88 protein-coding genes, 3 pseudogenes and 1 riboswitch are annotated in these 115,343 nt (G+C 55.3%); of the genes and pseudogenes, 46 read left to right on the top strand and 45 right to left on the bottom strand.

Features of this window, described 5'->3' with window-relative positions:
* Positions 1 to 597: 597 nt before the first annotated feature.
* Positions 598 to 1,650 carry an AraC family transcriptional regulator gene (locus Q5Y71_RS02505; RefSeq protein WP_306039792.1) on the top strand — a complete coding sequence of 351 codons (1,053 nt, stop codon included), beginning with the start codon at positions 598 to 600 and terminating at the stop codon, positions 1,648 to 1,650.
* Between the two features lie 61 nt (positions 1,651 to 1,711).
* On the opposite strand, the gene cobO is transcribed toward Q5Y71_RS02505, so the two are convergent.
* The 6 genes from cobO to radA all read right to left on the bottom strand — a co-directional run bounded on the left by cobO (position 1,712) and on the right by radA (position 8,896).
* Complete coding sequence (gene cobO / locus Q5Y71_RS02500; RefSeq protein ID WP_301416581.1) at positions 1,712 to 2,335, bottom strand: cob(I)yrinic acid a,c-diamide adenosyltransferase; 624 nt, start codon at positions 2,333 to 2,335, stop codon at positions 1,712 to 1,714.
* Between the two features lie 173 nt (positions 2,336 to 2,508).
* Positions 2,509 to 4,323 carry a TonB-dependent receptor gene (locus tag Q5Y71_RS02495; RefSeq protein ID WP_306039790.1) on the bottom strand — a complete coding sequence of 605 codons (1,815 nt, stop codon included), beginning with the start codon at positions 4,321 to 4,323 and terminating at the stop codon, positions 2,509 to 2,511.
* A 125-nt stretch (positions 4,324 to 4,448) separates the two neighbouring features.
* A riboswitch (cobalamin riboswitch) is annotated at positions 4,449 to 4,621 on the bottom strand.
* A gap of 237 nt (positions 4,622 to 4,858) precedes the next feature.
* Positions 4,859 to 5,662, bottom strand: coding sequence for an ABC transporter ATP-binding protein (locus Q5Y71_RS02490; protein ID WP_306039788.1), 804 nt, complete (start codon positions 5,660 to 5,662; stop codon positions 4,859 to 4,861).
* Positions 5,653 to 6,648 carry an iron ABC transporter permease gene (locus Q5Y71_RS02485; RefSeq protein ID WP_306039786.1) on the bottom strand — a complete coding sequence of 332 codons (996 nt, stop codon included), beginning with the start codon at positions 6,646 to 6,648 and terminating at the stop codon, positions 5,653 to 5,655. The genes Q5Y71_RS02490 and Q5Y71_RS02485 overlap by 10 nt, the downstream gene beginning before the upstream one ends.
* Positions 6,632 to 7,489: an ABC transporter substrate-binding protein gene (locus Q5Y71_RS02480; protein ID WP_306039784.1), complete on the bottom strand. Its 858-nt coding sequence runs from the start codon at positions 7,487 to 7,489 to the stop codon at positions 6,632 to 6,634. The genes Q5Y71_RS02485 and Q5Y71_RS02480 overlap by 17 nt, the downstream gene beginning before the upstream one ends.
* Before the next feature lie 12 nt (positions 7,490 to 7,501).
* Positions 7,502 to 8,896, bottom strand: coding sequence for a DNA repair protein RadA (gene radA / locus Q5Y71_RS02475; RefSeq protein WP_306039782.1), 1,395 nt, complete (start codon positions 8,894 to 8,896; stop codon positions 7,502 to 7,504).
* 254 nt (positions 8,897 to 9,150) lie between these two features.
* On the opposite strand from radA, the gene Q5Y71_RS02470 reads away from it, so the two are divergent.
* From Q5Y71_RS02470 to Q5Y71_RS02450, 6 genes are all read left to right on the top strand, one after another.
* Positions 9,151 to 9,594 (top strand): pseudoazurin, encoded by a 444-nt coding sequence (locus tag Q5Y71_RS02470; protein ID WP_306039780.1) that lies wholly within the window; start codon positions 9,151 to 9,153, stop codon positions 9,592 to 9,594.
* 13 nt (positions 9,595 to 9,607) lie between these two features.
* On the top strand, positions 9,608 to 10,405 hold the full coding sequence (locus Q5Y71_RS02465; protein WP_306039778.1) for an MBL fold metallo-hydrolase: 798 nt from the start codon (positions 9,608 to 9,610) through the stop codon (positions 10,403 to 10,405).
* A 903-nt stretch (positions 10,406 to 11,308) separates the two neighbouring features.
* The gene (locus Q5Y71_RS02460; protein ID WP_306039776.1) at positions 11,309 to 11,689 is read left to right on the top strand and encodes an STAS/SEC14 domain-containing protein; all 381 of its coding nucleotides are present in this window, start codon (positions 11,309 to 11,311) and stop codon (positions 11,687 to 11,689) included.
* A gap of 262 nt (positions 11,690 to 11,951) precedes the next feature.
* A complete protein-coding gene (locus Q5Y71_RS17485; protein ID WP_371876984.1) occupies positions 11,952 to 12,068 on the top strand; it encodes a ClbS/DfsB family four-helix bundle protein in 117 nt (38 codons plus the stop codon).
* Between the two features lie 280 nt (positions 12,069 to 12,348).
* Positions 12,349 to 12,681 (top strand): hypothetical protein, encoded by a 333-nt coding sequence (locus tag Q5Y71_RS02455; protein WP_301416563.1) that lies wholly within the window; start codon positions 12,349 to 12,351, stop codon positions 12,679 to 12,681.
* Between the two features lie 356 nt (positions 12,682 to 13,037).
* Positions 13,038 to 13,553 carry a hypothetical protein gene (locus Q5Y71_RS02450; RefSeq protein WP_306039773.1) on the top strand — a complete coding sequence of 172 codons (516 nt, stop codon included), beginning with the start codon at positions 13,038 to 13,040 and terminating at the stop codon, positions 13,551 to 13,553.
* A gap of 125 nt (positions 13,554 to 13,678) precedes the next feature.
* On the opposite strand, the gene Q5Y71_RS02445 is transcribed toward Q5Y71_RS02450, so the two are convergent.
* The gene (locus Q5Y71_RS02445) at positions 13,679 to 14,050 is read right to left on the bottom strand and encodes a cupredoxin domain-containing protein (RefSeq protein WP_306039771.1); all 372 of its coding nucleotides are present in this window, start codon (positions 14,048 to 14,050) and stop codon (positions 13,679 to 13,681) included.
* Positions 14,050 to 16,293, bottom strand: a complete 2,244-nt coding sequence (locus Q5Y71_RS02440) for a heavy metal translocating P-type ATPase (protein ID WP_306039769.1) — start codon at positions 16,291 to 16,293, stop codon at positions 14,050 to 14,052. Before Q5Y71_RS02440 ends, Q5Y71_RS02445 begins: the two co-directional genes overlap by 1 nt.
* Before the next feature lie 197 nt (positions 16,294 to 16,490).
* Between Q5Y71_RS02440 and Q5Y71_RS02435 the strand changes: the two genes are divergently transcribed.
* Positions 16,491 to 17,864, top strand: coding sequence for a DnaT-like ssDNA-binding domain-containing protein (locus Q5Y71_RS02435; RefSeq protein ID WP_306039767.1), 1,374 nt, complete (start codon positions 16,491 to 16,493; stop codon positions 17,862 to 17,864).
* Positions 17,776 to 18,441, top strand: a complete 666-nt coding sequence (locus tag Q5Y71_RS02430; RefSeq protein WP_306039765.1) for a replication protein P — start codon at positions 17,776 to 17,778, stop codon at positions 18,439 to 18,441. The genes Q5Y71_RS02435 and Q5Y71_RS02430 overlap by 89 nt, the downstream gene beginning before the upstream one ends.
* Before the next feature lie 182 nt (positions 18,442 to 18,623).
* On the opposite strand, the gene Q5Y71_RS02425 is transcribed toward Q5Y71_RS02430, so the two are convergent.
* Both Q5Y71_RS02425 and Q5Y71_RS02420 read right to left on the bottom strand, forming a co-directional pair.
* Complete coding sequence (locus Q5Y71_RS02425; protein WP_306039763.1) at positions 18,624 to 20,564, bottom strand: phytase; 1,941 nt, start codon at positions 20,562 to 20,564, stop codon at positions 18,624 to 18,626.
* Between the two features lie 175 nt (positions 20,565 to 20,739).
* Positions 20,740 to 23,355 carry a TonB-dependent receptor gene (locus Q5Y71_RS02420; RefSeq protein WP_306039761.1) on the bottom strand — a complete coding sequence of 872 codons (2,616 nt, stop codon included), beginning with the start codon at positions 23,353 to 23,355 and terminating at the stop codon, positions 20,740 to 20,742.
* A gap of 268 nt (positions 23,356 to 23,623) precedes the next feature.
* On the opposite strand from Q5Y71_RS02420, the gene Q5Y71_RS02415 reads away from it, so the two are divergent.
* Positions 23,624 to 25,561, top strand: a complete 1,938-nt coding sequence (locus tag Q5Y71_RS02415; RefSeq protein WP_306039759.1) for a PhoX family phosphatase — start codon at positions 23,624 to 23,626, stop codon at positions 25,559 to 25,561.
* A gap of 297 nt (positions 25,562 to 25,858) precedes the next feature.
* On the opposite strand, the gene Q5Y71_RS02410 is transcribed toward Q5Y71_RS02415, so the two are convergent.
* Positions 25,859 to 26,467: a MarC family protein gene (locus tag Q5Y71_RS02410; protein WP_306039757.1), complete on the bottom strand. Its 609-nt coding sequence runs from the start codon at positions 26,465 to 26,467 to the stop codon at positions 25,859 to 25,861.
* 187 nt (positions 26,468 to 26,654) lie between these two features.
* On the opposite strand from Q5Y71_RS02410, the gene aceK reads away from it, so the two are divergent.
* Together aceK and Q5Y71_RS02400 are read left to right on the top strand one after the other, a co-directional pair.
* Positions 26,655 to 28,409, top strand: a complete 1,755-nt coding sequence (gene aceK / locus Q5Y71_RS02405) for a bifunctional isocitrate dehydrogenase kinase/phosphatase (protein WP_306039755.1) — start codon at positions 26,655 to 26,657, stop codon at positions 28,407 to 28,409.
* Positions 28,410 to 28,465: 56 nt separating this feature from the next.
* Positions 28,466 to 28,966 (top strand): hypothetical protein, encoded by a 501-nt coding sequence (locus tag Q5Y71_RS02400; RefSeq protein ID WP_301416549.1) that lies wholly within the window; start codon positions 28,466 to 28,468, stop codon positions 28,964 to 28,966.
* A 5-nt stretch (positions 28,967 to 28,971) separates the two neighbouring features.
* On the opposite strand, the gene ppk1 is transcribed toward Q5Y71_RS02400, so the two are convergent.
* Positions 28,972 to 31,020, bottom strand: coding sequence for a polyphosphate kinase 1 (gene ppk1, locus Q5Y71_RS02395; RefSeq protein ID WP_306039753.1), 2,049 nt, complete (start codon positions 31,018 to 31,020; stop codon positions 28,972 to 28,974).
* 203 nt (positions 31,021 to 31,223) lie between these two features.
* Between ppk1 and Q5Y71_RS02390 the strand changes: the two genes are divergently transcribed.
* From Q5Y71_RS02390 to Q5Y71_RS02380, 3 genes are all read left to right on the top strand, one after another.
* A complete protein-coding gene (locus Q5Y71_RS02390) occupies positions 31,224 to 32,702 on the top strand; it encodes a Ppx/GppA phosphatase family protein (protein WP_306039752.1) in 1,479 nt (492 codons plus the stop codon).
* Positions 32,703 to 32,777: 75 nt separating this feature from the next.
* A complete protein-coding gene (locus Q5Y71_RS02385; protein ID WP_306039750.1) occupies positions 32,778 to 34,244 on the top strand; it encodes a YdiU family protein in 1,467 nt (488 codons plus the stop codon).
* Positions 34,245 to 34,389: 145 nt separating this feature from the next.
* Complete coding sequence (locus tag Q5Y71_RS02380; protein ID WP_306039748.1) at positions 34,390 to 34,809, top strand: DUF2147 domain-containing protein; 420 nt, start codon at positions 34,390 to 34,392, stop codon at positions 34,807 to 34,809.
* A gap of 74 nt (positions 34,810 to 34,883) precedes the next feature.
* Here the strand turns inward: Q5Y71_RS02380 and Q5Y71_RS02375 are convergent, their stop codons facing one another.
* The 4 genes and pseudogenes from Q5Y71_RS02375 to Q5Y71_RS02360 all read right to left on the bottom strand — a co-directional run bounded on the left by Q5Y71_RS02375 (position 34,884) and on the right by Q5Y71_RS02360 (position 39,527).
* Positions 34,884 to 35,957, bottom strand: a complete 1,074-nt coding sequence (locus tag Q5Y71_RS02375; RefSeq protein ID WP_306039746.1) for an HlyD family secretion protein — start codon at positions 35,955 to 35,957, stop codon at positions 34,884 to 34,886.
* Between the two features lie 18 nt (positions 35,958 to 35,975).
* Positions 35,976 to 36,182: a hypothetical protein gene (locus tag Q5Y71_RS02370; RefSeq protein WP_306039744.1), complete on the bottom strand. Its 207-nt coding sequence runs from the start codon at positions 36,180 to 36,182 to the stop codon at positions 35,976 to 35,978.
* A gap of 153 nt (positions 36,183 to 36,335) precedes the next feature.
* On the bottom strand, positions 36,336 to 38,585 hold the full coding sequence (gene parC / locus Q5Y71_RS02365; RefSeq protein WP_306039743.1) for a DNA topoisomerase IV subunit A: 2,250 nt from the start codon (positions 38,583 to 38,585) through the stop codon (positions 36,336 to 36,338).
* 142 nt (positions 38,586 to 38,727) lie between these two features.
* Positions 38,728 to 39,527 (bottom strand): annotated as a pseudogene (locus tag Q5Y71_RS02360) (arylamine N-acetyltransferase).
* Between the two features lie 339 nt (positions 39,528 to 39,866).
* On the opposite strand from Q5Y71_RS02360, the gene Q5Y71_RS02355 reads away from it, so the two are divergent.
* Both Q5Y71_RS02355 and Q5Y71_RS02350 read left to right on the top strand, forming a co-directional pair.
* Positions 39,867 to 40,142, top strand: a complete 276-nt coding sequence (locus Q5Y71_RS02355; RefSeq protein ID WP_306039742.1) for a hypothetical protein — start codon at positions 39,867 to 39,869, stop codon at positions 40,140 to 40,142.
* Positions 40,142 to 40,684, top strand: a complete 543-nt coding sequence (locus Q5Y71_RS02350) for a hypothetical protein (protein WP_306039740.1) — start codon at positions 40,142 to 40,144, stop codon at positions 40,682 to 40,684. Before Q5Y71_RS02355 ends, Q5Y71_RS02350 begins: the two co-directional genes overlap by 1 nt.
* 373 nt (positions 40,685 to 41,057) lie before the next feature.
* Here the strand turns inward: Q5Y71_RS02350 and Q5Y71_RS02345 are convergent, their stop codons facing one another.
* The 6 genes and pseudogenes from Q5Y71_RS02345 to Q5Y71_RS02325 all read right to left on the bottom strand — a co-directional run bounded on the left by Q5Y71_RS02345 (position 41,058) and on the right by Q5Y71_RS02325 (position 54,182).
* On the bottom strand, positions 41,058 to 41,315 hold the full coding sequence (locus Q5Y71_RS02345; RefSeq protein ID WP_306039739.1) for a hypothetical protein: 258 nt from the start codon (positions 41,313 to 41,315) through the stop codon (positions 41,058 to 41,060).
* A 917-nt stretch (positions 41,316 to 42,232) separates the two neighbouring features.
* On the bottom strand, positions 42,233 to 42,787 hold the full coding sequence (locus Q5Y71_RS02340; protein ID WP_306039738.1) for a hypothetical protein: 555 nt from the start codon (positions 42,785 to 42,787) through the stop codon (positions 42,233 to 42,235).
* Positions 42,788 to 42,796: 9 nt separating this feature from the next.
* Entirely contained in the window at positions 42,797 to 47,788 is a 4,992-nt protein-coding gene (locus Q5Y71_RS02335; RefSeq protein ID WP_306039737.1) for a toxin TcdB middle/N-terminal domain-containing protein, read from the bottom strand.
* Positions 47,789 to 48,124: 336 nt separating this feature from the next.
* A pseudogene (locus Q5Y71_RS17480) lies at positions 48,125 to 48,724 on the bottom strand (SpvB/TcaC N-terminal domain-containing protein); the annotation flags it as partial.
* A gap of 252 nt (positions 48,725 to 48,976) precedes the next feature.
* On the bottom strand, positions 48,977 to 52,939 hold the full coding sequence (locus Q5Y71_RS02330; protein ID WP_306039735.1) for a fibronectin type III domain-containing protein: 3,963 nt from the start codon (positions 52,937 to 52,939) through the stop codon (positions 48,977 to 48,979).
* 292 nt (positions 52,940 to 53,231) lie between these two features.
* Positions 53,232 to 54,182 carry an IS5 family transposase gene (locus Q5Y71_RS02325; RefSeq protein WP_371876981.1) on the bottom strand — a complete coding sequence of 317 codons (951 nt, stop codon included), beginning with the start codon at positions 54,180 to 54,182 and terminating at the stop codon, positions 53,232 to 53,234.
* Between the two features lie 1,105 nt (positions 54,183 to 55,287).
* Between Q5Y71_RS02325 and Q5Y71_RS02320 the strand changes: the two genes are divergently transcribed.
* Entirely contained in the window at positions 55,288 to 55,908 is a 621-nt protein-coding gene (locus Q5Y71_RS02320; protein ID WP_306039734.1) for an ATP-binding cassette domain-containing protein, read from the top strand.
* Positions 55,905 to 56,711, top strand: coding sequence for an iron export ABC transporter permease subunit FetB (gene fetB / locus Q5Y71_RS02315; RefSeq protein WP_306039732.1), 807 nt, complete (start codon positions 55,905 to 55,907; stop codon positions 56,709 to 56,711). Before Q5Y71_RS02320 ends, fetB begins: the two co-directional genes overlap by 4 nt.
* Positions 56,712 to 56,859: 148 nt before the next feature.
* Here fetB and Q5Y71_RS02310 read toward each other — a convergent pair whose 3' ends face one another.
* Together Q5Y71_RS02310 and Q5Y71_RS02305 are read right to left on the bottom strand one after the other, a co-directional pair.
* Entirely contained in the window at positions 56,860 to 57,165 is a 306-nt protein-coding gene (locus Q5Y71_RS02310; protein WP_306039730.1) for a hypothetical protein, read from the bottom strand.
* A 284-nt stretch (positions 57,166 to 57,449) separates the two neighbouring features.
* Positions 57,450 to 62,636: a DUF748 domain-containing protein gene (locus Q5Y71_RS02305; protein WP_306039728.1), complete on the bottom strand. Its 5,187-nt coding sequence runs from the start codon at positions 62,634 to 62,636 to the stop codon at positions 57,450 to 57,452.
* Between the two features lie 259 nt (positions 62,637 to 62,895).
* Between Q5Y71_RS02305 and selD the strand changes: the two genes are divergently transcribed.
* The 3 genes from selD (at position 62,896) to cobB (ending at position 67,436) form a co-directional block, all read left to right on the top strand.
* Entirely contained in the window at positions 62,896 to 65,181 is a 2,286-nt protein-coding gene (selD, locus tag Q5Y71_RS02300; RefSeq protein ID WP_306039727.1) for a selenide, water dikinase SelD, read from the top strand.
* Between the two features lie 134 nt (positions 65,182 to 65,315).
* Positions 65,316 to 66,623 (top strand): NAD(P)/FAD-dependent oxidoreductase, encoded by a 1,308-nt coding sequence (locus Q5Y71_RS02295; RefSeq protein WP_306039726.1) that lies wholly within the window; start codon positions 65,316 to 65,318, stop codon positions 66,621 to 66,623.
* A gap of 108 nt (positions 66,624 to 66,731) precedes the next feature.
* A complete protein-coding gene (gene cobB, locus Q5Y71_RS02290) occupies positions 66,732 to 67,436 on the top strand; it encodes a Sir2 family NAD+-dependent deacetylase (RefSeq protein WP_306039724.1) in 705 nt (234 codons plus the stop codon).
* Between the two features lie 381 nt (positions 67,437 to 67,817).
* On the opposite strand, the gene Q5Y71_RS02285 is transcribed toward cobB, so the two are convergent.
* A complete protein-coding gene (locus tag Q5Y71_RS02285; protein ID WP_306039723.1) occupies positions 67,818 to 68,294 on the bottom strand; it encodes a hypothetical protein in 477 nt (158 codons plus the stop codon).
* Positions 68,295 to 68,543: 249 nt separating this feature from the next.
* Positions 68,544 to 68,720 carry a hypothetical protein gene (locus Q5Y71_RS02280; RefSeq protein WP_306039721.1) on the bottom strand — a complete coding sequence of 59 codons (177 nt, stop codon included), beginning with the start codon at positions 68,718 to 68,720 and terminating at the stop codon, positions 68,544 to 68,546.
* Positions 68,721 to 68,919: 199 nt separating this feature from the next.
* On the opposite strand from Q5Y71_RS02280, the gene Q5Y71_RS02275 reads away from it, so the two are divergent.
* On the top strand, positions 68,920 to 69,366 hold the full coding sequence (locus Q5Y71_RS02275) for a CBS domain-containing protein (protein ID WP_306039720.1): 447 nt from the start codon (positions 68,920 to 68,922) through the stop codon (positions 69,364 to 69,366).
* A 44-nt stretch (positions 69,367 to 69,410) separates the two neighbouring features.
* On the opposite strand, the gene Q5Y71_RS02270 is transcribed toward Q5Y71_RS02275, so the two are convergent.
* Complete coding sequence (locus Q5Y71_RS02270; RefSeq protein WP_306039718.1) at positions 69,411 to 71,264, bottom strand: SLC13 family permease; 1,854 nt, start codon at positions 71,262 to 71,264, stop codon at positions 69,411 to 69,413.
* Positions 71,265 to 71,666: 402 nt separating this feature from the next.
* Between Q5Y71_RS02270 and mnmH the strand changes: the two genes are divergently transcribed.
* Positions 71,667 to 72,764 (top strand): tRNA 2-selenouridine(34) synthase MnmH, encoded by a 1,098-nt coding sequence (gene mnmH / locus Q5Y71_RS02265; protein WP_306039716.1) that lies wholly within the window; start codon positions 71,667 to 71,669, stop codon positions 72,762 to 72,764.
* 64 nt (positions 72,765 to 72,828) lie between these two features.
* Here the strand turns inward: mnmH and Q5Y71_RS02260 are convergent, their stop codons facing one another.
* From Q5Y71_RS02260 to Q5Y71_RS02225, 8 genes are all read right to left on the bottom strand, one after another.
* Positions 72,829 to 73,758: an SDR family oxidoreductase gene (locus Q5Y71_RS02260; RefSeq protein ID WP_306039714.1), complete on the bottom strand. Its 930-nt coding sequence runs from the start codon at positions 73,756 to 73,758 to the stop codon at positions 72,829 to 72,831.
* Between the two features lie 13 nt (positions 73,759 to 73,771).
* The gene (locus Q5Y71_RS02255; protein WP_306039712.1) at positions 73,772 to 74,155 is read right to left on the bottom strand and encodes a VOC family protein; all 384 of its coding nucleotides are present in this window, start codon (positions 74,153 to 74,155) and stop codon (positions 73,772 to 73,774) included.
* Between the two features lie 57 nt (positions 74,156 to 74,212).
* Positions 74,213 to 74,578, bottom strand: coding sequence for a DUF2750 domain-containing protein (locus Q5Y71_RS02250; protein ID WP_306039711.1), 366 nt, complete (start codon positions 74,576 to 74,578; stop codon positions 74,213 to 74,215).
* A 146-nt stretch (positions 74,579 to 74,724) separates the two neighbouring features.
* Complete coding sequence (locus Q5Y71_RS02245) at positions 74,725 to 75,432, bottom strand: M48 family metallopeptidase (protein ID WP_306039709.1); 708 nt, start codon at positions 75,430 to 75,432, stop codon at positions 74,725 to 74,727.
* A 30-nt stretch (positions 75,433 to 75,462) separates the two neighbouring features.
* The gene (locus Q5Y71_RS02240) at positions 75,463 to 75,894 is read right to left on the bottom strand and encodes a hotdog fold thioesterase (RefSeq protein ID WP_306039708.1); all 432 of its coding nucleotides are present in this window, start codon (positions 75,892 to 75,894) and stop codon (positions 75,463 to 75,465) included.
* A 70-nt stretch (positions 75,895 to 75,964) separates the two neighbouring features.
* Complete coding sequence (locus tag Q5Y71_RS02235) at positions 75,965 to 76,576, bottom strand: DUF2799 domain-containing protein (protein WP_306039707.1); 612 nt, start codon at positions 76,574 to 76,576, stop codon at positions 75,965 to 75,967.
* Positions 76,577 to 76,619: 43 nt separating this feature from the next.
* Complete coding sequence (locus tag Q5Y71_RS02230) at positions 76,620 to 77,270, bottom strand: MBL fold metallo-hydrolase (protein WP_306039706.1); 651 nt, start codon at positions 77,268 to 77,270, stop codon at positions 76,620 to 76,622.
* 44 nt (positions 77,271 to 77,314) lie between these two features.
* Entirely contained in the window at positions 77,315 to 78,208 is an 894-nt protein-coding gene (locus tag Q5Y71_RS02225; protein WP_306039705.1) for a hypothetical protein, read from the bottom strand.
* A 304-nt stretch (positions 78,209 to 78,512) separates the two neighbouring features.
* Here Q5Y71_RS02225 and Q5Y71_RS02220 point away from each other — a divergent pair, with 304 nt between their 5' ends.
* The 3 genes from Q5Y71_RS02220 (at position 78,513) to Q5Y71_RS02210 (ending at position 83,982) form a co-directional block, all read left to right on the top strand.
* A complete protein-coding gene (locus tag Q5Y71_RS02220) occupies positions 78,513 to 80,168 on the top strand; it encodes an alpha-amylase family glycosyl hydrolase (protein ID WP_306039703.1) in 1,656 nt (551 codons plus the stop codon).
* Positions 80,169 to 80,523: 355 nt separating this feature from the next.
* On the top strand, positions 80,524 to 83,061 hold the full coding sequence (locus Q5Y71_RS02215) for a plasma-membrane proton-efflux P-type ATPase (RefSeq protein ID WP_306039700.1): 2,538 nt from the start codon (positions 80,524 to 80,526) through the stop codon (positions 83,059 to 83,061).
* A 48-nt stretch (positions 83,062 to 83,109) separates the two neighbouring features.
* Positions 83,110 to 83,982 carry a polyphosphate kinase 2 family protein gene (locus tag Q5Y71_RS02210; protein WP_306039698.1) on the top strand — a complete coding sequence of 291 codons (873 nt, stop codon included), beginning with the start codon at positions 83,110 to 83,112 and terminating at the stop codon, positions 83,980 to 83,982.
* A 79-nt stretch (positions 83,983 to 84,061) separates the two neighbouring features.
* Here the strand turns inward: Q5Y71_RS02210 and Q5Y71_RS02205 are convergent, their stop codons facing one another.
* The 3 genes from Q5Y71_RS02205 to Q5Y71_RS02195 all read right to left on the bottom strand — a co-directional run bounded on the left by Q5Y71_RS02205 (position 84,062) and on the right by Q5Y71_RS02195 (position 87,270).
* Positions 84,062 to 84,883, bottom strand: a complete 822-nt coding sequence (locus Q5Y71_RS02205; protein WP_306039696.1) for an alpha/beta hydrolase — start codon at positions 84,881 to 84,883, stop codon at positions 84,062 to 84,064.
* A 107-nt stretch (positions 84,884 to 84,990) separates the two neighbouring features.
* Complete coding sequence (locus Q5Y71_RS02200) at positions 84,991 to 85,521, bottom strand: hypothetical protein (RefSeq protein ID WP_306039694.1); 531 nt, start codon at positions 85,519 to 85,521, stop codon at positions 84,991 to 84,993.
* 294 nt (positions 85,522 to 85,815) lie between these two features.
* A complete protein-coding gene (locus Q5Y71_RS02195) occupies positions 85,816 to 87,270 on the bottom strand; it encodes an MFS transporter (RefSeq protein ID WP_306039692.1) in 1,455 nt (484 codons plus the stop codon).
* 76 nt (positions 87,271 to 87,346) lie between these two features.
* Between Q5Y71_RS02195 and Q5Y71_RS02190 the strand changes: the two genes are divergently transcribed.
* Together Q5Y71_RS02190 and Q5Y71_RS02185 are read left to right on the top strand one after the other, a co-directional pair.
* Entirely contained in the window at positions 87,347 to 87,799 is a 453-nt protein-coding gene (locus Q5Y71_RS02190; RefSeq protein WP_371876980.1) for a helix-turn-helix domain-containing protein, read from the top strand.
* Positions 87,800 to 88,604: 805 nt separating this feature from the next.
* A complete protein-coding gene (locus Q5Y71_RS02185) occupies positions 88,605 to 89,273 on the top strand; it encodes a L,D-transpeptidase family protein (RefSeq protein WP_306039690.1) in 669 nt (222 codons plus the stop codon).
* An 88-nt stretch (positions 89,274 to 89,361) separates the two neighbouring features.
* Here the strand turns inward: Q5Y71_RS02185 and Q5Y71_RS02180 are convergent, their stop codons facing one another.
* Positions 89,362 to 90,774: a sodium:alanine symporter family protein gene (locus Q5Y71_RS02180; protein ID WP_306039689.1), complete on the bottom strand. Its 1,413-nt coding sequence runs from the start codon at positions 90,772 to 90,774 to the stop codon at positions 89,362 to 89,364.
* 467 nt (positions 90,775 to 91,241) lie between these two features.
* Here Q5Y71_RS02180 and Q5Y71_RS02175 point away from each other — a divergent pair, with 467 nt between their 5' ends.
* The gene (locus Q5Y71_RS02175; RefSeq protein WP_306039687.1) at positions 91,242 to 92,093 is read left to right on the top strand and encodes a universal stress protein; all 852 of its coding nucleotides are present in this window, start codon (positions 91,242 to 91,244) and stop codon (positions 92,091 to 92,093) included.
* Between the two features lie 149 nt (positions 92,094 to 92,242).
* On the opposite strand, the gene Q5Y71_RS17475 is transcribed toward Q5Y71_RS02175, so the two are convergent.
* Positions 92,243 to 92,371: a hypothetical protein gene (locus Q5Y71_RS17475; RefSeq protein WP_371876979.1), complete on the bottom strand. Its 129-nt coding sequence runs from the start codon at positions 92,369 to 92,371 to the stop codon at positions 92,243 to 92,245.
* A gap of 130 nt (positions 92,372 to 92,501) precedes the next feature.
* Entirely contained in the window at positions 92,502 to 93,056 is a 555-nt protein-coding gene (locus Q5Y71_RS02165) for a DUF3500 domain-containing protein (RefSeq protein ID WP_306039840.1), read from the bottom strand.
* 251 nt (positions 93,057 to 93,307) lie between these two features.
* Between Q5Y71_RS02165 and Q5Y71_RS02160 the strand changes: the two genes are divergently transcribed.
* The 14 genes and pseudogenes from Q5Y71_RS02160 (at position 93,308) to Q5Y71_RS02095 (ending at position 109,537) form a co-directional block, all read left to right on the top strand.
* Positions 93,308 to 93,646, top strand: a complete 339-nt coding sequence (locus Q5Y71_RS02160) for a hypothetical protein (protein WP_306039683.1) — start codon at positions 93,308 to 93,310, stop codon at positions 93,644 to 93,646.
* A gap of 208 nt (positions 93,647 to 93,854) precedes the next feature.
* Entirely contained in the window at positions 93,855 to 94,244 is a 390-nt protein-coding gene (locus Q5Y71_RS02155) for a type II toxin-antitoxin system YafO family toxin (RefSeq protein ID WP_306039682.1), read from the top strand.
* 920 nt (positions 94,245 to 95,164) lie between these two features.
* The gene (locus Q5Y71_RS02150) at positions 95,165 to 96,019 is read left to right on the top strand and encodes a DUF3014 domain-containing protein (RefSeq protein ID WP_306039680.1); all 855 of its coding nucleotides are present in this window, start codon (positions 95,165 to 95,167) and stop codon (positions 96,017 to 96,019) included.
* Between the two features lie 386 nt (positions 96,020 to 96,405).
* Entirely contained in the window at positions 96,406 to 96,561 is a 156-nt protein-coding gene (locus Q5Y71_RS02145) for a hypothetical protein (protein ID WP_306039678.1), read from the top strand.
* A gap of 8 nt (positions 96,562 to 96,569) precedes the next feature.
* Positions 96,570 to 98,567 carry a DUF3857 domain-containing transglutaminase family protein gene (locus tag Q5Y71_RS02140; protein WP_306039676.1) on the top strand — a complete coding sequence of 666 codons (1,998 nt, stop codon included), beginning with the start codon at positions 96,570 to 96,572 and terminating at the stop codon, positions 98,565 to 98,567.
* 541 nt (positions 98,568 to 99,108) lie between these two features.
* A pseudogene (locus Q5Y71_RS02135) lies at positions 99,109 to 99,244 on the top strand (transposase); the annotation flags it as partial.
* Positions 99,245 to 99,989: 745 nt separating this feature from the next.
* Entirely contained in the window at positions 99,990 to 101,570 is a 1,581-nt protein-coding gene (locus tag Q5Y71_RS02130) for a peptide chain release factor 3 (protein ID WP_306039674.1), read from the top strand.
* A gap of 66 nt (positions 101,571 to 101,636) precedes the next feature.
* Positions 101,637 to 102,269 carry a 1-acyl-sn-glycerol-3-phosphate acyltransferase gene (locus tag Q5Y71_RS02125; RefSeq protein ID WP_306039672.1) on the top strand — a complete coding sequence of 211 codons (633 nt, stop codon included), beginning with the start codon at positions 101,637 to 101,639 and terminating at the stop codon, positions 102,267 to 102,269.
* A complete protein-coding gene (locus Q5Y71_RS02120) occupies positions 102,253 to 103,020 on the top strand; it encodes a TSUP family transporter (RefSeq protein ID WP_301416425.1) in 768 nt (255 codons plus the stop codon). Before Q5Y71_RS02125 ends, Q5Y71_RS02120 begins: the two co-directional genes overlap by 17 nt.
* Before the next feature lie 3 nt (positions 103,021 to 103,023).
* Positions 103,024 to 103,374: a hypothetical protein gene (locus Q5Y71_RS02115; RefSeq protein WP_306039670.1), complete on the top strand. Its 351-nt coding sequence runs from the start codon at positions 103,024 to 103,026 to the stop codon at positions 103,372 to 103,374.
* Positions 103,375 to 103,404: 30 nt separating this feature from the next.
* Positions 103,405 to 104,814 carry a M20/M25/M40 family metallo-hydrolase gene (locus Q5Y71_RS02110; protein ID WP_306039668.1) on the top strand — a complete coding sequence of 470 codons (1,410 nt, stop codon included), beginning with the start codon at positions 103,405 to 103,407 and terminating at the stop codon, positions 104,812 to 104,814.
* Between the two features lie 725 nt (positions 104,815 to 105,539).
* Positions 105,540 to 107,483 carry a DUF885 family protein gene (locus Q5Y71_RS02105; protein WP_306039666.1) on the top strand — a complete coding sequence of 648 codons (1,944 nt, stop codon included), beginning with the start codon at positions 105,540 to 105,542 and terminating at the stop codon, positions 107,481 to 107,483.
* 162 nt (positions 107,484 to 107,645) lie between these two features.
* Positions 107,646 to 108,413, top strand: coding sequence for a hypothetical protein (locus tag Q5Y71_RS02100; RefSeq protein ID WP_306039664.1), 768 nt, complete (start codon positions 107,646 to 107,648; stop codon positions 108,411 to 108,413).
* A 353-nt stretch (positions 108,414 to 108,766) separates the two neighbouring features.
* Positions 108,767 to 109,537: a VIT1/CCC1 transporter family protein gene (locus Q5Y71_RS02095; protein ID WP_306039662.1), complete on the top strand. Its 771-nt coding sequence runs from the start codon at positions 108,767 to 108,769 to the stop codon at positions 109,535 to 109,537.
* Between the two features lie 12 nt (positions 109,538 to 109,549).
* Here Q5Y71_RS02095 and Q5Y71_RS02090 read toward each other — a convergent pair whose 3' ends face one another.
* Positions 109,550 to 110,578: a diguanylate cyclase gene (locus Q5Y71_RS02090; protein ID WP_306039661.1), complete on the bottom strand. Its 1,029-nt coding sequence runs from the start codon at positions 110,576 to 110,578 to the stop codon at positions 109,550 to 109,552.
* Positions 110,579 to 110,814: 236 nt separating this feature from the next.
* Between Q5Y71_RS02090 and Q5Y71_RS02085 the strand changes: the two genes are divergently transcribed.
* Together Q5Y71_RS02085 and Q5Y71_RS02080 are read left to right on the top strand one after the other, a co-directional pair.
* A complete protein-coding gene (locus Q5Y71_RS02085) occupies positions 110,815 to 111,333 on the top strand; it encodes a macro domain-containing protein (RefSeq protein WP_306039659.1) in 519 nt (172 codons plus the stop codon).
* A gap of 29 nt (positions 111,334 to 111,362) precedes the next feature.
* A complete protein-coding gene (locus Q5Y71_RS02080; protein WP_306039658.1) occupies positions 111,363 to 111,575 on the top strand; it encodes a hypothetical protein in 213 nt (70 codons plus the stop codon).
* A gap of 153 nt (positions 111,576 to 111,728) precedes the next feature.
* Here the strand turns inward: Q5Y71_RS02080 and Q5Y71_RS02075 are convergent, their stop codons facing one another.
* The 3 genes from Q5Y71_RS02075 to Q5Y71_RS02065 form a co-directional block, all read right to left on the bottom strand.
* Entirely contained in the window at positions 111,729 to 112,709 is a 981-nt protein-coding gene (locus tag Q5Y71_RS02075; RefSeq protein ID WP_306039656.1) for an alpha/beta hydrolase, read from the bottom strand.
* Positions 112,710 to 112,828: 119 nt separating this feature from the next.
* Entirely contained in the window at positions 112,829 to 113,893 is a 1,065-nt protein-coding gene (gene fba, locus Q5Y71_RS02070) for a class II fructose-bisphosphate aldolase (RefSeq protein WP_306039654.1), read from the bottom strand.
* 62 nt (positions 113,894 to 113,955) lie between these two features.
* A complete protein-coding gene (locus tag Q5Y71_RS02065; RefSeq protein ID WP_306039838.1) occupies positions 113,956 to 115,149 on the bottom strand; it encodes a phosphoglycerate kinase in 1,194 nt (397 codons plus the stop codon).
* Positions 115,150 to 115,343 lie beyond the last annotated feature (194 nt).

The raw sequence follows: 115,343 nt of genomic DNA, 5'->3' as shown, positions 1-115,343 counted from the left end.
CAGGAAGACAAAAACGGTAAAAAACTTATATTCCTAAATACACAGACGCCTTAAAACAAAAAAAAAATAACAATGAAATGTAGAAATAATATTCCTTAGAGAATGTTTATAGAGGTATTTTTTTTCATTAGGCGACACTCGTATATTCCCGATGAGATTTATAGCCTTCAAAAACGTGGAATAAAACAAGTAATATAGTTTCCTGTAAAAAACGTTTAGCGGAGATGGATACGCGGATTATCGCCACTGGCAAAATCTGCCCTTACCTAGCGATCATTATTTTCCGCTCAGGACGAGCACCTTGGTTGCACCCTGACTTGCCCTCATCTCGATGAGAAAAAGAAAGATAGCTCTTGCACTCCTTCGCCGGCATAGCGGGGTATCAAAACAGCGCGGGCCTTTGACGGCGAGACTGTCCCAAAACCAGTCACGGTATTGCCAATAGCGACAATTGTTGAATACAACACCGCAATACTTTGGTTGTCTATAGTCGCTGGGCACCGCAAAAACCTGATCGATTCCGCCTGAACACATTCTTCTCATCAGAAAGAATCGGCGACTTTGGTTTTGCGGATGACACACAGGACTCACAGGAAATTGACTCAACAAATAAGAACGACGCTGCTGACAGGCTTCTGCGATCTGGTCAACCGGCTGCACCACAACCCGGAGACACTGTTGACCAGTTCCGGCATCAATCCGCACCAGGTCTCCCGCCAGGCAGGGTACCTCCCCCTGAGTTCAGTCACCACACTACTGCAGAAGACGGCACAACAATTGGATTGTGCTGACTTTGGCCTGCGCCTGGCACACAGCCAGGGAGTGGCCGCACTGTCCTTCCTGAGTCCAGCAGTATTGCAGTCTTTGACTTTGGCGGAATTCCTGAAAGTCACTGTAGATCTGTTGGGCAAGCCACCCCACAGCCTGCGCCTGGCCCTACAGAACAAAGACGACAGGGCCTGTTTCAGCTTTCTCTGCCTGGAGGACCTGCAAGGGTTGACACAGGTGGGAACGCCGTCAGCTCCCGAGCAGTGCCGGGAATTTCTGATGGGCGTTTGCCTGGTTGCCATGCAAACCTTGTGTGGTGATCACTTTCACCTGGAAGCCGTGCATTTGAAAACTCGGCAGCCTCTGCACGGGCGGTACAAAGACTATTTCAAGGCGCCGGTGCATTTTGGCAGTGACAGCGACCGATTCGTACTCAACAGTAACACGCTGCTATTGCCGATAGAGAAATGCAGTACGGACCTGCGCGCACTGTTCAAAGCCCATATCGATGACTTGCTCCAGCAGGGTGAGACAGATCTGCTGGGTCAGGTTGAGCAATTGATTGACTACCTGATGCCACTGAAACGCTGCAGACTGCAGGAAGTGGCCAACCAGCTGGGTTTGCACAAGCGCACACTGCAGCGCAGGCTGCGCAATCGTGGGCTGGTATTTGAGGATGTATTGGATCGCATACGCCGGGAGCGTGCGCAATATTATTTAAGTGGCAAACAGCCACCCATGTCGCAAATATCCAATATGTTAGGTTACCGCGAGCAGAGCTCTTTCAACCGTGCCTGCGCCCGTTGGTTCAAGACAACGCCAATGCGGGTAAGGCGCAGGTTGCTCGCTGATGCAGCAGCCAGGGCTGTGGAGACCGAATAAGAAGACCACCTGCCACCAGGTGGGCAATCAGGCCAGGCATGTGCAGCGCATCCCGGCTCACTCACCATTCAATACCCTTGCGAGCGGCGAGCCCACTGTCAAATGCATGCTTGTCTGCACGCATCTCGCTGACAGTATCGGCAATCTCCCTGAGGTATTGTTTGGCGCCCCGTCCGGTGATGATCACTGTTTGCTCCCTGGGGCGCTGGGTAATGGCCTGCAGTACCTCCCCCCTGTCCAGCCAGTGATAATTCAGGGCGTAAGTCAATTCATCCAGCACCACCAAATAGACATGCTTGTCGCGCAGTGCCACCAGCGCTTTTTCCCAAAGTGCCTGCGCAGCGGTTTTATCTGCCTCGAAATCCTGGGTTTCCCAAGTGAAATCTGTGCCCATCTGGTACCACTGCAAGGGGCAGAGGTCCTCAGGCAAACGCTGCAGTAAGTTCTTTTCCCCGCACTCCCAGGCTCCCTTGATAAACTGCGCCACCACGGTAGGGTAGCCATAACCCAGCGCACGGGTGACCGTACCCATCGCCGCCGTGGTTTTCCCTTTGCCGTCACCGGTATAGAGAATGACGATACCCCGCGTTTCCAGTGCTTGGGAAACCGCTGCATCGACAATTTTTTTGCGACTCTGCATTCGTTGCCTGTAACGCTCGCGGTTACTGTTTGATTCGGCACACATTGGGAAATCCGCTCGCTATTTACTGGAAAGTGGACTCTGCATCTCAACAGCCACGCAGACTAGGGCATCGGTCACAGGGGAAAAATCCAACTGAGCCCGATAAGGTGCCGGCACGCCTGGTGCTTGGCAATGGCGCCTTATCGGTTATTTTGAAACAGCTGGTGCAGAACCCGTTACAGACTGATCTGCACACCCGCATAGACAGCCGCACCGGTAGTATAGTAACCGGCGACCTCGCGATAGCGGCGGTCCAGCAAGTTTTCCCCGCGCAGGCTGATACGCAGATTGGGAGATAGGCGATACACCGCATTCAGGTCCAGCTTGCTGTAGTCTTCCAGGCCCTTTTGGGTGAAACCATCGATGCGGCCCTCCACCCGCTGCCAGTTGCCGTTCAGGGTCAGCTTGTCACTGAACCACTGCTGGCTGAAGCCAACATTGTAGACGCGCCGGGGAACACCGCCCCGCTGGGCATCAGTGGTATCCTCTGTATCCAACCAGGTACCAGTGAGATACCATGCGAGCTTGTTGTTCAGGTCACCGCCAAGAGACAACTCCAGCCCCTCGGATTTACTCTCGCCATCATCCTGGTCATAACGCCAGAAAACAGAGTCATAGAAAATTGCATCGGTGATTTCCTGCTCGAAATAGGTCATCTCCACCTGCAGTAATTGTGCCCAGCGGTATTCCAGCCCCAATTCATAGCCCTGGCTGGTTTCAGGACCCAGGGCCTCATTGGTACTGAACTCATACGGGCTGGGCGCGCGATAGCCGGTGCCAAAGCTCGCGCGGTATTTGAGCTGCTGTGTATCGCCGAGGGAAACTGGCAGAGCGGCGGTTACACGCCAGCTGTTGTGATCCTCTGTCTCCAGGCTGTCCCGGCGATACCCCAGTGTGTAGAATACCGTTTCAGCGAAATCACTGTGCCACTCGGTAAACCAACCAGTGCTTTCCAGCACTTCATCCCCGTAAGTGACCCCGACGGACCCGGTAAAATAATTCAGCTGCTCGTATTCTCCGCCCCATAGCAGTTTTCCGCCGGCAAGACGGTTACTGCCGACGTAATTTACCTCGCGAATTTCGCCATTTGTAAAAAAAGGCAGTGCCTCTGGACTGATGCCCTCTTTGCGGTCGATCTCCTGTTGCGACAGGGTGAGCTTATGGTTCCAGGAGGCCGCCTGGTACTGGCCGCTCACGCCGACGATTTCCTGGTCAAACTGGCTCAGACAGTCGTTAGAGGGAGGGAATCCGCAATTATCATATTCCGTTTCCGCATCGGTCCTGCGGTACTGCCCTTCCAGAGAAAGACGCTCACTGAATTGATAGCCGAGACGCACCCGGGTGGTGAGAGTATCGTAACCATCCTCCTCACCGGAGAAATCCGATTCGCGCGCATTGAAGCCACCGGTGGAAAAATCCAGCACATCCAGATCGAAGGACCAGGCATCATGACTGCCACCCAAGCTGACGCCGGTATTGCGTGTGCCGTAGCGCCCGGCTTCTATCGATGCCGTCGCACTCAGCGGTGCAGCGGCCTTCTTGCTGATAATATTGATCACACCACCTGCGCCGGCGCCGTAAAGCATGCCCTGGGGACCGCGCAATACTTCGATCCGGTCTATATCGCTGGCCTGCAGGTGTTGCAGCTGGGCACTCACTTGCACACCGGTAGGATCGGCAATATTCACCCCATCGAGCAGTACCAGGGTGCGGAAACTGCTCTCACCGCGCAGAAACAGCGAGCTGACCTTGCCGGCGCCACCACTATTGGTGGCGGCTACGCCCGGCAAAGTGCGAAGAACATCCATCAGGCTGGAATAGCCGAGCCGTTCGATATCCGCCGCATCCAGGACCGACACGGAAGCGCCCAGCTGGCTTTTGGGCACATCCAGGCGGCTGGCGGTCACATGGATCTCTTCCAGGCCTTTGGCAACAGACATTAGCGGTTGAGCCGCAGCAAACACTGCAGCAGCCATCAAGGTTTTTTTCATTGTGGTTCCCCAATCTCGAAAAGAAAGACGGATTGAGGGAGGGTGCGTGTAATCGGTGTGCAACCCGGGCGGGCACACTGACCAGACAAAGCCCTCCGCTTTATCCTCAAGACCGGATGCACAACATCCGGGCGCTCGCAGAGGGCCGGTATCGGGCTTGTCGGCTTTTCCTGAAGAACGCACCGACTGACCGTTGCGGGGGCAGCGCCGGACTCTGTAACAGTGCACATCACCGGACTTCCCGTTTAACCCAGCCAAGTGCGATTCACTGCTGGGCACCCAAAGCGGCGGCAAGTATAGCAGTGCGCTGTGCACATACCGAGCGGCAAATACGCAAAGCAACAGATTGGTTCAGTATGACACTGCCGCTTTGCACGAGTGGCCCTGTATCGGATGAGAAATGAGTGTCAACATTGAGGTTGGTAGGTTGGTTTTCCCGCCAGAACTGAGGTAGAGAAAAGCGCGCAGGAACAATGATCGGCTTTGCCTGGCTTCCTGTGTTTTTGGGGTTGGCATCCAGCGCTGCCGCGCCTACTTATTTTTCCAATAGATCCAGCGGCACAAAATCGGCAATGCCATCGCGCCAGCGAAACTCTGAACTGACCCCATAAGCATCGCCAATCTGTGCCGGGGTAAAAACTTCCCGCGGTGCGCCCTGTGCCAATAACCTGCCATCCTGCATCAATACAATACGGTCGCAAAAGCGCGCCGCCAGGCTGAGATCGTGCAGCGCCAGCACCAGCGTTTTACCACCATCTGCAAGGGCGCGGAAATGCTGCATCAGCTGCAACTGGTGGCGGATATCCAGTGCTGTCGTGGGCTCGTCAGCAATCAACAGGGGCGCCTGGCCCACCAACAGGCGGGCCAGCTGCACCCGGCGCAATTCCCCACCGGACAGCTGGGTCACCGGGCGCTCGGCAAAGTCCAGGGCATCCACAAGCAACAGCGCCTGCCGTACCCGCCATTCCCGATCCCGTGGGCGCCCCCAGGGCAACAGCCCCAGTGCCACCATATCCGCAGCACCCAGGCTCCAGGCGGGAGTTTCCGATTGCGGCAGGTAGGCGCCCAGGCGCGCCCGTTCAGTTGCAGAAAATCCTTTGGTAGAGCGCCCGTTCAACTCGATATGTCCGGCGCTGGGAGACAACACACCGGAGAGACACTGCAGCAGGCTGCTTTTACCAGCGCCATTGGGGCCTACCACCGCGGTCAGTTCACGGGGCCTAAACGCGCAGCTGATCTCCGTCAGAACCCGCTTGCGACCGCGCCTGAGCCCAAGCCCCCGACAGGTAATCTCGAGGGGTTCCCCCCGGTTTGAGGCGGCCCCGGTATTCACAGCCATTGCTCCCTGCGCGCACGGACAATCAGCCAGAAAAAGAAAGGCGCACCGATAAAGGCGGTGACTGCGCCAATTCTCAGTTCCTGTGCACCGACAAATTGGATCACCAGGATATCCGCCAGCAACAGCAGCAGCGCCCCGGCCAGTGCGCTGGCCCACAACAGCCGCGCGGGGTCCTGACGCACCAGCGGGCGCACCAGGTGCGGTACCACCAGACCGATAAACCCGATGGTGCCGGCCACTGCCACGGCGGCGCCCACCGCGCTGGCAATCCCAAATAAGATCAGCAGGGGGTAGGCGCGACTCTGAAAGCCCAGGGATGCGGCGCTGTCTTCACCCAGCGCCAGGGCGCGCAGGTAATTGCGCGCAAGGAACAGGCAGACAGCGCCCACCAGTAAAAACGGCAGTGCCAGCCGTAGCTGATCCCAGCCGCGGTTGGCCAGCGAGCCCATCAGCCAAAACACCACTTCCTGCATCGCGAACAAACTCGGTGCATAGTTCAGGGCCAGGGCGATCAGCGCAGATAAAAACGCATTGATCGCAACCCCCGCCAGTACCAGCCGCCCGGCGCTGGCGCCGTGCCCGGCCAGCAACCACACCGCGCCCACTGCGGTGAAAGCCCCAGCGATGGCCAAAGCCGGCAGTAACCAGCCGGATAGCGAGGCGACGCCGTAATAGAGCAGCAATACCGCCGCCAAGGCTGCGCCACTGGAAACACCGAGCAGGGCCGGTTCCGCCAGCGGGTTGCGCAGCATACCTTGCATTGCGGCGCCCCCCATACCGAGCGCCGCACCCACCAGTACCGCAAGCAGCGCCCGCGGCAGGCGCAGCTGCCACAAAATCACTGCGTCACTGCTCTCGTCTCGCCAGCCCAGGGCCGCCGCCTTGAACAGATCCACAGATACCGGGCCACTGGCCAAAGCTCCCAGCAATGCCAGGGGCAGCGCGGCAATTAATAGCGACATTGCAACTTTATGGTGCTTCAACAAGGCTTTTTCTCTTATTCATTAACTGCTGCAGCGTATCTACCACCGCCAGTACCGGGCACAGGCTCAACTGCGAAGGCAGAGTGTAGGTGCGGCCGCTGTCGATATAGCGCTGCAAAACCGGGTGGCGCGCTGCCAGGTAGGCCAGTGCGAAATCCTGTTCGCTACCGTAAAACACCAGCAGGTCCGGTTGCAGGGAGATCACTTCCTCCAGGCTGATACGGCCCAGCTGGTTGACCCCCTGCCTGGCGGCGAGATTGGCAAATCCCGCACGCTCCAACAGCTGGTGTTCCAGCATGCCGCTGCCATAGGTGATGTTGTTGGCGGAGAGAATCACGGCGCTGGCACGGCGCTTTGGCGCTGGCTGAGCCAGCAATGCCTGCAGTGCACGCTTCTCTTTTTGCAAAGGTACCAGCGGGCCCAGTATGTTTTCCAGTGCCTGCAGCTGTTGCTGCAACTGCTGCAGGCTGTAGGCATCGGGAATGGTGACCACATGCATGCCCAGATCTCGCAGCCGTCGCGCTGCGCGTTGGGCGCCATACTGCCCCACCAAGACCAGATCCGGCTGTAACGGCAGCAATTCCTCGGCGCGGGCGCGATTCAACTGTATGTGCTGCGGTATCGGCCGCGAGCGGTATTGCGCGGCGCCGGACAGCCAGGTGAGAGAAACGATATCCCCTGGCGCCACCCAGTTCAGCAGCACCTGGTCCAGACACAGGTTCAAGGAGGCGATGCGCTCGTAGGCTACCGTCTTGCCGCAAACCAGCATGGCGAGTAAGAACAGCATCGAACGGCGACAGAAAAAAAACTTTGCGGGAAAACGCAGCTCCCGTGCACAAAACATCGTCGTATCGCCTCAGCGCATATCGATGACCGCAAGTGCTTCTGCCAGGGTTTTCACCGGCTGCATCTCCAGGCCCTCGATATCATTTTTAAGACGGTTGGCAGCGGGCACAATGGCCTTGCGAAAACCGTGCTTGGCGGCCTCGCGCAAACGCTCCTGACCGGAGGGCACAGGGCGGATTTCTCCGGACAGGCCCACCTCACCGAACACCATCAGGTCCCTCGGCAGGGGATGGTTGCGAAAGCTGGAAACTACCGCCAGTAGCAGGGTCAGGTCGGCACTCGTTTCTACAACCTTGACGCCACCCACCACATTAATAAACACATCCTGGTCCCCCACTAGCACCCCGCCGTGGCGGTGCAGTACGGCCAGCAGCATATTCAGGCGATTCTGGTCCAACCCCACCGCCACCCGGCGCGGGTTGCCCAGGCTGCTGTCATCCACCAGCGCCTGCAATTCCACCAACAGGGGGCGGGTGCCCTCCCACACGGCGGTCACCACCGAACCGGCCGCCACCTCCTCGGCGCGCTGCAGGAAAATGGCAGAGGGATTGGAAACCTCTTTCAAGCCTTGTTCGGTCATGGCAAACACCCCGAGTTCATTCACTGCCCCAAAGCGGTTTTTATGGGCGCGCAGGGTGCGAAAGCGGGAATCGTGGCTGCCTTCAAGCAGGATGGAGCAGTCGATAATATGCTCCAGCACCTTGGGGCCCGCCAGGCTGCCATCTTTGGTGACATGGCCCACCAGAATCAACGCGGTACCGGTCTGTTTGGCAAAGCGGGTAAGGAAAGCTGCACTTTCGCGCACCTGGGCCACGGACCCCGGTGCCGATTGCACCTCACTCATGTGCATCACCTGGATCGAATCCACCACCATCACCCGTGGAATGACGGTCTTGGCAACATGGCAGATTCGCTCAACATCGGTCTCGCTGAGCACCTGCAGGGAATCCGTGGGCAGCCCCAGGCGATTGGCGCGCATCGCCACCTGCTGCAGGGATTCCTCACCGGTGATATACAGCGCGGGCATGGCCGCGGCCAGGTGACACAGGGTTTGCAGCAGCACCGTGGATTTACCCGCGCCCGGATGTCCGCCGATCAATACCACCGAGCCGGGCACCAGGCCGCCACCCAGCACCCGGTCCAGCTCCGACGCAGAGGTGGGGATACGCGGCAATTCACTCAGGTCGATTTCCGCGAGTTTCTGCACCTTACCGCTACCGGCAGCTCCGGCATAACCGCTCTGGGTATCGGTAAAATCGGCCGCCCGACTGTCTCGATAACCCGGCCCCGGGCGCACTTCTGACAGGCTGTTCCAGCTACCACAGCCACTGCACTGCCCTGTCCACTTGGTGTAATCGGCCCCACAGTCATTGCACACATAAGCAGTTTTGCGTTTTGTGGCCAAAGTGTTCTCCCGAAAAGTCGCCCATCAGTTATTTGGCGCACAGTTTACCTCGGACAGGGCAGGGCTTGCGCTCAGGAATACTGCGCTGCCAAACAATACTTCCAATGGCAGGTTTTCCCTTATTCCGGGGACTCCACAGGATTGATCCAGATCAATTCACCGTATTTTCAGCGAGATACTATCCGCCGCGGTTCGTAGCTGCGAGTGGGTGGGTACAAACAAAACACCCGCAAATTATCAAACAGGAAGTCAATATGTCGTCCATTTCTCTTCGCAGTGCGATATTGGCACTGACTTTTGTTTCAACCTCCGCCCTGGCTGCGAATCACCAGATCCAGATGCTGAATCAGAGCAAAGACGGCATGATGGCTTTTGAACCCGCTTTCTTGGCCGTTGCCCCAGGTGACACCATCACCTTCCTGCCCACCGATATGGCCCATAACACCCACTCGGTATTCTCACCGGAAAACGGGACCAGCTGGAATGGCAGCATGGGCGAGAAAGTGACAGTAACGCTCGATGAAGAGGGCATCTACCTGTACCAGTGTGACCCCCACCTGGCACTCGGAATGGTAGGTGTCATCCAGGTGGGCAATGCCGGCAACCTGGAGGGCGCCAAACAGCATGCTCAAGCCATGAGCGAACACATTGCCGTCAACAAAACGCGGCTGGAACAATACCTCGACCAGGTGAACTAAGCGGAGCCGCAGTGTGGATATTCTATTTGAACAGGGTAATCACCTGGTTGCGCGGTTCTGCGATCTCGTTAAAGCACAACATGGCAGCGATGGCATTCAGGCCAATCAATTCGTGATCCGTCGCGGCACCAAAGGCGCACTGATCGACCCCGGCGGCGATCTTACCTACACACACCTGACGATCGAACTCAGTCGTCATCTGAACCTGAGCGAACTGGAATATATCCTGGCCTCGCACCAGGACCCGGATATTATCGCCTCCCTGCCCCGCTGGATGCTCCACTCCCGCTGTAAAGTGGCCGTATCGAAACTGTGGTCGCGCTTCCTGCCGCACCTGGTTTCCAGTTTTGTGGCCTCCCGTGCCGGCAGCGAGAGATGGCACGACCGCATAGTGCCACTGGATGACCGGGGACAGGTACTGACCTTTGCCGGTAGTGAAATCTGGGCCCTGCCCGCCCACTTCCTACACTCCTGCGGCAACTTCAGCTTTTATGATCCGGTGAGCCAAATCCTTTTTTCCGGAGATATCGGCGCCTCACTGGGGGGAGAAGAGGGAGAGGTGACCGACTTTGACACCCAGGTACAGTCCATGGAGGGCTTCCATCGGCGTTATATGGGCGGCAATCGGGCCTGCCGCCTGTGGGTGCAGATGGTGCGCGAATTAAACCCCGCAATGATCGTCCCGCAACACGGTGGCTATTTCGTTTCAGAAGCGGTGAAGAAGCGCTTTCTGGACTGGTTTGAGCGGCTGGAGTGCGGGCCTGATCTGCTGCGCCACCAGGACTTTCAACTGCCAATGGCGAAGGCCTGATTGAGACAATCAACAGTGCACCCGCACGCTTATGGGATGCAAAGTCGCTGTTGTGTCGATCCATCCTGCCAGGCGCTCAACTGGCTCTTCCTTGGCCCGGGACAGCCTCTACTTCACAGCGATTTACTCAAACCGCTGAAAGGAAGTGGCTTTGGCCGGTTGGGTGGGCGGCCCCTTTTCTACCGGAATCACACGCTGATATGCACTGATTCCACCCACGCACTAAAGACCAAGCTGTGGCAGCAGCGCCCAAATCGGACATTGACGACCCCCCCCCGGCCAGGTTTACCCCCTTTGATCAGCAGATATTCACAACCCGGTGTTACCGCACTGATACCACATGAGCACAGTGCCGGTCGAGGGGTACCAGACGACCGGGGTTTTCTGCCTGTAGTGACTGATCCAAACAACCTCCTGATTGCAGAATTCATCACCTCGAAAAGTATGACTCCCATCATGTCTCGGGATGTGCCTGTTGGCTGAATAGCCGCACTGAATAGCTGCGAGGGCTCTCATCTACACTATGCAAGGACACCTAACGTACCCCAAGGGGCTTCAATGGCTGAACAAGCTACGGTGAGCGTGTTGCAATGTGCCTGTAAGCGACCATTACTATCATCATGTTTCCGGAAAATATTTCCGCGCGCTGAAATCTTGAAGGGGAAGGTAATCAGCTTCTGAGTGCGCAAGGTCGATCAAGCGCAAAAAATGCTGCAAGGTGACAGGGCTTTCCTTTGAAAGATCGAGCCTAGAAAACTGCAATTTATGATGACAGTTATTTTTAATAAAGCTAGCATGTGCGAATTACACACTCTCTTCACAGGCGTCCAAAGCTGTAAAGTGGCAGGAATAAACTGTTCCACCCGCACTGCAGACTTCACATTTAAACAAAAGGAGCTATCAATGGAATCCAGACGGCACGGGCTATCCATCGGCATTGAAAGAACGGGAGAGCTTTTTTTCCTGTCCTTAAAAGCTCAGGGAAAACTGACCCACCAGGATTATGAAACCATAACCCCAATGATTGATTCAGCCCTGAAAGAAGTTAAAGACCCCAAAGTCAAAGTCTTCCTTGATGGCACAGAGCTCGAGGGCTGGGAGCCAAGAGCGGCATGGGATGATTTCAAGCTGGGACTCAAACACGGCAATGAATTTCAAAAAATCGCCATTTATGGAAATAAAAAATGGCAGGAGGTCGCGGCGAAACTAAGCCACTGGTTTATCTCAGGTGAGGCGAAATATTTTGAGGATGAGAGCGAAGCCATGCGTTGGCTGAGCGAATAATATAGCCAAAGTATTGACGTCAAGCCCCGCTTGACGTCACCCTTTCTGCGCCCGATTGATACCCACCAGTCTCCCGATACCGGCCATATTCTCCATACCCGTAAATAAGCAGGCGTTACAGGATTCCACCCAACCTATCTATGACAAGCCAGGTGCTGAGCAAAAGCCATTTCCGATGACGACTCTCGCAAAATTGGTGTCGAGGGAAATGTAAAAAGCCCTGAAATCAGCGTGTGTGATACCCTTGACTCTCTCTTATTAACTGAGGAAACAGGTCTTAAATTGGCGCAAAAAAACTTCTACCGGCAAACCGGTTGCGCTGCCAGTGACGGGATACAAATGGAATCAACAGGAAAGCTCACTATCAGGGCTGTCTTAGCGGGTCCTCTCAATACAGTTCAAGTCACATCCCGAGAAATTTTAACCCCGGCTAGCTTATTGACTGACAAGAAGCTTTATAGTAATAATTGCTGTAGAAAGTTTACCTTTGGAAGGTTGATTCATCCAAAAACATTTCACCGATACGGAACCTACGCGCCAAAGATAGAACATTTAAAAAGAAAAACAAGTTCATGTAAAAACCCCTGAGCCAACACAGGCAAAATGCACCACTGTCTCTGGCATTACCCCATAGAAATAACACCATACTGGAATCCTTCATGAAAAAAGCCTGCCTGCTTGCTACATTTTATTTCTTGATATCCTGCGCCTCTACCGAGTTGATTTCCGGTGCCGAACAAGTGCGCTTTACCAAAAGCATACCCGATGCGGATGAATACGAATATATTACTGATGTGTCCTGCAGTTATACGGGGAGCTTCAGCTCAATTTTGGAGATTATTAAAAGCTGCCGCAACGATATGAAAAATCAGGCTGCCCAGCAATCCGGCACCCTGGTATTTATTGAAAATGAGCAAATGGGATCAGGGAGTTGCTTAAAATGCATCTACATGGTTGGATCAGCGTACAGGAAAAAGCAACCCGGTCTCTAGCGATAAAACTCGTCAAGGTGTTCTTTCGGCAGTCAAAAAAATCAACAGCATTCTGACATAATGCCTGCGGATATTCACCGAGCGAACCAGAGCCCAGGAGAAGATCAGTAAAAAACGACTCACCTGTGCAAGCCTGACAAGGTAAGTGGGCTTCTGAATGGTAACCGTTAAATCAAACAGTTATACTCAAAGCCGGCCAGGGACAGCTGAAAGCGGCGAGGATGGCCCAATTAAAAAACCCTCAATCCCTAAAGGCACTCCAGACGGCCTCTGACCGGACCCGCTCACTGCCAGGCGGCAGCGTGGTTTTGTTGTCGGAACACTGCCGTGTACTCTGAAAGCTTGGGAAAGAAGATATGCAATTGACTCAGCCGCGTTTCGCGCTGAAGCTCCTGCTGTCAGCTTTTTTTCTGACCCCCGACTCCGCGCTTACGAACACTGAAGAGGGGTATATTGCCGGTCATGGCGCCTTAGAGGTTTTTAATGCTCCGGGATTTATGCTGACCCCGACTTGGGTACAGGTCTGGGTGTGCTTTCTGGCAATCACATTTATTGTAGGATTCTACTACGTCAGGAAACATCCGCTGGCCAGGTGGACCTCGGGTGGCTTTATCCTGTCAACGGCAGGCGGGTCTATGTCTTTTGCGCTGTTGGGACTGCCTTTCCTGGGCGGCTCCATCGCAATAATGCATATTCTCTGCTGGTTGCCGGGGCTGGTGCTTCTACTCATACACCGGCCATTTCTGGATACCAAGGAACCGGCCGGATTCCGAATCTGGGCGGGCACAATCACCGGGGTCATCCTGTTTTCTTTTATCTTTGATATCAGGGATGCAGCGATTTATATCGGTCATCTCAATGGTACGGGTTGAAAAATCCACACTCGGGATTCTTTAAAGACACGGACAATATCGGCCCGCTCTATATCCTTTGCAAGCGTTAGTTAGGGTCACTTTAAACCGGGCAATAATTAAACCGCGACGGATTGCAAAGTGTATTAAGGCTCCACCACCAGTACCCCCCGGTACATTTGCATCTGGCAGGTAAAAGGATACTCACCCGGCGCACTCGCTGGAATTTCTACGATAGTCTCCTTGTTGAGAGCCAGTTCCGCGCTGATTTCCAGGTCCGGGAAAAGCACCCACTCTGAACAGGGGCTGGGATCTTTGCGATAAAAATGCAAGGTGGTGGGGCGGTCTGCGGGTATACGGATACGATCCGGTTCATAGACACCGTCTTTGACCAGAATACACAGTTTCCCACCCCCGGCGACCCCTTTGCCCGCTTTATACTTTGGGCCCAGCCAGAACCACCAGATAATCCAGGCAATCAGCAAAAGGCCCGTGGCATTTACCAATAATACTTCCATCAATGTGGCTCCGAGGGTTTGAACAGGCGCAATCGATTGGCGTTTGTGACCACCGTGAGGGACGACAATGCCATCGCGGCTCCGGCAACGATCGGGCTGAGAAGCATGCCGGTGAGCGGATAAATAATACCGGCGGCAACGGGAATGCCGAGGGTATTATAAATAAATGCCCCAAACAGGTTCTGCTTGATATTGCGCAGAGTTGCTCGCGAGAGTTCCACCGCATTGGCCACCCCGTGCAGGGAAGAGCGCATCAGGGTGACATCGGCACTTTCGATGGCCACGTCGGTGCCGGCACCAATTGCAAAACCCACATCGGCGCGGGCCAGGGCCGGGGCATCGTTAATGCCGTCTCCCACCATCCCCACGCGGTCGCCGCCCTGTTGCAGCTGCGCAACAATCCGCTCCTTGTCTTCAGGCAAAAGCTCCGCATGCACCTTGTTAATTTTCAGGCGCTTGGCGACAGCCTCGGCACTGGCCCGGTTGTCGCCGGTCAACATTTCGATACGCAGGCCCAGTCTGCGCAGGCGCCCGATGGCTGCCTCAGCATCGTCCCGGACGGGATCGGCAACGGCGACCACCCCCTTCAACTCACCGTCCACGGCCGCGTATATGATGCTACGTCCGCCCTCTGCCAACTGGTCGGCACGAGCCTGCCAGGTGCCCATGGGAATGTTTTCCCGCTGTATTAATTTGGTGTTGCCCAGCACTACACGCCTGCCCGCAACGGTGCCGCTGACCCCATGGGCAGTGATTGCTTCGAAATCACTCAGTGGTTGCAGATCCAGCTTTCTCTTGTGGGCTTCACTGACGATGGCTTCTGCCAGAGGATGCTCAGAGCCCTGTTCCAGGCTTGCGAGCCACTGCAACAGGGCATCGCTGTCACCATCCGTCTCGATATCGGTCAGGCGGGGCGATCCCTCGGTGAGGGTTCCGGTTTTATCCACAACTAGCACATCCAGATTGCAGGATTGCTGCAGCGCCTTGCCATTGCGGACCAGCACACCGTATTCGGCCCCCTTGCCCACCCCCACCATAACCGACATCGGTGTGGCCAGCCCGAGCGCGCAGGGGCAGGCGATGATGAGCACAGAGGTGAGCACCACCAGCATATGTGCGGCGCGGGGTTCGGGGCCCGCATTGAACCAGATCAGTGCCGCCAGCACGGCGATCACCATGACAACCGGTACAAAGATCGCAGAAATCTTATCCGCCAGACGTGCAATGGGGACCCGGGAACCCTGGGCATTTTTGACCATCTCAATAATCTGCGCGAGACGGGTCTCGTCGCCGACCTTATCCGCGCGAAACAGCAGGCTGCCGTTCTTGTTCAGGGTGCCCGCTACCAGGCTGTCGCCGGTGCTTTTCTTTTCCGGCACCGGTTCCCCGGTGAGCATGGACTCGTCCACCCGGCTGCTTCCCTCGATCACCTCACCATCCACCGGGATTTTTTCCCCGGGGCGCACACGCAACCGGTCCCCCACCTGTACCTGCTCAATAGGAATATCCACCTCTTTGCCGTCGCGCAATACCCGCGCCGAGGTGTCCTGCAGTTGCAGTAACTTTTCCACCGCCGCATTGGTGCGCCCGCGGGCCCGTACTTCCAGGGCCTGCCCAAGGCTGATCAGGCCGATAATCATGGCACTGGCTTCAAAGTACACGTGGCGCGCCGACTCCGGCAGTAACTGGGGCAACACGACCACCCCCATGGAAAACAGCCAGGCCACACCGGTACCGAGCGCCACCAGAGTGTCCATTGTGGCACTGTGGTGGCGCAGCGCCTTCCAGGCACCACTGAAAAAATGCCCGCCACAAAAGATCAGCACCGCCAGAGTGATCAGCCCTATTGCACCCCAGACAAGCTGATCTGTGAGGGTATTCACCGATACCTTGTCGGTAATCAAACCCCAGGCCATGAGTGGCACACCCACAAGCAGGGCAAAAGCTGAGCGCCACAAAAGCTGGTGGTAGTGGTGCATCTCATCCTTGTGCTGTTGTGCGCGCAGCTCACGCTCGTTCTGTTTTGCAACCCCGGCGTCATAACCCGCCGAACGCACCGCCTCTATGCAGGCCTGGGCCTCGGCTTCACCGCACACGGTCAGTGTCTTTCCAGCAAGGTTGACGCGGGCATCGCGCACTCCCTGCACCCGCTGCAGGGCAGTTTCAATTTTGTGCACACAGCCGGCACACGTGACGCCATACAGGCGGAAGACTCTTGGTGCTGGCTGTTGCTCTTTGGTCATATTGCACTCCCGCCTGATCGTTTCCTGCGACAACCCGGTATCCTCACCCTTTGCGCAAAGTAGCCCTCTGCACCAGGGTTTTAGGTGCGTCGCTTCAAGCGACTTGGTCAGGCCCCGGAAAGCCCACTGAATTGCCCGGTTAATGGTAACACTGTGACCTCGCCCATAGTCAGCTTAGTGACCGCAGCAACTCTTCCGTGCCAGAACTACAGACCCGCCGCAATCGCTGCGCAAGCCCATCGCCGGAGTGTTATTATCACGCCATGAGACACCCCCTGCTCCCGGAAAGACCCCTCTGTATCTCCCCCGCCCTGGCGGCTACTGTCGGCCTCGAGGAAGCGGTATTGCTCACTGCGCTCAGCGACCTGCTCCCCTTCCTGCCCCAACAGCCTCACGGGGGGCGGGACTGGTATACGGCAGAGGGAGAACAACTGTACCTGCTGGTCCCCTTCTGGCAGGCAGCGGATATCCAGCGGGTGGCCACCAGCCTGCGCAACCAGGGGGCCCTGCTACTGGGCGCGGCCCCCTTCGGCAGCAGCGAGATCCTCAAGTTTGCCCTGCCCACAGAACAGAACCGCCCCGCCCCGGCGCCACAGGTACCCGCCAACCGCAGTGCCAACACCATTGCGCCCAACTGGCAACCCGACGCAGAGACCCTGTTGCGCATCGGCCAGTTGGGGATTCCGGAGCATTTTGTGCGTGAGCAATTACCGGAATTCGTCACTTACTGGCGCGAACGGGGCGAGTCCCGGCACTCTTTCGGCGCCCTTTTCCTGCGCCAGGTCAAGGGGAAATGGGAGACCTTTCGCGCTACCGCCCAGCGCAAGCGGGCCCTGCCCGACAGCTGGCAGCCAAACAGCGACACCCTGCGCAAATTGGCCGATGAAGGTGTCCCCAGCACCTTTGTCAACCGCGCTCTGCAACGTTTTCTGGATTACCACCGCTCCAGCGGCAAGCAATCCATTTCCTGGGACCTGGAATTCAATGACTGGGTCATGGAAGACTGGGAGAAACAGGAAACACCATTTATCGAAAAGCGCAAACCCACCGCCATGTGCCGCGACTGGCAACCGAGCGAGCACACCTGGGAGCAACTGCAACGCCTGGCCATCAATCCGCGTTTCTGTGCAGAATTACTGCCGGAATTTATCTATCAGTGGTTGGAGCGCGGCGGACACAGCGCGCGCTGGGGCGAATTGTTTATTGAATACGCCCGCGAGGAATGGGCCTATTACTGCCAGGGTATCGATAAGAACCCCGTCGCCAAACCCATTGCGCGCAACTGGCAGCCAGGGGACGACTGTCTCAATCACCTGGTGAACCAGTGCGAGATAGAGCGCGACTTTGCCCTGTCCCTGGTTGCGGAATTTATTATTTACTGGCGCGGCCAGAACGCCGCGCGCAAGAGCTGGGACGCCGTCTTTGTGCGTCACGCACGCCACCAATGGGCGGAGCGCAACAAGTTGGCAATTGGAGACTCCTATGGCAAGCGGCAAGACCCCCACAACAGCGCAAACCAGCGCACCCGCGACCGCCCAATCGGCGACATCCTCACAGACACAAACTGGTGATACCGGGGACCAGCTACTGCTGAATGAAAAGAAGCGTGCGATCAACGAGGTTTTCGCACTGTTCAAGCTGAACTACCACAACCAGTTCAGCGCGGCGTTTCCCGATACCGAAACGCTGCACCACGCCAAGCGCCTGTGGCTGGAGGCGCTCGCCGCTTTTGCCCCGCAGAAGATTATGCAAGGCGCGAAACGCGCTATTCTTCACAGTGAGTACCTTCCCACAATACACAAAATGCTGCTGCTGTGTACCGCTGGAGAAAGCGGATTTCCGGACACCCGCGCCGCCTATCGCGAAGCCTGCAACGCACCCAGCCCGAAAACCAACCACACCTGGAGCCACCCGGCGGTGTATTATGCAGGGCGCGAGGCCAATTGGTTTTTCCTCGCCAACAATCCGGAGTCAGTGGCCTATCCGGTCTTTGCCGACCACTACCGCAAACTCTGTGCGCGGGTACTGGAAGGGGAAAAGCTCACCACCCCGGAGCCCCTGAAGCTGGAACAGAACCCCGGCAAGCCACTGTCGAAACGGGAGAATGCCCGCAAGCTGGCCGAGCTGCGCAGGGAACTCGGGCTTTAACCCCCTTGCTCCGCGCCATCGGTCAAGCTGCCGGCATGTACCTTTGCGGTACCCCGGGAACAGGCAAACGCGACGGTTCAAACAGTCCTGAAGACGCACTGGATTGATTCTCTCCAGCCCTTCCCCGCACTGGCATACACCGCACCCGGGCACTGCAGAGCAACACGGTAGGGTAACCAGCTTCAGTGTTCGGAATCTGGCAGCTCCAGCGCTTTACGAATATCCTGCCAGGATACCAGTTTGAAATTCTGAGCCGCATCGGGCATACGGTTACGGCCGTCCTGAACAACCAACAACCCCTGGGGATATTCGGCACCCAGATTGGCGCTGGTCACTGCCAGGCCATCGGTTTCCGAGCTGGCATCTACACCGGCATGGAGATTCAGGCCCAGGCGGAAATTGCCAATAAACGCACTGCCATCGCGACTGTACAGTGCATAGCTGTCATTGCCCTGGCTGGAAACAACCAGGTAGCCGCTATCGCCCGCCCGGTATAATCCCAGGCCCTCTACATCGGCAACCAGGTGTTCACCGTCCGCTTCCGCCACCAACTGCGGTGGCGCACCACCGGCATCAAAGGCGCCCAGGTCCAGCCGCCATACCCCGAGGTCCTCCTCGCCAAAAAACAACCGTGCGTTTTCGTCGTCCACCACGCAGCCTTCCACCTGGCTGCCTACCTCCAGTTGAGCAATCTCGTGCAGTTGCCAGTTTCGACCTGCATCGGGCACCTGGATCTTCATCTGGTGCAGGGCTCCCGCTTTATCGGAAACCCAGGCCAGGAGATCATTGCCATCCCGATAAAGACAGAGGCCATAGGGATCCTGCAGGGTGACTGTGCGCAGACCCAGGTGTTCCACCTGCCCGTCTCTGCCAATGGCGAACAGATCGACGCCCGGTGTTGAGCGGTTGGATGCCGCGGCGAGGGCACGATAGCGGGGGTGCCTGATAGGGCGTATATCCACGTTGTTCACGCGCCCTACGGCAAAGTGCTGAACAAGCCCGCCGGATAAATCGTAGACATTCAGGCCCCTTTTTTTATCGGTGCCAAAAATCAGGCTGTTTTCCGGCGCTTCGGGGTTGACCCAGATTGCCGGATCATCGGCGGCATCTCCGGCGGATACAACGGGCTGTGTCTGGGCCCGAGCGGGAATACGCGCAACGGCAGCACTGGTTTCCGAGGGCGCTTCCCGCAGCCCCGATAGCGGCGGCGATACATCAAAATACAACAGGGCATCCCGGTCGCTGTCCAGCGTCAGCAGTGATCCATCCAACAGCGCCGGAGAAATCGGGTTGTGTGGTTGCGCAATGCGGAGACGCCACTGGGGCCCGCCTTGCGCGGCCTGCAGAGCATAGCGCTGTAATTGATCCCCTGCAGCCAGCCACACATGGCTGCCGGCAGGCTCTACCCACAAGCCGCCAAACTCCTCGCCAAGCTGCGCCGCCGTGATCAAAAACTTGCGCTCCTCATCCTTTTCAGCATCGGCATTCAGGGTGATCACCCCAAGGGGAGGCTGGGATACCAGTAAGCGCTGGGTAACCATATCCACCGCGCAGGCATTGACCTGCTCACCGAAGTACAAAGGGCGCACCTCAATCAATTTCCACTCTCGAGCACCGGGCTTGATCAGGTACTCGTGCCCAAGACCGTCTTCTCCGATCGCGAACAGATGGGTGTGATTGTTCTGGCGGGAAAAACACAGAGCACCTTGCGGGGGCAGGTCAGAGCGGCCGCCGAGGTATTGGATCTCCGGGCCTTCGCCGGGGGAGGGCTGGCGTATCCTGTACAGCCTTATTTGTGCCTGCGCATCGCTGTAGGCAGCCACCAGTACACTGCCATCTGCTTGTTCCTGTGCGGCTAGTTGTTCCAGGCTACCCGCTTGTGCCGCCAGGGTATCGCCACGTCCATCCAACAGCAGCAGCCCACGGCGCTCACTGGCTAAGAGAAGGCGTTGCCGGCCGTCAAGCCGTACCGGCACCATCTGCTCCGCCTCAATCGCACCGAGCGCAATTTCCTGCCTCGGCAGCTTTTTCTCCCCCTGTAAAGGGGTTTCGGGTGTACCGTCACAACCGCTCAAAAGAGCGCTCAGCAGTATACCTGCAGTACAAAAACACGTTCTTTTCATATCAGACATCAGATCAATAAAAGCGAAACAATAAAATCCCAACTGGCTCCCCCCACCAACGCAAGGCTCTCCCAGCACAAGCCGGCTTCAATCCTTGGCGATCGCTGTGATCGCCAGTGAAAATGCACCGGGACCTAAAAGCGACTGGCAGGCAGAACCCAAATTCCCTGTTGGATCAATAAAAACCGCTATAGCTGAGACCCAGGGCGTAGGTGGGGCCGTACTCGTCATACTGCCCGTTGAAACCACCATTGTGCACATAGTAAGGTTCATCGGTGAGATTCACTCCAGTGAAGGTCAGCTGCAAGCCATTTTCGAAACGATAGCGGGCGGAGAAATCCAGCTGCAGGTGATCGTCCTCATAGCGATCACCGGCTGCATCTTCAAGATCCACTTCCAACAGGCGTTCTCCGCGGAAAGCGGCGGACAAACGCAGACTAAATGCATCGCGCTCGTAGCCCACAACAAAATTACCCACCACATCTGCCTGGGAGGGCAGGGAGATGCTGTCATTGCGCTGTCTGTCTGCCCCCAGGCCGAGGCGCGCTTGAGAATCCGTTAAGGTAGCGTTGGCCCGCAGCAAAAAGCCATTGTCAAAGCCCCTGGTCCAGGCTAGCTCAACGCCGCCGATGCGGGCACTGTCGCCATTGATGGGCTGCAGAACTTCCGCTTCCTCAACCGGCAGAGTCCCCACATACTGACTGAAATCCGCCGTGCTGGACACATCGGACAGGACAATAAAATGGTCTATATGCTTGTGAAACAGACCTACAGAAAACATGCCCAACCTATCGGCGTAGTACTCGGCGGAGAAATCCAGATTGCGGGATTGGTAAGGTTGCAGGCCGGGATTGCCCGCTTCCACCTTCAACTCACCCTCATCGTACTCGATTTTGGCTGGGGAGGGGTTCAGATAGCCAAACGAGGGCCGCGACAGCGACTCGCTATAAGCCGCGCGAAGGACGATATTGTCGTTGTAATCGAACCTGAAATTGACACTGGGGAAAAACAATCCGTAATCGCGCTGGTAATCGACCGCACTGGCATACACTCCTTCGGCAATAGGCTCGGCCTGGGGAATGGGCTCCTCCGACTCGACCACCCGCACACCTTCAGCAGTGAAGTCTGTATACTCATAACGCACTCCGAAAACCCATTGGGATCGCTGCAAATCCACCGTATTCATGACATAGAGCGCACTGATATCCTCCCGCATGGTGTAATCGCGCGCTGAAGACAATGCAGTTTCGGCTTCATCCAGCTCAAAGTCGGCGAGATTGTTGTTGATAAAACGATTGAGGCTGCCGGCATTGATACCCGGACCAAATGTATCCAGATGGTAATCAATGTTGTTGCGGGCAAAGTCAGCCAGGGTGTAATCGCCTGCGAAACCTTCGTAGACAGTTGCGTTCAAATCCCCTTGCTTTTTCCGCTGGCGTTCGTGCAGGCCAAATTGTATGGTGGACGGATTACCGGCCCATTCAAATTCGCGACTAAAATCCAGGCGCAGGCTCAGTTCTCCGTCCTCGGTGTCATTGTCCTCAATGACCAGCTCATCCAGTTGGTAGCTGGCCGGGTCCAACACTTTTTCCAGCCCTTCACTGCCCACGGCCATACGCGGGGTTTTACCGGCCTCCACGTACCCCAGACGCAAGGGTTCCAGAACGAAAGTGCTATCGCGGCGATGGGGTTCGGTTTCCTCTGCGTGAGAGTACCCCAGGGCATAGGAGAAATTCCAAAGATCAAAATAGTGCTCGCCACCAAAAACCACAGAGAGAATTTCCTGTTGTTCCCGACGATCCTTGAGGGATTTTTCTAGCGCTGCCTCTTCCCACTCTGCCGAATTATCCGAGATACTTTCCGGCACATCCCGTTCCGCATCCAGTTTCCAGGAATTGCGCTGGCGGATCTCTTCATCTGCAAAGTCTGAATAGAGGCTGTGCAAGTAGAGGCTGGCATCGTTGCCGAGATCCAAATCAAAATTGGCCGCAATGCCGGTACGTTCACGTGTGATGGTGTAATCGCGCTGTTCAATCTCTCTAGCGCCAATACCGGTGCTGCCGTCCACTGCGGTAAAATGCTCCCAGCGGCCATCGGTTTCGATATTCTCCGAACCGAAATGGCGTTCCTGATGACTGGCGGCCAAGGCCATACCCAATCTTCTGTCACCGGACAAAGCAAATACATGGGTCATGCTCGCGGCAAGCTTGGGACTGTTTTCTTCCTGAAGACTGCTGTAGCTGTTCTCTGCACTGAATTTGTATTGGTTGTCATCGTAATCCAGGGCATTGAGGCTCTTGATCTCGATGGCCCCTCCAATCGAATCGGCGCTCATATCCGGGGTCAGGGTCTTGAAGACTTCCAGGCTGGCGAGCAGATCCGAGGGGATAACATCCAGGGCCACCGCACGACTGTCCGTTTCCGGTGCCGGCAGGCTTATCCCATTGATCGTTGAGGCATTCAGGTTGGGGTCTATTCCGCGCACACCCACAAAGCGCCCTTCGCCCTGGTCGCGGGCAATAAACACACCGGGCATTCTCTGCAGTGCCTCGGTCACATTGGCATCCGGCAGTTCCCCGATCGCATCGGAGGTCTGTACCGCCACCACTTTGTTGGCGTTGCGCTGGCGCTCCAGATCACTGCGTGCATTGCTGGCCTGGGCGGTGACCACTACCGTCTCCATGGCCTGTGGCTCGTCTTGCTGCGCAACCGCACCTGTTGTATGCATGGCCACAGCGAGCGCCATCAAAGGCATATTCAGCCGCCGCAAACACTGGCTGTTATCTTTCATCACATCCCCACTCCCGTTTTGCCGGTGGCGTCTTTTAGCGCAGCGCAGACTAAGTGGTGACTATGACTGTTGCGTGACGTTTTTTTTAAAATGTCATTAATCTTTCAAAATTGACCGCTAATCTCCCTATGGAAACCTGAAGCCTTTGTGGATCAGCTCTGGCCATGGCACGGGCACAACCGCCCGGTGTCCGGCCTGGCAAACCGTACCGCAGAGATTCACCAAGGCGGTTGATCGCACCTATCAACGCCCTCTACCGGAGCAGAATGTGAGCTACCATCCCAAACATCCCCCGCGACGTACCCTGCTGAAAGCCCTGGGTACCACAGCAGCTGCCGGGGCCGCCGGCAAACTCATGCTGTTGCCCGGCTGCAGCAGCGAGGAGAAAAAAAACCACAGGGAGAACCTTTCTTTTACGGAAATTCCCCACGCCCTGGATTCGCAACATCACCTGCCAGAGGGGTACCGCGCCGACCTGCTACTGCGCTGGGGCGACCCCATCACCGAGACGGATGTCCCTTTTCACCCGGAAAAGCTGGACAGCAAAAGCCAGCAGCAGCGCTTTGGCTACAACAATGACTTTATCGCTTTTATGCCCCTGGCCCCGAATGCCCCCCCGAACCGGGGGGATATGCACGTCCAGAGCCGCAACAGCGCGCGCGGGCTGTTGTGTGTGAACCACGAATACACCCAACCCCACCTGATGTTTTCCGGCTACAATGATGCATTCAGTGCCACTCGCGGTGTCAGTGGCGCCCATGTAGCGGTAGAGCAAGCCGCCTGTGGTCACTCGGTTGTGGAAATCGAACGCGGCCCGGATGGCTGGCAGATACACTTAGACAGCCCCTACAACCGGCGGATTACCGCAGCCACAGCGATGGAGATCCGCGGCCCGGCTGCCGGAGACAGGCGACTGCGCACGGCAGAAGACCCCACAGGCAGACGGGTGCTGGGCACCATCGGCAACTGCGCGGGCGGCAAAACCCCCTGGGGGACAGTACTGATCGCGGAAGAGGGATTTGGCAGTGCCTTTCAAGGGGACCCCGAAAAAATAGAAGACCCCCGCGAGGCGCGCAATCATCACAACTTTGGTATCACCCCCTCGAACCGCAACTGGGGGAACTATGATCGCCGCTTCGATATCCAGGTGGAGCCCAACGAACCCAACCGCTTTGGCTGGATGGTGGAATACGACCCTTACAATCCAGCATCCAGGCCGCGCAAGCTCACGGCCCTGGGGCGTTTTGAGCACGAGGGATTTACCTTGGTGTGTAAGCCTGGCCAGGCGGTGGTGGCCTACGGTGGCGACGATGACGAACACCAGTTCGTGTACCGCTTTATCTCCCGGGGCATCTATCGGCCCGAGGACAATGCCGGCAACAGGGAGCTGCTGACCGAAGGCACACTCTATGCTGCAAGGTTTGCAGACAATGGCCAGGGGGAATGGCTGGCTTTGCGCTACGGACAGGGGCCGCTCACGGAAGAGCACGGATTTCGCAACCAGGCCGATGTTCTGATCGACGCGCGCCGCGCCGCTGCTCTACTGGGCGCCACCCCCATGGATCGCCCCGAGGACGTGGAGACCAACCCTCATAATGACTGCACCTACGTGATGCTGACCAAAAACAAACAGCGCCGCAAAAGCGATATCGATGCCGCCAACCCCCGTGCGCACAACACCCGCGGCCACGTCCTGGAAATTGCACCGCCGGGCACCAGCGGCAACCGCGACCACACCAGCGATCACTTCCGGTGGCAGCTCTTTCTGCTCGGGGGTGATCCCAATGCCGGGGACCCCGCCGAGCGGGGTGCCTATGGCCAGCAGTCCAGTGACAGTATCTCCCCCCACGGCTGGTTTGCCAATCCGGACAATGTCGCCTTCGACCCCCGCGGCAATATGTGGATAGCCACCGATGGTTGCGAACGCTTCGGTTTTCACGACGGTCTCTGGGCCATGGCCACCGAGGGTCCCCTGCGCGCCGCGCCAAAGCACTTTTTCGGATGCCCCCAAGGTGCCGAAGTCTGCGGTCCGGAATTTACACCCGATGGCAAAACCCTGTTTGTATCTGTACAACACCCCGCGCAAGGGCGCAGTTCCACCTATGACAACCCCCTGCACCGCTGGCCAGATAACGACCCGAAACTGCCGCCACGCCCATCGGTACTGGCCATCTACCGGGTCGATGACAAGACAGTGGGCAGCTAAGACCCTGCTAAGGGCTAAGGGCTAAGGGCTAAGGGCTAAGGGCTAAGGGCTAAGGGCTAAGGGCTAAGGGCTAAGGGCTAAGGGCTAAGGGCTAAGGGCTAAGGGCTAAGGCAGTGAGTGTATGCACACGGGCGAGAGAATAAACGCGTTCGCGCAGGGCGCTTTTCCCACAGGACCAATCCCCGTGTTTACTGCTGGCCAGTCCAGTTCGCGAGAATGGTTGTTTGAGTCGGCAATGTACGACAGGTCCCGGAACCCGATGCACCGGCGCGCAGCCAACCGGGACCGGCCTGCAGATCAGATTGAGAAGAACTGCTGGATCCCAAGCAGTACGTTCGTTGTTGCCACCGAGGCCAAAACAAGCCCCATGACCCGACTGACAATACTGGCACCGGCAGGCCCAATAAAGCGGTATATCCATTTGGCCATCAATATAAGCACCAGCACGATCAGCAATACCGCCAGCATTGCCGACGCGGCTTTCAATTGATGCATCACATTGAAGCGGTAATTATCTGTCAGCACGACGGCGGCGAGCATTGCCCCCGGTGAGGCAATCGAGGGCACTGCCAGAGGGAATATGGCCGTTTCATGACCCTCCCGCACAAATTCCACCTCCTGTTCAGGCTTGCTGTCACCAAAAATCATAGTGAGGGCAAACAGGAACAGCACTGTGCCACCGGCAACCTCAAAAGCGGACAGCGGCACTCCCATGGCCTCCAGCAGAAACTGACCCACAACCAAAAAGAACAGCAGGATAGCGGTGGCAATCAGCACTGCCAGGCAGGCGATCCTGCGCTTTTTCCACTCCGCGTGACCGGCGGTAACCGCAATAAAGACCGGCAGTGTACCCACAGGGTCGATCACTGCGAAGAAAATGACAAAACAGTTGATCCAATCGTTCAATAATCACCCCGGTCAGCCGTGCTACTATCCTTGCGCACTCCAGCGCAGATCGCAGGCCGGCATCAGATCCTGAAGCGCAGCAGCACGAAATTGCGCCAGTAGAACAGAGGCGGCCACCACACCAATCCGAGAAAACGGGTTTGACTGCCGAATGGAAACCCTGTGCCCCAGAATCAAAGTCTAGTGTATGACTAACCACTCCCCGACCGCCCGCCGCATCGCGAAAACCATCCTGAATGGCTTCGATGCGTATTTTGCAGATTTTCAGAACATCACTCTGGGCGCCAAGGCGCGCTTCGAGACCGCCGCCTGGCAGGCGGTGCGCCAGGTCAGCAAAGCGCGCATTGACCTGTATAAAACCAAGGTCAACCAGGTGTTGAGACTGGTGCATTCCGTCACCAGCAAGGATACCAGCCAACTGGCGCTGTGGCGGGACGCCCGCGCCACCTATGCCCAATTGATCGCCAGTCACAGCAATTACGAAATCGCCGAGACCTTCTTTAACTCGGTCTTTTGCAGCCAGTTCGATCACGCCCATATTCACGACAGCAATATCTTCGTGAAACCCTCGCGCACCCCCGACGACAAGCCCCTCAGGGATTACAGCATCTATATCAGTTACAGTGCCCGCAATGGCCTCGAAAAGATGGTGGAGGAGATCCTCGGGGACTTCGGTTTCTCTGTCCCATGGGAGAATCTGCCCCGCGATGTGGAGAATATCTGTGCCGCCCTGCGCGCAGTGCCGCTGGCCAGCCTGGGGAGCGGCAAACAACTGCGTGTGGACATGCTGGAGTCGGTGTTCTATCGCAATAAAGCCGCCTACCTGGTCGGGCGTATGATCTTTCACGGTGAAGTGATGCCGATGATTCTGCCCTGTCTGAACAATGGCCGCGGCGGCATCTTTGTCGACACCCTGCTGCACAGTAACGATTCCGCAAGTATCATCTTCAGCTTTACCCGCTCCTACTTTATGGTGGACGCGCCCATTCCCTCCCGTTTCGTGCGCTTTCTCTCCACGATTATGCCTTTGAAAGAAAGGTCCGAATTGTATAATTCGATCGGCTTCCACAAACACGGCAAGACGGAGTTCTACCGGCATATTCTCGCCCACATGAAGGTGAGCAACGATCAATTTGTGATTGCGCCGGGCATTAAGGGCATGGTGATGAGTGTGTTTACCCTGCCCTCCTACCCGGTGGTATTTAAAGTCATCAAGGACCACTTTGACCGGCCCAAAACTGTCACTGAACAAATTGTCCGCGAAAAGTACAAATTTGTATCCCGCTCCGACCGGGTCGGGCGTATGGCAGACACCCAGGAATACACCAACTTTATTTTCTACCGCAATCGCTTCAGTGAGGCGTTGCTACAGGAACTACGGGATCTTGTGCCCTCAAAACTGTTGATCACCGACAAGTGGGTCATTATCAGGCACCTCTATGTGGAGCGCCGCATGGAGCCGCTCAACCTGTATTTGCAAAACGCCAGCGAAGAGGAAACCCGCGAAGCCATGGAGGAATACGGCAACGCCATCAAGCAATTGGCCGCCGCCAATATCTTCCCCGGGGATATGCTCCTAAAAAACTTTGGGGTCACCCGACACGGTCGTGTGGTTTTTTACGATTACGACGAGCTGTGCCCTCTGACCGAGTGCCACTTTCGCAAAATTCCCGAGGCGCGCACCGCCGAGCAGGAACTGGCGGACAAACCCTGGTACACCGTGGACGAAGCGGATGTGTTCCCCGAGGAATTCCGCCTGTTTTTCTCCGGCAATCCCACCGCGCGCGCTGCCTTCGAGGAGCTTCACAGCGACCTGTACGACTACCGTTACTGGAGACGGCTCCAGGATCGCATACACGCCGGCCATGTGGAGAGCGCATTCCCCTACCGGCGCAAGTGGCGCTTTCGCCGCCGCTCCCTGGCATCTGCAGGCAGACGGTAGCTGGGTAATAAATGACTATATTGGTAGGAGGTCTCCGCTACTTGAACAGGTGATGTGTGCGTATTCGTGCATGGGGTGCAAACCTTGTGGCCCTGGCCCTGCTATCTGCCAGCGGCTGCGGTTACTTCCCCAGCGAAATGGCCATTGCGGGCAAGGAGAAAGCACCCCCACCCCATGCGCGTATCACCGGCAAACCCCAGGTTGTCAGCTGTACCACTCCCGCACGGGGGTTCCCCCCCATTGCCTTTGACGATCTCTACCTCTTTACCGATAACCCGCGCAGACCTTTCCGGGAAAACCCCGGCCTGCCTGTGCAGTATGATGTCAACGCCTATGTGTGGGGGGGGGAGCGCTGTGCCCCGCAGGCTTTTTGCAACAACGGGGATTACTACTGGCTGGTCGGCAGTGGGCCCGGCAACGACTTCCAGGCCTGGGCGAGTACGCCGCACTATCCGCGCATGACCATTCAATCTCCCTGCAGCGGACAACTGCAGGTGGGGCAGCGCTACCGCTTCTCTTTCAGCCGCGGACAACTGGTGGGCTTTAGCCGGGACTAAGAGGCTCAGGCGGTGCTGTGCTGTTTCAGATAGCGATAAATCGCATCCTGGGCGCGACATCCCCGGCCTGTGTTATTGGCCAGGCGCCGGTTGCTCTGCCGCGCATCCAGAACCCGCGCTTTCTGGTTGTCACTCCATTGCAGCTCGAGGATTTTGCGCACCAGGCTGCGATGCGCGCTCTGGGTAATGGGAAAGGTCACCTCGACCCGGTGATCCAGATTGCGCGTCATCAGGTCCGCCGATGACATCCATATTAACTCCTCTCCCCCGTTGTGGAAAATATACACCCGCGCGTGCTCCAGGAATTTGTCCACCAGGCTGATCACCTGGATATTCTCCGAGAGCCCCGGGGTCTCGCAGACCAGCGCGCACATGCTGCGCACAATAATGCGAACCTTGACCCCGGCGGCGCCGGCGCGGTAGAGGCGCTCGACCATCTGGCTATCCACCAGGTTGTTGCATTTGAAAAACAGTTCGGCGCGGCGCCCCTGAGCGGCCGCCTCTATCTCTCTGTCGATCGCCTGCATCAGGGCCGCGCGATTCGTGAGCGGGGAAACCGCAATATGCTGAAATACCGGCCGGCGCCGGGTGGAGCGGATCAACTCAAACACGTTGTGCACATCCCGCCCCAGTGCCTGGTTGCTGGTGAGCAGGCTGAAATCACAGTAGATGCGCGCGGTATTTTCGTTGAAATTGCCTGTGCCCAAATGGCTGTAGTATCGCGTTTTCCCCTCTTCCCGCCGAATAATGGAGATCAGCTTGCAGTGCACCTTTAAGCCCGGCACCCCGTAGATCACTTCGACGCCGGCGTCGCGCAACTCCTCTGACCAGTGGATATTCGCCAACTCATCAAAACGTGCGCGCAATTCCACAACCGCAATGACCTTTTTGTTATTGCGCACCGCATTGACCAGTGCGGCAACCACCTGGGAATTTTTTGCCACCCGGTAGAGATTAATGCGAATTTCATGTACCAGTGGATCAATGGCGGCGGAGGCGAGTAAATTGGTGATGACGCGGAAGTCGTGATAGGGGTAGTAATAGAGACGGTCGGCACGGCGTATATGGGAGAAGGCGCTCTCGCCGCAGGGCAGGGTCGGCAATGGTACCAGAGGCTTGTAGTTGTGGCGGGCAGCACCTGCGGGAAATTTCATCAGATCCTTGGAATTGTGATAACGCCCCCCCGGTGTATAGGTATCATAGCGCCCCATCTTCAGTTTTTTCTTCACCAGGTTCAGCAGCGTTGGCGGCATGTCCGCATCGTAGGCCAGGCGCACAGGATCGGCCCGCCTGCGCCGCTTGAGGGATTTTTCCATGCGGTCCACAAGGTTCTGGGTGATCTGCTCGCCCAGTTCCAGCTCCGCATCCCGACTGATTTTGAACATATACGCACGCGCCGTGCGAATGGGCAGGACATCGCGAAATACCTCCACCAAACAAGCGCGAATAATATTGTCCAGTACGATATAGACCTGTTCGCGCTTGCCTTCGCGCGGGGGGATCAGGACGAAGCGAGACAGCGTATTGGTGGGAATCTCCATAGCCGCACAGGGCAGCGAACCGTCTTTCAATTGCAGCTGGATCGCAAAATAGATACGCGCTTCATTGAGCAGAGGCATGGTTTCGCGGTCATCAATAAAAAACGGCTCCAGTTCCGGCAGTACCTCCCGGTGAAAATAGTCCTCCACAAATGTTCGCTGCGGCTGCGTTAATTTGCTCTCTTTAACCAGATAAATATCCTGTTGGCCCAAGCCCGCCATGACCTTGGCGTAGGCGCGGGCATAGCGCCTCTGCAGGCGCAATACCCGCTCGTTTATCTGGCCCAGCAGCTTGGCAAAGTGTTTTTTCTGCGCCTCCCCTCTGGCAAAAGCCGCAAGTCGGCGCACATCCGCAACGCGCACGCGAAAAAATTCATCCAGGTTGTTGGAAAAAATCCCCAAAAAGCGCACCCGTTCGATAATGGGCACGCTTTCATCCTCCACTTCCTGCAGGACCCGCTCGTTGAAGGAGAGCCAGCTCAATTCTTTCGGGTAGAGGGGTATATCATTAGGCATGGGCAATCTGCGAAAATACCTTCGGCTTCCTGTGAAATGCCATCTGCCCCGGGGAAGTGGCAACCAGCTGCACTGCCCCCCAGATGCGGGGAATGCCGCAAAAGCGCGCCCCGGCTTCAAGGGCCGGGGACGCCTATCCTGATCACAGGATTATACCGCTAATAGTAGAGCAGATAACCGTCTCAATTCACAAGGGAGCCGGGATGCCGATGCAGACTCCGACAGAACGCTACGCCGCCCTCGACCTGGGTTCCAACAGCTTTCACCTGCTGCTGGCGGAATTCCGCGGTCAGCGCATGCTGCGCCTGCATACGGACCACGCCATGGTGCGCCTGGCCGAGGGCCTGGATGCAAAACGCCACCTGGACTCGGTGATTTCCGAGCGCGCCCTGGCTGCGCTCCAGCGCTTCCGGCCGGTACTGGAAAAGCTGCCCGCAGACCATATCCGCGTGGTGGGCACCAAGACGTTACGCGCCGCGGCGGCCAGTGCGGACACCTTTCTCGAAAAGGCGGAGTTCATCCTCGGTACACCGGTGGAAATTATCAGTGGCATCGAGGAGGCACGCCTGATTTATACCGGTGTGATGGCCGCTGCGGACGAGCCGCCCCGACCGCGTTGCATTATCGATATCGGCGGCGGCTCCACCGAGTTGGTGCGCGCCAGTGAAACGCCGGAGCAACTGCAGAGCCTGTATATGGGCTGTGTGGTTTACAGCAAGCGCTATTTTGCCGACGGCATTATTGGCAGGTGCACCGTCAACCATTTTCACCGGGCACAGCGGGCGGCGCGCGCGAAATTGCAGGAATTGCAACACATGGCCGCAGAAGCCGAAGTGATTGGCTGCTCCGGCACCGTCAAAGCGGTATCCCGGGTACTCAACGGCGGCGAGGTGGCGGATATCAAACGCGGGGATATCGACCAGTTGGCAAGCACGGTCGCTGCGGCAGAACATATCGCAGAGTTGGACCTGCCCCACCTGGAAGAGGAGCGACGCCCGGTCTTTGCCGCCGGCCTGGCGATACTCCACGCCATTTTCTGCGAACTGGACATACAGCGCATGGCGGTCTCTCCCTATGGGATCCGCGAAGGCATCGTGTACGACCTGGCCGGACGGCTGCACGGCGGGGACCGTCGCTTCGAGACCGTGAGGGCGATGATGCAGCGCTGGCAGGTGCACACCAACCAGGTCCGGCGTGTCAGTGATACCGCCCTCAAGCTGCTGCAGCAGTTGCGCCCGACCTGCCCACGGGAGGACAGGCAGCGGCTGCGCTGGGCCATTCAATTACACGAACTGGGCCTGGCACTGACCCACAGCAACTTCCGCAAGCTGGGCGCCTATATGATCAAACACGCCGATATGGCGGGTTTTTCCAAAAGCGAACAGGAACACCTGGCCTACCTGGTGCGCAACCAGCGCGGTCGTATCAAAAAACCCAGGGAACACTACGGTTTCCACCCCAATCCGGATCTGCTGCTGTGCCTGCGTCTGGGCTGTATCATCCACCGCGACCGCAGCGAGCGCTCGCTGCAGGGCATCAACCTGGCCCGCCAGGGAGACGCCTACCGCCTGCAGGTTGAACGCCAGTGGCTGGACGCCAGCCCAGCCATTGAGGAACTGCTTTACCAGGAGGAGCAGCACTGGCAGTCGCAACCCCACCCGCTGCGTCTGCTGGCCGTATGACTTTCCCCATGCCTGAGTCTCCGCGTACCCTGCGCAGCGGGCCCCGTATCACTTTCCACCCTACACTCAGTCACTATGAAACTCAGCGAAGTTACCCTCAGCCACCATTACGCCGATCTGGGTGATGCCTTTGGCACCCCGATCGAGCCCACGCCGTTCAGACATCCCCGCTTGATCGACACCAATCCCGCCGTGCTGTCGCTGCTGGGCATCGATCCCGAAGAGGCCACAAACCCCGCCTGGGCCCAGTTGGGATCGGGGGCCAGGCTGTTCAAGGGCAGCCGCCCCTTCGCGATGAAATACGCCGGTCACCAGTTTGGGGTCTACAACCCGGACCTGGGGGATGGCCGCGCGCTGCTGCTGGGTGAGATCGAACAGGCCGGGCGGCGCTGGGAGCTGCACCTGAAAGGCGCCGGACTGACCCCCTACTCCCGCTTTGGCGACGGCCGCGCGGTGCTGCGCTCCACCCTGCGGGAGTACCTGGCGGGGGAGGCCCTGAGCGGGCTGGGCATCCGCTCCACCCGTGCCCTGTGCATCGTCGGCAGCGACGAGCCGGTCACGCGCGAGCAGATCGAGCAGGGCGCGATGTTGATTCGTGTGGCCGAGAGTCACGTGCGCTTCGGCCACTTCGAGTACCTGTTTTACACCAAGCAACTGCAGGCCCTGCAAAAGCTGATCGGCGAGATCTGCAGGCGCTTTGTCGCGGATTCCGAGGGGCTCAGCGCGGGCGGGCAGGCCGAGGCGCTGCTGCGCTTCACGACCAGACGCAGCGCGGAACTGGTGGCGGGCTGGCAGGCGGAGGGCTTTGCCCACGGCGTACTCAACACCGACAACATGTCGATTATCGGCGATACCTTCGACTACGGCCCCTACGCTTTCCTGGACGATTACGATCCCGCGTATATCTGCAATCACTCGGACCACACCGGTCGCTACGCCTTCGCACAGCAGCCCGGAGTGGTGTTGTGGAACCTGAACGCCCTGGCCCATGCCCTCTCCGGTGTTGTGGAGGTGGACACCCTGCGCGACTGTCTGGAACAGTTTCAGCCCATGGTCACCGACGCCTACGCCGCGCGTATGCGCGCCAAACTGGGCCTGGCCACCGAGGAGGAGAGCGACCACAAACTGTGTGCGGCGCTGCTGCAGTTACTGCAGCACAGCGGGACCGACTACGCCCTGTTTTTTCGCACCCTGTCCCGCTACCGCGGTGAGAGGCCAGCCTCGGCGCTGCACGAGCGGATCCCCCCCGCGCAGCACAGCGAACTGACACAGTGGCTGGAGCACTACGACAGCCGTCTGGCGCGGGAAAACAGCGACGCCGGCAGGCGCAGCCTCGCCATGCTAGAAGCGAACCCAAAGTACACTCTGCGCAATTATTTGGCACAGAAGGTCATCGAGGCTGCCGAAAAGGGCGACTATCATCCCTTGCGGATCTTGCGCCGGCTGCTGCAGTCCCCCTTCGAGGAGCACCCGCAGCACGAGGTCTGGGCCATTGCCCCCCCGGAGTCCGCCAAGCGCATCCCCCTCAGCTGCTCTTCCTGAGGCGCAGTGACCGAGATGCTACCGGGGTAGGACCGCCGCAGGCCGGTTTTCTGCGGATCCCTGTTGTGGGTGACAGCCCGCCGGTATCGCAGGGTATGAATTTTTATAATATCCTGGTCACAAATAAATAGAGGAACAACAACCGATGATTAAAAACCTGCTGTTGGTTACCCTCGGCCTTTTGATCGCCCTGCAGGCCAGTGCCGCAGACGTTGTGGGCCAGTGGCGCACCATCGACGATGAAACCGGCCAGCCCAAGTCCATTGTGGAAATCTACGAAAAGGGTGGCAAATACTACGGCAAAATCGCAACGCTTCTCTCCAGGCCCAGTGACACCATCTGTGAAAAATGCCCCGGCGACCTGAAAGGCAAACCGCTTGTGGGCATGGATGTGATTACCGGGATGGTGAAGAAGGGGGACAAATACTCGGGCGGGGAGATTATGGACCCCACCAAGGGCAAAGTGTACGACTGCAAGTTCTGGCTCGAGGGCGACAATACGCTCAAGCTGCGCGGTTACCTGGGGTTCTTCTACCGCACCCAGACCTGGCAGCGGGTGCAGTAAGCCCCAAGCGGTACAGATCCGCGTCCAGGGGCGGGCCGCCGGCTGCGGGAAACGCCGCTACAGGCAGGATCACCCTACAGGACTACCCTGCCGCGCGCGCCGCTGGAGGCCCGCGCCGCTATAACCTTGTCGTCCTCGCCGGTATCAATCCGCACCTCGGCGCTCATGCCTGCGCGCAGAACCGGTGCATCCTTGAGCGGGTAGAGACGCAGCCGCACCGGCACCCGCTGCACGACCCCCTCCCGGCGGCTACTGGCATCTTGCCCGGGTAACGGGGTGAATTCGCTGCTGCTTGCGGGGCTCATACTGTCCACCTGGGCCTGCCAGCGGAAATCCGGATAGGCCGCCAGGGTAACCTCTGCCTGCTGGCCTACACGCACACGGCCCAGCGCGGTTTCCTCCAGCTCCGCCTCCACCCACAGATCGCTGGAATCGATCATGTCCAGCAGGCGGGTGCCGACCGTGGCCATTTCCCCCACCTGGGGCAGGGTATTGGCAATAGTGCCGTCCGCCGGGGCGATTATTCGGGTGCGCGATAACTGGAAGCGGGCCCTGTCCAGTTGCGCCTGGGCCACTTTCAGATCGGCCTGCTCCTCCAAAGCGATATCCGGATCACCGCCCAGTTTTGCGCGCAGGCTGGAGAGCTTCTCGGCATTGATCGCAATCTGCGCCCCGGCCTGCTCCAGCTGCTGACGCGCACTGTCCAGTTCCGCCTCGGAAAAAACCATCTGGCCGAGCTTTTCATTGCGCGCCAATTGGCGCCGGTAGAATTCTGCATCTTTGCGCGCCTGCTGCAGGGCTGCATCGGCTTCGGCATACTCGGCGCGGCGCGCCAGCAGCCCGTTGCGCACCTGGGCCAGGTGCGCCTCCGCTTCCGCCACGGCCAGTTCAAAGGCGGTGCGATCTATCTGGATCAGCAACTGTCCCTGGTGCACCGGCTGGTTGGCGCGTACCAGCACCCGGGTGATGACACCGCTCACCTCCGGAGCCAGGGAAACCTTATCGGCTTTGACGAAGGCATATTCGGCCTCCACCAGATGGGTTCCGCCAAACAGGCGCCAGCCGGCTGCCAGGATAACCACCGCCAGCACCAGGCCCAGTTTGCGCAAGGCCACAGGGCCCAGTTTTAAGTGCCGCTTGTCCGTCACATTCACTCTCTTCGGGTGTCAGGTTTCTGTGCAGCCGCTGCCATGGCCACTGACACGGTTGTCGCTCTCAAAGCAAAACCCCACCAGCGCCTGCGGGCGGGTCTGCTGCGCCCGCTTTTTTCTCCGGTTCACATCGGTATCGGAGCTCGGCTCTTTGACGGGATGGATACTACGGTGCGGTGACCGGCACATGGCCCAGGGCAGCCAGACACGGAGCCCGGCCACAACCCCGTTTGCTGGCGCGTTCTACCTCTTTAGGGGCCCCATTATAGGCCTGATGAATATTTCATCAATGTACAGGGGAATGGTGGTGTGGCGGGGCAGTGCGCAAAGCGGCCCTGGCGGCCGCCTGCCCCACTGGCTGCAGGTGCGCTGTGCCTACTTTTCCAGCACCTCGATCCTGTCCACCTTCTGGAAGCCTCTCGGCAGCTTGTTACCCCGGCGGCCGCGCTCGCCCCGGTAGTGATCCATCTCCGAAATCCTGATCCTGGTGTGACGTTTGCCCGCGTGTACCAACAGCTGGCTTTTGCCTTCCAGCACGGCCACACCAACCACCACTTCCTCGCGGCTGGCCGCCCGCGCCGCGGTGATATTGATGATTTTGTTGCCCTTGCCCTTGGACAGCTCCGGCAGCTCGCTCACCGGAAATACCAGCATCCGGCCCTCGGAAGTCACCGCCGCCAGCAGGGCCTCCTGCGGGCAATGCAGGACACAGGGGGACAGTACCCGGGCGCCCTTGGGCAGGGTCAACAGTGCCTTGCCCGACTTGTTGCGCGACTGCAGGTCCGACAACCGGGCAATAAAGCCATAGCCGGCATCGGAAGCCAGCAGGATGCGCTGGTTGTCCGGGCCCATCAACAACCCCTCGAAAGTGGCCCCGGAAGGCGGGTTGATACGCCCACTGAGCGGCTCGCCCTGGCCCCGTGCCGAGGGCAGCGAGTGGGCGGCGATGGCATAACTGCGCCCCGTGCTATCCAGCAGCAAGGCCGGCTGGTTGCTCTTGCCGCGCGCGGCAAAACCCAGGCCGTCGCCGGCCTTGTAGCTGAGAGCGGCGGGATCGATGTCATGGCCTTTGGCCGCGCGAATCCAGCCCTTCCTGGACAGCACCACGGTGATCGGGTCGGCGGAGAGCAGCTCCGCTTCGCTAAAGGCCCTGGATTCTTCCCGCGTGACAATCGGCGAGCGGCGCTTATCCCCAAATGCCTTGGCGGCAGCCAACAACTCTTTCTTGATCAGGGTCTTCAGGCGGCGCTCACTGCCCAGGGTTTTGCTGAGGGTATCCCGCTCTTTTTCCAGCTCCGCCTGTTCGCCGCGAATCTTCATCTCTTCCAGGCGCGCCAACTGGCGCAGCCTGGTATCGAGAATGTAATCCGCCTGCACCTCGGTCAGCTCGAAGCGCTCCATCAATTCCTGCCTGGGCTCATCGCAAGTGCGGATAATCTCAATCACTTCATCGATATTGAGAAAGACGATCAGCAACCCCGCAAGCAGGTGCAGGCGTTTCTCCACCTTGTCCAAACGGAACTGCAATCGGCGGCGGGTGGTGGTGGCGCGGAAGGTCAGCCATTCGCGCAGTATTTTATCGAGGGCTTTCACCTGGGGGCGCCCGTCGATACCGATCATATTCATATTGACGCGGTAATTGCGCTCCAGATCGGTGGTGGCAAACAGGTGGTGCATCACCGCTTCCACGTCCACCCGATTGGAGCGGGGCACGATCACCAGGCGCGTGGGGTTTTCATGGTCCGACTCGTCGCGCAGGTCGGCAATCATCGGCAGCTTCTTGGCCTGCATCTGCTGGGCAATCTGCTCCAGTACCTTGGCACCACTGACCTGGTGGGGCAGCGCGGTGACCACGATATCACCCTCCTCCCCGCTCCACAGGGCGCGCATCCTGATGGAACCGCGACCGGTCTCATAGAGTTTGCGCATATCCTCGCGCGGGGTGATGATCTCCGCCTCTGTGGGCATATCCGGGCCGGGAATATGCGCGCACAGGTCCTCGACGGTGGCTTTGGGGTTTTCCAGCAGGGCCACGGTGGCGTTGACCACTTCGCACAGGTTGTGGGGCGGAATATCCGTGGCCATCCCAACCGCAATACCGGTGGTGCCATTTAACAGGATATTGGGCACCTGCGCCGGCAGCACACAGGGCTCCTCCAGAGTGCCGTCGAAATTGGGCTGCCAGTCCACCGTGCCCTGGCCCAGCTCCGACAACAGCACTTGCGAATAATTGCCCATCCGCGACTCGGTGTAACGCATGGCGGCAAAAGACTTGGGATCGTCCGGCGAACCCCAGTTGCCCTGGCCGTCCACCAACGGGTAGCGATAGCTGAACGGCTGCGCCATCAGCACCATGGCCTCGTACACGGCACTGTCACCATGGGGGTGGTACTTACCAATCACATCACCGACCGTGCGCGCAGATTTCTTGTACTTGGCGGAACTCTTCAGCCCCAGTTCACTCATGGCGTACACAATACGCCGCTGTACCGGCTTCAGGCCGTCACCAATATTGGGCAGGGCGCGGTCCAGGATCACGTACATGGAGTAATCCAGGTACGCTTTTTCGGTATACGCCTTCAGCGGCAGGCGCTCGGTGGCCTCGTAGACAGTGGTGTCGGTCATGCAGCACTCGTTGTTCGATTTGCGAGGGGCGGATTATGGCGGACCGCAACGGGAGGTTCAAAGGGGGTGGCGCACCGGACCAGCCTGAAGCGCAGGGCTCGAGACGGGGATCTGCCACCAGCCCCGGTTAAGCGGCCACCTTTTAAAATATACCTGCCAATTTGCGATCTGCACCTGCCCCGGAGGGCACTTCAATACCAAACACCGCCAGCAAAGTACGGCGCAAATCCCTCACATCGGCCAGCGTTTTCTCGGTTTTGGATCCATTGATCGGTTGGTAGCTCAACTGGTGGTCCAGCAGCACATGGCGCCCCTCGGGCACTATTCGCGTTGCAATCAGCTGCTGTACAAAACGGGACTCCGGGTGTGTACAGCAATACCAGTTGGCCATTTTGTAATCGCCCGCGGTGCGGGGCCTGCAATCAAAGCGATACATGGGCGCCCAACCCTGCGCAATGCGGATTTCCAGCAGGTATTCCTCCCCTGTCAATGTCAGGCGGTAAACCGCATGGGGGTGCTCTGCCGGGCAGCAGAATCCATCCGCAAAGGGGCCGAGGGTGTATTGCTGCCGAACCCCGCATCCAGCAGATAGGGGACACCCTCCAACACAACCCGCAGTAGCATATGGGACTGCGCGGATTGATGCCCCTCGGGCATTTGCCACAAGACACGGGCAGCGAGCCCCGTCACCTGAAAGCCGATCTGCTGCAAGACCGCGCGCAGGAGCGCATTCTGTTCAAAACAATAGCCCCCGCGCTGGTGATGCACCAGTTTGTTCTCAATGGCGGCCAGTTCAATGTTGACCGGCTCACCAAGAAAGGGGGTGATATTCTCAAAAGGGATACTGTCAACATGCCGGGCTAGCAGTGTCTTAAGGGTTTGCAGCGTTTGCGCCGGCCTGCCGCTGTAGCCAATACGTGCAAAGTAGCTGTCCAGATCCATGCTGTGTGTGTCTGCTGTCATCTGCCTGTTATCCTCCGGGCCGGGTTTCAATACGGGGCAGCCTAACAGCGCAACTTAGGTTGAGGTCAATACCGGAAAACAACCTGTTTACGCTGGGCTCCCAGCCCCAGGGGCCTTTATAACCCTGACAGGAAAGATTGAAAATTCCGCAAAGAATGGTAAGACAGGTTTACGTTTTCTGAGCGCCATGCGCAGAGTAGGAACGGGTAGACAAAGGCAGGTTTTGCCCAGTTGGGGAGGGTTGAATCCAGTTGCCTCAATAGTTCCGATAGTTAAAAATACGCGGAATCCTATAATAAATCGGCTTTAAGGGACTGCATGACCGATACGCTCAAAGATATACTCTCCTTTGTGCAGGAGATGGGCCTCAAGAACGGTCTCTTTGTCATCTTTTTCATCTTTGCACACTACTTGTTGTTCTGGATGTACCGCGGCCGCCTGAAAGATCGCCAGCTTGAAATCGATCGGCTGGCAGCGGATAATCGGGAATACCGGGATAGGTTTCTGAAGCTGATGGACAACGCCTTTTCTTACTCCCCGCCAACCAGAAAGGCGGCACCCAGAAAGCCAGTCAATGAAAAGGAGTCTGGATAATGCTCTATCTACTGCTGGCAATGGCCCTGTTCGGCATTGCCTTTCAGTTATACCGGCTTGCAGAGATGAAAAAGCATGATCAGCATTTATTCGAGCTTTGCCAGTTGCGCAGGGATGCCATCCGCTACCTCTCCAACGCTTACGAAGATCTCACCAGAACAGACTATATCGCCCTCAGAAAGATCAACGATGCCCTGAGTACCATGATTGCGAGCTACAGCGAGCAGAGAACGGTTATCTTCAATCTCAAACGGTTTTCTGTGCACCTGGATGAACTGAAAACCTTCGAGAACAAGGCTAAAAATATATCCACCAGCAATACAGAAATACAAAATCTGCTCAACAGAATACACCACTCCATTTTTAAAGCCTTTCTCGCATTTACTCCCCGGTTGAAATCGGAACTGGCCTTCACACTTGAACTGCACCTGATCACATTCGGTGTGCGCGCAGGAATCAATTCCCTGAAAGGCTATTTACTGAGCCTCAAGGAAGCGAAAATGATGGTTAATGCCTTTAAGCAGTCGACCGCGCCCTGCTAGCTTCTAACTTCTAGCTTCTGCAGTTGCCCGCAACGGATTGCCTTGTAAAACGGGTTTCGTCTAGTTGCAATCCCGCTTTCTCTTGACTGTACCCTTGACTGCCTTTCGGGATTACTCGAAGCCCTTCACCACCAAGTCCGCTCCGCCTGTGCCCATAGACGCTTTCTGTTTCCAGCCAGGATACTGCAAAGCGGTAAAACCTTGCCCACAGGAAAGCGTATGATGCTTACCGCTGCAAGTACAAAAACGAAAGAGCCCCGGTAGCCGACGCGCTTACCGCCCCGCAGTGACAGCAGAAGAAGGTAAGCGCTGGCGTTGCTGCTTGGGGCTGCACAGGTTTTCGAGGCGCTCGCTCTGACTCTCAGGGCCCCGTTTATTTATCGGGTCGCGGCTTGAATGGTCTGATGATGGCTGGAGGCTGATTGATTGGGCCCGCCTCCAGTGCACAGGCTTCGTTCAGCGCCCAGGTCTCATCCAACCATTGCAGGAAATGCACGGCCCGCATCACCCGGTTGCCCCTGCCGGGCGCAATATGCAGGTCTATCGCGTTCTCTTTGATGGCGACCAGCGTGAAGGTGAAATAATCCCCCAATTCCACTGGCTGAAATAATCGACAGGGTAATATAGACATTTTTATAGGCTCCTTGAGTCGCCTGTGACGGAAAGGTGCCGAAAAAGCACAGCGCTTTGTGCGGTTTATCCCGCCGCAGGCGTAGTCCTTGTGGGAAAAAAGTAAAGGGAATTGTAGGTTGGGTACGCAACCAGAGAGGCGGTGCGCGGCTGAAGTAAAAGACCACACCAATCATCACGCAACGCCACAGCACACTCCGCCGCCGGGGGCAGGAGTGACCCGGAATGCACGCCTTCAAAAAGACCTTTATTGAAGACGAACGAGTGTATGGCGTATCATTCAAGACAGCCTCGCTAGATAGCTTATTTATCTATTGGGGTTAGCCATTCCTCGGTGTTCCAGCACCGGGGGGTGGCGTTTTTCTATCATTTACGCGGTCATGATGCGGTCCTGCTTTATTGGTTGAAGCTTTGTTGTGGCTGTGGATTGCCCGCAAGCGCCCCGGTTGCAGGGCGCCTTGCGGGCGGAATCACAATGATTGTTAAGCGTTTTTTCGGCTTTATTCTCTGTTTTTTTGTTCGCTTAGGCCGGATTACCGCTTGGCGGTAGGGCAGCAGACCCTACCGTAATCCCTTTTTACAGGGAATACAATCAAGCCGAAGCTTTAGGCGACACCGAATTCAGTTTCCCTGGCGGGTAGCGATTGGCCAGGGATTTTGGTTAACTGCAACTGTACATCAGATGCGAACGGCAATACGAACCTCACGAGATAGCAGCGTAGGTTCCTGGCCGTCGATGCATACTCCGCGCAATTCGCTGGGATCCAACTTGGTACTACACAATCGGTACCACAGCTGACAATCTACTTCCCTGATCGTCTGGAGAAATATATCAGTTTATAAGACTACTTGGCTGATACAGGGTTTTGAACACCCTCGATTTAAAAAATAGGCCCGCATTTGTGAGCTATTCGACAATTATTCTGAACTGTTCAATTCAGTAATAGCTTCATTTAGTTTATTACCCAATTTACTTTCCGCGCCCTCGTCAGAAAGAATTGCAGAAAGAACCGGTACAATTTTTTCTTTAGCCTCACTCAATGACATCAAAAGATCCAACGCTTGCTCTCGGCAACTAGAATTAAGATCCGCCACTTCACTCAAGAAAACCGGTAAAAAATCAATTATAGAAACGCGACAAGCCTCTCTTAACCCAAGCTCTTGACCATCATACGAACACTTTAATTCTTGAGCAGCATGCCCGTTGGCTATTTCAAAAAGCAAATCATAAACGTAATCACGACCTAAAGATGTGTCTGATTGCAATATCTCTATCAGAAACGGAATAGCATAAAATGATGCTTCATATAGGTCTGACTGCAATACAATATGATTATCAAGCTGCCAATAAGAAGCTTCCCTAGTTTTTGCATCTTCTGAAATTAAGTTTTTTATAGCTGAGGGAACATGCTCAGCATTACCATGAGCTTGCTGCAACTGTTCCCAATTCACACTATCAATTTTATCAAACATGCATTTACCTTATTCTGGTCCAAATTTATTGGTGCATCTATCACAGCGAGGTATTACCTTCTCGTTGCGTGGTCGAATTACTTTTGTAAATTCAATAGTTTTTGGATCTGGATTCCCTAAAGCTTCAGCGGCAAGATCTTCAGCACATTTCTCAAAATCACACCCTGTTCGTTTAACTCCGACCGCAACTTTACCAGTTGCTGGATCGTGTGCACCGACAACAGTTGAAACCTTCTTTATTTGTGTATTGGATAATTGAGAAATCTCATTTAACTTCGAATCTCGGGCGGCTTCAGCACGCTGCAATCCACTCTTTATAGCCTTAGTTAAGTCCTTCGTCCCCTCTATAGCCTTATCCGCGCCCTTACAGAGTTTACATGCGACACCAACAACAGCTATAACAGCTCCACTATAGTCCCCATTTTTCAAATCGTTATAAGCCGCTTTAGCATCATTATAGCCGGACGCTTCTGCAACAGCACCGGACGCACCTCCCTCCTGGTAACCTTCATATGCAGAATAGGCTACAACTGCAATTGTAATAGCGAGAAAAACAAACTCGCCATTAGGATCAACATAACTAATCGGATTATTGCGCCCATAGCGATAAGGCGTCCAGCGCTGCGGATCGGTAAAGCGCGCCGCGGTATTAAGCAGCGGGTCCGGGCTGATAAAGGTGCCGAAAGCTGATTGCAGGTAGCGCCGCTCAAAATACCCCAGGCCGGTGGTTGTATCCCGCTCCTTGCCCGTATAGCCGTAGGGGGCCGCCGCGCTGTCACCGAGGACACTGTCCAGTTCGCCATAGGCCTTATAGGTAAAGGCGTTGACCAGCCCGGCATCGGCATCCAGCGTCAGCGCGGTGGAGCCCAGGTGGGTGTGCAGGTAGTAGGCGCTGGGCGCAAAGGTTTCCCCGCCCCGGTCACTGCGGGCAATACGTCGCTGGCCAAGGCGAATGTATTTCAGCAGCTGGCCGTCGCGCACCTCGCTGTCTGCATCGATATACAGGGTAACACTGCGGGCCCCACCGGTACCCTCGGTGATTTTAAAGCGGCGCTGGTGTTTGAAGTCATAGCCGTAGTGATCCGCCGCCTGGGAGTTGCCGGCGGTGACCAGGCGCTGGTCGTGGTCCCACTGATAGTGCTGGTCGCCGGCTTGAATCCGGTTGCCGTTGTCGTCGTACTCTATTGCACCCTCGGCCCAGCTCAGGGCCTGGGGCCCGGGCAGATTCCCACGGCTCGTGCGATTGGAGGCGCCGCTGTTACTGTTTGCACTGCTGCCGCCATAGCGCAGGTCCGTGATCTGTATTGCGTCACTGGTGGCCAGGTCCGGCAGGTTGACGGGGGAACGGCCCAGTTGCAGCAGGTTGCCGATTTTGTCGTAACTGTAATACGTCTGCTCACGATCATTGGCCACACCGGTCAGGCGGTAGACGTCGTCATAGCTGTAGACCACATTGTGTGCCAGTGACGCTGCCTGGGCGGCCGCGCCGAGTTCAGCAGCCATGGCAGTCAGGGCGTCGGCGGAGCGCTGGTCGTCGATGCCCAGTACATTGGAGACGGCATCAAAACGGTAGTCCCATTGCTGTAATTGCAGTGCGTCTGCGCTGCGCACGGTGTGCAGGGCGGCGAGGCGCTGACGTTCGTCGAAGTCCCAGTGGGTCGCCACTCCGTTGGCGAGCCCCTGGTGTTGCAGGACGCCGTTGGGGGTATAGTCCAGCTGTTCCACCACACCCGGAATCCGCTCCAGCAGACCGCGGGCATTGTAGTGGAAATCCACCCGGGTATTGTCGGGATAGAACTGTTTTACCGGGCGCCCGGCGCTGTCGTAGACAAAGCGCGTAGTGTAGAGGGGGCTGTCGATATCCGGGCCGAGGATTTTGCGCTGGCGCTCTACCACTTGCCCGCGCGCGTCGTAACGCCACTGTTCAAAGCCGGCCTGGTCGGTGACTTTGGCCAGGCGCCCGCGTAAAAACCCACCGTCCGCTTCGCTGCGCTGGTCGTACTGGTAGCGCACCACAGGGGCCGTAGTGCCCAGCTGCACATCCGGTTGCCAGTGCCCGCCAGCCGGCGCTTCTCCCCGCGGCGGCAGGTGATATTCGTTCAGGAGGCGGTTGGCACCGTCATAGCGATAGTGCCGCTCCTGGCCCCGGGCATCGCGGGTGGCGAGCAGGTTGCCGGCGGCATCGAAGTGCTGCCAGCGCTGCCCGCGATTGGGGTCGTCCAAAAACCGCATCCGCCCCAGGTGGTCGTAGTGCATGCTGCGCACATTGTTTTGCGCATCCTGCAGGCGGGTGAAGTTATCGTTGAGGTCGTAGTCGTAGTACGTCGACCAGGTGGCACCGCCAGCGCCGCCCTGGGTATTGGCACCGACAATTTCATCCACTTGGCGCAGGCGGTATTCACCCCGGGCAGTTTGCAAACCGTCGAACACCAGCCGCTTGGCGGCACCGGCATGGGGGCTGTTGGCACGGGTCTGCTCTTCATCCTCCCGCAGTTGCACCAGCGGCTGGTAGGTAATGCGGCTGAAGACACTTTCCCCACTCTCTGCGGAATAGGGCTGGCGGGTTTCCTGCATACGCCCCAGGGCATCGTAGCGGTACCGGCGCTGGTGAGGACCCTGGTCGCCGGCCTGGTAAGCGAGGCCCTCGGCAAAATACGGCAGGGCGGTGCGAGAGACCTGGCCCCGCGCATCGTAGCGGTGGTGTTCACTGACCACCACCTGACCGGGCTGTTCACCCTCACTGCGTACCATCAGGGTTCGGCCCAAGCCGTCGTAGAAGTGGCGGCTGTCGATGGTGCCACCGCCCACGTCTTCACGTTGGCGTGTTTCTACCCAGCTAATCAACCCGTTTCCGATCGGTCGTGCTAACTGATACTCGTACGCAAGCGTCGGTGCTGACAGGCTGTCTCCAGGTTTTACAATAGCGGTAAGTCGCCCCAAGTCATCGAATTGATAGTGGGTTTGCTGCCCATTAAAATCGGTGAAGCTCTGCATCACCCCAAGCGTATAATCGTAACTCGCTTTCGCAGTAAGTACATTTGTACCGGTATGAATACGCTCTTCAATGGGATACAGTGAATAGGATGGGTCGAATACCGTTTCAACCAGGTGCCCCGGCTGTTCGGGCCACAACGGGTCCATCTGCGCAATAATATTACCAACACTGTCGTAGCGATAACGCTTAAGTTCAATATAGGCGTTCGGGTTGCTGGCATCGGTCCAGGCCCTGTGCTGGGTCAGATTGCCCTTACTGACAAAACCTAAATTCCCTCCGCTAAAACTCTCGTCGTCGTAAAACCATTGCTCTTTGGCAATCAATTGATGGTTTAAATCGGTGACTGTTCGCTCGATTGGCCGTTGTAATATCCACCGGGCCTGTCCTGCCGATGATTCGGAACTGTAACGCCAGCGGGTGATCCGCTCATCTCCCCAGTTGCCATCCTGACGGCCAAGCTCTTCAATGCGAATCGTATTACCAAAATTATCATAGGCAAGCTGGGTCAGTAACCTCACCGCCTCGCCCTGACCTAATTCAAAAACGATGCGTTCATTCTTGGTCAATTGCGCTTGCAGAACATCCCGCTGGTCCTCAGCAATGGACTCAGCAATTTCTGCAATTTCCCAGTTATAGCTTTCCTGGTCAAACAGTTCTCCCTGATCATTTTCACGGCGAGCGATCTTTAATTTTCCTTTTAAAACTTCAGCGCTTTCACCCAAGTGGTATTCATTGATATGGTGTAGTGTTGGGACATCCTGGCTTCCATGTTCAACGACTTCCACGCTTTCAAAGCCCCAAAAGGATTTGTCTGACGGGTTATACCATCCATTGTGATAGTTAAAGTGCTTGCGCTGGATAACGCCGCTTACACCATCTTCCACGTCAATACTTTTGACCACCTGCATACCAATCGGCATTTTTCTGGTCCAGGGTCTCCCCTCAGCCATATCGCGCAGTCGTTCCCGCTGCAGAGAAATGTATTGAAGCGTTGTTTTTTTCCCCAGCCCATTGTCAATAACCTTTAGTTGATAGGGCTGTTCATTGGGGGAAAGATCGGCAACAGCATAACCGCCGTCTGAAGAGGTACGTTGATACCAGATGATATCTTGAGAACCATTACCATTAATATCGATAAAACGTATAGCATCTGGCGTGGTAAGTGTACCTGGAGCGGTGATAGAGTTTTTTGCGCTGAAACGAGACAATGTGTGATCGTCGGGATCAAGGCCATGATTCAGCCAAAATTCTGCCCGCGGCCCATTCAGATTGACTAAGTCGGCACGACCGTCACCGTTAATATCGGCAAATCGGATTTTTTTAGGGTCTAAAGGAACATTAACAACGGCATTAAAACTAACCCGGGCTCCAAACCCGGACAACCCTCGATGTGGAAAATAAATCACTTTAAGATCATTTTGAACCTGCGCAATTACCACAATGTCAGATAGGCGATCTCCATTCATATCGGCCAAATGGACCTTTGGATTGGAAAAATCCACAGCAATTAAATCGTCGTGCGTGGGTAGATCAATAACATTACTCCAGCCATCCGGCAAGTTGAGTAGTGCGCTAAACTTTAACGACCGCCCGACCCTCGTTACTGATAATACATCTGTGCGTTTATCATGATTAATATCAATCAAGCGCGTATTTGCACTATCCAGTTGCAATCCGGCACGCTGGAGAGAACCGTGACGCTCCCATTCAAAAGAATCACTGATACCAAAAACTTGCGTGTCCGACGTGGTGTAATTCAATAGTTCAGTACGACCATCCGCATCAAAATCTGCCAGCAGATTGTTCTCGTTTGTAAATCTTAAGCTGGTCCTCCCTACCATGCTTTGATCGGCAGACCATTGAACCACTCCTTGTTCGTCGGGCCCCTGATTCAACCAAAACACATGATTTTGCAGGCCGGTATTGAGGATATCAGGCAACCCATCCCCATCCATATCGAAAAATTCAGTAGATTCTGAATAAATTGGCGCATTGATACCCGGCATGATGTGTTTATCAACCTTGTCCGGGTCAAACCGAGTCCAAGTAAAATTCAAAGGGGGAAGATGAGTAGTGAGGTCCGCGCCATATTCGGTAATACGGCTTAATTGTGATAGTGGCTGTAAATCTGTAGTTGGATAATACTCAAGCCGATATTGTCTTATCGATTTACTCCCGGCAACCATGGTAACGGTTGCAAGGCGGTATTGCGTTTTTATTCCATAGCCAGCCCGGTAATCCATCAAAATATCCGGGCGTATTTCGTAGCCGAACTGAATACGGGCTGGGTCGGCTTGCCCGTGATTATAGGTAATTTCGGTTAAGTAAGGCTGTGTGCTATCATCAATTTTTTCCCAGTGGTAATCGATCCCATTACCATTTGTATCTGTATATTGCTTCGGATACCATCTAAATATTCTCGAGTCAGAAACAATTCTGGTTTCATCTGTTGTTCCCAATTGAAGTTTATCGCCATTGGGATAATGCAGCAGCCAACCCTGGGACAGTCTCTCATACTTAATGAAGTCAGATTCTATTTCTGCACGATAGTCTCCCTCTTTTGTCAATACCAATTCTCGGCCTTGCGCATCAATAAATTGATCAGCTTCTGAAAATTCATCGACTTGCCCATTATTATTATTGTCCAGTTGATCACCAGCTGGCCATTCAGAATAATTGGGCAGCCCTAAATCTGTTTGTCTCTGTAAATAAGGAATAGAAAGTTTGACTCCAACCCCAACTATTCCATTCCCCAGGCCACTGTTGTAATTGAGAGAAAGATTGGGGGATAAGCCATTCCGCCCCGAGGGTGTTACCAATTTCACCTGATACTGGCCAGTACCCGAGTTCAACTGTGGTGTGAAAGATTCCCCCAAGCCCTCGATGGAACCGGGGCCACTCGGCAACGATAAAACGGTTGGAGTAACTGGTGCCGCACCCATTGCCGAGCTACAAATTGTTATAAGCAGTATCAATCCGGCCAGACAATTACTAAGGCGGATTCGAAGACATTTCGCACACCAAACTCCTATGACCGGTTTAAAAACCAACTTAGTAAAATCCATAGTAAAAAATATCTCCGATGTAACCCTCGAATTACAACCATGATCTATTCAAGATACAACAAATAGGCAAAAAACTGCCCCTGCCTGGCAGGGGCCACTGTTAAGTAATAATCAAGGGGTTAATCACAATTATTGTTCTGCAATACGGGCATCCTGCTCAAGCCGTTCTTCAAAGAACATCAGCTCTTGCGGTATCTTACTGGCACTAAACCCGGCATTACAGGTTTGGATATTGCGCGATATGTATTTATGCCTTACAACAATTTCAATATCATCGACATCACCTATATTGAACAAATCACCAAATTGATCCGCTGAAAATATCGCCAGATGCCATTTCGAAGTTGCCACACTGCGCTCTTTAAATGCGGAAGTCGGGTACACCAGTCCAGTCGGCTCACCTCTTATTGCCGCATTGAAAGACACTGTGTAGCTATCTTTATAGTTAAGTGTATTGGCGCCTGATACATCCCAGAAGCGTGCGCTCAGTACATTGTAACGGTCAATCCGGTCCAATATATCCGGTACATTTTCCTCAAGGCGAGCACGGAAATAACTACTGCCCCCGTAAGTCAATTCAATACTGGTCCTGTCTTCAAACGCACCAAACTGACTTAGAACATTGACACCAATATCGATTATTTTGTCATTGTAATCACCGCCATTGTAAATACACAGTTCCCCATTGCGCTCCAAAATACGAGGCCCCTTAAAGAAATTGATTCCCGCAATAGGCTTTAAGGTATCAAAGTTAAACGCTATCCACTGTTCATTACCAAAATCCAACAGGTGGTAGCGCAAATAGGCTTCAAAGGCATCGCCTGCAGAGAGCATTTCTGAGGCGCCAATTGCGGGATTGGGATGCGGATACTGCTGGGGCTCTCCCCGAATCGTATCGTAATAGCCAAGTATATCCTCTTTCAGTGAAATACTATCGGTACTTTCTTGGAATGGGCGAACTTGACGAGCATTATCGAAGTTTTGCATTTCATAATAGAAATGTTCCAACGCGTCGGCATTTCGCAATGCAAACACACTGTCTTTTACCATTCCGGAATCACTGGAAAAAGGCTCCTGCCACTTATACTCCAACGCCTGGACGGCATAGAACATCCATTCCTGGGCACGCTCAAATGCAAACTCTGCTCTCTCCAAATCCTTGTTCACACGCTTTAAGTGTATGGGATCGGCGAAGTAGTTATCGATTAACCCGGACTGTAGATCCGCGGCGCGAGTCAACAGGCGGTTTACTTGGTTCATCAGTCCAACCAGCCGCTCCACTTCCACCTCAACATTCGCTTCAGCCAGAGCGATATCCAGGTTGAGAATATTTGCCTGCAACCACATGGAACGGATACGAGCTTTGAAGTTCACTTCATTAATTTCGGCTCTCAGCGCCTGGATTTGTGCTCGCTCTTCATACGCCAATTGTTGGCTTAACGCCTGTAATTCTCCTTCCTTTCTTATCTGTCGGATATTGATATTGTGATTCTGGATACTCTGGGCTCCAGAGGAGGCTTCTGAGGCTGCCTTTGCCTGTGCGATTCGCACAGAGACTTCGGAGGCACCATAGGTAGCAAGCGCAGCCGCCACTCTCACCACAGCACCTAAAATCGAACCTTTTCGTCTCGCTCTTTCAGCCCGTTCCCGGATTTTGGTAATTTGATTCGTAATCTGAACCTGTTGCTGCCCATACTCGATTATCACGTCCTCGATGGCATTCTCCAGGCCATTCGCCTGGCCAAAGCGATCGATTTCGATTTCAATATCATCGAGCAAATTGCTTAGGCGCTGCTCATTTCTTTCCAGCTCTATTTGAGCAGTTTCTATATTTTTACTCTGAAGAGCAATTGTGCTACCCAGAACCGCCGTATCCGAACGTACAACACAGGGTGTGCCATCGCAGTCTTCCTGATACTCCCAGCCAATTAAGCCTTTGAGCGCATCATTCACCGCAAGCATACGGTCCCGGTAATCGGTTTGGAAACTTTGCTTTGTTCTCCGGAATGAGTCGTAGCTCCCCTTTGCGGCATTCAGGTTCTGTATTGCGTATGCCAGGGAACCGGTGGTGGGGTTGTGATTCCTAATAATGGAATCGAAACTGTCGCCGTTTGAATTCTGGTCAAACATAATTAATACGGCATTATCCGGAAGCCCCAATAAGTTGGTTTCTCCGCTCAACCAGGTATCGATATTGGCCAACTGACTCAAGGTGCCGTCAAATTGTACTATTGCCTCAGGAACACCGGTAAATCCCGGCAGGGTATCCAGTTCTATCCCTGGAAACACTCCGCGAATGCTGGTGTCACTTGCGATCAGTTTATTACGCAATTGTTCAGCATCGTTTCGCAGCTGCTCTATGACTACAGAATCCGTCTCGCCTGAGCTGACAATCAAACGGCTAGTGTTATACAGCACTTCGCCCCATTCATTCATCAAATCATACAATACACGGACGTCTTTATAACCGGTGAATAAATCACTGCTCTCAGAGACATTGGCACTCTCGCCGTTCTGACTCACATATCGGGGGCTATTCTGTCCTCTTGATGCGCTCCTTGCGGCAAGAATGCCCGGGTGATCGGACAACACTTGCGAATACGCATCAAAGCCCGCTTCCAATATATCCATTGCCTGCTGATACGCAGCAATTTCTGCGCTAATATCACCATCGTTAAGCCGTAGTTTACGTGCCAGATCCAGTTGCTGGTTGGCCGATATCAATTCGGCCACAGCCCGGTCATAGTAAATATTGAGTAACAGAGTCTCGACTTTGTCACGTAGCGTTGTACTGATACTTTCGGTAAGCAGTGTTTTAGCAAAGTTCAACGCTTCCCCGGCTCGATTTCGCTCCGCAGGGCCATACAGTACCGAGAAATCCTGGTCCTCATTAGTATTGCCGACACGGTAAATAACCTGACCCGTACTGGGGTCCAGTACATAGGAAAGATCCAGGTACCGGAAGGCAGCCAGGTCCCTGGAAAAAATACCCTGAACCGGGTTTTCCTGGTTTACCGCCACCGGATCGGCATCGTTGTAGTAGAGCTGTTTGCGGATCGCTACTGTGGGGTCCAGAACCAGCGGCCCACCTTCTGTATAGGTGGAGCAGCTGCGATTACAGGCACGTACCCGAAATCGATAACTGCTTTCAAGCACCAAGCCCGAAACTCTGACACTGGTGGCAGGACCGGTGTAGACATCCTGCCAGACATCACCGTTTCGCTGTTGCTGCAGCTCATAACCGGCCGCTCCGGGACTCGCTGCCCAGCTGATAGTGACGCTATTGCCAGGAACACTGTCCGGAATGTTGATTGAGGCAGGGGGTGAAGGAGCCAGAGGAACAGTCACAACCGGCCCCTCTGTATAGGTACTGCACATATCAGAGGTGCAAGCTCTTATCCGGTACTGATACTGGCCATGGGGCAGATCGTTTTCATTAATTTCATTGCCACTTCCTGCGTAGGAAGCTGTCCAGTTACCACCATTGAATCTACGTTGCAGTTCATATCGATTAGCGCTATTGCTAGCGGGCCAGCTAACCGTATAGGTGCCATCGGCATCAAAGTCCGGATAATTTAAGGATATTGGCGGAGATGTGACGGTGACTGGCTGACATAGTGCAGACCGTTCAGTGTACAAATAGTTAAGCGCTACTATACAAAAAGAAAAGGTACCGTCTCGGGTTAACTCAATACTATGCGCACCCTCCTCAGTGTCATAGTAGTGCTCCTCCTCTCCAAGGATAATGATTTCCTCTGGTGTATCATAAATTGAAGAATAAGCTACAATGCCGGCATATTCGCCCGACACCTGCACAACTCTAAGGGCATTATCAGAATCATGTAGGCTAAACCAATGATACTGCCACTCGAAATTTACTGTACGATTTGAGGCAATATTACTGATGTAAGTACCAACGAATGGCGCGGCCGGCACACCACCAATTCCACCAAGATCGAAACTTTGATTACAGAGTTCAAGCTGCCTGCAAGTATCTATATCAGGAAAAGCCATAGCACTTCCTGAAAAACCCAGCAAAGCTGCCAACCATACTGTCACTATTCCATACCTCAAACGCAACACTCTGTTCATTGTTATTTTCCTTACAATTTATGTGTAACATTTCAGACTGACACACCTCAATGGAGAAACCTGTCCAATTGTGTTGATTTCCGGATCAAGATACGCAGGGTACGTATTTTGATCGTTATTTTTTTATTAAATTAATTTCAAATTTTCCCTAGGGAAGCTCTGATTAAGCCCAGAAACCTTCTGGAAATTCAGATTTCTCCCATAATCTCCGGATTTCATGCAAAAATGGGCTCGTTTTAACGCCCTGTTTTGCCTGCGATCCGCCCGCTGGCGGATTGCAGGCGCACCTCGCCTACGCGAGGAGTGAACCTTTGCTCTTTAACAGATTTGTAAAGCCTGCCAAGAGATACAGGCGCTCCGTATTTTTCGCAAGGCCGCGATATCGAACTTTGCTGTATCCAAATATGCGTTTGATCGTGAGAAACGGGTGTTCAACTTTAGCGCGAACTTGGGCCTTTATTTTCTCCGTCTTGGCTTCGTCGCTATTCTTTGCGAGCTTGCGCCTCCGGCCTGGGCGCATCGCAATGTGCCAATCGACATCTCTGCCTTCATGCTCTGACCGCTTCTCTATACCGAGATAACCGGCATCCCCCCAGACTCTCTGCTCATCACCATGCAATAGCTTTTCGGCTCGCGTAATATCGTGTTCGTTCGCGCCAGTGGTTTCAATGCTATGGATCAGGCCCAGTCCATCGTCCACGCCAATATGCATCTTCATTCCAAACTGCCACTCATTACCTTTTTTGGTCTGGTGCATTTCAGGATCGCGCTTTCCATCACGGTTCTTTGTAGAGCTGGGGGCCGAAATAATGGTTGCGTCAACAATGGTGCCCTCGCGTAGGGCCAATCCATGGACAGCGAGGTGATTATTGATCTCCTGGAATAGTTTCTTCCCGAGATTATGTGTCTCTAACAAATGGCGAAATTTTAAAATAGTCGTTTCATCAGGCAGATTATCCGACAGACGTAAGCCCGCAAAGCGTCGCATAGATTCAATCTCATACAGCGCATCCTCCATGGCAGGGTCACTAAGATTGTAAAACAATTGCATACAGTGAACGCGCAGCATCACTGACAGTGGGTATGGGCGGCGCCCATTCCCGACTGTCGGGTAAACCGGGCGAATACGTTTCTCAAGCTTCTTCCACGGAATTAGCTCATCCATTTTCAAAAGAAACTTCTCTCGGCGCGTCTGGCGCTTCTTGTTACTGTATTCAGCTTCGGCAAAGGTCAGTTGGGACATGGGATTAGCACAAAATTAAATTTCGACAATCTTACCTGAATCGTGGGACTTAATCAGAGATTCCCTAGCTATGGTTATTTTCCTTTCAATTTTTACACTTCAATTAAAGCAATTTCTCGAGAGATCAGAGTTTACTTACCGCCAAATTCTCTGACAAATATGCCAGCTCAATGTCAGACTGCTAATTTAAAGGTTCGCAGCACCTCAACAGGCTAATTGAATCGATTGTACAACTTTGAATTTTCTTTACCGAATCATAAATTATTTTCATTTTCGATCCACAGCCACAAAGCAAGTTGCCTCTAAAACTCTCCAAGGGGAAACGCACTCGTAATGAAGAACGATCTTCAATTCAACACCTCAACTTTATAAACAACCTAAGGGTGTCAAAAACTATGAAACTGCGATCTTCATTTGGTACCAACCCAGGACTTACAAAATGGTACAAGAATCTAAAAACAACGTACCAATACCTATCCTTTTCTATGCTCTACTCAAAAATATTTTATTCGATTAATTTTTAGCAACAACCCTTTCACAAAACCACTGCCTTTATATTTAACCGTTATATCATGAGCCCCTTTTTTAATCAATATCACGCCACCATCAAAAATCTTCCAGCATCATTTTATGTAAAGCTCGATTTAAGCACTACAGGTGCATCATGATTCATGTATTCTTGCAACATACCTGATAACTATTGCGAAATAGCTAAATCAATAATGCACTGCATCCCAAAGTGTCATAACCCATGATGAACAACTACGATTCTGTCATCACAGTTCAGCACCTCATAAAGATCCATTTAAGAAATAAAACCTCAAATCAAGTATCTAGACCTCGGGGATATTTTTTATCTGTTCAAAAGTACTTGTGCCATACGATGGGTTGCTTCACCCAGAAACAGATACCGCCCCAGGAGTAGGGCAAAGTAGGGAGATACTGTTGCCGGCCATAATCTGCGCAATCTCATTAAATGGAGTAAACCCCGTATAATCTTCTCAGGTTTTTCAGACGCAACAGATTTCCCAGGGCCCACTGAGGTAGCGGGTTTCACAAACACGAGTTACAACACTCAACTACAGTGATTGGTTGAAAACGATTTATGGCCATTAAAAGCATGCTTTCACTGACCACAACCAATCTTGGTATCGATAATCTTGACAAGGTAGATCTTACCGTCAAAGCGGGGGAAGTCCTGTGCCTGTCGGGTCCCTCGGGCTCCGGCAAAAGCCGTTTACTGCGCGCCATCGCCGATTTGGAGCCGCACAGTGGCAGTGCCAGTCTTGACAACAGGAAACAGGATTCAATGCCGGGCCACTGCTGGCGCAGGCAGGTTATGCTGGTACCGGCGCAAAGCGCCTGGTGGTATGAGACAGCCGGTGCACACCTGGCCAAACCCATGCCCCAGGCACTTCTTGCGCTGGGCTTTCCCGAAGAGGCAGACGGTTGGCAGATGGCAACACTCTCCACCGGGGAAAAACAGCGTCTGGCACTGGTGCGGGCTCTCTCCTACGAGCCGCGGGCCCTGCTGCTGGATGAACCCACGGCCAATCTTGATGAAAACTCCACCTTGAAAACCGAGGCCTTTTTGCTGGAGGTGATTCGGGAAAAACAGTACCCGGTGATCTGGGTGGCCCACAGCCCGGCACAGATCCGCCGGGTGGCGAACCGGTATTTTGCTATTGAGGACTCACGCCTGAAAGAACAGGAGATACCTTTGTGAATGTAATCGACCTGGCCTGGTGGCAACTGGCTCTGGCAGCAGCGCTGGTAGTGGCTCTGGCAGCCTGTACCCACATGGCCCGGTTGCAGCTCGGCAGGCCGCTTTTGATCGCGGCGGCACGCACGGCAATACAGCTGGCACTGGTGGGTGTGGTTTTGGAAGCCCTGTTCGCCCTGGGCAACCTGTTGTGGGTGAGCCTGCTGGGTATGGCGATGTTACTGTTTGCCGGCCAGCAGGTGGTGTCACGACAGAAGTATCGCCTGGCTGGCGGCTGGAGTTTTGCCATCGGCACGCTGTCTATGCTGATCTCCGCCTTTAGTGTCACCATACTGAGCCTGGTGGTGTTGATCGGGCCACAACCCTGGTACCAGCCCCAGTACTCTATTCCCCTGCTCGGCTTGTTGCTCGGCAATACCATGACAGGCATCGCGCTCGGGCTAGACCGCCTCACAGAGAGCGTGTGGCGCTCGCGGGAAATTATCGAGAATCGCCTGATGCTGGGGGAGACCTGGCGCAGGGCCTGCATTGAATTCCGCCGCGACGCCATGCGGGCGGGCATGATGCCAACGATCAATTCCATGGCCGCTGCGGGTATAGTTTTTCTGCCGGGCATGATGACGGGGCAAATACTGGCGGGCACCTCCCCCACCATCGCAGTGAAATACCAGATACTGATTCTGTTCACCATTGCCGCAGGCACCGGTTTTGGTACATTTGCTGCCGTCGCCCTGTGCACGAGACGCCTCTTCGATACACGCGAGCGACTGTGTGTGCATCGCCTGGTGGAAAGCCGCCATCGCTGAATTCAGATTGGCCCCGGGATGAGTGCTATTTTAAGCGGGGCTGTGACCGGGCAGCGCAAGACAAGAGGCGCATGCCCCTATATAGACGAAATAGGCAAGGTGCCATTTTGGAAGCGAGCCAGCCTGAAACCGTCGCACACAGGGGAATTTAGCGGCCGAGCATCAAAATAACCGCCGCGATCACCAGGCCCACCAGAAACACCCAAACGCCCCGCAGCATCAGCGAACGGGCGTACTCCGCCTCCTGGTATTTCAGCGCATAGGGGATACCGGTAATCGGTCCGAGAAAAATTGTTGCTATCCCCCAAACCCAGCGCCGATTGCCCAGGGCCGTCAGCGCTGCCATCAGCCCGCCAAACCAACACAAAGTGACACCAATTACGCATACCACCAGTGCGGTAATGGACCACCACTGATGGGCCAGAAAAATTTCGACAATTTCAGTTTCAGTCACGATCTGCAGACACCCCTATTTACCCCCTGAGTCTTCCGGTATCAATCACTGCGGGCACAACTGACAGTACTCACGAAACCTGGCCGCCTCACCCTCAAGTCAGTACCCTCGCAAATTGTATAGCAACCCTCAGGAGGGACAAAGAGGCCCAGCTTGAAAACTGCCTTTCAGGTAAGTGACCACACACTTGCACGACAGCTTCCCATACCTGACAAAAGCGATCAAACAGCTCTGTGGCGGCTCCTAACCAATCCAAGTTTCCAATAGACTGAAATCACCACCAACTAGTTTGAAAACTCCACCCTGGGGTCCCCAAAATCCCGGCCCATATAATCCGGTGCACAGGGAATCAACTCCGCTGCGGGTATACCCGCCTCAATCAGGTATCGCTCCACCCGGCGGCTTCGCTCCTGTGCCAAGCGCTCAAACTCCTCCCGCAACATGATCGGCGGGTGCCGATAGAAATCAGCAAGCCTCCTGCGATTGCCATTCAGTCCCAGTGTAGAGTTCGGATAAAGGGCATTCCAGTCCCTGGCATTGGCGATGCCACAAATCCCCGGGCGTGCCTCCGGGTGCTTATGCAATTTGACCACCATCTGCTGCAACTGCGCGAGAGCCACATTACTCAAGTGCGCACTGCCGGGGGCGAACTCTATGGAATCGAAGGACTTGGCGCGAAAGCGGCCCCAGGCCAGCTTGGCCAGAAGGTAAATCCCGTAAGGTGTAAAATAACTGAACAAGGCGTCCATAATAGCCTTTTGCAGCACGTCACTGAAGACATAGCTCAATGAAAATTTCGGATGGTGGATATTTCCAGTTACCGGCATACTAAATTTCACATTCCCCTGGCCATCCTTTAAAAGCCACAGGGCCACATTCAGGGGAATAAACCTGGATTTGACCGGCAACTGGTCATCATCGCGTACACGCCGGATTTTGATTTTCTCCAGTTTTATTTCTGCAAGCGCATTTATCTGGTTGTCGCGAATCCGGATATCCATCACCGCATCCATTTGGCCCTGCAATATCTTGTACCCAAGCAGCCTGGCCATATAGGGCGTGGCCGGTATCAGATTGACATTGTCGAGGTAGCTTGTCAGCTGGGCATCCCATCTGCGCCCACCCAGGTAGTCGACGGTACCGCTCAGTTGTATTTCCCCAAATCCGCCAGGCCTGCCATTTGCCACTATTATTGAGGGTGGGTGCTCACCGAGATTGCTTATATCACTGACATTCAGATTGATATCCCGAACCGGTAAACGGGCCCGGAATTCATCCCTGTGATCAATCCAGGTAAAGGTGCCGTGGCGCAGGTAGACATCATGAATATGATAGAGAAAAGAGGGTGTGATTTGATTCCTGAGATGGATTTTATCCCCCCCGTCGAGCCCTCGAAGTTCGGAGATCTGCTGTACGAGGGGGAATGCGCCGTAACGGTTGCGCAGGAGGATCAGTCGCGGACGAAAAAAATCGACAGAAGCTATATTCAGCAGTCCGCGCAGACGATCAAACTGCAGGGCCTCAATCTGCAAAAATCTGAAATCGCCGGTCCAGCTGTGGCGATCATAGTCCGGAGTGGTTTCCTCTCTCGGGAAAAAATGGAAATGGACTGCCTCGAGCCATTCAAAACGCCACTCTCTCCTATTGGCAAGAAACCGGGACAGGTGGAGACTCTCCCCTTCCGCCAAAAGCCTGCCCTTGCGGGAAAACAATTCAATCCCGTGAATATTCAGCACAGTAATCGCCAGTCCATCCTCAGCCGCAAACTGTCCTTCCAGTGCCAGCGTCCCCAGGGTGATACAGTGATTTCCCGTTTTAAAATAACTGTAGGGTATGCAACTGGATATTTGTCGCATATGCAACTGCTGAGCGATAATCTGACCAGAAACAAAGCGCAGCTTTCCGAGCAACAGTTTTTCCACCTGTAACAGTTTTGCCGGTAAATCCCTCGGAAAATCCGCCGCACTCAGACGTACACCATCGGCGCGAATATCCGAGAATATGGCCCCCCTCCCTTCTGGCAAGTCCAACCGCTCAACCCCACCCAGGCTGAGTGGACCCGCCCGATAGCAGGGAGCGAGGGGGGAGTCTCGAAACAATCCGGCTGGCAGGCAACCGCTGACAGCACCTGCCTGAAATAAAAACTCCCCTCCCACAGAGGGGTTCTCCAATTGAACACGGGCTATCCGCAGTGGCTCTCTGCCCCTCTGTGCCAGGGAAAGACCAACCAGCTCCAGTGAACCGTCAATCGCAAATGGTTTGCTCAGGGAAATGGTTTGCGCACTGGGAATAGCCAGTTCATCGAGTCCATAACAGCGCTGGATATCTCCCGGCCCAGCCCGCTCAAGCAGTTCGATGCTGACTGTTTTACCGGATTCCGGTGTGCATACACGAGTATTGAATATCCGCAGACCCGTCACAGAGAAGTGAACACCTCTTTTCCAGATAAAGCGCTGCCAACCCAGTTGCTGCAAGCCCGCCTGCAAGTAGTCACCCTCTTTCTGCCAGAAAGCGATTGGTCGGCTTTTCACTGGCCCCAGAGACACGCGAGCCACACCCGGCTTGAGTCCGATTCGTATCGGGTCTCCACGAAATTCCAGTTGGGGTGTTTCCACGCAGTCCGCGACCGGTACCCCGCCTGCTCTCTGGCGCAGCAGAGTTTCAAGGCCGCAAAAAAGTATATTGTCAATCTGCAGGTTGTAGAGATCGAGGGTATCGGGGGAAAACGCAATCCGCTCTATGGCCAGTGTTTCAAATTGCCAGAGCGGCTGTGCCTGGGGCGCAGTTTTTAACTCTGTTTCACCCACAGAGACACCGCTGGTACCAATGGCATTCAGATTCCGGCTCAACACACAGCGCGGCAGCCAGTTCGGATAGCGGGCCCTGTGGGGTAGGCAGGCAAAAAAGGATTCTATCGACCACTTTTCCATTGTAACGCTGGAGACTTTGTTTCCGTTGCGGGACCAGTTCAAAGCCAGTACCGGTATCGAGAGCTGCTGGATCTCCAAGTTTGGTCTATCACCCGGTCCCAATAGCTGCAGCTGTGCCAGTTGGGAGCCATCCAGATTCGCGGACGCCTGCGCAGGCCCCACCTGCACATGGAACTTTTCCCCCAGTTGCAACTGTTGTAACACGACGCAGTGGATATTCAGGCGCAACACCTCTTGAGTAACCGGCAGGCAGGCGTCCAGGCCATCCAGGGAGAAATTCGGCAGGGCAATATAACTGCTGCCGAAAGGAGATGTGGTATGGCGTATTCTGGCGCTGGGCAGCGCCAGGCTGGACAGGCGCAACAGAGACTCACCCTGCGCTGTGCTTGCCAGGGCACGCTCGACAGACAACCCCGCAACAGCGATATCCAGCCCGTCCTGCCAGGCGACCAGCAGCGGGTGCTCCTGGCGCAACTCGCGCAGGTCAAAACAGACCGGCATGCGCCCGGGCGCCGGCGATGCCCGGTAAATCAGCCGCACCCAGCTGCCCGGCAGGCAGCCATCCAGCCGCTGCAGAAAATGTTTTTGCAACCGGAAGTTGGGCGCATCGACAGAAGCCGGGACTGTCTCTTCGCTCTCTTGATCCAAGCCTTCGGCCTGGGCATCCAAACGGCCTTTTTCCTTTCCGAAATCCATCTGGCCTGCCGTCGGCCCCTGGCCCGCACCCGCCCAGGGGCTCTGTACTGCGGTGCGCCGGTAATATCCTTCGCCAATAGCGAGCTTCTGCAGTAAAAGCCCGTTGTTGCCCTTCACCGAGTCACTCAGCATCAATCGCTGTAACTGTAATTGACCGAAAATGGCATAGCTATCCGCTCCGGGTTGCCAGGCAAAATTGCCGCGCCCGCCCAGGTTATTCAGCTCCGCGCACAGGGGTTGCCACCCTCCTGGCAATAGACCCCGCGAAAGGCAGCCGGAGAGGGACTGCAGGGTAAAATCCGAAATGGAGAAGGGGGTACCATCAGCCAGGGTATCAAAACTGCGCCATTTCAGTTTTTGCAGCTGTAACCGCTCCTCCCCCAGCCCTTCCAGTCTCAAGTGCGCCAGGCTGAGCGGTCCGCTGGCAAACCCCCAAGGCACATTTTTTGCCGTCGAACCAAACCGCACTGCCACCCTTTCATCACCGAGCAGACCACCCAGGCGCACGCAGTGATCCGGCCTTCGCCACAGTGCACCGGAAACGCAGCCGTTGGCGCCGTCGACCTGCAGGCTGGCTACCGCAAGAATGCGGCTGACAATATCGAATTCGAGCGGACCGAAAACGGCCTGTTGTACCGTTAACGGGTTATTGCGTGGTCGAACCATGTCCAGATAGTGCATCTGCTGCACACGGCTGGGCCCGGTGGTTATCTTGAGACGGTGGCGCCAGTCAAACGTGGTGGTCTCGGGCAATTGCAGGGTCTTGGCGCGAAAACAATAATGATGATTGGTGTTGCGCAAATGCCGGGGGCACCAGTCGAAGTCGGTAGCACCTGCCTGGCGCCAGTGCAGACGCTTGATCGAACGATCATAATCGAATGCATTCATGGCGATAGTCCCGGCTCCCCAGTCCTGCCACCGCTGATCACTGCGCCGCAGCACCACGCCTTCTCCGCGCGCACGGTGCCAGCGGGCAAGGCCTGTCAGGCCAAACCCGAACTTCAGGTCGCCCTCGGCGGATAGATGGCGCGCAGCCGCACAGTGCCCAATCAGTCTCTGTAACCCCCTCAGGGCATCGGCCCATTGTTGTGGCGGGCAGCTGGCGAAAAGTGCCACGCTGAGGGATTCGGCTTCTGTGCGCAGGCTGGGCCAGCGGAAATTTCCCTCATCCAAAGACAGGTGTGCCAGAGTGGTATTGTATTCGGGTGCCCCTTTTATTTTTGCCAGCAACTCGTGCAGTTGGATTTCCTCAGCGGTAATCGTCACTTTGAGAGGCGCCGCGCCTTTGCGCCACAACGCCAAGCGAAAATTCCGTGCGTGCATATTGCCAATTTGGGCACAGGTGGGTGCCGTCCATGCGGGGCGATGCCGATAACAGATTTTGCTGTCTTGTACCTTTGCCCGGCCGATAGCCAGGTGGAAATCGCGATCCCTGGGGTTGCCCCGGCCCAGATTCCAGCCCCCCACCTCCCAGACCCGCTCCGATGCACCCTGGGTGGATTGCAGATCCAGGTAAGCACCGCTGACCGAAGCGCGCGCCAGTTGCACGCGCCCTCGCAGCAGCTGCCACCAACTGTAATCCAGCATCACTTCGCGCGCAGAAAATCCCTGCCCACGACTGTTGAAGGCGCGCGCATCCACCACGATGACCCGCAAATTCAGTGGGGATACCCGTACATAATCGGCGTGAAAATCCAGGCCCCGCCGGGCAAGCCATTGACCGGTCTTATCCCGCACAAGACCCGAGGCGGCGATGGATAGGCCCTCCATCAGCAATAATGCACCAATCAGCCACCACAGAAGACGGGTAAAAAAAGTGTTTTTTTGGGCGAACTCTGGTGGCATTGAAAAATAGCGCCCCTCAATCAATCCAGCGCAAGCGGCAACGGGAGCCAAGCCCATAAAGTAAAGACCAGCACCTGTGTATTGTTTTACCCTGGCGCTACGATTCTCGATAATAGTGTGCTGCGTCGCGCTATGGGTCGCATTCGGCGCTGTGCTGTCTACTATTTATCCAGAAATGTCATCGCGCAGCGGAAGAGTTTGGCTGGCGGGTGATTGGTTGATTGCAAGCACCATGCCATCAAGTTGTCAGCGAGTGAAAATGCAGAAGTACCCGAATTACCAGGATATCGTTCTGGTCGGCGGCGGCCACGCCCACGCCATTGTGCTACAGATGTGGGCGATGAACCCGCTGCCTGGCGCACGCCTCACACTGGTTTCCCCCCAGGTCCAAACTGCCTACTCCGGCATGTTGCCGGGGTTGGTGGCCGGCCATTACGCTCTGGACGAGACTCATATTGACCTGGCACGTCTCTGTCGCGCTGCCAGTGCGCGTTTTGTGCAGGCATGTGCCCACCAAATTGACCCTGTGTCGCGTAAAGTCTCTTTGCTGGGACGCCCGCCACTGGAGTACGACCTACTCTCCCTGGATGTCGGTGCAACTCCAGCGCGGGAACTGCCCGGCTCCGAGCTGGCAATGCCCATCAAACCCATCGGGCACTTTTTCCGCTTCTGGCAAAAGCTGCAGGAGCAGGTGCAGAAAACCCATGTCCCCCTCAAACTCGGGGTAGTGGGCGGCGGCGCCGGAGGCTGTGAACTGGCGATGGCCATGGCTCATGCGCTGGGGGAACAGGTGCTCTCCGGGCAGGTGGAGATACACCTGATCCACGCCGCGGACAACATACCCCAGGACTACCCGGCCCTTGCCCGCAAGTTGACCATGCGCGAGTTAAACAGACTGGGAGTGCACCTGCACCGCAACTGGCCGGTAACAGAAATTACCGAACCGGGTGTGCGCAACGACCGCGGGGAATTGCTGGAGCTGGACCGGGTACTGCTCTCCACCAACGCCTGCGCCCCCCCCTGGCTGGCAGACTCCAGGCTGACACTGGATGAAAAGGGATTTGTGCTGGTCGATCGCAAGTTGCGTGCCCAGGGGCGCCAGGAGATCTTCGCCGCCGGCGATGTGGCCAGCTTCTCCACACAACCGCTGCCAAAAGCCGGTGTATACGCTGTGCGCCAGGGCCCCATCCTGTTCCACAACTTACGCGCCACCCTCACCGGGCAACCATTGAAAGTCTTCCGCCCGCAGAAGCGTTTCCTCAGCTTGCTCTCTTGTGGTGGCAAGCGCGCTATCGTCGTGCGCAACCGTGTCGCCGCGGCCGGGAATCTCCTGTGGCACTGGAAAGACCATATCGACCGCACGTTTATGCGGCGCTTTAGCGATCTTTCAATGCCCACAGAGGAAATGCCGGCAGCGCAACCGCGCGAATTACTGGCGCAGCGCGCCGGCATTTCACTGTCGGGTATGCGCTGCAATGGCTGCGGAGCGAAAGTGGGTTCCGAAGTCTTGCGCCGAGCCCTGGAAAAATTACCGGTGCAACAATCTGACTATTTACTGCGCGGCGTGGGTGACGATGCCGCCGTTTTGGATTTGCCCGCAACACAACTGTTGGTACAGAGTTCGGACCAGCTGCGCGCACCGGTAGCGGATCCGTGGCTATTTGGGCGAATTGCAGCCCAACATGCCCTGTCGGACCTCTTTGCCATGCACGCCCGCCCGGTGAGTGCACAGGCACTGGTCACCCTGCCCACTGCGGCGGCAGAAATTACCCAACGCGACTTGCAGCAATTACTGGCCGGTGCCATTTTTGAGCTCAACCGCCACAACTGCGCCCTGTCCGGGGGGCATACTGCCGAGGGGGCGGAAATGCAGTTGGGGTTCACCGTCAATGGTCTCGCCGAGCGCGATCAATTATTGGAAAAAAGCGGCGCCCGCGCCGGGGACTGTCTGATACTAAGCAAACCCCTGGGTGTGGGTACCATTCTCGCCGCCGAAGGTATGGGGGAAGCCCACGGGCGCTGGGTGCAAAAAGCCCTGGACAGCATGCTGCAAAGCAACGCCAGCGCCGCTGAGATTTTCGCGCAAAACAGCGCCAACGCTCTCACCGATGTCACCGGCTTCGGGCTGCTCGGACACCTGCTGGAGATGCTCAGTGCAGATGGTCTCAGCGCCTCCCTGATCGCCGAGCGCCTGCCGCTGATTCCCGGCGCCGCATTCTGTATTGAACGGGGCTGGCTTTCCAGTCTGCAACCGCAAAACGCCAGCGCCTACGCCTTTGTGGAAAATCCACAGGAGTGGCAGTCCCTGCCCCACTGGGCGTTGCTCACAGATCCACAGACTTGCGGCGGCCTGCTCGCCGCGATACCCGAGGGCAGTGCGGAGAGCTGTGTCGATGCACTGCTGCAAAGTGGCTGCGCCCAGGCGTCGATTATCGGTGCAATCTCCCACTCAAGCCGGGCGCAATCCCGGGTGCGCCTGTACAGAGATGGCGATTGGCGCCAGCTAACCGCGCGAGACAGCGAGGCGGAACAAAGTCAGGTTTGAGTTGCCACTGGTATCAATACGAGAGATACTGGCGCAAAAACAAACGCTGGCACAGTAAAGTGGCAGCGAGCGAAGAGGTCTTCACAGCATGGGGAAGTCGGCTTTCACAGCAATCGACAGGAAGACCAGCCACCATGAAAAACATTGTCATTGTCGGCGGCGGCGCCAGCGGCCTGCAGCTGGCCACAAGACTCGGACACTATTTCAATCCCCCCCGTCGCTTGTGGCGACGGCGCAAGCCGCCTTTGGCCCATGTCACCCTGATTGATAAAGAGCGCACCCATATCTGGAAGCCTCTCCTGCACCAGGTCGCCGCTGGTGCGTTGGACGCCAATATGGCTGCTCTCAACTATCAGGTCCACGCCCGCGCCAATGGCTACGAATTCCAACTGGGCAGTTTGCAATCTTTGGATCGAAAACGTCGAACCGTTGCGCTCAGTGCAATACTGGATGATCAGGGCAACCTACTGGTACCGGCACGCAAACTGGCATACGACTACCTGGTGCTCTGTATCGGCAGCCTGGGCAATGATTTCAATATCCCTGGCGTGTACCAGCACTGCGTGTTTCTCGACAACAGTGAGCAGGCGCAAAAATTCCACCAGCAATTGCTCGACCATTTCCTGTGCCTGGAAACCCATGTGGAAGAAAAGCTGCGGATTGCCGTTGTAGGCGGTGGTGCCACCGGCGTGGAACTCTCCGCGGAACTGGTGGATGCGGGCAGGCAGATAGGATATTACGGCCGTATCCGAGCGGATGCCATCGAGATCACCGTGATTGAAGGTGGCCCGCACCTGTTGCCGGCCCTGCCCGCACGGTTGGGCAATAATGCCGAGCGCGAATTGGGCAAACTGGGCGTTCGGGTGCTGACAGGTTGTAGTATCGCCCGCGCCAATGCCACCGGCCTGACCACCCGGGATGGCGAGGAAATTCCGGCAGATATCCGCGTCTGGGCCGCCGGGGTCAAAGCGCCGGAGTTTCTCACCCGGCTGGATGGCCTTGCCACCAACCATCTCAACCAGATACAGGTGAAAACCACACTGCAAACACAGAGCGATGCGCATATCTTCGCGATGGGCGACTGTGCCAGTTGTATCGATGGCCACGAACAGCGAGTGCCGCCCCGTGCACAGGCCGCCCAGCAGATGGCAACGCTGGCGGCAGACAACCTCATCGCCCTGACAGAAGACAAACCTCTGAAGCACTTTTACTATCGCGACCGCGGTTCCCTGGTTTCCCTGAGCAAGTTCACAGCAGTGGGCAATCTGATGGGGGCACTGGTGAAGGGCAGCCTCACCGTGGAGGGGCGCATTGCGGGCTTTGCCTACCGCGCGCTCTACCGTATGCACCTGGCGGCAATACACGGCTGGCCCAAGGCCATGTTGCTCTACCTGGCCGGCCAGGCGAACCGGGCAGTGAGTCCCCGCTTAAAACTGCACTAGCCATAGACCCTGACTATCCAACAGGGCGTTGTTACCGGCATGTACCGCCCGGCGCGAACACCGTAAAATTGCCAAGGGTTCCTGAGCGCGCCAACGAGCAACACAATAATGCACTATCAACGTATCGTTGTATTGACCGGTGCCGGTATTTCCGCAGAGTCGGGCATCCGCACTTTCCGCGGGGCCGATGGCCTGTGGGAAAACCACCGCCTTGAGGATGTGGCGACACCCGAGGCGTTCGCGCGGGACCCGCAGCTGGTGCAACGCTTTTACAACGCGCGCCGCAGACAGCTGCTCTCCACACCTATTGCCCCCAACGCCGCCCATCGCGCACTGGCGGAATTGGAAAGGGCGTTTGAGGGCGAATTTTTATTGGTCACACAAAATATTGATGATCTGCATGAACGGGCCGGCAGCCTCAAATTGATTCACATGCACGGCGAGCTGCGTAAAGCCCGTTGCAGCACCAGTGGCGCGCTGTTTTCAATCGACGGCGACCTGAAGGTGACAGACCATTGTCCCTGCTGCAACCGCAGTGGCACACTGCGCCCCCACGTCGTCTGGTTTGGGGAAATGCCCCTGCAAATGGACACCATCTACGACGCCCTGAGCCGCTGCGACCTGTTTATCAGTATCGGTACCTCCGGCAACGTCTATCCGGCAGCCGGCTTCGTGGAATGCGCGAATCGGGCGGGCGCACACAGTGTGGAACTCAACCTTGAACGCAGCAATGTGGGGGACGCCTTTGCCGAACACCGCCAGGGGCCCGCATCAAAAATTGTCGGCGCCTATGTGGACGAGCTGCTGAGTTAGACCGCGAGCAGAACTTCTGTCGAGGGGGCCACACCCCGACCCGACAGCGCGCAGCGACCATTTTCAGCACAGCAGCGGGGGATCACATTCTCCACGATCAAAATAACCATTGAAAGGCAATCGTATTCACTCGCCGCCCGGCTCACCACCGGGCAACATTACCAACCAGGCACAGAGCCAGTATGCCCGAAAAAACACATACAGAAAAATACGCTCTGTCAAAAAATCGGCACACAGTTCTGCACAAGAGGGTAGGACAAATAAGTTGATACGCCTTAGAAAACACCATTCGTTATCCAAAGCTAAAATATAATAAGAAGAAAAGTGACGGGAAATACCCGGCACCGGCCAACCGGTGCCGAGACTGCAATCACATCCGGGTTAAATCTTCCATTCCCTTACGGTGTCCAGTCCATATTCATCGATCCACTGATTCAGACCTTTTGGATTGCGCTTTTTCTTTTCTACCGTGGCACCGGTGTAAGGGTTGCGGTAGTGGCCGGTTTCCAATTTGGGCTCGGCAGTCTTGCTTGCCGACACCACGCGACGGGCGCGGCGGGGGGCGCCCCCCTCTCTCTTCAGATGACGGGCGACGCGGGACTTCAAAGTCTGGACATAGTCCGGTGCGTCCTCATCATTCAACTGAGAAACCAGCCATTCAACAATCAAATCGCCACGCGCTGCAAAAAAATCCTCTTCTTCCATGCGATATTCGGCGGCCAGGTTCACCAGCGCCTTATCGAAGGCAATGACACCCTCTTTCCTGCGTTCTGCCTGAGCCATTTGCTCCTGCAGTTCTTCAATTTTTGCCTGGTGTTCGGCGATTTGTTGTTCAAGTTGCTCATATTGCTGAAACATCCAATAAACCTCAACTACGGTTATTAAAAAAACAGGGGTATTTCTGTGTCGTTAAACGACACTGAATCGGATTCCGGATATCCGGAATATAAAAGTCATTCAACAACACTGCAGATAGGCTAGAGGCGATATAGCGGTATTATTTTCGGCAACCTGCACAGCAGCCCAAACCAAAATCAGATACCACAACGCTAGATATATCCGACATCCGGTGGACAATGAATAACCGCCCTTGAAATACCAATGTAATCAAGCTGCATTGTCAGTATTGCAAAAACGCCCGCCGACACCTAGTTGTGCTGAACCAATATTAAAAACCAACCGAATTCCGTCAACATGGCCGAATCGCTGGCGATAACTGTAGTTTGCGGCCAGGGCCGCGAATGATAATGTTTTGCTGGCAAATATCAACTCTTTACCATCCATTCACTGAATATAATACCAATCTTCTTCCCTATGAGCACTGAAAAGTAACAAAGGCGGGCTTATCTCCTTTAATAAAGGATATTCATCCGAGCTTGTATTGGCTATATTGTAGCAGCAGTCACCAATTGCAAATAATCAATCCGACTTTTGCCATTCCAAGCACTTATTGCCAAAAACAATTGGATAATCACTCTTAACCATGTCAAGCCCCCGCCATTCCCACCATATGCCCACTCTGGCAGCACTGATGACTCCTTTTCCCCACCATATCGATATGGAGGCCACGGTCGAGGAGGCCGTGGCCATGATGGAAGAACACGGGGTGCGCCACTTGCCGGTAACCCGATCGGGGGAACTGGAAACCGTCATCTCGAAAGGGGATATCGAAAGGGCCCACGCCCCCGGGCACCGCCTGGAGGAGCAACAGCTCTACGTGCACGACCTCTGTGCACGAAGACCTTTTGTTGCAGATATCCGCGATCCCCTGGACAAGATCCTGCTGGCAATGGCCGATACGGGTATCGGTTCAGTGCTGGTAATGCGCGAGGGAGAGCTGGTGGGCATTGTCACAGTGACTGATGTGCTGCGTTTTTGCAGCAAGTATCTGGCGGAGCTTGCCCAGCCGGTGGATGACTCCATTGCCTGAATCCAGCCCCTGACCACCGGGCCTGCCCCACAGTAGCCGGTGGCTCACAGGGGCCAGATCCACAGCAGCATGGGAATGCCGACTGCCACTACCAGTATCTCCAGTGGCAATCCCATCCGCCAGTAATCGCCGAAATCAAAGCCACCCGGCCCCAGGATCAGGGTGTTGTTCTGGTGCCCCACCGGGGTGAGAAAAGCACAGGAAGCGCCAATGGCCACCGCCATCAGAAAACTGTCCGGATTCACCAACAGTTGTTCTGCGGTGCTGAGGGCTATGGAACACATCATCGCTGCAGTAGCTACATTGTTCATAAAGTCCGACAATGTCATGGTAATAATCAGAATCAGCGCCAGCGCCAGCACCGCGCTGCCCTGGGCCAGATTATTCAGCAACACTTCAGCGATGAGGTCTGCCGCACCGGTGGACTCCATCACCTCTGCCACGGCGATCAGGGTACCCAACAGAACGATCACCGAACCATCCAGGGCTCCGTAGATATTGCGCAGAGGCACGACCTTCAGGGCCATAAAGGCCAGCACACAGGTCGCAAACGAGATGGCCGCAGGAATCAGGCCAAAGGCGGCGCCAGCCACCGCCAGTGCCATGGCAATCAGTGCAATGGCGGCTTTTTCCTTGTTTGGGATGCTGATATCTCTCTGCGCCAGGGGGACACAGCTCTGCTCCCGGGCAAAGCTGATCAGATTGTCTTCGGCTCCCAGCATCAGCAGTGCATCTCCCGCCAGCAGCGGCGTGGAGTGCACCCTGCGCACAGAGCGGCGCCCCCGGCGTGACAATGCCAGCAGGTGCATCTGATAGCGAGCGGGAAGGTGTAGAAACTGGATGGCGCGACCCACCAGGGGAGAGTCGGGCATCACAACCAGTTCGCACAACTGCATCTCTTCATTGTGGTAGGCGTATTTTCTTTTGCCTCCGCCTTTTTCCCGTACATTGCCCGCAGGTGAGCTTTCCCCTTGCCGCGGTTGATTGTCCCCGACCTCCCTTTCACTGTCCGGCTCCCCTGTCATTTTCAGACCCAGGCTGGACAAACAGGTGGCGAGAGATTCAGGCTCCGCCTCAATCAGCAAAATATCCCCGCTCAGTACCCGGTGCCAGGGCGCGGCCGGTGATATACGGGCATCGTTGTGTACAATGCCAACTACCTGGGCATCCTCGGCACCAAGCATCCTGCCAATCTCACCCAGGGTCCTGCCGGCGGCGGCACTTTTCCTCCCCACCAGTGCCTCGGTCAGGTAGGTGCCGGTATCAAAACTGGTTGCACCGGCCTGGCCACGCGCCGGCACCAGGCGCCAGCCAACCAGGCCGATAAATGCCACACCCACCAGGGCCACTACCAGTCCCACCGGGGTGAAATCAAACATACCGTAGCTGCCAGCGCCGGCATTCGCGCGAAAACCCGCTACCATCAGGTTCGGTGGCGTGCCGATCAATGTGGTCATACCACCCAAAATGGTGGCAAATGACAGTGGCATCAATATTTTACCCGGCGCCAGCTTTTGCTTTTCTGCCATTTCCGCAGCTACGGGCATCAACAGCGCCAGTGCACCCACATTGCTCATAAATCCGGACAAAAATGCACCGAGACTCGTGAGCAGCAACATCGCCACAGTGGTGTTACCGCTCCTTGGCACCACCCGTTGTGCCAGAGCATCCATGGCCCCGGTATTTTGCAGGCCGCGGCTTAAAATCAGTGCGCAGGCCACAGTGACTACAGCGGGGTGACCAAAACCGCTGAAGGCTTTTTGCGGGGGAATCAGGCCGGTAAACACACAGGCCAGCAGCGCTGCCAATGCCACCATGTCGTGTCGCCACGGACCACGGATAAACAGTGCAACGGTCACCGCAAGGATGCTGAGGATCAACAACTGGTCAAGCGTCATGGATTGGGATGTCCCGCGAACGGCAGCCGGATAATATCCCCCGGTAACCATATCAGAGTACACTGGAAAAAACCCAAGGAGAGCTGTTTTACGCCAGAACAATTGGCGTTACCGGATGCACGTGTAAAAGGCCATCGGCATTTGCAACAGTGTCTCCAGGGCACTGCCTGAGGCCTGAAGGGTCTTCATCCCCGAACCAGGACTGCATGACCTCTCAAGCACTCGCCAGCACTGGAGGCCACAAGTGGGGGGAAATCATCGAATAACCTCGACTCTTGGCCCGGCATGTAAAGCCGTATTGCGTGACCTGTTGGATCGCTGGGTTGATAATAGTGCTCCGGGCAGGTCCCCATAGGGGAGCTGTATTCCTGTATACCCAGCAGACCCATTGGGAGAATCCTTTTGCGGCAGAACACCGCGCACTACAAATGTCTTTTCCTCAACGATGTTCCATTACTCGATGTCCGCGCGCCGGTGGAATTCGCGCGTGGCGCCTTTCCCTGTGCGGAAAACCACCCCCTGTTGGACAACCGCCAGCGCGAGCTGATCGGCATTGAGTACAACCGTAACGGACAGCAGGCCGCCATCGATCTGGGCTGGCAACTGGCCACTCGGGAGGTAGTACAGGCGCATCTGGCCCGGTGGGGTAATTTTGTTCAGCGGCACCCCCATGGCTACCTCTACTGTTTTCGCGGCGGGCTGCGCTCGCGCACCACTCAGGATCTATTGCGCGCAGAGGGTATTCACTACCCATTGGTGGAAGGCGGCTACAAGGCCATGCGCAATTATCTGCTTGCTGAGCTTGAAAATCAGAGTAAGCGGCTGCCCATTATCGTTATCGCCGGCCACACCGGCAGTGGCAAGACCGAGCTGATACAAAATGCCGACCGCGCCCTGGACCTGGAAGCCATTGCCCGACACCGCGGTTCCAGCTTCGGTGGCACCGGCCACAAACAGCCTGTACAAGTTGAGTTTGAAAACCGGATCAGCATCGATTTGCTCAAGCTGGCACAAAATCCCGGGGCGGTCCTTATAGAGGATGAAAGCCGCCTGATCGGGTGCTGCGCTCTGCCGCCGGTGTTACAAAATGCCATGAAGGGGGCGCCATGGGTGCTAGTGGAGGAGCCAGTGGGAATCCGTGCCAAACGGATTGTGCGTGACTATGTTCAGGAAGCTCTGCCGCACTTCGGTGGTACAGGAACCGCCGCAGCGGCTGCCCTGGGAGAAGCCCTGCGCAGCAGTCTCGGCAAACTCCGCAAGCGCCTGGGTGGACTTCGTTACCAGCAGCTGGATGCGCAGTTGGCCGAGGCCAACTGCGCCCTTGCGCAGAGTGGCTGTAGCGAGGCCTATGTTCCTCTGGTCGTGGCACTGCTAAAAGAATACTACGATGGCCAATACGACTACCTGATGAAAAAGCGCGAAAGTGCCCCCCTGTTCCGTGGCACGCGTGCAGAAGTGAACACCTGGTTGGCCAAATCAGGGGCCTCATTGGGCAAATAAGGCTTCAGATTGCCTCGCTCAAAGGCGTATTGGCGGCGACATTGCCAAACAAAAAAGAACAGCCTTAGGCTCTGTGTGACAACCGGTGTAACCGAAAGCGCCGCAGTAATATGCGGTCCCGCAGACTGCGGGGCAACCAGCGTGCCATCCAGGGTAGCAGACTGCTTCTGTTACCGATGCGCACCAGTGTACGCGGGCGTTTGCGCAACAGTTCACGCACCAGCCTGCGCGCGAGAGCGCTGGCCAAAGTCGCATTCTTTTGCGATTCCTGGGCGCGGGCCCGCACTACCTCCTCCTCGCGTTTATACAGGGAATCCGGAAGCAGCAGGCCCCGCAGTGACACTTCCGCATGGCGGCCAAACTCCGAAACAATGGCCCCCGGTTGGACCGTCATAACGTGGATACCAAAGGGTTTCAACTCAAGGCGAAGCACGTCTGTCAGGGAGTGCAGAGCCGCTTTGGAGGCACAATAGGCACCGGAAAACGGGGTTGCCAACACGCCCGAAACCGAGCCGATATTACACACAATACCACCGCGCCCGGTACGCATCAGCGGCACACAGGCACGCGCCAGCGCGAGCGGTGCAAAGACATTGGTGCGAAACTGGTTTTCCAGGGAACGGGTATCCAGTTCAAGCAAAGGACCCATCTGGCCGTAACCGGCGTTGTTGATCAATATATCCAGGCGTCCGTAGGCCGTCTTGAGTGCGTAAACCACACGATTGATATCTGCCTGGGAATTGACATTCAACGCCTCGGTAGCAATGCCCATATCCGCCAGCTCCTGCAGACTCTCAGGCCGCCGCGCGGTGGCAATCACAATCGTGCCGCGGCGATGCAGCGCCAGGGCGAGTTCGCGACCGATACCACTGGAACAACCAGTAATCAGGGCGACCCTGTCTGGGACCACGTAGCCGCGCCCGATTTGCGCGAGGCTCTCCGCGGCAAAACACTGGTCGGAAGTGCGAAAGCTGGATACTGGCGGTTTGTTCAAGGGGTTGCTCCATTTACTGGTCCGACACCTCCGGCTGTGTCCGCGGCTGCTCAATCAAACCAACAATATTGCCAAAGGGATCCAGAAAACTCGCCATCAGCACGCCCTTACCGACCTCCACCACTTCGCTGTGCTGCCGCGCACCCATGGCACCGAGATGCTCAACCTGCGCAGCTACATCCTCAACTGTCCAGTAGGCGATAACGCCATCTGCGCGGCTGATTGCACTGCGCGCGTCCGGATTCAGGCCCAGCTCACAATCACCGACACGAAACCCTACATAGCCATCGCTATCAACAGTGGGTTTCTGCCCCAGCAATTGCGTGTACCAGGCCCTGGCCTCGGCAAGATCCGTGACACCATAGATCACTGTGTGCAGGCCGAGAATCTGCCCCATCTGAGACCCCCTATCAAGTGATTTTTATCCAGCGGCGGGGTGCTCTGGCACAACTTACTACAGCGCTCGCTCCAATTGCTCAAGCAGGTCGAGCGGTTCCAGCTCCACCCCCTCCAACTCGCCGTTCCAATTCAGGCCCACCAACAACACATCCTCATGCATACCGGTGAGCCAGTCGTCGATAAATTCCTCCAGGTCAATAGCGACTGCCTCATAACCGGCCCAGTCATCCGCACAGTGCACTTCGGCAAACACCCGTTGCGACCAAAAGGGAATGACTCCGGTCTGCGGGCGCTTCATCGACTCACACAGGGCAAACCCCTCTTCCCCACGCAGTGCCCAGACACAACCCTGGTCGGCGGCCTCAGGCAAAAAACGCGAACAGTTATCGTCAAAATTGTCGCTTAAGGGTTCGTTTTGCATAGCATCTTCACTGCGTGGATCTACCCGCAGTCTACGTGAGTTTTGCGGGTCACCAAAGTGCAATCGGGCAGTGGTTCTGTAGAATTTTCCGTCGTCATACCAGTCCTGAAGCCTGTAACCAATGACTCAGAGATAACCGGAAGTGCCTATACCGTGAGACGGTGGCCGTTGTCTCGCAGCCAGCGGCGCAACACTTTGAAGCGCGGACAAACACTCTGCACCAGTTGCCAGAAAGCGCGACTGTGGTTGTGGTGGTACAAGTGACACACCTCGTGAGCCACCAGATAGTCCACCACAGGCTCCGGTGCCAGGCACACCAGCCAGTTGTATTGCAGTTCGCCGCGGATACTACAATGTCCCCATTTGCTTCTGGTACGGCGCACCCGCACCGAGGAAAACGACAATTTCAGTTGATCTGCCAGACACCGGGACTTGTCTGCCAACAGGTCCAGCGCCTCTCGCTGGTACAGGCGCTGCAGGGCCATCCGAAGCCGATCCGGGTCTGGCGCATGCTTGCGGGTGTAAAGGCGGATGGATTCCGCCCCGATACCGGTGCTTTGGACACTCGCCGCCCGCTCCAGGGGCAGGGATCTGCCCAACCAGGGAAAGCACCTGCCAAAAGCGTACGTATATTCTGGAACTTGCGCTGCGCGCTGATTGGCAGCGAGCAACTGGGTGCGCACCCACTGGACATTATCCTGCAGGAACTGGTGTCCATGGCACGCGGCACAGCGCTGGGGAATGCGTACCTCCACGCCGGACTCTGCCAGCACCAGTCCCAGCCGTTTGCGCCGCGGGGAACGCACCAGGCGGTAGGGAATATCCTCAAACAGAAATTCCTTTGCCCTGGTCACCGCCGCCACTCCCGCAGGGCTGTGCAGGGTCTAGCGGTCGCCACGGGCGACCACGGCGATAGTGAGACGCGAAATACAGCTTAGCTTGCCATTGGGCGCATGAAGCAGGATTTCCCAGACCTGACTGGTACGACCCAAATGCACCGGCCTTGCACGACCGGTAACCTCCCCGTCCGGTACTGGGCGCAGGTGGTTGGCATTAATCTCCTGGCCAACGCAGTAAAACCGCGCGGTATCCACAAGCAGGTTGGCCCCCACTGAACCCAGGGTTTCCGCCAGCACGACACTGGCGCCACCGTGTAAAATGCCAAACGGCTGGCGCGTGCGATGATCCACCGGCAGCCTGCCCTCGAGATAGTCATCACCGATTTCTGTGATCTGCATGCCGAGATAGCCGGGCATACAGGATGCAATCCCTTGGTTTAACGCTTCCAGTGTGGGTTTACTCTGCCAAATTGCCATCAAAATAACGCTCTTGAAAAATCCTTGACCGCGAACTGCGGTAATTCGACACCCAGTGTACCCCCGGCATTCACCAGTAAAACAGTCCGGACGAAAAGAAAACGGGGGGATAAAAACCGGGTGTGATATCACCGGGTCCAAAAAGTCCATAACGGTGTAATTCCGTATCCAGGGAACGCAACGCCCATGTCAACCGGCTGCGCTGAAAATACAGGACACGCCGCTGCCTGTCGCTGTCCGCACTCTCGAGGGCACGGTGCACCAGGTGCAGCTCCCGCACCAGCTGATCGCGGCGCCAGTGCAGCTTGCGATGCCGCTGCTCCACACGATACTCAGCGAGGCCGCGCTGGTAATTGTCCAGAAACACATCGGCGGTGGGGCCGATACACACACCCGCATACCGATGGCCCCGGCGCCCCTGATAAAACCCGTTCTCCGCGGTACAGAACTGCTCCACCCCCTCCTCGTGCCCGCGCAACCAGGCTTCGCTGTCCGCGTGTATCCCATAGCTCTGGCATTCCCGCGCGATCTCGTACACCAGCGACTGGGCGCGCCCTCGGGCGCCGTCCTGCATCCCGCGCTCATACCAGAGCCCGGCCTGGCAGTCCTGTTCGGATATCACTGCACAACCATTTACAACACAGGTGACCAACAACAGGGATACACACAATTTGGTAGACATGGCCGACCTCCGTCGGTGATTATTGTTCTCCCAGTGCCGCCAATCAGCCGAAGCGCTTGTCGGCAACAAACGGGTTGGTCCGGCGCTCCTGTCCGAAGGTGGACATGGGGCCGTGGCCAGGTACAAAGCGCACTCCGTCACCCAGGGGCCAGAGGCGTTCGGTAATCGAGCGAATCAGAGTATCGTGGTCACCCTGGGGAAAATCGGTGCGCCCAATGGAACCGGCAAACAACACATCACCGACCAGAGCCAGCTGACTGGGGCGGTGGAAAAACACCACATGGCCGGGAGTGTGACCGGGGCAGTGCAACACTTCCAGCTGCTGGTCACCGACCTCCACTATATCGCCCTGCGCCAGCCAGCGATCCGGGGTAAACACCTCCACCGGGGGGAAATTGAACATCTGCGCTTGCATCGGCAGCTGCTCAATCCAGAACTGGTCCCCCCTGTGCGGCCCTTCAATGGGCAGCTGAAGTTGCCTGGACAGGGCCGCCGTGCCACCCACATGGTCCAGATGACCGTGAGTCAGGAGGATTTTCTCCAAGCTCAGACCGCGCTTGTGCACGAAAGCACAGATCTTGTCGAGATCACCACCGGGGTCCACCACCGCAGCGCGCTTGCTGTCTTCACACCAGAGCAGTGTACAGTTTTGCTGGAAGGGGGTAACCGGTATCGAATGAAATTGCAGCGACATAGACAAAGCCCAACCTTTTGGGGAGCTGTTACAGATGCCCCGAATTATACCGCGAGTGCCTCGCTGGATCGCTCCCTGCGCACCAAAGCTCCCTGGCGACCACTCTTGAGCAGTGTGCGCAGATCCCCGATCAACTGTTCCCACACCCGCTCGTTACACCAGTAATCCTCTGGTGGCAGCACCTGGGGGCCCGCCCCGATGGCACGGTGATCACTGAGCGGGCTGGTTTCATAATCCCGGTACACCGCCTGTTTGTAGGTGGGGCTCAGGGGCTTCAGAGGCCAGCCAAACAGATCGTCCGGATGGTAGAAATTCTTCCAGCGAAAGAGGTAGCCGCGGGAATTGGACGTCACTGCCTGAATCTGCTCGCGCGCTTTGCCCGCACACCACAGGGGATTGGTAGCCCCCAGGGTATACCAGTGACTGAGTGTCTTCAGGCGTAAAAAGCGCTCGCGGGAAGAGCCTCTGCGCACACCGCCGGGGCCTCCATCGCGCCAGATACCATGGTTCACACTGGAACGCTGCGCATCCCACAGATAGTTGGAAAGCGTGATACATCCCACCGAGTGGCTCAAAAGTACCACCGGAGCCCCGTCTCCGGCGACAGCGGCAGCCCGTTGCAGTGCGCTATAAATCGCGCCCTGACCGCGCTCGTACATGCCCTCGCGCTGCCGGATATCTTCCAGCTGCGCCGCGCTCTGGGCCATGCCGTAGAGCAGAAATTTGCGGGCACGCAGACCATCCAAATCGCGCTTTTGCATGCCTTCGAACACCCGTTCAATATTGCTGTGAAACGCCTCCAAACCGGGCAGTGAATCGCAGTGCAAGCGCGACCAGTCATTACCCAGCGCACTCTGTACAGCGGAGAAAAGCGGCTTTGCAAAGTCCCTGTGGACGGCCCCCATGCCGGCGGCGGCCAGGACCACAATTTCGGCCATGTTTGCCTCTTCTTATTCTTGTTGTTGAGGTGGCATCAAAACCACCTTGCGCCCTTACCCTTGATCCGACCCAATGGGTAATATACTGCCCCAAGCAAAGTCCGCGCCACCCTTATTCGAACTGAGTCCACCAACTGCCTACAACTCTTGCACATATTTCAGCCCTGTCACAATAAGGCTCCGCTGGTGCATATCCCCCCTGCATGGGGAGGAGGAAGCTCGCGGTTCACTCCCCCATACTCATGCCATCCTTATCAGGGTGGGCCAGTCCCACACTCCGAATAATGCAACAGGGCAGTAATCGATGGCCGGCAACAGCACCGAATGGTGGCGCAACAGTGTTATTTACCAGATATATCCACGCAGCTTTTGCGACACCAATGGCGATGGTATCGGCGATATCCCGGGTATCACGCAAAAACTGGATTACGTGAAATCCCTCGGTGTGGATGCCATCTGGATCTCTCCCTTTTTTCCGTCCCCCATGGTGGATTTTGGCTATGATGTGGCAAATTACCGCGATGTGGACCCGATCTTCGGCAGTCTGGGGGATTTTGACCAACTGATCGATGCAGCGCACCAGCGTGGCCTGAAAATCATTATCGACCAGATCCTGAGCCACACCTCGGATCAGCACCCCTGGTTTCGGGAGAGCCGTTCCAGCCGCGACAATTCCAGGGCCGACTGGTATGTATGGGCGGACCCGAAACCAGACGGCAACCCGCCCAATAACTGGGTCTCCGTATTCGGCGGCGGCTCCTGGCACTGGTGCACCCGCCGCCGCCAATACTACCTGGCCAATTTTCTCAAAGCGCAACCTGATCTGAATGTGCATAACCGCGAAGTACAGGCGCAACTGCTCGCCGATATGCAATTCTGGCTGGATCGCGGTGTGGACGGATTCCGCCTGGACGCAGTGAATTTTATCTTCCACCAACAGGCCCTCGACGACAATCCTGCGCGCCCCCTCAAACTCGACGAGCAGGGCCTCCCCCCTGTCAATCACTACGATTACCAATGGCACATAAACGACAAATCCCAACCGGAAAATCGGCAGTTCCTGCAGCGCATACGCCAGTTGATGGATCAATACCCCGGAACCGTGACCATGGGTGAAGTGGGGGATGACAACACACAAAGAATCATGGCGGAATACACCACGCACAATCGCCTGAATATGGCCTATTCCTTCGATCTGCTGAGCGAAGACTGCAGCGCCCAGTTCCTGCGCGACACCCTCGAGAATAACCGCGAGGTCATCGAAAAGGGCTGGCCCTGCTGGTCTGTTGGCAATCACGATGTACCCCGCTCCATTTCCCGCTGGAATCGGGGCCTGAGCGGCGAACTGGCCCAAGCGCGGGCATCGTTGTTTTTGCTCTTGCAATTGACACTGCGCGGTAGTGTGTGCCTGTACCAGGGCGAAGAGCTGGGCCTCTCAGAGGTGGATATCGCCTTTGAAGACCTGGTGGACCCCTACGGCATCAACCTGTGGCCGGAATTCAAGGGGCGTGACGGATGCCGCACTCCCATGCCCTGGGTAGACGGGGGCGACCCATATGCCGGCTTTTCCACCCGCAAGCCCTGGCTGCCGATCCCCAAGGAGCATCGCCTGCGCGCCATCAGTCAGCAGGAGGACAACCAGCACTCCATGCTCAACCAATTCCGCACCCTGATCCAATGGCACCGTCAATTGCCGCAATCCCTGGCCACGGCAGCGCAGGAAGTGGTGCCTACCGGCAACGAGCTGCTGGTATTTTTGCGGCGCACGGCGCACGAGGCGTACCTGGTGGCCCTGAACCTGGGAACAACCCCCGAGAACTATACGCTGCCAGCGGCATTTGCCAACGCTGAAGATATTACCCCGAGCCTATTTCGCAATGCCTGCAGCGCAAATGTCCTGACCCTGATGCCCGCCGGAGCCTGTGTTCTGCGCGGGGAAACCGGAACTGAAAGCCCATAGGTGTTGGACCAACCGGCAACACACTGCGGCAGCCTTTTCTATCTACACAAGCAATACCGGGGTTCCCTGATATTGCGTGTTTATTCTTCTCTCTCTGCAACGTCATCTTATCCTCTCGACGTCTGCCTTCTCGCCGGTCCAGTGCCAGCCTTTTTATGCCCGCAGCGCTGCCTCAAGGCGTGTGGGCGGTATCTCTGTTGGGTATCCGGATAAGCTTAGGCACAATTTTGTCGGCATGATTTACAACATTCCGCCTGGCGCAAACTGCTAGATTTAAGCCTTGAAGTAGCGACGTTCAACCGGTAGGTCATTACTGCCGATCACCACAGACCTGGCCACCAGCGGGAATCTACACGTGCCTCAACCGGGCTCCGCTCACAACCACAGCAAAGCCACCGCCGCTCTATCTGGCGGTACCCGGGTGGACTTGCAGACAGCGGCACCTGACGTCGTTTTCACCGCACTCAATACCTCCCCCGAAGGGCTGGTGCAATCTGAAGCAGAGGCGAGACTCAAGCGATACGGGCCCAATGCAATCCGGGAAAAAGAAAAGAGCGCCCTTTTAAGGTTACTGCGTTTTTTCTGGGGACCCATCCCCTGGATGATTGAGGCCGCCGCTGCACTGTCTGCCCTTATCGGTCATTGGCCGGACTTCGCCATTATTGTGGCACTGTTACTCTACAATGCGGCGGTAGGCTTTTGGCAGGAATATAAAGCCTCCAGCGCCCTCGCCGCCCTGAAAGCCAGCATGGCACCAGAGGCTGAGATTTTACGTGATGGGGAATACAAAACCCTGCCCGCCTCCGCCGTGGTGCCCGGCGATATTCTGCGTATCAAGCTGGGACAGATCGTACCTGCCGATGTGCGTTTTATCAGCGGCAAGTCCATCAGTATTGATCAGGCCGCTCTCACCGGGGAGTCTTTGCCGGTAGACAAGACAGTGGGGGATATAGGCTACTCCAGCAGTATTGCCAAGCGCGGGGAAATGGTCGCGGTTGCCATCGGCACCGGCGCGAATACTTTTTTTGGCCGCACCGCCAAGCTGGTCGCCAGTGCCGGCCGGGGCATTTCCCATTCGCAAAAAGCCGTCACCCGCATTGGCGACTTCCTGATTGTATTGTGCCTGCTACTGGCCCTTCTGCTGGTGGGTACCCTACTGTACCGGGATGTTGTGTTGGCAGCGGACTGGCGCTGGTCTGACCTTGTCAATATCCTGCGTACGGTGCTGGTACTGCTGATCGCCTCCATACCCGTGGCCATGCCCTCGGTTATTACCGTCACCAACGCCCTGGGCGCCCTGGCACTGTCGCGCAAGAAAGCCATCGTCTCGCGCCTGGAGTCCATTGAAGAATTGGCCGGGGTAGACATACTGTGCACTGATAAAACCGGTACACTGACAAAAAACCAACTGAGCCTGCACAGCCCCCAGCTATTTGCCGCAAAAGACGAGGCCTCCCTGATCCTCGCTGCAGCCATGGCCTCCGAAGCCGGTTCCACCGACCCGATAGACCGGGCCATTATCGCCGGTCTTGTGGACAAGCGCCCGCTCAGCAACTATCGGTTGCAGGAATTCACGCCCTTCGACCCAGTGACAAAATACGCTCAAGCCCGGGTCACTGATCCAAAGGGGAACAGCCGGTTCTTTTGTAAGGGCGCGCCCCAGGCCGTAATAACGCTGTGTAAGCTCAGTGGCAACAGGGCCGGGAGGGCTTCGGCCTGTGTCCAGAAGCTGGCTGCCCGCGGCCTGCGCGCGCTGGCAGTGGCAAGCAGCAACGATGGCGAACACTGGTCTTTCCTGGGCATTCTGCCCCTGGAAGACCCCCCGCGGGATGACTCGAAACAAACCATCAGCCGCGCCCGGAGTCACGGCCTGCAGGTAAAAATGATCACTGGCGACGATGTTGCCATCGGCAAAGAAATCGCTGCGCAAGTGGGGATTGGTCAAAACATTCTCGCCGCCGGAGAGGTTTTCGACCATACAAAAAATATGGATCACCTGCCAAAGCGGGTGGTCGACTGTGTGGAGCGTGCCGATGGTTTTGGCAGGGTGTTCCCCGAACATAAATACGCCATTGTCAAAGCACTGCAGGGGCGCGGTCACCAGGTGGCCATGACAGGAGACGGCGTCAATGACGCACCCGCCCTAAAACAGGCCGACTGCGGCATTGCCGTGAGTGGCGCCACGGACGCAGCCCGAGCCGCCGCGGCCATTATCCTGACTGCCCCGGGCCTCTCTACAGTGATCGATGCCATCGACGAGGCCCGAAAAATTTTTGAACGCATTATCAATTATGTGCTGTTTCGTGTATCCATGACCCTGGATATTATGGTGATTGTGGTTTTTGCCACAATTCTCTTCGGCTTTCCCCCACTGACCCCGATCATGATTGTGCTGGTGGCCCTGCTGGACGATATTCCCATTATGACCATTGCCTACGACAACACCTTACTGCCCAAAAACCCGGTGCACTGGAATATGCACCATTTATTGCTTGGCGCAACTATTATCGGTTTGTTTTCCATTGCACAAACCCTGGGGCTTTTATTGATCGGTATGGAGTGGTTACAGAACAGTCACTGGCAATCCTGGATTTCACTCAATAAAGCGCAAGTCCAAACTGTGCTTTTTTTGCAGATTGTAGCCGGTGGACATTTGCTGCTATTCATTGTTCGCTCCCGTGCTGCCTTTTTTGCAAAACCATTGCCCGCTGTAAAATTACTTGTGGCCATAGTGGGTACCCAGGCCCTCACTGTATTGATGTGTGGCTTTGGCTGGCTGGTAGCAGCGATCCCATGGACAGTGATCGGGCTGGTATGGCTCTATATGATTGCGTGGATGTTCGTTCTGGATCTGGTAAAAAAAGCGATTTACCGGCACCTCCGAGATATTTAGCCACTCACCCAGTGCCTTATCCAGGCTGCTCATCAAAAGAGAAACGGTATGAACTGCTTTGAATCCTTTCAGGTAAAACCCGGTAGCAGGGTTAAGCTGGATAAAATCGATCCCGGTTTTACAGACTGCTACAGTGATCGTGAAAAGGCCATGCCAGTCATCCAAAAGCTGGATGAAAGAATTCGCGCTCTGCAGTATCTCATGTATGCTGAGGGCAAACGCGCTCTGCTGATATGCCTTCAGGGGCGGGACGCTGCCGGCAAGGATGGCACCATCAACCATGTCTTGGGGGCAATGAATCCTCAGGGCTGTACGGTTACCAGTTTCAAACAGCCCTCACAGGAGGAACTGGCCCATGATTTTCTGTGGCGCTGCCACAAGGTTGCTCCAGCCCGTGGACACATTGCCATTTTCAATCGCTCCCACTATGAAGACGTGCTCATTCAAAGAGTACACCGCATGGTGCCCGAAAGTGTCTGGTCAAAGCGATATGGCCATATCAACCACTTTGAAAAGCTCCTATCCGACCACCAGACCCTGATTTTAAAATTTTTCCTGCACATTGATGCCGATGAGCAGTTGAAACGATTTAAGCAGCGCATTGATGACCCCACAAAGCACTGGAAAATCAGTGAAAGTGACTACACAGAAGCCGCTTACTGGGATAGCTACACACAGGCCTTTGAGGATGCACTGGGTAAATGCAGCACACCCCATGCGCCCTGGTTTGTTATTCCTGCCAATCACAAATGGTTTCGCAACCTGGCCGTGGCCGCCATCGTTACCGAAGCCATGGAATCGCTCAACATGCGTTTTCCGAAGCCCAGGGTAGATATCGAAGCCGTCAAACGGAAATACCATGCACTGGATGCGCAGGATATTAAAGAGGGCCTGATTAAAGCCCGCAAAAAAAATCAATAGAACCATGGCTGCATCCCAGAGAATGGTACTGGAAACCACAGCCATTGCCGCCAAGGATACAAGCTATAAACTGCCTGTGTTACTCTTGAGGGGGTTTGTTAGAGAATAGTTTTCCAAACGCGTCATAAACCGCCAGGTGCAATGTATCCCCGTGATCGAGTTGCTTAAAATAGCCGAAGTGCACCGTCTCTCTCTGCCCATTCGGGTCTATCTTATCGTGCAGTTCTCTGGCCAGCCGCTCCATCACCGCCCCTTCCTTGCCCACACCAACATAAATGGCCTTGGCAGCACAGCAGTTCGCAGGAATCCGCTTAAGCAGGGATTCACCATCCCACCACAGGCTGGGACTGACAATAATATAGTGATCAAACAGATTGGTGTGTTTGACAAGGATCTCTGTGGCCAACAATCCGCCGAGCGACTGACCAATCAGGGTTGTTTCCCCGCTTACCCTATAATTGCGTTGTACAAGCGGCTGCATCTCTTTCATCAGCGATGCTATAAATTTGCTTGAGCCACCAGAGGAGGGGAACTCTTTTTGATCCTTGAGCGCATTGGAGGCGTAGGTAAAGTCCCGTTTTCGGTCCACATTGCCAACACCAACGAAGATACTCTCCGGCAACATATTGATCCAGGAAAAAGAGCCAAACTGTACCAAACCCGCTATATGTAAAAAATCCTCCTCCATGGAGCCGTCCAGGAGATAGATCACCGGATACCTCTTGCTTTGATCCTTGTGATAACCGGGCGGCAGATAGATATTTAAAGTGCGTTCTTCACCCAGTATTTTGGAAGGAAAACGAAGTGCCTCGCCTATCGATAATGGGGATCGTTCAACCTCGCCTGCCCACACGGGCGAGCCAAGCGCCACAAAAAATATCAAAAGAAGCAGTTTTTGCATAAGAGCATCCCTAATTTAGATCGAAAAATCACCTGTATAAGGACACTGACTTCTACCAGTGTCAAACCGACTACCCATAAGATAGCCGGGGTGATGATTGGAAATTCCTAAACGTGTGCTCTTCCAACCGGCTTAAATTGTTGTAACCGGCCAGCGCGCTTCTCCTCTGAGAAATCACAGCTGGTCAAGCGAAACATCAGTGAGTACTCGGATACGCAAAATGTATCGTGAATATCGCCGGGCAGAAAAGCGCTGCAGTCTCCCGCTTTCATGGTATAGGCACCGCGGCTGACAAGACCTTCCCCGTTGACCTGCTCCTTGAATTGGCCATAGGTAGACATTTCCACCACTCCGTGTTGCAGCGCATAAAATACCCAGCCATTACCGTGGTTGTGCGGGTTGCGATACAGGCCCTGTGTCTCTACATGGGCCAGTAATATAAATCCCTGCTCCGGGTCCCGGTACAGTTCAGTCGTAGGTGCCTTTCTCTCGTGCAACTCCGCCAGCCAGGATTCAGAACGGGGGCTAGCCGTCAGCCGCGCGAGCACGGCTCGACATTGGACAATGGTATCCGAATTCAACCCGGTCCAGGATTTACATAAATCTGCAATACCTCTATCGAGGGCATTTTCTGACATCGTCTTTCTCCTACTGTATCAACACTCAAACAGGCGATTGCGTCGGAGCCAGGACATCTGACCCCGCGGCAACCCGAATACCACCCTTTGGTGCTACCAGGCTTCTACCGCCTCAGGAATAATAAGATACAACTTAAAGTTCACTTGAGGTCAATAGAATTGGTCCAGATTTTTTTGCCTGCCTGTGCAGCGGGGATTAACAGCCCCCGGCAGAACCTATAGCGGCCCAGAAAGGAATGATTGGCGATCGGACGCTTATTATTATAAGAGAGGCAGGCACCACTGCGGGCAGACTCAACCAACCCATTTTTTATTACGCCCGAAAAGGATAACCACCGCCTGGGCAATCAGTGCAGTCACCAGTAATAACAGTGTCAGACCATACACTTTATGCAGTCCGGCCACGACCAGATCTGTATCGGCAGTATGCATATAAGACAGTTGTGAAGCTCCGGCAAACACCACACTCATCAGGGAAGCGCCGGTGAGCAGACCCAGGTTTCTGGACAGATTTAACAGGCCGGAAACACTCCCGCGTACTTCTTCAGCGGCACTGTTCATTGTGAAAGTATTGTTTGAAGACAGGTAAGTGCCGTAACCGATTGCCATGGCGATTGAACAGGCCAAGTAGCCCAGCACACCCTCACTGGCATCCAAGCGTGTCATTCCCAAAGCCCCGAGTGCCAGAAAACCGAGACCCATAAGAACCACGCCTCGGGACTTGAATCGATCCACCAGGCGCCCCGCGATATTCGAGCATATAGCCACGGCAAAAGATCCCACGGACATCACTAAACCCGCCTGAGAAAAATTGAGACCCAAAGCCAGAGTCAAATAAAAAGGACCGACAACCAGAGAACTCATGACCGAGGCGCCAACAAGCCCATTGCTGGCCAGGTTGGTATAAAGCTCGTGACTACCCAGCCTGGGGCAGGGGGAAGATGTTTTGCGGGAGAGTCGGCGCTTTGCGAATAACAGGGCCACCAGAGAGAGCCCGGAGATCACTATCGCGAGTATATTCACCGCACCATAGCTGTCATTCAGGGGTTTTATCGACAGGGTATAGAAAAAAATCGCAGAAAAGATGCTGATGATCGACAGGATATTACAGAGGCCCATCGTGGTTTTTCCAGGCTTTACGCCTGAATCAGCGGGCAGATATCTTTTTGCCAGCCCGTAAATGGCAATCCCCAGCGGCACCTTTACCAGAAACACCGCCTGCCAATTGGCGACTTCCAGCAAAAACCCACCCAGTATAGGCCCCATACCTGTGCCAACCGCCGATACACTGCCCAGCAGGCCTACCGCCATGCCCACCCGGGATTTGGAAAAAGTGTCACTGGCAATCGCCATGGAGACGGCGACAAACATCGCCGCTCCAATGCCCTGCAGGGCCCGAAAGAATACCAGCATCCAGATATGGGTCGATATTGCACAGAGGAGCGTGGACAGGGTAAAAATTGCCATTCCATGGACAAAAATATTCTTTCGCCCGATCCGGTCACTGGCCTGCCCGGCAATGGCCAGGGTTGCCGTAAGCAACATCACAAAGGCAATAATAATCCACTGGGCCCGGCCATAAGTAGTCCCGAGACTGGCCACCAGCTCAGGCAGAGCAATATTGACACTGCTGACTGCCAAGGCATTGAGCAGGGTTGCCAGGCACAATGCCGTGAGAATACCGCCTGTGGAAGGCGCCCTTAATGTAGCGTCACCGGGGGTTTTGAGCAACTTCTTAACAGCAGACATCAATTGTAAATTCACCTTGCTAATGACTGCGGGGAAAACTAGGATACAACTTCAAGTCAACTTGAGGTCAATATCGATGAAAGGTCCGCAGGAAATGGATATCCGCGAGGTATCGAAACGCTCGGGGCTGCCTGCTTCAACACTGCGTTATTATGAGGAAAAGGGCCTGATCAAGTCCATCCGCAGGCGCGGTATCACCAGGGTATTTCCGGCCAGTGTTGTGGAACAACTCTCGTTGATCTCTCTGGGCCGCTACGCCGGTTTTTCACTGGACGAGTTGGGAACCATGTTCACCTATAGCGGCAAACCCGATATCGACCGGGAACAGCTACTGAGCAAGGCAGACGTATTGGATAAGACCATACATCGGCTGGAGGCCATGCGTGACGGCCTCCGGCATGTGGCCAACTGCCCCGAAGAAAACCAACTGGAGTGCCCGAATTTCCAGAATCTGATCAAGAAAGCCGCCAAGTTACAACACAGGGAAGAGCGCAAAGGCAAACCCATGATACCGGGCAAGCGGCGCTAAGTATTTTCAGAACGTATCTCTGCAGAGTATTAAGCTGTTACGCTAAATGCCATGATCCTAATGGCATTTTCAGTTCACAACTAGTTTGGCACCTTTCCACTGCAGATTACTATCTGTTTCAACAAGTTATTACTCTCTAAGCATCACCTGCTTGCTCTGGAAACAGAGAGAATGCTACGTCAGGACTATGAAAACTGGGGGCACATGAATTTTCGTAATTCAGCACTCTCTTGACTTGTAAAAAGGTTGAGAATCGTTCTTGGCAGTTTTGCACCGTGTGCAGGAAGCTTTATAGTTTTCGAGTAAAAATAGATACAGCCAATTCTATTATTGCTTAATGATTTTTCCTAAAAGGTGAGAAGTATCCAGTCACATATTGCCTATTGAGCTTAGAAGCTGATTAAGAAGTTTTTCAGCATGATCAACCTGAACGCAATTATAGAAGAAAGCTTTGTGGATGGTTACACTTCTTTCCTAAAGGACTACTAGGCGGGGGAAGTTACCAAGCCAGAAAAATAGGCGTTCGTCTTGACCGGCAAAGCTCTAACCAATTTAGCACTTATTTCTTTTTGATGTGATCGTCCCAAATACCCCACCCTAATATCGACTGGACCTGCAGTGGCAAAACCGCTGCTAACCCATCCTGCAGGCGATGCCGGGTACAACGGCAATCTGCATTGGGGAACCACTGACTGTTGGCAGATTTCGGCACAGGCGGGAGCGTCTCCCTGCGCCAGGTCTGGCGACGGTACTGTTTGTAATCTGCTGTTGTTTACACAGCCCACTGGCAATAGAGAGGTGTGTAATGCATAGCCAACCTTCGCTGCAAAAAATCCAGGCTTTACTGCATGGCTATCGGTCGCTCCGACAGAAATACCGGTCTTCCCGGCTGAAAAACTCCTCCCTGGTCGCAGCCCTGTTACTGATCGGATCGACAGTTCTAAGCCCACTGGTAGCCGCAATCGATTACTCCAACCCCTATCTGCGCCACGGTGCCAGGCACGCCCACTCGACCTATGGAGGCCATATGTGGTTCCGTCCCCATATATCGGGCGCGTCCCGGATTGTAATCGACCTCAGTGACCAGATGGCCTATTTTTACAAGGGCAGGCGCCTGGCCGGCATGTCTCCAGTCTCCACCGGCAAAGCCGGTTACAGGACTCCCACGGGCAACTTCCGTATTTCCGAGAAAAAATACAGCCACCGCTCCAACCTGTACGGGCACTACATCAGCCGCCGTGGCTACGTGATGCGCAGCAATGTCGACGTGCGCCGCCACCGCAAACCCCGGGGTTCTGTTTTTCGCGGTGCCTCCATGGACTATATGATGCGGATTAACGGCCCCGTCACCATGCATGCCGGTCGGGTACCGGGCTATCCGGACTCCCACGGCTGTATTCGCCTGCCCTGGCATATGGCGAAGGTCTTCTATCGCCATGCCAGGGTCGGTACGCGGGTTTCCGTAGTCCATTAGGCGTCTGTGGTTATCCGCCCGGCTGCCATCTTGGTTGACAAATAAAAAGGTGCGGACCATAGGGTCCGCCTTTTTTATGGGTGGGAGGTTATTGGGAGGTCAACTCTTCGCTGCGCGGCCGATGCATGGCGTCAGTGCGGGTAAAGTAGTCGTGGGCCGCACGGTTGACATGCTTTGCCAGCAACAGCGTAGACAGCATTGTGGGAACCGCCATTACCGCATACATGCCAATAATGATACTGTTTACCGCACTCAGTGAGGCCACCGCACCGAGCACAATCAGCATCATGTAGAGCGCTGTGTACAGGTTCTGCCAGTGCCCGCGAAATAAAAATACATAGCACTTCATACCGTAGTACCAGCAGGTGACAATCGTACTGAACGCCAGGGGCAAAACCATCATCAACAGCAGAATGGGGCCAGACCGGCCAAACACCTGTGCAAATGCCTGGGCGGTCAGGGTCACGCCAGCAACCCCTTCACCCTGTTGCCAGACACCGGTGAGCAGGATCACCAAAGCCGTACAGGTACACACCACCAGAGTGTCTACGATGGGCCCCAGCATGGCGACAACCCCCTCGCGAACCGCTTCCCGGGTTTTGGCCGCCCCGTGAGCCAGTGACTCGGTACCGATCCCCGCTTCATTGGAAAAGGCCCCCCGACTCACGCCGATGGTAATCACCGTACCCAAGGCACCGCCAGCGACAGCCTGACCACTAAAGGCATCACTGAAAATCAGGGCAAAAGCCACCGGCACTCGCTCCCAGAAGCTGGCGATCACAATCAGGGTCAACGCCAGGTAAAACAACACCATGCCGGGTACTATGTGCACTGAGAATTTACCGATACGCTGTATACGCCCGGCAATCACAAAGGCGGAGGCAATGGCAAGCAAAAGGCCGATGGCGAAATCGAATGCCAATGATCCTCCCGGAGCGATCCACCCCAGGGGCTCGGCAAAGGACTCCCGCAACAGCTGGGTGGTCTGGTTGGACTGGAATACCGGCAACATACCGCATAATCCCGCCACCGCGAATAGCACGCCCAGGGGCATCCAGCGCCGGCCCAGCCCCTCGCGGATGACATACATGGGGCCTCCCTGTAATTCGCCAAGCGCATCGCGGCCGCGGAACATCACTGCCAGAGTGGCGGTATAGAACTTGGTCGCCACCCCCACCAGGGCGGTAGCCCACATCCAGAAAATAGCGCCGGGCCCACCCATGGTAATGGCAATCGCCACGCCGGCAATATTACCGAGCCCAAGAGTACCGGAAAGCGCAGTGGACAGGGCCTGGCTGTGGGAAACCTGGCCGGGATCACCGGGATCGTTGTAGCGGCCGCTCAACAACCCGATACTGTGGCCCAGATGCCGATAGGGGCGGCCGCGGGAATACACCAGTAAGGCCAGGCCACCGCCGAGCAGGAGTACCAACAGGGGCGGACCCCAGACAAAACCGGCAAAGGCCTGCAGGGCCGAATCGAGCGTGTTGAAAAAAGGCATAGGGCGCGGTTGGGTATCTTGATTCAAGGCAGTCTATGAAGACCTGTGCCTCCCTGTCAAAAAACTCCAGTTGTGAAAAAAGCACCGGTTAACAAAAACAGCGCGGCCATGGGGGTTTGCTGCTGTCCAGTGGGCTGCTGAAACACGGGCAATCCGCAGCCGTTGTGCCGGTGGGGCAATACACAGGCACTTTACAGGGAGTCTCAAGTGCCGTTTTCCTTCTCAATCACTACCGGCAGGCTGCCGGTTCAGGTGGGCAGCGGCAGCCTTGCCCCATGTCTGTGCAATCCCCCTATACAATACCGCTGCAATACTCCACTATGCGCGTGCACTCGGCGATCTGGCGCGCAAAACCACATCCACCATCAGCAAACTTTCCGCGCCACCTGCATCCCGTGATACATTCAAACCCAAAGGCCCACCGCCATATGCTGGGGGCCGCTAACCCTTTACGCCTAGGAGGAAAGATGGAACAGAAGAGCACCCTATTCGTGGTGGTGGACCCCAACGACGAAAAGCACGTGGCGCTGGAGCGGGCGCTGACCACTGCCAGGGGACGCAATCCCCAGCCGCGCCTAGCAGTATTTGTGGCGGTCGATGGTGAAGCCGTCGATACCCGTGCGGTCAACGATCATCTCTTCCGAGACGAGTCCTGGTTCCGCGAGCAGATCCGCGAACCGATTGCCGCCGCCGGGCTCACCTGCGAGATTACAGTGTGCTGGTCCAGCGACTGGCAGGCCGCAATCGTACAGGAAGCCAAGCGCTGCGATGCGGAAATGATCTACCTTCCTGTCCATGCCAAGAGCAGCCGCCGCTTCACTTTCGCCGAATCCAAATGGCGAGTTCTCAAGACCGCGCGCTGCCCGGTAGTGCTGATCCGTCCCGGCGCCAAGGAGGCGCGCAAAGTGGTACTGGCCACAGTGAATTACCAAGCAAAAACCCTGGAACAGCGCCAGTTGAATCGCCAAATCAGTGAGCGCGCCACCTATATCGCCGGCCACTACGGCGCGAAACTGCATTTGGTCAACGCCTACCTGGACTCCATGCTCTACCCGGACCGCGGTGCCCTGGCGAAGCTCGCCGACAAGACTGGCGTACCCACCCACCGCATTCACGTGAAGCGGGGATATACCAGTGATGTGGTGGAGGCCGTGGCCCGTGAGATCGATGCGGACCTGGTGGTAATGGGCACCCTGAACCAGTACGGCGCCACAGGCTCTCTGCTGCGCGGCAATACCGCAGAGCGCGTGATTAGTCAGTTGGATGTGGATGTGATGGTGTGCAACCAGTTTACCACCACGGAGATGAAAGCCGACTGACCGGCCCTGGCGCAGGGCCGCTACACCCGACATTTTCCTTGACCGGGTACCGTGGCAGGCATCCTGCCGCTGTGTATTACAGCGTCTTGGCCTATATGCCAGGCACTCCTGTGCAATACACGATCAGGCCGGTCTGGGGGTTCAAGTCCCTAAACGCCATACTCCATTGAGGGGTTGCGATAAATGGAATGGTAGTGGCCTTTGCCACTGGCATTTTCGCCGACATTGCCTCCGATGGAAAGCAACTCGATGATCAGTGTCGGGCCTTGGATTCGCATATAGGGGGGTGCTGGTGTTTTCACCAATCCAGGCAAAATGTGTCTGGTTGATTTCACTTTCAATTTGGGCCATTCGGGGTGCGGCATTCTCCGAGGGCTGAATGGCAACCCATTTTTGAATCGCCGTGAGCTAAAAGGTCTTCTGTTCATTGCGCAGTTTCGAGGCACGAATGCCGATCACTGGTGGGATGACACCACCCTTGCCCGGCCCGGTTTGAACATCCCGCGGAACACGCTCTGAATCGGCCTCTGCCCGCTGTTCGGCATCAAGGGCCGAATAGACCGCATATCCGGCTTGGTGCATATCGACCATGGATGCATAGTCAACACCATTCAGGGAAAACACTGCGGGTTCGGTGCCAACGAAACTGGGCGACAGAGTTTCGACCTTGTTGCTTGCAACCGACATATTCAACACCAGATGGTGGCCACCATATTGCCACCCCCAAGGCAAGCCCGCAGATGGGGTCCCATAGAAGGATATCCAATAGTTCTGCGGGTCCCACTGCAGGCGCCTGGCGCGGCGGTCGCTGCTCAGGAAAGCTTCCGCGGCCATGATATCCATGACTCTCCCATAGCCCTCCTCACTCAGAGACGAAGCCAGAAAATCAAACAGGAGGCCGCGTTGTTCATCAGAGAGTTCGGCAACAGCAATGCCTGTACGATCCACAATACCAGCAGGCAGGTTGGTCCATCCTATTTTAAATTCAATAATATCAATAGGTTAACTTAAATTTTTAGAGGTAATTGCTGTATGCATGACCAGTATTTTACCCTTTGCAGTCTCTACAGGTGGTCACAGTTACCCCCTGCCAAAACTGTATATATAATCAGTGGTTTTATTTAGCGGTTAAAGAGGAATGCATGTGAACAATCTCCCCTAGAATTGGGCTAAAAAAAGGGCCATAATTAGCCTAGATTTGACATGAGAAAGCAATGAGGTTTGTCATGCTCCAGAAAGTAATGTGTGACTACACAACCCCGATTAGTCAATTTAAATCTAATCCTAATGCTGCTATGCAAGAGGCAAAAGGGGAGCCTGTAGCAGTTGCAGCACACAACCGGGTACAGTTTTACGCAGTGCCAGCTGATCTGTTCGAACAAATGGTTGAGTTCTGCGAATATGCCCAGCGTGGCACATCCGAGCTGAAGCATGGTATAGCTCGCTTTACCGGTTCGACAGAAAAAAGCATTGAGGAATCAGCCGCATCCATGACAAAGCGTTTGGCGGATATAAGTGATTCTGATTTAGGAGACTTCAAGGAGGAGAAATAATGGAAGCGCCAGGTATGGATGTCATTCCGGCATATGCAGGTACGTCAGCCAGTGAGGATTTTGTTGAGGAAACTGCGCCCCCTGCGGGCCACCATTTCATGGCTGACGAAAGTAGGTTAGAGCAGGGAGTAAGAAGAACAGAGCAGCGTTTGCATTCTGAATCCTCCACAAATGAACGCAAGGATAGGAAGTTGTGGTAAGGGTTTTCTTGCATAAGCTACTCCGCGAAGAATATACGCCGAAGGAAGCCAAGGCGCTGTCTGACGACTTCAAACAGTACAAGGTGCATGGCGTCTTGCCGCCGACCTTTGGCCGGGATGTGCCTTACAGCCATACCCACAACCGACGCTCCCTGGAATTAATGCACCTGCATTATAAGGGAAGGGGATTCAAGCTCAGTTTGCTGCAGTTCTATCGCACTAGTGGTTATGTACTGGTTTACTGCCCAGGTTTTACCGATTCAAATACCTACTTGCTGATAACAATTATCAAGCACTTCAACCCAAAGCAGCCCGATATAGTTACCGGTACGGACAGGGATGACAACCTGATGGCCAAACTTGAAGCAATCGCTGAAGGCTTCCGAGAGAAGTTTTAACCGCTAAGTAGGGCCTCTATACCGTGCGCTATTGGGATAGCTGGCAGTCGAATCAACTTATGACCTGCACTCGCTCATAGGGTGGCATCCACTCATCGAGACCCTTTGCCAGAGAGGATACTCGATTGAGGCTATGAGCATAGCTCGATAATTAGGCCATAAAATTGCCAAAGCTTATGACCAATAATTAGGGAATTTATACGATCACAAAGTGGAGCGCTACACATAGTCCCGATAGTAGTTGTACAGTGTTTTTAAGATCGACTCTAATCCTCTACTTAAGGCTGGTAACCCCCTCTTTTAATAACTGTAATGTGTCAAGAGATCTTGATCCAGCACCAGTGCAAGAACCAGGCTCAAAGTACATTTCATATAAAGCCTCCCTGCTGAAAAACGAACGGTTTACTGCATGAACCGCACAAAGAGCTTGCCACAAGGATTCGCTCGACCCGGAAGACACTGCATCACCAGAGCAACAGAACAGTGCAAACTCTTCAGGGATTCGCCAACCCGCAAGCCACCACTTCTCGACCGGCCCGTTTTACCCTACCCATTTTTCAGCCTGATCTCCGCAACTTGGATGACAATAGATCGAAATATCCAGAGTGGTTTACCAGCAGTCTTCACCACCGATCATGGTATTTTCACCATTTGCCCTATTTTTGAGATCCGCAATTTACACAACCCACCCCTACAACACAGACAACCCCACATCCACCTGCACACAGGTTCAGAGAGTATGAGCACAACTGCAGAGTCGAAACCTTTTGCCGGATATTGCCGTAGGCAAGGGAGATGTAAATCCCCTTTGCGACTGGCTGCAGCAGAGAGTAATGTTAAACCCATAAACTACGGAGAAACCGTTAGGCTTTGCCGTGGTCAAACCGAAACATTCTGATTGCAACAGAAGGAGGCAGGGAATGTCGGAACAACAATCTAGGCAAGGGTGGATCATCGGAATTATTGTGGTGATCATCGTCGCAGCAGCAGCCTATTGGCTCTGGACCGGCGACGAACAGAAAAAAGAAATTCCCTCCACAACCATCATTGAGCAACCCAAGACAGCACCCGAACCGGAAACCCTGGCGCAGCCGCAAGAGCAGGCCCCCGAGCCCAAACCCCCGGAACCCGCACCAGCCGAAGAACCGGGCAGAGCACCACCACCTCCACTTAACAACAGTGACAAGTCTGCCTATCAGGATTTGATGGGCCTGGCCCCAGACAATGCCCTGTCCCGCTGGCTGGTCCCCAGTGAAGTGATTCGCAAGTGGGTAGCCGCGATCAATGCTGGTTCTCGCGGTACGCTGATTTACAAGCACCGGCCCTTAAGGAAACTCCGGGGTCCTATTTTGGTTACCGGCTCCTCTGTGGAAGGCTATCAGCTGTCACCAAGCAACTACCGCCGCTATGATCAGCCCGTGCGCTTGTTAGCCCTGATGAATACGGAAGCCGCAGTTGGTCTCTACCAGTACTGGTACCCACGCCTGGCACAGGCCTATGCTGAACTGGGTATTCGCAATAAAACTTTCCACCAGGTGGTGCTGGAAGCCATTGACAAAGTGCTCGCAGCACCGGAAATTGAGGGCCCCATCCAACTCGTGCGCCCTTCGGTATACTACAAGTTTGCCGATCCCAAGCTGGAAAAACTGCCGGGCGTGCAGAAGCTGATGATTCGTATGGGGCCGGAAAATACCATCCGGGTAAAAGAGAAGCTCAAGGAGCTGAGGGAAAAGCTGGAGACGGTACCGGTTCAACAGCCACAATCCAATCCGTAAACCCCGATAGCTCTACCGCTATGCCCGCGCCAGCCACCAGACCGGTTATGAAAAACCCGTTTGGCGGCTGGTGACAGCCGCTCTCTCCCTGAAACCACCGACGGGCATCGAGTGGGCCTTGCATAGCACAAGTCACCGCGGCCTGTGCCATAGCTGTTTACGCTCAGTTTGCACGCGGCGTGATCACACCCTGTCCGGCCCATTTGTCGGCTTGTGCGCTCACCTCACCACTGCACCGTATCCACTGGATACAGGCCCCCTGAACTCACAGGCTCCCGTCACAATCCCCAGTAAGCAGAAAACCCCAGAGTTTTGGCTGCACAATCGGATATAATCCAGACACCTGTTAGGGTATATTACCCGCCCAGCCGGTGGTAAAACCGCAGTTGCAAACAATAAGAGAAGGACGCCGCTGCGAACACGGCACCGGGGTTATTCGAGCGATGGTCGAGGAGGCCAGAAGACACTGCCGCCCACGCTGTATTATTCCCCGCGCCAGTACCCTGCCCGGTGTCGGAAGATCCATTGAAGAGAACCGTTGAGGCCCGCTTTGAAATATCGCTTTCTCGGTCAGATACTGGCCACTGCACTTTTCCTTGTCACATGCCTCGCAAAAGCCGACCCTGAGATCACGGTTGAACCAACCCCGGCGTGGGTGAAAACACTGACGCCTGTAGACAGTACACAGCTTCCACAGGGTAGTGTCCGGTATCATCTGTCCAATTCCCAGATACTGCACCAGGGCAAAGACCAGCAATCCTATTTCCAACTGAAGATGGAGCCACTGAACCAACAGGGAGTAGGCGAGATATCCGAGTTGACCTTTGGCTTCTACCCGGCTTTTCAACACTTGGTGGTGCACGATATCAGTATTGTGCGCGGCGGCAAGCGCCTGAATCGCCTGCAAAAAGCAGCCTTCAAGCTCTTTCAGACTGAGCGGGAACTCTCCAGCAAGCTGTATTCAGAGCAGTGGAGCGCGCTCTATATCCTTGAGGATATACGCCCCGGCGATATCCTCACTTACGCTTATACCATTCAAGGCAGCAACCCGATTTTTGAGCGCAGTGACTTTGGCCGTTTCTATCTCTCCTGGCCCCAGTCGGTAGACCGGCGCTTTGTACGCATTATCAGCGATCAAAAACTGAATTACCGCTTCAATCGTCGGGACCACCCGGTGACAGTCTCCCGCCACCAGAGCAATTATGTTTATGAACTCGATCTGCGCGACGTTCCCGCAGTGCTCGCAGAGAGTGAATACCCCACCTGGCACGATCCACTGAATTACATCCAGTACTCTGGTTACACCAATTGGGAACAGGTCAATACCTGGGCCCGGAGCCTCTATGCCATTGACCGCACGCTTCCCGGCAGCTTGAGAAAGCAGCTGGATACCTGGCGCGAGGAGTCCGGACTGGAAGAGGCGGTGAACAGGGCAATCCGCTATGTGCAGGAAGATATCCGCTATTTTGGCATCGAACTCGGCATCAACTCACACCAGCCAAGAACCCCGCAGGAAACTCTGGAAAAACGCTATGGCGACTGCAAAGACAAGGCGCTTCTATTAACCAGTATGCTCACCCACCTCGGAGTGCATTCCTCCCCTGCATTGGTATCCTCCAGCCGCGGTCGGGATATTGGCAGGGATATTCCCTCTCCGGGGTCTTTCGATCATGTGATCAACCTGATCCAATTGAATGGCAGGGAATACTGGGTAGACGCCACCGCTGCTGGCCAGGGGATTCAACTCCGGCACAAGGGGTTCTTTAACTACGAATATGCCCTGCCGGTGGCCCCGGCCACCCGGACCCTAAAGAGGGTGGAACCCAGTTTTGCAGAAAAGTCGCTACTGAGTACAGAAATTGAAGAACTGTTTGATATAGATCCGGCAGACAACAGTGCCAAACTGAGGGTCAACACAACTTTTTCACACCTGAAAGCGGAACAGGTGCGGCGATTTTTTCTGGCCTCGGATTCCGAACAGGTCAAAAACAGCTATACCAATTTTATCGCGACCTATTATCCTGGCGTCGACCCTGCCCCCTTGATCAGCTACAGTGACAACCCGGAGGAAAACCGGCTAAAAGTATCCGAGCACTACCAAATACAGTCGTTTGCCAAATTGAGTTCGGCGCGCAAGATTTTTTCCCTGTATGGATCCGGTATTGTGCAGTATATCTCCAAACCACAAAGGCCAATCCGACGAAGTCCTTTGGCGTTGGTGCACCCCGTTGATATCCGTCAGCGTGCTGTGGCCAATATTCGTGGTGAATTGCTCTGGCAGGAAGCGTTGGGCAGCACCGAGATTGACAACCCCTGGTTCACTTTTTCCCGTACGGCTGAACTCCATGAGGACAGTCTCTCCGTGGAATTCGTCTTTCAATCCAAATCCGATCATGTAAACCAGGGTGATATGTCGGAATATATGGCACAATTCGATAAACTGGACAAGGCGCTGCACTATCAGTTCTGGGCCAAGGGAAAGGCTTCTGATCAGCGCAACAACAGCAAAGAGATGAAAAATCTGATTAAATCCCTAATCAACAAATAGCAATAACTTTACATTCCTGACAATTGCACCAGCTTACATGTCAATAGTATCGTTGAGAGGTGGCGATTGATCTCATTCCATCCGTTACCCGCAGGCTCCTCAAAGACTCATTGGCTGTATAACTAGCGTTGACCACATCCTGCTGTTCAATTTAGACCCTTTCGCCTCCCAACAAACCGCTGCGACTCCCTTGCAGTTTTGTCAGTGAAGAAAACGCACTTGGGAAGCGCGATCACAATTGATTGAACTGGATATATATAAGGTTTACAATTAACGGATTGTTCTCGGGTTTTGAATGGTGAGTGTTAGGAGCACCAAAACCAGCACAAAAGTACAAACTAAAATTGAATTTTCGATTTAAATCTTCCCCCAAATGGAAAATTTGGATATTTTCTGCGAAAAGAATCATAATATTCGCGTTAATTTTCTCTCAATGTAAATCACAAAAAAACTACGGCAATTTCTACAAAGTGTTTAAATTTACAAAAATTCTTGCATTTATACTAGGGCCTGTTCATACTAAATTCTGTATAATTCCTGCATAGAAATTACAGCGCAACAATACAAAGTTATCGAATATTTTCTGCCCCTCCAGCGCGGCAACGTGAAAATATCCAACTTACAGGCAGGTGCTGAACGCCATTCTTTACATAGCCGAGCATGGCTGCAAATGGCAATGATTTATTATTACAATAGAAGCAATCTGGCTTTGGACGCACTCGTTCACGGATTTGGCAATACAATCAGGCTTACATTGATTTATTTGGACAAGGATAGTGCTGTCTATGATTGATTCCTGAAATTGATAGGTGGATGAGTAGAACCCTGTATATTTATCACCTTCACCGGAGCGGATCCTGAGGAGTCCGTAACAGTAGAATATGAACACCGCCAAAAATACCGCTTCCCTCTTCTGGTTGAGATGCCTTTTGACCAAAGCGTTGCAGCCAGGCTGAACGCTGGCGGCCCAAAAGAACGCTCGAACACCTGTATTCCTCTGATATGCAATGCGCTTAAAGAGCCTGCCCGGTATTTCTCGCATAGGAATTGGAAACTCCGAGCCGAAACAAACCACCACACCCTCAACCCACGGGCAACAGTTATTGTGACCACCCGCACCTCCGAATGCCTGCGGTATGGCTTACCGCGGTTGTTTGCCCCGAGGGCTGAGCGGGGGTTACATGAGCATTCAATTATCCGATATCTTCGGATTTCTCTGCCCGCCTTAATACCTTATCTTTTATAACTCATTGATTTTAATAAATTTTTTCTGAGAAGAGTACTTCGGAGCACTATTTGAGAAGGGAGTTGGGCATGTGACATTCGGGCTTGATACAATGCCAGCCTTTTGATTTGCAGATTCCGCTTAAGAAAGTCTCCACATGTGTACACTATTGCGTACACAATCGAAGTTTTAATGCCATGAATTCTGATTTTTCCCATAAAATTCAACAACGTAGAACTTTTGCTATCATATCCCACCCGGACGCCGGGAAAACCACTGTGACCGAAAAACTGTTGCTGTTCGGAAATGCGATACAACTAGCCGGCTCGGTCAAGGGCAAGAAAGGGCCACACGCGCGCTCTGACTGGATGTCCATGGAGCGGGAAAGAGGTATCTCTGTCACCTCTTCGGTAATGCAGTTTCCCTACAGGAATCGCACGGTAAACCTGCTGGATACTCCGGGGCACGAGGACTTCTCCGAGGATACATACCGGGTACTCACCGCGGTGGATTCCGCACTGATGGTGATCGACGGAGCTAAAGGTGTCGAAGACCGCACTATTAAGCTGATGAATGTGTGCCGCTTGCGGACTACCCCGATTCTTTCCTTTATCAACAAACTGGACCGGGATATCCGCGACCCTATCGAGGTTATGGATGAAATCGAGAAGGTGCTCGATATTCAGGCTGCGCCAATAAACTGGCCACTTGCCTCCGGTAAAAACTTTAAAGGCGTGTACAACCTCTACACCGACACGATTCACGTATTTACCCAGGGACAGGGGCACACCATTCCGGACGATATCCAGATCAAGGGCCTGGATACTGCAGAAGCCCATGCCTTGCTGGGCGAGTATGCAGAAGAAATTCGCGAGGAAATCGAACTGGTGCGCGGCGCCACACACCAGTTTGACCTGGAAGCCTATCTGAAAGGTGAACTCACCCCGGTATTTTTCGGTACCGCACTGGGTAATTTCGGCGTGCGTGAAATGCTAGATGGCTTTGTGGAATGGGCTCCCGGCCCACAACCACGGGCAACCCGCGAGCGCCAGGTAGCACCTATCGAGGAAAAATTCTCGGGCTTTGTCTTTAAGATTCAGGCCAATATGGACCCGAAACACCGCGACCGTATCGCCTTTATGCGCGTGTGCTCCGGCACTTACAACCGCGGGATGAAGGTAAAACACGTGCGTATCGGCAAGGAGATCAAAATTGCCGATGCTGTCACCTTTATGGCCGGAGATCGCTCTCACGTGGAGGAAGCCATTGCCGGGGATATTATCGGCCTGCACAACCATGGCACCATACAGATTGGCGATACCTTTACAGAGGGGGAATTACTCAAGTTTACCGGTATTCCGAATTTCGCCCCGGAATTGTTCCGCCGAATCCGCCTGAAAGACCCACTGAAACTCAAGCAACTGCAAAAGGGGTTACAGCAGCTCTCCGAAGAGGGCTCCACACAGGTCTTTTTTCCGCAGGAGAGTAACGACATTATCGTCGGTGCGGTTGGTGTTCTCCAGTTTGAGGTGGTGGCTTACCGCCTCAGAGATGAGTACAAGGTCGACGCCATTTACGAAAATGTCAATATCACCACCGCCCGATGGGTGGAGAGCGACAGCCCCAGGGAAATGGAACATTTCAGGCGCAAAGCAAGCACCAACCTTGCCAGGGATGGCAGTGGGCATCTCACCTACCTGGCACCAACCCGGGTAAACCTGCAACTGGCTGAGGAGCGCTATCCGGATATCCGCTTTTATGCCACCCGGGAACATTAGTTTCCCCTATGTACCCCTGCCCGGATTCTCCTGCAGATTTACGGGCAGTAGATTGAGAGACCATGAATGAGCCAGCATAAAGAGTTACCGGCAGAGATACCGCGTCTTGGCAATCGTTTTACCGCCGCCATTGGCAGGCTGTTGATCTGGCTGATAGGCTGGCGCCTGGAAGGCACCTTTCCATCGGAAAAAAAAGTGATGGTGGCACTGGCCCCGCATACCTCCAACTGGGACTTTGTTGTGGCCATGCCGTTTATCATGGCCTATCGGGTAAGGATTTCCTGGCTGATGAAGAAAGAGGCCTTTTTCTTTCCCTTCAGGGGGCTCTTCACATGGCTCGGCGGCGTACCCACCGACCGCTCTGCTGCCGGCGGTATCGCACAACAGGTGGCATCCCAGTTCCGAGACAATGAAAAGATGTGGGTAGGCATCACCCCAGAGGGCACACGCGAGAAAGTCACCAAGTGGAAAAACGGCTTTTTGCGCATTGCCTACGCTGCCGATGTGCCCATTTTCCTGGTTGCCTGGGATTTCCCCCGAAAACGTCTTTGTCTGGACTCCCTGTATCGGCCTACAGGGGACCTGGAACAAGATATGCGGGAAATTCAGCTTCGCTTCAGTAAATATCAGGGATATCACCGCAATAAGCAGACCAACACCCTGAAGGGCAATGCATCCTCCCGTGATAGAACTCAGTAGCGAAATATCCACAAGCACCTACCTGATTTTGACCGCGGTAGCCTTTGCCGCGGGTTTTGTGAGTGCTATCGCCGGTGGTGGTGGCATTATTACCTTGCCCGCCCTTCTGTGGGCCGGCATCCCCCCGCTGGATGCCCTCGGTACCAATAAATTTCAAAGCGTCTTCGGTACACTTTCATCGACGGTCAATTTCCTACAGAAGGGACAGCTGCAATTAAAGCCTCTTTGGCCCGGCCTGATTGCTGCAATTTTTGGTTCTCTGGTGGGCACCTGGACCGTTACCCGGCTGGGCGGTGAAGATCTGCAGATCCTTTTACCGATTCTGCTTATTGCAATTGCGCTATACTTTGCGCTCTCCCCAAGGATATCCGATATCGATTCCAAACCCAGAATGGGCACTGGTGTATTCAACCTGTCCGTGGGTAGCGGGGTGGGATTTTACGGCGGCTTCTTTGGCCCCGGTATGGGCTCTATTTATGCCCTCGCCTTCGCTGCACTCCTCGGCTACAACATGCGCAGAGCCACGGCATCCACCAAGCCCCTGGTTTTGGCAACCAATACCACCTCAATGATCTTGTTTATCCTGGGTGGTCATCTTTTGCTATGGCTGGCAATCAGTATGTCTGTTGCCCAGTTTTGCGGTGCACGCATCGGCTCAAACCTGGTGATTTCACGGGGCATCCAGTTAATCAGGCCCATCCTTATTCTCACTACAGTTGCTGTAGCGGTAAAATTATTATTGGAGGCGTAAAAGGTGGGCATAATCTTAACGCTATTACTGTCGCTTAGCGCTTTTGTTATCGTTGTCTGGACGTTGATGCACCTGCGCACACCCAGATTCCGTATGGATAGGCAAAGTTTTGTCAGGGGGCTTGAAGATGTGATTTCCGGGCAGGCCAGTGAAACTGAATGGCGCGCTCTGGTAGCCTGTCCCATGCGTCACGATCCCAGGCTGGAACAGTCGCGCCTTGAGTGCCTGAAGATTGAAGAACGTGAATACAATGAGGGCTCTCCCTATTTATTTACCCAAGCCGGCATCAAACAGTTGCGTGAGGTGCGTCGCCAACTCCTCACTGAAATAGCCGGCCAACAGCCTAAATCCTGAACCCAATAAACATTAACCAAGGATAAACCCATGTTTAAACGACTGTTGACCCTAACCGGGAGCTTGATAGCCGCCATGGCCCTCGGTGCCGTCCAGGGCAAGCCGCTTCCCCAAGAGGACCTCTCGGTTGCCGAAGTACTGCGCGACCGCGCACTGGAGTCCTCCGATGCCTACAGCATTGTGGAGTCACTGACAGTGGAAGTCGGCCCGCGCCGCGCGGGAACCGAAGGTGACCGCCGCGCTGTTGCCTGGGCTCAGCAAAAAATGAAGGCGCTGGGTTTCGACCGGGTGTATACCGAACAGGTCGAAGTGCCGCGCTGGGTGCGCGGTCACGCACATGCCGAAGTGATTGCACCCTACCCACAGCCACTGGTCGTCACCTCCCTGGGATTTGGTGTCGCCACACCGGAGGATGGGCTGAGCGCAGAGATTGTCGAGTTTGCCGATGTGGAAGCGCTGTTAAAGGCACCGCCAGAGCAAGTGAAGGGCAAGATTGCCTTTATCAACAAGCGTATGGAAAAGGCCCGCACCGGTGAAGGCTATGGCCCCGCGGTTCAAGGACGCAGTAGGGGGATGCGTGCAGCGGCCACAAAAGGCGCCGCAGCGCTGCTTCTGCGCTCCGTGGGAACAGACTCTGACCGTTTTGCCCACACCGGCATGATGGCGATCGATAATATTGGAAACCCGGTGCCCGCTTTGGCGCTCTCGGCACCGGATGCGAATTTGCTCGAAGCCATGCTCAAGCGCGGCGGGCCCGTAGTGGTCAGACTTGATGTCGACAATGAACGCCTTGCCGATGGCCCCTCTTTCAATGTGATCGGAGAGATCACCGGCCGCGAGCGACCCGAGGAGGCCATGGTGATTGGGGCCCATCTGGACTCCTGGGACGAGGGCACTGGCGCCCTTGACGATGGCGCCGGCGTTGCTATTGTCCTGGAGACGGCCAGGCTCATCGCAGAGCTGCCAGTTCGCCAGCGCCGCACCCTGCGCGTGATTCTGTTTGGCGCCGAAGAGATAGGCTTGGTGGGTGCCAAACAATATGTCGATGCCCACCGTCATGAACTGGATAATATTATCGCCATATCCGAATCCGATTTCGGCGCGGGGAAAATCTGGCGTTTTGACACCCGCCTGCCCGAGAACAAGTTCGATATCGCCGACCAGATGATGCAGTTGCTCGCGCCCCTCGGCATTGAACGCGGCAATAACGCCTCTTCCGGCGGTCCGGACAGCAGTGTATTCGTCGCCCGGGGCGTACCCGCCTTCGGCCTCTACCAGGACGGCACAGACTACTTCAACTACCACCATACCCCCAATGACACACTGGACAAGGTTGACCCTGAAAACCTTCGCCAGAATGTCGCGGCCTGGGTAGTGATTTCCTTCCTGGCTGCGGAAATGGAAGGCGATCTGGGCCGCATTCCCACTAAAACAGATTAGGCCGGGAATCAAGCCAGAAAGACCGCCCTTTGCCCATACCAAAAGCCCCCGCTGTTGGGGCTTTTCATTACCCACATAGCAAGGTCTCTTCCAGCAGCTGTCACTTCTCTTGTGCAAGTGCCCTGTCCACAACCTCTCACCGACATGATGTTATTACAGACTTGTTACTCACAGAAACCATGGATAGAGTTGTGTATAACTCTGGTATATCCCTCGCCAGCAGCCGATATACCGTACCTGTAGCCCGAGCGTGTAAAAAAGCAGCATTCCAAGTGACCCTTTGCAGAACCTCTGCATCACAAACACACCTTGGCTATCCACTTCTGCCGACCTTTTCGGTCTTATTGCCATCATTTTCAAGGTTACACAGAAGGGTTCTAATACAAGGGGAAACCGGATTGGCCTTCTGGATAACATCGGAGCCTGCAGCGCTAAACAGATTCAAGTGGGGATAAGGCCCGCTCTCTATGCAACTCCCCCTATAAAACCATCTCCTCCTTACGGTAGAAACTGGAGGCAGACCGACGACAGGGGGTCAGAACCCCTGGCCCCTTTATCCGTGGAAACCACAAATCGTGAATAACGCTGCTTGCAGAGCACTGCCCACTGGTGGTGATCAGCAGATATAACCCCCAGCCCAGAGAAGCTCTGCCAATTGGAATCTCCGCCGCTCAACGCACAGAACCGGCCTTTGAAAGCGCCCGAATCGACACCCCAGGGATTTCGTGTCAAAGTTACAGGCATTTATTGATACAACGAATGACCGAGATCGAAAAATGCCGATTACTCTGAACAATCCTTTGATTCCCGGCCTGTTGGCTGTCGCCATCTTCACAGGCTGTCAGGCCGATAGTGGCACAGAGGCAACAGCTCTGGCCGACAAGGCCCAAAGCACCCCTACAGAGGCGCCTGTCACCTTGGACGCCGAAGCGGAAACACACCGCCTGACCGAGTGGCTGGATTCACGGTACGAAGAGCAGTTACAGTTCAGCCCCATGCAACTGTCCTATCTCGGGCGCAAGGAGTTGTACGATCAAATAGACGATATGAGCGAGGCTGCAGAGGCGCGCCAGCTGGCCTGGATGGAGAAGACCGTTGCCGACCTGAAGAAGCACTTCCACTACGATAAGCTGACCCAGGAAGGGAAAAATTCCTACGATATCTGGCGCTACCAGTTTGAACAGGCCAGGGCAGCCGAACCCTTCAGGCGCCATGGTTACATCTTCGAGCAAATGGGCGGCTCTCAGTCACAACTACCCAACTTCCTGCTGAACTTCCACAAGGTGGACACTATCGAAGATATGCAGGCCTATATTGCCCGTATCGGCGGTATCTCCCGCGCTATCAACCAGTTGCGTGAGCGGGCCGAGCGGGCCGCCAAGGCGGGTATCCGTCCACCGCGCTTTGCCTTTGAGGGCGCTATCGAACAATCCAGTAAGCTGATTGACGGCCCCCCCTTCAAGGATGGTGATGACGCCCCCCTGTGGGCCAGCGCCAAGGGCAAGATTGCCGCATTGCTGGAAGCCGGTAAGATCAACCAGCAACAAGCTGACAAGCTGACCGCGGACGCCCGCAGGGCCCTGGAAACCCAATTCCTGCCCGCCTACAAAACCCTGATCTCCTGGCTCAAGGAGGATATGCAGAAAGCCTCTGCACAACCCCAGGGCGCCAGCAGCCTGCCAGACGGCTCAGCTTTCTATAACCAGCGCCTGGCCAATACCACCACCACCAAGCTGACCGCCGATGAGATCCATAATATCGGGCTGAAGGATGTGGCGCGTATCCGGGGAGAAATGGAAACCATCAAGGAGCAGGTCGGCTTCAAAGGTAGCCTGCAGGAATTCTTTACCTTTATCCGCGAGGACAAGCAGTTCTACTACCCAAATACCGACATGGGCCGCCAGAGCTACTTGAATGATTCGAAAGCCTTTCTCAACAATATCAGCACCAGGCTGCCCGAGTACTTCGGGTTGCTGCCCAAGGCAGAGCTGGTGGTGAAGCGCGTTGAGTCCTTCCGCGAGCAGGACGGTGGAGCCCAGCACTACTATCCGGGTACCCCGGATGGCACCCGCCCTGGGGTCTATTACGCGCACCTGTCTGACATGAGCGCCTACTCCACCACCGATATGGAAACCGTGGCCTACCACGAGGGCAATCCCGGCCACCATATGCAAATCTCCATTGCCCAGGAGCTGGAGGGTATCCCGCTGTTTCGCACCCAGGCGCACTTTACCGTCTACTCAGAGGGCTGGGCACTGTACTCTGAGAAGCTGGCCAAGGAAATGGGGGCCTATGAGGACCCCTACAATCTGTTCGGTCATCTGACTGCCGAAATGTGGCGTGCTATTCGCCTGGTGGTGGATACCGGTATGCACGCCAAGGGCTGGAGTGAAGAGCAGGCGGTGGAATACTTCCTGGAAAATTCCGCAATCCCGGAAACCGCTGTGCGCTCCGAAGTGCGCCGTTACCTAGTATGGCCGGGACAGGCCACCGCCTATAAGATCGGTATGCTGAAAATCCAGGAGCTGCGTAGACAGGCCGAGGAGCAACTGGGCGATAAGTTCGATATCCGCGGTTTCCACGATACCGTGTTGGGCGGAGGCGCTCTACCGATACCGGTACTGGAGAGCCGTGTAGCCCGCTGGGTGAAATCTGTTCAGGGCGCCTGATTGTAGGCGCTTAACCTGAGCAAAAAAGCCGCCTCGCTTGTCAACACACTCGGTAAATCCACTCTACCGCACCTTCTGTGGTTGCTGTGCGGGGCTGTGGCTTGGGGGATTGCTTTTTGGAAACCCATTGATACTGACAGGGCTATGCATGGGGAATATACCATGAAAAAACTGGCTATTTTTTTCTGTGTTCTGGCTGTGCAGTGCATCACCATGCCCCTGTGGGCGGAGGCCATACCTACAGAGATTACCGTGCGCGCCCAGGCCAGGGATGCGAAATTTATTGGCTCCTCCATTGGGGGTGCCATGGTCATTATCCGCGCGGCGGATACCGGTGAGATCCTTGCCAAAGGACTGACCCAGGGCAGTACCGGAGATACCGGCAAGATCATGAAAACCCCGCGGGAACGCTATCTACCGATCGCCACCGGGGCAGCGCACTTCACTGCAACACTGGATATCAGCAATCCGGTGTTTCTTACTATTGAAATCCTGGCCCCATATATTAAAAAACAGGCCCGCGTGGTTGCGCAAACCCAAACCTGGCTGGTGCCTGGCAAACCCATCAATGGCGAAGGGCTGATCGTGGAAATACCGGGTATGGTGGTGGACCTGCTCAATCCGCAGACACACCTCTACACCGGCCTCGACCAGAGCCCTTATGAGATCCGCGCCAACGTGGTGATGATGTGTGGCTGCTCAATTACCGAGGGCGGCCTCTGGGATGGCAGCACAATTGAAGTGGTGGCGCAGGTAAAAAAAGAGGGAAAGATCTTTGCCACAGTGCCGTTAAAGTTACGCGACACCATGAATACATTCAGTGCCCTTTTTTCCACCGATACACCCGGTGTCTATGAAATCCTGGTCTACGCCTATGACCCAAAGACCGGTAATACCGGTGTTAACAGAAGCAGCTTTATCGTACATTAAAGCGTGCGAATACAGTGCAAGCGACAAATAGTGTTGCCGGGTCCATGAAAAAGCATGCCGGTAAGGTGCACACCGCCGGCGGCGATCCAGGGCATTTCACCGGCCCGCGGCCCAATGAGACATTGCCGAGCCGGAGGGGTTGGATATCAAATTCCGTCTCAACCTTGCAAGTCAGTACAGTCAGTTACCCCCTCCCAGCTGCGCACGGCAGCAATCACTGCGCAATGGCACCTGGTGCCGAGCTTTGATCTAGAATCTAGCCACAGCCTACCGTGCCCCCGACTTGTGGTTTTGCGGCATAAACACACCATTATAGCGGCGCGGAGATAGGCTCCAAAGGGAGAGCCCTTGTAATGGGAGGAAAAAAAGAGAAGCTGGACAAAGCAGATCGATACGCACTGCTCGAAGAGCACCGCCCGGAACGTATTCAGGCGCGCCTGCACCGCGCACCCAAATCCCAGCGGGTTTCCGATTTTGTTTTGGGAGCTATTGATGGCTGTGTCACCACCTTCGCCATTGTAGCCGGGGCATTCGGCGCCGGCTTTTCCGAAGCAGTGGTGCTGGTCATGGGCTTCGCTAACCTGATTGCCGATGGCTTTAGCATGGCTGTGAGCAACTACGAAGCCACCAGCGTGGAGCGGGCGCAATTGGCGGCGGCAACCCGCACCGAATGCCAGCATATTGCCCTAGTGCCTGAGGGAGAACGGGAGGAAATTCGCCAGATCTTTCACCGCAAAGGATTTCATGGGGAAATACTGGAACAAATCGTCGCTACCATTACCGCCAATCGCAAGCTCTGGATAGAGACCATGTTGGCGGAGGAATACGGCATCAGTCGTTTCGCACGCAAACCCCTCGGGGCGGCACTGGTGACCTTTTTCGCGTTTATTGGAGTGGGCGCCATACCACTGCTGCCTTATCTTGTTCAACCGCTGAGCACAACACAGCAATTCTACATCAGCACGGTTTTAGCAGCTTGCACTTTCTTTGCCATTGGCCTGTGTAAAGGCTTTGTGTTTTCCCGCCGGATACTGGCCTCGGGACTCACAACGCTGATTTTTGGTGGGGCTGCAGCCGCGCTCGCCCTCGGTATCGGCTTTTGTCTGCGCAGTTTTATCGCTTAACAGTCATCACTATCAGGCCGCAACCACCTTGTTGCGGCCACTGTTTTTCGCACAGTACATACGCTTGTCTGCTTCTGCAAGCAACTGATTGTGAGGACAACTGCGGCTATTGCCTTCCACGACACCAAAACTGATGGAGACTTTCACCGGCTGTACGTAACGGCGGCTTAGAGTCTCTACCCTGCGACGTAACTTCTCTGCCAGTAGGCTGCCACCACGCACATCCGCGTTGGGCAGCAAGAGCAGAAATTCCTCGCCCCCCCAGCGCGCGACAATATCCCCCGCACGGGTGTTGTCCCTGAGCACCCTGGCAACATCCTGCAGGATACGATCACCGAACGCATGCCCGTAGGTATCGTTGATTGTCTTGAAATTATCGAGGTCGCCAATCAGGATCACATATTTACTGTGCAGCTCCCGATTGCGGTGCTCCAGGTCGTGGATGGCACGGTAGGCTTCGCGACGGTTGGCGAGCCCGGTCAGGGCATCTGTGGATGCGTTTTTCTCCAGTTCCCCTGTCAGTCGCTCCAGCAGCTGCTGTGTCTGGTGACGACTGCTATCAAGGAGCGCGGTCAGGGCTGTGAGAGCACCGAAGACTGCGATAAAGCGCGCGCGGTAAGCAGTGTCATATGTGGCAGTAAAACCGGGAAACTCAGGGTAGAAAAGCACACACGCGGTGGCAATACCGATACCCAAAAGGGCAACGGTGCCGGTTTTGTAACCGTAAAGGTTGATAAAACCGGGAACCAGCATAACAGCCCACATCAATCCGGTGTTGTTCACGCCACCGGTTAATAGCAGATAAAAGTAAAGTGCTAACAGCAGACCCCCAACCAGTAGCGGTGTCTTCTCACTGGGGCCTGACACATTGATGATGACGTAAGTACACAGGATTATCACTGCAACCACCGACAGTGTTATCGCCTGCAGTATTTCTGTGACAGACAGGGCAATGACGGCCATGGCGCCTGTTACTGCCATGGCGAATATCAACATATAAGAAGCAGCCAGGATGCGGCGGCGAAGGTCTATCTGCCGCATCTCCTCCACCGACGTACAAAGCGTGGGATTCTGTTTATTATACCCTGAATGCATGATTATCTCTGTTGCCATACAGACCGCAGTGGTCCCCAGTCCTGCAGCCCGGTGCCCGCACATGACTCCAGCAGAAGGCACCTGCCACAGGAGCGCAGCAGTGCTGAGTATAGGGGGATTCTTTCTGCAACCAAAGTCGCACGCTAAAGTATTAGTAAATCACACTTTGGAAATGGGACACCGTGAGACCAATTATACTGACCTGGGGCGATATTCTGACACTGCATGGGGATGCACTCGTGTGCCCAGCGCACAAACACCTGATTTGCGGGCGAGGTCTTTCCGCACAGATTTATGCGCGCGGTGGCGTGGAATTGGTAACACAGTGCCAACTGCAACCCGAATGTGCCGTAGGTGAGGCCCGTCTCACTCGAGCCCACCGATTGGGGGTAAACTATCTACTGCACACGGTGACACCCCAGTGGAGCAGCGGCGACCAATGGGGCGCACAGGCCCTGCAGCAATTGCGACACTGCTACGAAAATGTGCTAGCGCTGGCAGAACAAAACGGCCTAAAACACCTTCTCTTTCCCGCATTAGGGGCCGGCACCAATCGTTTTCCCCATGCAATTGCAGCCCATCAGGCACTGGCGGTGCTGACAGAATGCAGTGGCCAATTTGAACAGATTACTATCTGCCTGCACACACCAGTCGCATTGGGGGAATGGCAGGAGGTTAAGCAACAATTTTTTTCAGTGTGACAATTTTTCACCTGAGCATAGAAACGGTTGTGAATCAAATTTTCACTTATGACAATGCTGCGGCAGAAGTCCAATCTATTCTTCCTGCAGGTGCTGGAACCACATTGCATCAAAGGAAAGGACCATCTGTGCCACCACCGGTTTTTCCCAATAGAGTTTCCCAGCAACAAAGGCAGGCTGATTTTTCTCTATTTTATTGCCTTGCCAAACACGCCCGAATTTTCTCTCAAGGCATCGGATAACATCGCTACCGAATAATAACAGGCCGGCGCAATATCCAGTTAGTGTTTATTGTGTGGCTACCGAGACTGAACCAATCTACCCTATCGCAACAATGCCCCTATCACGGTTCACCCTCACCGAGAGAAAATCCTCTCTGCCTGCCGCAAACTCTTTCAGCGGTTCAACCAGTCGTCCATCGCCGCCAGTATCTGGTGCCGATAGGGCTGTGTCTCATTGATCATCTGGTGGCGGGCACCGCGAATCAATACCCTGTGGCAATGGGGAAATCGGTCACGGATCGCGCGCATATCGTAGCGCCAATCCACTGTACTATCACCGGTGCCCTGCACAACCAGCATTTTGCGAGGATTTCGTGCGGTTTTAGGGAAGGTTTTTATCCAGTCCACCATGGCACCGAGCCAGCACATGGAAATCACCTGGGACTGCAGAGGATCGCGCAGCGCCTGGCGCCGGGAGAATTCCGCATCGTGGGTATTGATATTGAATTCACGGCTGGGCTCGCTGATAAACAGGCGCCCCAGGTAGTACTTCCACTTGACCAGGTGCCAGTTTGCCGGGCGTACCAGTGGGGCAAGCAGGAAAATCTTATCCAGTGGCTGCCAGCAACTGTATTGCAAGTGGACCATTAACGCCGCCCCCCCGGTACTCTGTCCCATACCATGCCAGGGTCCTGGCAGCTTGTCGCTGGCAATATAGAGAAGGCGGTCAAATACCTGGCGGTATTGCAGGAAGGTCTGTATGGTTACCCGCTCCCCGCTGGAAAGGCCGTGACCCGGAAAATCGAAAATCACCACATTCAGGTTGCGCTCCAGGCCGAAGCGAATCGCCGGGCCATAGATACCGGTATGATCAAAGTATCCGTGACAGATAAATAGTGTGCCACGGGGGTTTTCCACCAGCCAGTATTGTGACACCAGCTCAAAGCCCGCTGCGATAAAGGTGCCAACCCCAGTTTTGTGGGCAAGCGGGAAGTGCAGGTCATAGAAATTCCGATAGTCCTGCAACTCCGTTATCAGTGGGACCGCGTCACTATTGAAGTCGAGTTGTGGCAACTTCCGGCGCAGCACCGAATAGTCCGGGCGCTTGATCACCGGACTGCTTTCAAAGTTACTGATATCTTGCAACGTATCCATTGGATCAATGGTACTGCATTTTCCAGTAAGGAAGTGACGGTGTGGCTGGCCAATAGATATTTGAATCAATAAGGGCGCGCGCGATAACCGCCCCTGTGGCTTTTAGCGCAAGTAACCGCTCACTTAATTGCTGGCTCCAGCTCGCCAGCGGCATAGCGTTCACTCATGGTTTCAAGGCTGACGGGGCGAATCCCGCTGGCCTGGCCAGTGCTGCCAAACGCTTCGTAGCGGGCCACACAGATCGCCCTCATCGCCTGCAGAGTGGCTTTGTAAAATTTACGTGGGTCAAATTCAGAGGGATTCTGGGCCAGGAAGCGGCGAATAGCGCCGGTAGAGGCCAAACGCAGATCGGTGTCGATGTTGACCTTGCGCACACCGTGCTTGATGCCCTCACAGATCTGCTCTACAGGCACTCCATAGGTTTCGGGAATTTCCCCCCCAAACTCGTTGATCACTGCCAACCACTCTTGTGGCACTGAGGAAGAGCCATGCATCACGAGGTGGGTATCGGGAATACGAGCGTGGATCTCCCTGATGCGACCAATGGCAAGGATATCGCCGGTGGGCGGGCGAGTGAATTTATAGGCGCCATGGCTGGTACCGCAGGCAATCGCCAGGGCATCCACCCTGGTCTTCTGTACGAAATCCGCTGCCTCTTCCGGGTCTGTCAGCAACTGCTCCTTGGACAATTTGCCCTCGGCGCCGACACCATCCTCCTCTCCCGCCATGCCGGTTTCCAGGGAGCCCAAACAACCCAGTTCACCTTCAACGGAAACACCGCAGGCATGCGCCATATCTACCGCGCAGCGGGTTACATCGACATTGTACGTATAGGAAGCCGGTGTCTTGCCATCTTCCTGCAGCGAGCCGTCCATCATCACAGAACTGAAACCCAACTGGATCGAACGCTGGCATACTGCGGGGCTGGTGCCGTGATCCTGGTGCATCACTACCGGGATTTCCGGAAATTCCTCAATAGCGGCAAGGATCAAGTGACGCAGGAAGGGAGCCCCGGCATATTTACGCGCTCCGGCAGACGCCTGCACGATAACGGGGGAGTTGGTCTCCCTGGCCGCTTCCATGATCGCGCGCATCTGTTCCAGATTGTTTACATTAAATGCGGGCACTCCATAGCTGTGCTCTGCGGCGTGGTCCAGCAACTGGCGCAGGCTGATAAGAGCCATAATTCATTCCTTTCTCATTTCTTCGTCGTATCTGTAATTGTGCTTTTATCAACTGCCAGCAATCACTGACAGGCGTGAGTTGAAATGCTGTCTCGATCGTTCGCACGGGACTCCAGCATGGCTACCGCCGGCAATGTCCTACCCTCCACATACTCAAGGAAGGCCCCACCGCCAGTGGAAATATAGGATACCTTATCGGCAACGCCGTATTTGTCCACCGCTGCCAGGGTATCACCACCACCGGCGATAGAGAACGCATCACAACCGGCGATTGCCTGGGACAAATGTTCTGTGCCGGCGCCAAACTGGTCAAACTCGAAAACCCCCATAGGGCCATTCCAGATAATGGTTTTGGCGTTTTTTAGGATCTGTGCCAGCTGCCCGGAAGACTGGGAACCAATATCAAAGATCATATCGTCTTTAGCCACTGTATCGGCTGACTTGGTTATTGCTGTGGCGGTCTCACTCAACGCCTTACTGGTCACCACATCTACAGGCAGAGGGATATTGCATTTCTGCATCAGCTCTCTGGCCGTATCCACCATATCGTGTTCACAGAGGGATTTCCCTACCGACTTACCGCTGGCGGCAAGAAACGTATTGGCGATACCGCCACCTACGATCAATTGGTCCACTTTGTCAGCCAGGCTCTCCAGAATGGTCAGCTTGGTGGAAACCTTGGCACCGCCAACGATCGCCACCAGCGGACGCGCCGGCTCGGCCAGCGCTTTTTCCAAAGCTTCCAGCTCAGCAGCCAAGAGCGGGCCGGCACAGGCTACCGGGGCATATTTGGCCACCCCATGGGTAGATGCCTGGGCCCGGTGAGCAGTACCAAAAGCATCCATCACAAAGACATCACACAGCTGGGCATAGGCCTTGGCCAGGGCTTCATCATCCTTTTTCTCACCCAAATTGAAGCGCACATTTTCCAGCAGAGCCACCTCACCATCAGCCAGTGTCACACCGCTGCGCCACTCCTTCACCAATGGCACTTCACGAGCCAGCAACTCGCCCAGATACCTGGCGACTGGAGCCAGGGAGAGCTCTTCTGCGTATTCCCCTTCGACCGGCCGCCCCAGGTGGGACATCAACACTACCCTGGCACCGGCATTGATAGCAGTCTGGATCGTGGGAATTGCCGCGCGGATACGCGCATCAGAAGTGATCTGCCCCCCTTTCAACGGAACATTCAGGTCCTCGCGAATGAGTACACGCCTACCCGTCAAATCCAGATCTGTCATCAGCTTGACCACCATCACCAGTCCTCTTCTACTTGATTAGCTGAAAATGCGGGCGCGGAGTATATCAACTGCCCTCTATCGTTGACGACAGCAAGACAAGGAAAAAGCCCTGATCGCGAGGGATCAGGGCCTTGCAATAGAAGCCTCACAGTGGCTCCAGTGTATGGCAAACCCCTCTCGCCACCCTTCGCGCCCTTGGCGCACCCACT

It is taken from the genome of Microbulbifer sp. 2205BS26-8, assembly GCF_030731025.1.
Lineage (GTDB): Bacteria > Pseudomonadota > Gammaproteobacteria > Pseudomonadales > Cellvibrionaceae > Microbulbifer > Microbulbifer spongiae.
This window is presented reverse-complemented; position numbering and strand designations above follow the sequence as displayed.

Coding starts and splice junctions, on each gene's coding strand:
- Q5Y71_RS02065 (WP_306039838.1), bottom strand. CDS start 115,149: ATGGTGGTCAAGCTGATGACAGATCTGGATTTGACGGGTAGGCGTGTA.
- cobB (WP_306039724.1), top strand. CDS start 66,732: ATGCACTATCAACGTATCGTTGTATTGACCGGTGCCGGTATTTCCGCA.
- Q5Y71_RS02100 (WP_306039664.1), top strand. CDS start 107,646: ATGAAAAAACTGGCTATTTTTTTCTGTGTTCTGGCTGTGCAGTGCATC.
- aceK (WP_306039755.1), top strand. CDS start 26,655: ATGACTAACCACTCCCCGACCGCCCGCCGCATCGCGAAAACCATCCTG.
- Q5Y71_RS02185 (WP_306039690.1), top strand. CDS start 88,605: ATGCATAGCCAACCTTCGCTGCAAAAAATCCAGGCTTTACTGCATGGC.
- Q5Y71_RS02455 (WP_301416563.1), top strand. CDS start 12,349: ATGAAAAAAGCCTGCCTGCTTGCTACATTTTATTTCTTGATATCCTGC.
- Q5Y71_RS02350 (WP_306039740.1), top strand. CDS start 40,142: ATGCTCTATCTACTGCTGGCAATGGCCCTGTTCGGCATTGCCTTTCAG.
- Q5Y71_RS02270 (WP_306039718.1), bottom strand. CDS start 71,264: ATGACGCTTGACCAGTTGTTGATCCTCAGCATCCTTGCGGTGACCGTT.
- parC (WP_306039743.1), bottom strand. CDS start 38,585: ATGACCGACACCACTGTCTACGAGGCCACCGAGCGCCTGCCGCTGAAG.
- Q5Y71_RS02130 (WP_306039674.1), top strand. CDS start 99,990: ATGAATTCTGATTTTTCCCATAAAATTCAACAACGTAGAACTTTTGCT.
- Q5Y71_RS02340 (WP_306039738.1), bottom strand. CDS start 42,787: ATGTTTGATAAAATTGATAGTGTGAATTGGGAACAGTTGCAGCAAGCT.
- Q5Y71_RS02225 (WP_306039705.1), bottom strand. CDS start 78,208: ATGGCCGAAATTGTGGTCCTGGCCGCCGCCGGCATGGGGGCCGTCCAC.
- Q5Y71_RS02305 (WP_306039728.1), bottom strand. CDS start 62,636: ATGCCACCAGAGTTCGCCCAAAAAAACACTTTTTTTACCCGTCTTCTG.
- Q5Y71_RS02490 (WP_306039788.1), bottom strand. CDS start 5,662: ATGGCTGTGAATACCGGGGCCGCCTCAAACCGGGGGGAACCCCTCGAG.
- fba (WP_306039654.1), bottom strand. CDS start 113,893: ATGGCTCTTATCAGCCTGCGCCAGTTGCTGGACCACGCCGCAGAGCAC.
- Q5Y71_RS02230 (WP_306039706.1), bottom strand. CDS start 77,270: ATGTCGCTGCAATTTCATTCGATACCGGTTACCCCCTTCCAGCAAAAC.
- Q5Y71_RS02160 (WP_306039683.1), top strand. CDS start 93,308: ATGAGGTTTGTCATGCTCCAGAAAGTAATGTGTGACTACACAACCCCG.
- Q5Y71_RS02285 (WP_306039723.1), bottom strand. CDS start 68,294: ATGTTTCAGCAATATGAGCAACTTGAACAACAAATCGCCGAACACCAG.
- Q5Y71_RS02125 (WP_306039672.1), top strand. CDS start 101,637: ATGAGCCAGCATAAAGAGTTACCGGCAGAGATACCGCGTCTTGGCAAT.
- Q5Y71_RS02190 (WP_371876980.1), top strand. CDS start 87,347: ATGAAAGGTCCGCAGGAAATGGATATCCGCGAGGTATCGAAACGCTCG.
- Q5Y71_RS02440 (WP_306039769.1), bottom strand. CDS start 16,293: ATGACCAAAGAGCAACAGCCAGCACCAAGAGTCTTCCGCCTGTATGGC.
- Q5Y71_RS02075 (WP_306039656.1), bottom strand. CDS start 112,709: ATGGATACGTTGCAAGATATCAGTAACTTTGAAAGCAGTCCGGTGATC.
- Q5Y71_RS02090 (WP_306039661.1), bottom strand. CDS start 110,578: ATGCGGCAGATAGACCTTCGCCGCCGCATCCTGGCTGCTTCTTATATG.
- Q5Y71_RS17475 (WP_371876979.1), bottom strand. CDS start 92,371: ATGCGAATCCAAGGCCCGACACTGATCATCGAGTTGCTTTCCATCGGA.
- Q5Y71_RS02220 (WP_306039703.1), top strand. CDS start 78,513: ATGGCCGGCAACAGCACCGAATGGTGGCGCAACAGTGTTATTTACCAG.
- Q5Y71_RS02335 (WP_306039737.1), bottom strand. CDS start 47,788: ATGCCGGGTATCAATGCGCCAATTTATTCAGAATCTACTGAATTTTTC.
- Q5Y71_RS02480 (WP_306039784.1), bottom strand. CDS start 7,489: ATGTTTTGTGCACGGGAGCTGCGTTTTCCCGCAAAGTTTTTTTTCTGT.
- Q5Y71_RS02495 (WP_306039790.1), bottom strand. CDS start 4,323: ATGAAAAAAACCTTGATGGCTGCTGCAGTGTTTGCTGCGGCTCAACCG.
- Q5Y71_RS02390 (WP_306039752.1), top strand. CDS start 31,224: ATGCCGATGCAGACTCCGACAGAACGCTACGCCGCCCTCGACCTGGGT.
- Q5Y71_RS02355 (WP_306039742.1), top strand. CDS start 39,867: ATGACCGATACGCTCAAAGATATACTCTCCTTTGTGCAGGAGATGGGC.
- Q5Y71_RS02175 (WP_306039687.1), top strand. CDS start 91,242: ATGGAACAGAAGAGCACCCTATTCGTGGTGGTGGACCCCAACGACGAA.
- cobO (WP_301416581.1), bottom strand. CDS start 2,335: ATGTGTGCCGAATCAAACAGTAACCGCGAGCGTTACAGGCAACGAATG.
- Q5Y71_RS02425 (WP_306039763.1), bottom strand. CDS start 20,564: ATGAAAAGAACGTGTTTTTGTACTGCAGGTATACTGCTGAGCGCTCTT.
- Q5Y71_RS02240 (WP_306039708.1), bottom strand. CDS start 75,894: ATGGCAATTTGGCAGAGTAAACCCACACTGGAAGCGTTAAACCAAGGG.
- Q5Y71_RS02380 (WP_306039748.1), top strand. CDS start 34,390: ATGATTAAAAACCTGCTGTTGGTTACCCTCGGCCTTTTGATCGCCCTG.
- Q5Y71_RS02150 (WP_306039680.1), top strand. CDS start 95,165: ATGTCGGAACAACAATCTAGGCAAGGGTGGATCATCGGAATTATTGTG.
- Q5Y71_RS02460 (WP_306039776.1), top strand. CDS start 11,309: ATGGAATCCAGACGGCACGGGCTATCCATCGGCATTGAAAGAACGGGA.
- Q5Y71_RS02325 (WP_371876981.1), bottom strand. CDS start 54,182: ATGTCCCAACTGACCTTTGCCGAAGCTGAATACAGTAACAAGAAGCGC.
- selD (WP_306039727.1), top strand. CDS start 62,896: ATGCAGAAGTACCCGAATTACCAGGATATCGTTCTGGTCGGCGGCGGC.
- Q5Y71_RS02320 (WP_306039734.1), top strand. CDS start 55,288: ATGGCCATTAAAAGCATGCTTTCACTGACCACAACCAATCTTGGTATC.
- Q5Y71_RS02385 (WP_306039750.1), top strand. CDS start 32,778: ATGAAACTCAGCGAAGTTACCCTCAGCCACCATTACGCCGATCTGGGT.
- Q5Y71_RS02235 (WP_306039707.1), bottom strand. CDS start 76,576: ATGTCTACCAAATTGTGTGTATCCCTGTTGTTGGTCACCTGTGTTGTA.
- Q5Y71_RS02200 (WP_306039694.1), bottom strand. CDS start 85,521: ATGTCAGAAAATGCCCTCGATAGAGGTATTGCAGATTTATGTAAATCC.
- Q5Y71_RS02430 (WP_306039765.1), top strand. CDS start 17,776: ATGGCAAGCGGCAAGACCCCCACAACAGCGCAAACCAGCGCACCCGCG.
- Q5Y71_RS02095 (WP_306039662.1), top strand. CDS start 108,767: ATGGGAGGAAAAAAAGAGAAGCTGGACAAAGCAGATCGATACGCACTG.
- Q5Y71_RS02195 (WP_306039692.1), bottom strand. CDS start 87,270: ATGTCTGCTGTTAAGAAGTTGCTCAAAACCCCCGGTGACGCTACATTA.
- Q5Y71_RS02420 (WP_306039761.1), bottom strand. CDS start 23,355: ATGAAAGATAACAGCCAGTGTTTGCGGCGGCTGAATATGCCTTTGATG.
- Q5Y71_RS02205 (WP_306039696.1), bottom strand. CDS start 84,883: ATGCAAAAACTGCTTCTTTTGATATTTTTTGTGGCGCTTGGCTCGCCC.
- Q5Y71_RS02280 (WP_306039721.1), bottom strand. CDS start 68,720: ATGGATGGTAAAGAGTTGATATTTGCCAGCAAAACATTATCATTCGCG.
- Q5Y71_RS02450 (WP_306039773.1), top strand. CDS start 13,038: ATGCAATTGACTCAGCCGCGTTTCGCGCTGAAGCTCCTGCTGTCAGCT.
- Q5Y71_RS02255 (WP_306039712.1), bottom strand. CDS start 74,155: ATGGGGCAGATTCTCGGCCTGCACACAGTGATCTATGGTGTCACGGAT.
- Q5Y71_RS02250 (WP_306039711.1), bottom strand. CDS start 74,578: ATGCAAAACGAACCCTTAAGCGACAATTTTGACGATAACTGTTCGCGT.
- Q5Y71_RS02180 (WP_306039689.1), bottom strand. CDS start 90,774: ATGCCTTTTTTCAACACGCTCGATTCGGCCCTGCAGGCCTTTGCCGGT.
- Q5Y71_RS02210 (WP_306039698.1), top strand. CDS start 83,110: ATGAACTGCTTTGAATCCTTTCAGGTAAAACCCGGTAGCAGGGTTAAG.
- Q5Y71_RS02295 (WP_306039726.1), top strand. CDS start 65,316: ATGAAAAACATTGTCATTGTCGGCGGCGGCGCCAGCGGCCTGCAGCTG.
- Q5Y71_RS02470 (WP_306039780.1), top strand. CDS start 9,151: ATGTCGTCCATTTCTCTTCGCAGTGCGATATTGGCACTGACTTTTGTT.
- Q5Y71_RS02110 (WP_306039668.1), top strand. CDS start 103,405: ATGTTTAAACGACTGTTGACCCTAACCGGGAGCTTGATAGCCGCCATG.
- Q5Y71_RS02330 (WP_306039735.1), bottom strand. CDS start 52,939: ATGAACAGAGTGTTGCGTTTGAGGTATGGAATAGTGACAGTATGGTTG.
- ppk1 (WP_306039753.1), bottom strand. CDS start 31,020: ATGCCTAATGATATACCCCTCTACCCGAAAGAATTGAGCTGGCTCTCC.
- Q5Y71_RS02445 (WP_306039771.1), bottom strand. CDS start 14,050: ATGGAAGTATTATTGGTAAATGCCACGGGCCTTTTGCTGATTGCCTGG.
- Q5Y71_RS02345 (WP_306039739.1), bottom strand. CDS start 41,315: ATGTCTATATTACCCTGTCGATTATTTCAGCCAGTGGAATTGGGGGAT.
- Q5Y71_RS02275 (WP_306039720.1), top strand. CDS start 68,920: ATGTCAAGCCCCCGCCATTCCCACCATATGCCCACTCTGGCAGCACTG.